The sequence below is a fragment of the Bacteroidia bacterium genome (genome assembly GCA_016218155.1).
GTDB lineage: Bacteria > Bacteroidota > Bacteroidia > Bacteroidales > GWA2-32-17 > GWA2-32-17.
The window spans coordinates 1-115,343 of sequence record JACREQ010000111.1; the positions used below are offsets into that span (position 1 = coordinate 1).

General features: G+C 30.7%; 112 protein-coding genes and 1 tRNA gene (1 of these 113 running past the window's edge). 34 read left to right on the forward strand and 79 right to left on the reverse strand.

From position 1 onward, the window contains the following. Nucleotides 1–190: 190 nt before the first annotated feature. Complete coding sequence (locus tag HY951_18635) at nt 191–688, reverse strand: prolyl-tRNA synthetase associated domain-containing protein (protein ID MBI5542080.1); 498 nt, start codon at nt 686–688, stop codon at nt 191–193. Between the two features lie 45 nt (nt 689–733). On the opposite strand from HY951_18635, the gene HY951_18640 reads away from it, so the two are divergent. Further along, the gene (locus tag HY951_18640) at nt 734–2,704 is read left to right on the forward strand and encodes a glycosyltransferase family 39 protein (GenBank protein ID MBI5542081.1); all 1,971 of its coding nucleotides are present in this window, start codon (nt 734–736) and stop codon (nt 2,702–2,704) included. Between the two features lie 9 nt (nt 2,705–2,713). Here the strand turns inward: HY951_18640 and HY951_18645 are convergent, their stop codons facing one another. From HY951_18645 to HY951_18655, 3 genes are all read right to left on the reverse strand, one after another. Then, the gene (locus HY951_18645) at nt 2,714–3,337 is read right to left on the reverse strand and encodes a deoxynucleoside kinase (GenBank protein ID MBI5542082.1); all 624 of its coding nucleotides are present in this window, start codon (nt 3,335–3,337) and stop codon (nt 2,714–2,716) included. A 118-nt stretch (nt 3,338–3,455) separates the two neighbouring features. Continuing rightward, on the reverse strand, nt 3,456–4,241 hold the full coding sequence (locus tag HY951_18650) for a hypothetical protein (protein ID MBI5542083.1): 786 nt from the start codon (nt 4,239–4,241) through the stop codon (nt 3,456–3,458). After that, on the reverse strand, nt 4,241–5,761 hold the full coding sequence (locus tag HY951_18655) for a GH3 auxin-responsive promoter family protein (GenBank protein MBI5542084.1): 1,521 nt from the start codon (nt 5,759–5,761) through the stop codon (nt 4,241–4,243). The genes HY951_18650 and HY951_18655 overlap by 1 nt, the downstream gene beginning before the upstream one ends. 105 nt (nt 5,762–5,866) lie before the next feature. Here HY951_18655 and HY951_18660 point away from each other — a divergent pair, with 105 nt between their 5' ends. The 3 genes from HY951_18660 to trpS all read left to right on the forward strand — a co-directional run bounded on the left by HY951_18660 (nt 5,867) and on the right by trpS (nt 7,936). Next, on the forward strand, nt 5,867–6,403 hold the full coding sequence (locus HY951_18660; GenBank protein MBI5542085.1) for a CvpA family protein: 537 nt from the start codon (nt 5,867–5,869) through the stop codon (nt 6,401–6,403). A gap of 80 nt (nt 6,404–6,483) precedes the next feature. Next, complete coding sequence (locus HY951_18665; GenBank protein MBI5542086.1) at nt 6,484–6,924, forward strand: DedA family protein; 441 nt, start codon at nt 6,484–6,486, stop codon at nt 6,922–6,924. 22 nt (nt 6,925–6,946) lie between these two features. Further along, nucleotides 6,947–7,936 carry a tryptophan--tRNA ligase gene (gene trpS / locus HY951_18670; protein ID MBI5542087.1) on the forward strand — a complete coding sequence of 330 codons (990 nt, stop codon included), beginning with the start codon at nt 6,947–6,949 and terminating at the stop codon, nt 7,934–7,936. Here trpS and HY951_18675 read toward each other — a convergent pair. The 8 genes from HY951_18675 to HY951_18710 form a co-directional block, all read right to left on the reverse strand. Next, nucleotides 7,933–9,447, reverse strand: a complete 1,515-nt coding sequence (locus HY951_18675; GenBank protein MBI5542088.1) for an AMP-binding protein — start codon at nt 9,445–9,447, stop codon at nt 7,933–7,935. The genes trpS and HY951_18675 overlap by 4 nt on opposite strands. Before the next feature lie 4 nt (nt 9,448–9,451). Then, nucleotides 9,452–10,618: a D-alanyl transfer protein gene (locus HY951_18680; GenBank protein MBI5542089.1), complete on the reverse strand. Its 1,167-nt coding sequence runs from the start codon at nt 10,616–10,618 to the stop codon at nt 9,452–9,454. Nucleotides 10,619–10,763: 145 nt separating this feature from the next. Beyond that, complete coding sequence (locus HY951_18685; protein ID MBI5542090.1) at nt 10,764–11,951, reverse strand: hypothetical protein; 1,188 nt, start codon at nt 11,949–11,951, stop codon at nt 10,764–10,766. A 9-nt stretch (nt 11,952–11,960) separates the two neighbouring features. Next, a complete protein-coding gene (locus tag HY951_18690; protein MBI5542091.1) occupies nt 11,961–12,188 on the reverse strand; it encodes a hypothetical protein in 228 nt (75 codons plus the stop codon). Between the two features lie 151 nt (nt 12,189–12,339). Beyond that, complete coding sequence (locus HY951_18695) at nt 12,340–12,717, reverse strand: energy transducer TonB (GenBank protein ID MBI5542092.1); 378 nt, start codon at nt 12,715–12,717, stop codon at nt 12,340–12,342. 338 nt (nt 12,718–13,055) lie between these two features. Next, nucleotides 13,056–13,886: a hypothetical protein gene (locus tag HY951_18700; GenBank protein ID MBI5542093.1), complete on the reverse strand. Its 831-nt coding sequence runs from the start codon at nt 13,884–13,886 to the stop codon at nt 13,056–13,058. Nucleotides 13,887–13,895: 9 nt separating this feature from the next. Further along, nucleotides 13,896–14,321 (reverse strand): hypothetical protein, encoded by a 426-nt coding sequence (locus HY951_18705; protein MBI5542094.1) that lies wholly within the window; start codon nt 14,319–14,321, stop codon nt 13,896–13,898. Nucleotides 14,322–14,377: 56 nt separating this feature from the next. Beyond that, a complete protein-coding gene (locus HY951_18710) occupies nt 14,378–15,265 on the reverse strand; it encodes a pirin family protein (protein MBI5542095.1) in 888 nt (295 codons plus the stop codon). Nucleotides 15,266–15,506: 241 nt separating this feature from the next. Between HY951_18710 and HY951_18715 the strand changes: the two genes are divergently transcribed. The 10 genes from HY951_18715 to HY951_18760 all read left to right on the forward strand — a co-directional run bounded on the left by HY951_18715 (nt 15,507) and on the right by HY951_18760 (nt 25,016). After that, complete coding sequence (locus HY951_18715; protein MBI5542096.1) at nt 15,507–16,925, forward strand: adenosylhomocysteinase; 1,419 nt, start codon at nt 15,507–15,509, stop codon at nt 16,923–16,925. Between the two features lie 141 nt (nt 16,926–17,066). Next, on the forward strand, nt 17,067–17,795 hold the full coding sequence (gene fabG, locus HY951_18720; protein MBI5542097.1) for a 3-oxoacyl-ACP reductase FabG: 729 nt from the start codon (nt 17,067–17,069) through the stop codon (nt 17,793–17,795). Nucleotides 17,796–17,804: 9 nt separating this feature from the next. Next, complete coding sequence (locus tag HY951_18725; protein ID MBI5542098.1) at nt 17,805–19,025, forward strand: beta-ketoacyl-[acyl-carrier-protein] synthase family protein; 1,221 nt, start codon at nt 17,805–17,807, stop codon at nt 19,023–19,025. Between the two features lie 35 nt (nt 19,026–19,060). Continuing rightward, a complete protein-coding gene (locus tag HY951_18730) occupies nt 19,061–19,306 on the forward strand; it encodes an acyl carrier protein (GenBank protein ID MBI5542099.1) in 246 nt (81 codons plus the stop codon). Between the two features lie 274 nt (nt 19,307–19,580). Next, nucleotides 19,581–20,213 (forward strand): lysophospholipid acyltransferase family protein, encoded by a 633-nt coding sequence (locus tag HY951_18735; GenBank protein MBI5542100.1) that lies wholly within the window; start codon nt 19,581–19,583, stop codon nt 20,211–20,213. Next, nucleotides 20,210–21,565, forward strand: a complete 1,356-nt coding sequence (locus HY951_18740) for a radical SAM protein (GenBank protein ID MBI5542101.1) — start codon at nt 20,210–20,212, stop codon at nt 21,563–21,565. Before HY951_18735 ends, HY951_18740 begins: the two co-directional genes overlap by 4 nt. A gap of 4 nt (nt 21,566–21,569) precedes the next feature. Then, the gene (locus HY951_18745; GenBank protein MBI5542102.1) at nt 21,570–21,986 is read left to right on the forward strand and encodes a hydroxymyristoyl-ACP dehydratase; all 417 of its coding nucleotides are present in this window, start codon (nt 21,570–21,572) and stop codon (nt 21,984–21,986) included. A 233-nt stretch (nt 21,987–22,219) separates the two neighbouring features. Then, complete coding sequence (locus tag HY951_18750; GenBank protein MBI5542103.1) at nt 22,220–23,539, forward strand: DEAD/DEAH box helicase; 1,320 nt, start codon at nt 22,220–22,222, stop codon at nt 23,537–23,539. A 71-nt stretch (nt 23,540–23,610) separates the two neighbouring features. Next, nucleotides 23,611–24,048: a peptidylprolyl isomerase gene (locus HY951_18755; protein ID MBI5542104.1), complete on the forward strand. Its 438-nt coding sequence runs from the start codon at nt 23,611–23,613 to the stop codon at nt 24,046–24,048. A 23-nt stretch (nt 24,049–24,071) separates the two neighbouring features. After that, nucleotides 24,072–25,016, forward strand: coding sequence for an SPFH domain-containing protein (locus HY951_18760; protein MBI5542105.1), 945 nt, complete (start codon nt 24,072–24,074; stop codon nt 25,014–25,016). Between the two features lie 57 nt (nt 25,017–25,073). On the opposite strand, the gene HY951_18765 is transcribed toward HY951_18760, so the two are convergent. The 14 genes from HY951_18765 to HY951_18830 all read right to left on the reverse strand — a co-directional run bounded on the left by HY951_18765 (nt 25,074) and on the right by HY951_18830 (nt 35,108). Then, entirely contained in the window at nt 25,074–26,372 is a 1,299-nt protein-coding gene (locus HY951_18765) for a deoxyribodipyrimidine photo-lyase (protein ID MBI5542106.1), read from the reverse strand. A 6-nt stretch (nt 26,373–26,378) separates the two neighbouring features. Continuing rightward, nucleotides 26,379–26,777 (reverse strand): hypothetical protein, encoded by a 399-nt coding sequence (locus tag HY951_18770; protein ID MBI5542107.1) that lies wholly within the window; start codon nt 26,775–26,777, stop codon nt 26,379–26,381. Next, nucleotides 26,752–27,396: a hypothetical protein gene (locus tag HY951_18775; protein ID MBI5542108.1), complete on the reverse strand. Its 645-nt coding sequence runs from the start codon at nt 27,394–27,396 to the stop codon at nt 26,752–26,754. The genes HY951_18770 and HY951_18775 overlap by 26 nt, the downstream gene beginning before the upstream one ends. Next, complete coding sequence (locus HY951_18780; GenBank protein ID MBI5542109.1) at nt 27,374–28,012, reverse strand: outer membrane lipoprotein carrier protein LolA; 639 nt, start codon at nt 28,010–28,012, stop codon at nt 27,374–27,376. The genes HY951_18775 and HY951_18780 overlap by 23 nt, the downstream gene beginning before the upstream one ends. After that, on the reverse strand, nt 28,005–28,778 hold the full coding sequence (locus HY951_18785) for a polysaccharide deacetylase family protein (GenBank protein MBI5542110.1): 774 nt from the start codon (nt 28,776–28,778) through the stop codon (nt 28,005–28,007). Before HY951_18785 ends, HY951_18780 begins: the two co-directional genes overlap by 8 nt. A gap of 42 nt (nt 28,779–28,820) precedes the next feature. Then, nucleotides 28,821–29,858: a beta-ketoacyl synthase chain length factor gene (locus HY951_18790; GenBank protein MBI5542111.1), complete on the reverse strand. Its 1,038-nt coding sequence runs from the start codon at nt 29,856–29,858 to the stop codon at nt 28,821–28,823. Between the two features lies 1 nt (nt 29,859). Beyond that, complete coding sequence (locus tag HY951_18795) at nt 29,860–31,065, reverse strand: beta-ketoacyl-[acyl-carrier-protein] synthase family protein (GenBank protein MBI5542112.1); 1,206 nt, start codon at nt 31,063–31,065, stop codon at nt 29,860–29,862. Further along, complete coding sequence (locus HY951_18800) at nt 31,066–31,323, reverse strand: acyl carrier protein (GenBank protein MBI5542113.1); 258 nt, start codon at nt 31,321–31,323, stop codon at nt 31,066–31,068. A gap of 15 nt (nt 31,324–31,338) precedes the next feature. Continuing rightward, nucleotides 31,339–31,983: a 3-oxoacyl-ACP synthase gene (locus HY951_18805; protein ID MBI5542114.1), complete on the reverse strand. Its 645-nt coding sequence runs from the start codon at nt 31,981–31,983 to the stop codon at nt 31,339–31,341. Beyond that, nucleotides 31,980–33,131, reverse strand: a complete 1,152-nt coding sequence (locus tag HY951_18810; protein ID MBI5542115.1) for a beta-ketoacyl synthase — start codon at nt 33,129–33,131, stop codon at nt 31,980–31,982. Before HY951_18810 ends, HY951_18805 begins: the two co-directional genes overlap by 4 nt. Beyond that, complete coding sequence (locus HY951_18815) at nt 33,131–33,580, reverse strand: acyl-CoA thioesterase (protein MBI5542116.1); 450 nt, start codon at nt 33,578–33,580, stop codon at nt 33,131–33,133. Before HY951_18815 ends, HY951_18810 begins: the two co-directional genes overlap by 1 nt. Nucleotides 33,581–33,654: 74 nt before the next feature. Continuing rightward, nucleotides 33,655–34,107 (reverse strand): hypothetical protein, encoded by a 453-nt coding sequence (locus HY951_18820; protein ID MBI5542117.1) that lies wholly within the window; start codon nt 34,105–34,107, stop codon nt 33,655–33,657. Nucleotides 34,108–34,155: 48 nt separating this feature from the next. Next, nucleotides 34,156–34,590 carry a hypothetical protein gene (locus HY951_18825; protein MBI5542118.1) on the reverse strand — a complete coding sequence of 145 codons (435 nt, stop codon included), beginning with the start codon at nt 34,588–34,590 and terminating at the stop codon, nt 34,156–34,158. A gap of 5 nt (nt 34,591–34,595) precedes the next feature. After that, nucleotides 34,596–35,108 carry a thioredoxin family protein gene (locus HY951_18830; protein ID MBI5542119.1) on the reverse strand — a complete coding sequence of 171 codons (513 nt, stop codon included), beginning with the start codon at nt 35,106–35,108 and terminating at the stop codon, nt 34,596–34,598. A gap of 115 nt (nt 35,109–35,223) precedes the next feature. Here HY951_18830 and HY951_18835 point away from each other — a divergent pair, with 115 nt between their 5' ends. From HY951_18835 to HY951_18870, 8 genes are all read left to right on the forward strand, one after another. Further along, a complete protein-coding gene (locus tag HY951_18835; protein MBI5542120.1) occupies nt 35,224–36,201 on the forward strand; it encodes a GSCFA domain-containing protein in 978 nt (325 codons plus the stop codon). Between the two features lie 145 nt (nt 36,202–36,346). After that, nucleotides 36,347–38,296 carry a glycogen debranching enzyme family protein gene (locus HY951_18840; protein ID MBI5542121.1) on the forward strand — a complete coding sequence of 650 codons (1,950 nt, stop codon included), beginning with the start codon at nt 36,347–36,349 and terminating at the stop codon, nt 38,294–38,296. A 4-nt stretch (nt 38,297–38,300) separates the two neighbouring features. After that, a complete protein-coding gene (locus HY951_18845; GenBank protein ID MBI5542122.1) occupies nt 38,301–39,590 on the forward strand; it encodes a glycosyltransferase family 4 protein in 1,290 nt (429 codons plus the stop codon). Nucleotides 39,591–39,595: 5 nt separating this feature from the next. Further along, nucleotides 39,596–41,035, forward strand: a complete 1,440-nt coding sequence (locus HY951_18850) for an alpha-amylase (GenBank protein MBI5542123.1) — start codon at nt 39,596–39,598, stop codon at nt 41,033–41,035. A gap of 230 nt (nt 41,036–41,265) precedes the next feature. After that, nucleotides 41,266–43,611, forward strand: coding sequence for a TonB-dependent receptor (locus tag HY951_18855; protein MBI5542124.1), 2,346 nt, complete (start codon nt 41,266–41,268; stop codon nt 43,609–43,611). Between the two features lie 31 nt (nt 43,612–43,642). Beyond that, nucleotides 43,643–44,242 carry an RNA polymerase sigma-70 factor gene (locus HY951_18860; GenBank protein MBI5542125.1) on the forward strand — a complete coding sequence of 200 codons (600 nt, stop codon included), beginning with the start codon at nt 43,643–43,645 and terminating at the stop codon, nt 44,240–44,242. 35 nt (nt 44,243–44,277) lie between these two features. Further along, nucleotides 44,278–45,285 (forward strand): FecR family protein, encoded by a 1,008-nt coding sequence (locus HY951_18865; GenBank protein MBI5542126.1) that lies wholly within the window; start codon nt 44,278–44,280, stop codon nt 45,283–45,285. Further along, nucleotides 45,269–46,888, forward strand: coding sequence for a hypothetical protein (locus HY951_18870; protein MBI5542127.1), 1,620 nt, complete (start codon nt 45,269–45,271; stop codon nt 46,886–46,888). Before HY951_18865 ends, HY951_18870 begins: the two co-directional genes overlap by 17 nt. A 57-nt stretch (nt 46,889–46,945) precedes the next feature. Here the strand turns inward: HY951_18870 and infB are convergent, their stop codons facing one another. From infB to HY951_18890, 4 genes are all read right to left on the reverse strand, one after another. Further along, on the reverse strand, nt 46,946–49,897 hold the full coding sequence (gene infB / locus HY951_18875; protein ID MBI5542128.1) for a translation initiation factor IF-2: 2,952 nt from the start codon (nt 49,895–49,897) through the stop codon (nt 46,946–46,948). A gap of 48 nt (nt 49,898–49,945) precedes the next feature. Further along, entirely contained in the window at nt 49,946–51,181 is a 1,236-nt protein-coding gene (gene nusA / locus HY951_18880; GenBank protein MBI5542129.1) for a transcription termination/antitermination protein NusA, read from the reverse strand. A gap of 8 nt (nt 51,182–51,189) precedes the next feature. Continuing rightward, a complete protein-coding gene (gene rimP, locus HY951_18885) occupies nt 51,190–51,657 on the reverse strand; it encodes a ribosome assembly cofactor RimP (protein ID MBI5542130.1) in 468 nt (155 codons plus the stop codon). A gap of 291 nt (nt 51,658–51,948) precedes the next feature. Further along, complete coding sequence (locus HY951_18890; GenBank protein MBI5542131.1) at nt 51,949–53,235, reverse strand: DUF1343 domain-containing protein; 1,287 nt, start codon at nt 53,233–53,235, stop codon at nt 51,949–51,951. A gap of 100 nt (nt 53,236–53,335) precedes the next feature. On the opposite strand from HY951_18890, the gene HY951_18895 reads away from it, so the two are divergent. The 5 genes from HY951_18895 (at nt 53,336) to HY951_18915 (ending at nt 67,533) form a co-directional block, all read left to right on the forward strand. Beyond that, complete coding sequence (locus HY951_18895; protein ID MBI5542132.1) at nt 53,336–54,499, forward strand: nucleotidyltransferase family protein; 1,164 nt, start codon at nt 53,336–53,338, stop codon at nt 54,497–54,499. Next, complete coding sequence (locus HY951_18900) at nt 54,496–55,572, forward strand: DUF1972 domain-containing protein (GenBank protein ID MBI5542133.1); 1,077 nt, start codon at nt 54,496–54,498, stop codon at nt 55,570–55,572. Before HY951_18895 ends, HY951_18900 begins: the two co-directional genes overlap by 4 nt. Nucleotides 55,573–55,742: 170 nt before the next feature. Beyond that, a complete protein-coding gene (locus tag HY951_18905; GenBank protein ID MBI5542134.1) occupies nt 55,743–61,037 on the forward strand; it encodes a fibronectin type III domain-containing protein in 5,295 nt (1,764 codons plus the stop codon). Nucleotides 61,038–61,387: 350 nt separating this feature from the next. Beyond that, nucleotides 61,388–64,546, forward strand: a complete 3,159-nt coding sequence (locus HY951_18910) for a fibronectin type III domain-containing protein (GenBank protein ID MBI5542135.1) — start codon at nt 61,388–61,390, stop codon at nt 64,544–64,546. Nucleotides 64,547–64,824: 278 nt separating this feature from the next. After that, nucleotides 64,825–67,533: a fibronectin type III domain-containing protein gene (locus HY951_18915; GenBank protein MBI5542136.1), complete on the forward strand. Its 2,709-nt coding sequence runs from the start codon at nt 64,825–64,827 to the stop codon at nt 67,531–67,533. 69 nt (nt 67,534–67,602) lie between these two features. On the opposite strand, the gene HY951_18920 is transcribed toward HY951_18915, so the two are convergent. The 42 genes from HY951_18920 to HY951_19125 form a co-directional block, all read right to left on the reverse strand. Beyond that, nucleotides 67,603–68,109 carry an acyltransferase gene (locus HY951_18920; protein MBI5542137.1) on the reverse strand — a complete coding sequence of 169 codons (507 nt, stop codon included), beginning with the start codon at nt 68,107–68,109 and terminating at the stop codon, nt 67,603–67,605. Between the two features lie 4 nt (nt 68,110–68,113). Beyond that, on the reverse strand, nt 68,114–68,548 hold the full coding sequence (locus tag HY951_18925) for an acyltransferase (GenBank protein ID MBI5542138.1): 435 nt from the start codon (nt 68,546–68,548) through the stop codon (nt 68,114–68,116). Nucleotides 68,549–68,550: 2 nt separating this feature from the next. Continuing rightward, nucleotides 68,551–69,771, reverse strand: a complete 1,221-nt coding sequence (locus HY951_18930) for a hypothetical protein (protein MBI5542139.1) — start codon at nt 69,769–69,771, stop codon at nt 68,551–68,553. Nucleotides 69,772–69,790: 19 nt separating this feature from the next. Then, a complete protein-coding gene (locus HY951_18935; protein MBI5542140.1) occupies nt 69,791–70,807 on the reverse strand; it encodes a glycosyltransferase in 1,017 nt (338 codons plus the stop codon). A 3-nt stretch (nt 70,808–70,810) separates the two neighbouring features. Continuing rightward, the gene (locus tag HY951_18940) at nt 70,811–72,301 is read right to left on the reverse strand and encodes an O-antigen translocase (GenBank protein ID MBI5542141.1); all 1,491 of its coding nucleotides are present in this window, start codon (nt 72,299–72,301) and stop codon (nt 70,811–70,813) included. Beyond that, entirely contained in the window at nt 72,301–72,879 is a 579-nt protein-coding gene (locus HY951_18945) for an acyltransferase (protein MBI5542142.1), read from the reverse strand. Before HY951_18945 ends, HY951_18940 begins: the two co-directional genes overlap by 1 nt. Before the next feature lie 261 nt (nt 72,880–73,140). Continuing rightward, the gene (locus tag HY951_18950) at nt 73,141–73,842 is read right to left on the reverse strand and encodes an acetyltransferase (GenBank protein MBI5542143.1); all 702 of its coding nucleotides are present in this window, start codon (nt 73,840–73,842) and stop codon (nt 73,141–73,143) included. 22 nt (nt 73,843–73,864) lie between these two features. Next, nucleotides 73,865–74,827 carry a GNAT family N-acetyltransferase gene (locus HY951_18955; GenBank protein ID MBI5542144.1) on the reverse strand — a complete coding sequence of 321 codons (963 nt, stop codon included), beginning with the start codon at nt 74,825–74,827 and terminating at the stop codon, nt 73,865–73,867. Between the two features lie 9 nt (nt 74,828–74,836). Further along, complete coding sequence (locus tag HY951_18960) at nt 74,837–75,655, reverse strand: class I SAM-dependent methyltransferase (protein MBI5542145.1); 819 nt, start codon at nt 75,653–75,655, stop codon at nt 74,837–74,839. A gap of 9 nt (nt 75,656–75,664) precedes the next feature. Continuing rightward, nucleotides 75,665–76,393 carry an SDR family oxidoreductase gene (locus tag HY951_18965; protein MBI5542146.1) on the reverse strand — a complete coding sequence of 243 codons (729 nt, stop codon included), beginning with the start codon at nt 76,391–76,393 and terminating at the stop codon, nt 75,665–75,667. A 3-nt stretch (nt 76,394–76,396) separates the two neighbouring features. Continuing rightward, a complete protein-coding gene (locus HY951_18970) occupies nt 76,397–77,611 on the reverse strand; it encodes an acyl--CoA ligase (protein ID MBI5542147.1) in 1,215 nt (404 codons plus the stop codon). 2 nt (nt 77,612–77,613) lie between these two features. Next, nucleotides 77,614–77,838, reverse strand: coding sequence for an acyl carrier protein (locus HY951_18975; protein MBI5542148.1), 225 nt, complete (start codon nt 77,836–77,838; stop codon nt 77,614–77,616). 8 nt (nt 77,839–77,846) lie between these two features. Continuing rightward, nucleotides 77,847–78,263, reverse strand: coding sequence for a WxcM-like domain-containing protein (locus HY951_18980; GenBank protein MBI5542149.1), 417 nt, complete (start codon nt 78,261–78,263; stop codon nt 77,847–77,849). Beyond that, entirely contained in the window at nt 78,260–78,661 is a 402-nt protein-coding gene (locus tag HY951_18985; GenBank protein ID MBI5542150.1) for a WxcM-like domain-containing protein, read from the reverse strand. Before HY951_18985 ends, HY951_18980 begins: the two co-directional genes overlap by 4 nt. A gap of 28 nt (nt 78,662–78,689) precedes the next feature. Next, entirely contained in the window at nt 78,690–79,790 is a 1,101-nt protein-coding gene (locus tag HY951_18990; protein ID MBI5542151.1) for a DegT/DnrJ/EryC1/StrS family aminotransferase, read from the reverse strand. A gap of 72 nt (nt 79,791–79,862) precedes the next feature. Further along, complete coding sequence (locus tag HY951_18995; GenBank protein MBI5542152.1) at nt 79,863–81,017, reverse strand: glycosyltransferase family 4 protein; 1,155 nt, start codon at nt 81,015–81,017, stop codon at nt 79,863–79,865. Nucleotides 81,018–81,063: 46 nt separating this feature from the next. After that, nucleotides 81,064–82,350: an O-antigen ligase family protein gene (locus HY951_19000; GenBank protein MBI5542153.1), complete on the reverse strand. Its 1,287-nt coding sequence runs from the start codon at nt 82,348–82,350 to the stop codon at nt 81,064–81,066. Beyond that, nucleotides 82,332–83,381, reverse strand: coding sequence for a glycosyltransferase (locus tag HY951_19005; GenBank protein ID MBI5542154.1), 1,050 nt, complete (start codon nt 83,379–83,381; stop codon nt 82,332–82,334). The genes HY951_19000 and HY951_19005 overlap by 19 nt, the downstream gene beginning before the upstream one ends. A gap of 27 nt (nt 83,382–83,408) precedes the next feature. Beyond that, nucleotides 83,409–84,122 (reverse strand): class I SAM-dependent methyltransferase, encoded by a 714-nt coding sequence (locus HY951_19010; protein MBI5542155.1) that lies wholly within the window; start codon nt 84,120–84,122, stop codon nt 83,409–83,411. Continuing rightward, on the reverse strand, nt 84,123–84,644 hold the full coding sequence (locus HY951_19015; protein ID MBI5542156.1) for a GNAT family N-acetyltransferase: 522 nt from the start codon (nt 84,642–84,644) through the stop codon (nt 84,123–84,125). It abuts the gene before it with no gap. Between the two features lie 2 nt (nt 84,645–84,646). Continuing rightward, nucleotides 84,647–85,831, reverse strand: coding sequence for an ATP-grasp domain-containing protein (locus tag HY951_19020; GenBank protein ID MBI5542157.1), 1,185 nt, complete (start codon nt 85,829–85,831; stop codon nt 84,647–84,649). Nucleotides 85,832–85,837: 6 nt separating this feature from the next. Beyond that, nucleotides 85,838–87,016 (reverse strand): DegT/DnrJ/EryC1/StrS family aminotransferase, encoded by a 1,179-nt coding sequence (locus HY951_19025; protein ID MBI5542158.1) that lies wholly within the window; start codon nt 87,014–87,016, stop codon nt 85,838–85,840. Nucleotides 87,017–87,094: 78 nt separating this feature from the next. Next, entirely contained in the window at nt 87,095–88,009 is a 915-nt protein-coding gene (locus tag HY951_19030; GenBank protein MBI5542159.1) for an NAD(P)-dependent oxidoreductase, read from the reverse strand. A gap of 52 nt (nt 88,010–88,061) precedes the next feature. Further along, complete coding sequence (locus tag HY951_19035) at nt 88,062–89,288, reverse strand: glycosyltransferase family 4 protein (protein MBI5542160.1); 1,227 nt, start codon at nt 89,286–89,288, stop codon at nt 88,062–88,064. Further along, nucleotides 89,281–89,979 (reverse strand): acylneuraminate cytidylyltransferase family protein, encoded by a 699-nt coding sequence (locus tag HY951_19040; GenBank protein MBI5542161.1) that lies wholly within the window; start codon nt 89,977–89,979, stop codon nt 89,281–89,283. The genes HY951_19035 and HY951_19040 overlap by 8 nt, the downstream gene beginning before the upstream one ends. A gap of 24 nt (nt 89,980–90,003) precedes the next feature. Then, a complete protein-coding gene (locus HY951_19045) occupies nt 90,004–91,053 on the reverse strand; it encodes a nucleotidyltransferase family protein (protein MBI5542162.1) in 1,050 nt (349 codons plus the stop codon). Beyond that, entirely contained in the window at nt 91,050–92,153 is a 1,104-nt protein-coding gene (gene neuC / locus HY951_19050; protein MBI5542163.1) for a UDP-N-acetylglucosamine 2-epimerase (hydrolyzing), read from the reverse strand. The genes HY951_19045 and neuC overlap by 4 nt, the downstream gene beginning before the upstream one ends. Nucleotides 92,154–92,167: 14 nt before the next feature. Beyond that, a complete protein-coding gene (neuB, locus tag HY951_19055) occupies nt 92,168–93,169 on the reverse strand; it encodes an N-acetylneuraminate synthase (GenBank protein MBI5542164.1) in 1,002 nt (333 codons plus the stop codon). 12 nt (nt 93,170–93,181) lie between these two features. Beyond that, entirely contained in the window at nt 93,182–93,859 is a 678-nt protein-coding gene (locus tag HY951_19060; protein ID MBI5542165.1) for a NeuD/PglB/VioB family sugar acetyltransferase, read from the reverse strand. 104 nt (nt 93,860–93,963) lie between these two features. Next, on the reverse strand, nt 93,964–95,109 hold the full coding sequence (locus HY951_19065) for a LegC family aminotransferase (protein MBI5542166.1): 1,146 nt from the start codon (nt 95,107–95,109) through the stop codon (nt 93,964–93,966). Nucleotides 95,110–95,158: 49 nt separating this feature from the next. Then, on the reverse strand, nt 95,159–95,524 hold the full coding sequence (locus HY951_19070; GenBank protein MBI5542167.1) for a four helix bundle protein: 366 nt from the start codon (nt 95,522–95,524) through the stop codon (nt 95,159–95,161). 86 nt (nt 95,525–95,610) lie between these two features. After that, complete coding sequence (locus tag HY951_19075; protein MBI5542168.1) at nt 95,611–96,603, reverse strand: SDR family NAD(P)-dependent oxidoreductase; 993 nt, start codon at nt 96,601–96,603, stop codon at nt 95,611–95,613. Nucleotides 96,604–96,620: 17 nt separating this feature from the next. After that, on the reverse strand, nt 96,621–97,316 hold the full coding sequence (locus HY951_19080; protein ID MBI5542169.1) for a WecB/TagA/CpsF family glycosyltransferase: 696 nt from the start codon (nt 97,314–97,316) through the stop codon (nt 96,621–96,623). A gap of 43 nt (nt 97,317–97,359) precedes the next feature. Next, a complete protein-coding gene (gene wecB / locus HY951_19085) occupies nt 97,360–98,517 on the reverse strand; it encodes a UDP-N-acetylglucosamine 2-epimerase (non-hydrolyzing) (protein MBI5542170.1) in 1,158 nt (385 codons plus the stop codon). A gap of 53 nt (nt 98,518–98,570) precedes the next feature. Continuing rightward, the gene (gene gmd / locus HY951_19090) at nt 98,571–99,653 is read right to left on the reverse strand and encodes a GDP-mannose 4,6-dehydratase (GenBank protein MBI5542171.1); all 1,083 of its coding nucleotides are present in this window, start codon (nt 99,651–99,653) and stop codon (nt 98,571–98,573) included. Between the two features lie 135 nt (nt 99,654–99,788). Beyond that, on the reverse strand, nt 99,789–100,172 hold the full coding sequence (locus tag HY951_19095) for a four helix bundle protein (protein MBI5542172.1): 384 nt from the start codon (nt 100,170–100,172) through the stop codon (nt 99,789–99,791). 115 nt (nt 100,173–100,287) lie between these two features. Further along, nucleotides 100,288–101,220, reverse strand: coding sequence for a GDP-L-fucose synthase (locus HY951_19100; protein MBI5542173.1), 933 nt, complete (start codon nt 101,218–101,220; stop codon nt 100,288–100,290). A 116-nt stretch (nt 101,221–101,336) separates the two neighbouring features. After that, entirely contained in the window at nt 101,337–102,197 is an 861-nt protein-coding gene (locus tag HY951_19105; GenBank protein MBI5542174.1) for a virulence RhuM family protein, read from the reverse strand. A 72-nt stretch (nt 102,198–102,269) separates the two neighbouring features. Further along, nucleotides 102,270–103,322, reverse strand: coding sequence for an NAD-dependent epimerase (locus HY951_19110; GenBank protein MBI5542175.1), 1,053 nt, complete (start codon nt 103,320–103,322; stop codon nt 102,270–102,272). 106 nt (nt 103,323–103,428) lie between these two features. Next, nucleotides 103,429–103,971: an ArsR family transcriptional regulator gene (locus tag HY951_19115; protein MBI5542176.1), complete on the reverse strand. Its 543-nt coding sequence runs from the start codon at nt 103,969–103,971 to the stop codon at nt 103,429–103,431. Nucleotides 103,972–104,126: 155 nt separating this feature from the next. Continuing rightward, nucleotides 104,127–104,627 (reverse strand): UpxY family transcription antiterminator, encoded by a 501-nt coding sequence (locus HY951_19120; protein MBI5542177.1) that lies wholly within the window; start codon nt 104,625–104,627, stop codon nt 104,127–104,129. 109 nt (nt 104,628–104,736) lie between these two features. Continuing rightward, nucleotides 104,737–105,570, reverse strand: coding sequence for a toxin-antitoxin system YwqK family antitoxin (locus HY951_19125; GenBank protein MBI5542178.1), 834 nt, complete (start codon nt 105,568–105,570; stop codon nt 104,737–104,739). 107 nt (nt 105,571–105,677) lie between these two features. On the opposite strand from HY951_19125, the gene HY951_19130 reads away from it, so the two are divergent. Further along, a complete protein-coding gene (locus HY951_19130; protein MBI5542179.1) occupies nt 105,678–106,373 on the forward strand; it encodes an ATP-binding protein in 696 nt (231 codons plus the stop codon). Here the strand turns inward: HY951_19130 and HY951_19135 are convergent. The 3 genes from HY951_19135 to HY951_19145 form a co-directional block, all read right to left on the reverse strand. Further along, nucleotides 106,370–107,350, reverse strand: a complete 981-nt coding sequence (locus HY951_19135; GenBank protein MBI5542180.1) for a chorismate synthase — start codon at nt 107,348–107,350, stop codon at nt 106,370–106,372. The genes HY951_19130 and HY951_19135 overlap by 4 nt on opposite strands. A 43-nt stretch (nt 107,351–107,393) precedes the next feature. After that, on the reverse strand, nt 107,394–107,903 hold the full coding sequence (locus tag HY951_19140) for an FKBP-type peptidyl-prolyl cis-trans isomerase (GenBank protein MBI5542181.1): 510 nt from the start codon (nt 107,901–107,903) through the stop codon (nt 107,394–107,396). 75 nt (nt 107,904–107,978) lie between these two features. Next, complete coding sequence (locus HY951_19145) at nt 107,979–108,551, reverse strand: hypothetical protein (protein ID MBI5542182.1); 573 nt, start codon at nt 108,549–108,551, stop codon at nt 107,979–107,981. Nucleotides 108,552–108,778: 227 nt separating this feature from the next. On the opposite strand from HY951_19145, the gene HY951_19150 reads away from it, so the two are divergent. From HY951_19150 to HY951_19175, 6 genes are all read left to right on the forward strand, one after another. Then, complete coding sequence (locus HY951_19150; protein ID MBI5542183.1) at nt 108,779–109,819, forward strand: HU-CCDC81 and SPOR domain-containing protein; 1,041 nt, start codon at nt 108,779–108,781, stop codon at nt 109,817–109,819. A gap of 120 nt (nt 109,820–109,939) precedes the next feature. Next, a complete protein-coding gene (locus HY951_19155; GenBank protein MBI5542184.1) occupies nt 109,940–110,305 on the forward strand; it encodes a hypothetical protein in 366 nt (121 codons plus the stop codon). Nucleotides 110,306–110,312: 7 nt separating this feature from the next. Further along, nucleotides 110,313–110,738: a hypothetical protein gene (locus HY951_19160; protein MBI5542185.1), complete on the forward strand. Its 426-nt coding sequence runs from the start codon at nt 110,313–110,315 to the stop codon at nt 110,736–110,738. A gap of 9 nt (nt 110,739–110,747) precedes the next feature. Next, a tRNA-Val gene (locus HY951_19165) sits at nt 110,748–110,822 on the forward strand. 184 nt (nt 110,823–111,006) lie between these two features. Continuing rightward, nucleotides 111,007–112,293, forward strand: a complete 1,287-nt coding sequence (locus HY951_19170; protein ID MBI5542186.1) for a site-specific integrase — start codon at nt 111,007–111,009, stop codon at nt 112,291–112,293. A 76-nt stretch (nt 112,294–112,369) separates the two neighbouring features. Continuing rightward, the gene (locus tag HY951_19175; protein ID MBI5542187.1) at nt 112,370–113,158 is read left to right on the forward strand and encodes a hypothetical protein; all 789 of its coding nucleotides are present in this window, start codon (nt 112,370–112,372) and stop codon (nt 113,156–113,158) included. A 51-nt stretch (nt 113,159–113,209) separates the two neighbouring features. On the opposite strand, the gene HY951_19180 is transcribed toward HY951_19175, so the two are convergent. The 4 genes from HY951_19180 to HY951_19195 form a co-directional block, all read right to left on the reverse strand. Then, a complete protein-coding gene (locus tag HY951_19180; protein MBI5542188.1) occupies nt 113,210–113,740 on the reverse strand; it encodes a hypothetical protein in 531 nt (176 codons plus the stop codon). A gap of 57 nt (nt 113,741–113,797) precedes the next feature. Then, on the reverse strand, nt 113,798–113,995 hold the full coding sequence (locus tag HY951_19185) for a hypothetical protein (protein MBI5542189.1): 198 nt from the start codon (nt 113,993–113,995) through the stop codon (nt 113,798–113,800). A gap of 46 nt (nt 113,996–114,041) precedes the next feature. Then, the gene (locus tag HY951_19190; GenBank protein ID MBI5542190.1) at nt 114,042–114,335 is read right to left on the reverse strand and encodes a helix-turn-helix domain-containing protein; all 294 of its coding nucleotides are present in this window, start codon (nt 114,333–114,335) and stop codon (nt 114,042–114,044) included. A gap of 974 nt (nt 114,336–115,309) precedes the next feature. Next, nucleotides 115,310–115,343, reverse strand: partial view of a hypothetical protein gene (locus tag HY951_19195; GenBank protein ID MBI5542191.1) — the 3' portion only. 398 nt of this gene lie beyond the right edge of the window; only the last 34 of its 432 coding nucleotides appear in the window; the start codon falls outside the window, past its right edge; its stop codon occupies nt 115,310–115,312.

The following is a 115,343-nucleotide window of genomic DNA, read 5'->3' on the forward strand; positions in this document are numbered from 1 at the left end:
AGGAATATTTTCCTCTGCAGTAGGAATTGACTGTGCATTGGCTTTGTGCAATAAAACAGTCACAAGAATTGCAGCAATAATATATGTATAAAAAAATTTTATCATTATTCAAAAATAAGAAAAAACTTAATATCAAAGTTTTTGATTTTAATATTTTGACATAATTTAATAGTTTACAAACATTTAATTTTTATTTTTCAACTAAATCAATAAACTCAAATTTGTTTCCAAAATATTTTAGAAGCAAAATTAAATCATCTAATTTAATAACTAATGAAGCTGTATTAATATTAGGATGAAAACTAATAGTTTTACTTTGCTTAAGGTTCTCATCAATAAATACGTGAACCTCATGACCTTTATCATTTATTAACCCAAAAGGAGAAACTGAACCTGGCGTAAGTCCGAGATATTTTAGCATTCTTTCTGGCGAAGCAAAAGAAATTTTTCCCTGTTTAAGAATTTTTTCAAGTGAATGAATATCAAGATTTTGTTTATGCTCTAGAATTACAAGATAATGCTTATTACCTTTATGATTTCTGAAAAATAAATTTTTACAATGAGATGAGTCAAGATCTTTCCAGTATTGCATGGCTATTTCAATTGTAGGCGCTGGAGGATGCTCATGATAAATAAACTGAATCCCGAGCTCATTTAGTTTTTCGTACAATTCAATTTGTCCATTCATAATTTAAGTTTTTGCAATTTTTGAAAAAATATTCAACTTTACAAAATGGTTGCCACAAACAAAAACACATTTTTTTCTAAAACCATTCAATATTTTAAAGGAGATAATTTAATTGCATTAACTATTGTAGTTATTGCTTCCATTTTAAGGTTGTATAAGCTAAATAACATCCCTTTTACCCTAGATGAACTCAGTGCTTTATCAAGAACAAATTATGATTCAATTAATTCACTTATTGATTTAGGAATACTTAGAGACGGTCATCCGGCTGGAATTCAGATTTTTCTATTTTATTGGGTAAAATTTTTCGGTTATTCAGAAATGTCGGTAAAACTGCCATTTATTTTATGCGGCATTGCTTCAGTATGGCTAATTTTTATTATTGGAAAAAAATGGTTTAATCCAACAGTTGGATTACTTTCATCAGCATTTATTGCAACTATTCAGTTTACAGTAATGTATAGTCAAATTGAGAGACCTTATGCATCAGGATTATTCTTTTTTCTATTATTTATATATTTCTGGTCTCAAGTTGTTCTCGAAAAAAGAGATAAAATATTTTACTGGATTGGTTTTTCAATAACAGCTGCACTTTGTGCCTACAATCATTATTTCACGCTATTTTCTGCTTTAGTAGCTGCTATCACTGGCACTTTGTTTTTAAAAAATCTTCTTCTTAAAAAATACCTGATATTTTGCTTTATTGCTAGCTTACTTACCTTACCACATATAAGTATTTTTATTACGCAATTATCACATGGTGGATTAAACTGGCTTCCAAAGCCTAGAAGTTCATTTTTTATTACATACTTAGAATTTGTTTTTCATTTTTCAATTTGGGCAGAAATATTCTTTTTAGTTATAACTGCTATCGGAATTTTTCTATTTGTTAAGAACAGTAATAAAAAAGACAAAAATGCATTAAGAATAACAGGATTAATTTGGCTAATTTTACCAATTGTTACAGGATATTTATATTCAATTTACGGGAAGCCAATTTTACAATATTCTGCATTAATTTTTTCTGTTCCCTTTTTATTTATTGTTGCCTTCTCCTTTTTCCCACCTCTAAAAGTTAAAATCAATATTATTTTAGTTTTATTAATTTGTTGCATTAACATTCCCACATTAGTGATTGGAAGACAATATTATAATTTCTTTTATAATCAAAGCTATGATGCTATTGCAATAAATCAAATAGCATTAATGGATTCATTAAAACAACCGGTATCATTGCTAATTAATGGTTATGAACCATTTTATCTTAAATATTATACATTAAAGTATCATCATAAAATACCATGTAATCTTTATGTTTTTGATATGCTTAATAATATTGGCTTTAAAAATTATATAAAAAAATTACATACCAATTACATTGCAATTGTTCATGTAGGAGTTATGCCACTCCAGAATTACGATATTGCTCAATCAGAGTATCCATACTTTGTTAAACGATCTGTAGGGTTTGGTTACGAATGGTATGTTTTTTCAAAATTACCACAAAATAATATTTCAAGATTTTATTTTGAAACAAATAATTATTTTGACAAACAACTTGTTGATTGGTCTTTTAATCAGGCAAATATTTGTATTAGTCCTACCGATTCCACTAACTATTGTTATAAATTCAGTGAAGGTGAAGAATGGGGACCAGGTTTTAAAGGAACTCTACAAAAATATAAATGCAGCAAACATGATTTTATTAATATCACAGTCAAGCTTTACTCTGAAAATATTCCTAAAGATGCAACAATAGTTTTAACATTAATGGATAAAAATGACAGTCTAATATCATGGATTGGAGCATCATCTAAAGATTTTTATTATGTTAAAAATAAATGGCAAACAATAAATTTAGCTGCCCGCTTAACTGATATTAATTTACCAAAAGATTCTGTTTATTTTAATACATATATATGGAATGTGGGAAAGTCTCCAATATATTTGGATGATTTCTGTGTAAGATTTGAAAAAGGAAATCCCTTTATTTATGCAATTACCACTGACTTTTAAAACCTTTAATTATTTAGAAGGAAAAAGTCCATGAATCTCAGCATCAATTTTATTGATAATTTCTCTTAAATCTTCAGGTTTCTGGCTAAAATTAATTTTATCAATATCCACTACTAATAATTTGCTGATACTATAACCTGAAATCCATGATTCGTAACGCTCATTAAGTTTTTTAAGGTAATCCAAACGTATTCCGCTTTCATACTTCCTGCCTCTGCTTTGTATTTGTTCTACTAATCGTGGAACAGAAGCACGTAAATAAATAAGCAAGTCCGGTGGTTGAATTAATGATGTCATTAAATTAAAGAGAGTAAAATAATTTTCAAAATCTCTTGACGACATTAATCCCATAGAATGCAGGTTGGGTGCAAAAATAAAAGCATCTTCATAAATGGTTCTATCCTGAATAACAGTTTTTGCTGACTTTCTTATTTCAACTATCTGGCTAAATCTGCTGTTTAGAAAATAAATCTGCAAATTGAAAGACCAACGGTGCATGTCTTCGTAAAAATCATTTAAATATGGATTATCTTCCACGTCTTCGTAATGAGCTTCCCATTTGTAATGTTTTGCCAACATCCCTGTAAGCGTGGTTTTACCTGATCCGATGTTACCTGCAATGGCTATGTGCATTCCCATTTTTTGTGCTTTTTTTAATATCCGAAAATACAAATTATTTTATCACTAAAAGTTTTTTTTAATTAACAACTAATCGCATTTTCTGAAAATTTTTCTTTAAAATAATTATAGCTTAGTTGTTAATATTAAAAAACAATATTTCATTATCGTTTAAAGCAATCATTTTGTCTTTAAAAACCGAAACTGATTTAATTTTTAAATCAAGATTAATTTCCTGAATTAGTTCATTCTTAATAAGTGAATATGAGCAAAGTTTATTTTCTGACAAATAAATAATGTTATCTCCTATTATTTGGAAATAATTTATTTCAGTAATTGGAATCAATTTTTTATATACTCCGAATTTATCAAAAAGCAGCAATCCTGTTTTTGGAACCGACATATATATAATATCATTATTTTCTAACAATTTTACAGGAATATTTTCACTTTTGTTAAAAACAGACTGAATAATAGTCCCTTTCCTGTCTGCTTCTAAATTACCATTTAGATGAATAAGTTGTAGCATTTGCGAATCAAATATCCAGAAGCCTCCCGAATTTGATGTGCAGCAAATATTTACCTGACTATAACCTGAATTATCAAGTTCTATTGGACTTCCTATTTCTGAAAGCTTATTTGACAAAAAAATAACTTTATTAAACTCTTTAAAAAACAGTAATATTCTCATCGGATCAGTAACATCTACCATTGAGATATTGCCCAGAAAGGAATTAGAATAAGAATAAAGTTTTTTGCCTTCACTGGAATAAAGAATAAGATTGTTTTCTTTTACTGTATATATATTACCTAATGCATCGTTTAATACAATATCAGCATTTGCACTAACTTGCATAAAAGGGTTTAACTCTGTTGAATTAAGTATAACAAATAACAGTATTAATAATAAAACTTTCATTAAATAATCTTGTTTTTTAATGCTAACAGTTCATCAATATATTCGCGGTGATTCGCAAGTCGTGGTATTTTGTGCTGCCCTCCAAGTTTTCCTTTATCCTTAAGCCATTTGTAAAATGTTCCATCAGGTAAAACAGTAACTTTTGGAAAATCTAAAGACATATTTCTATATCTCTTTGCTTCATAATCAGAGTTAACAGATTTTAAAGCATTATCAAGTATCTCCATAAAATAGTCAATACTTGACGGAGGTGTAGAAAATTCAAAAAGCCACTCGTGTGCACCTTTTGAGCACTCTGTCATATATACCGGTGCTGCAGTGTATTCTCTGATTTCGGCATGAGTTTTTTCGCTTGCAATTTTAATTGCTTTCTCGGCATTCTCGATTATAAGTTCTTCGCCAAATGCATTTATAAAATGTTTTGTGCGCCCTGTTATAACAATTTTATGCGGATACAAAGAGGTAAATTTAACCGTATCACCAATAATGTATCTCCATAATCCGGAATTTGTGGTAATTACCAATGCATAATTCTTTCCTTGTTCTACTTCACCAATTGTTAGCACCTTAGGATTTTCTTTTCCAAATTCCTCCATAGGAATAAATTCATAAAAAATCCCATAATCTAGCATTAGCAACATATCACGAGTATTCAAATCATCCTGAATTGCAAAAAATCCTTCCGATGCATTATATGTTTCAAGATAATTCATCTTATCAGAAGTGAACAACTTTTTAAACTGCTCTCTGTATGGTTCAAAGCTAACACCTCCATGAACAAAGACTTCCAGATTTGGCCAGATTTCGGATAAATCTTTTTTATTTGTTAATTCTAAAATGCGTTTCATTAAAACCAATGTCCATGAAGGAACACCGGCAATACTTGTAACATTTTCTTTTATTGTAGCATGAGCCATTTTTTCTATTTTGCTCTCCCATTCGTCCATTAAAGCTATTTCAAGATTTGGGGTTCTCAAAAATTCTGCCCAAAAAGGTAAGTTCTGAATTAATACTGCCGACAAATCGCCATAATACGATTCATTACTAAATTCATTTATTTGATGACTACCACCAAGCCCTAAGGTTTTACCCTTAAATAACTCATAATTTGGACGCTGGGATGAAAATAGTGCAATTATATCTTTACCACCTTTAAAATGACAATCTTCTAATGCTTCTTTACTAACAGGAATAAATTTACTTTTATCATTTGTTGTACCAGATGATTTAGCAAACCATTTAATTTCTGATGGCCATAAAATATTCTGTTCGTTTTTACGTAACCTTGATATATAAGAAGTTAAATTTTCATAGTCTGACAATGGCACTCGATTTTGAAATTCCCTAATTGATGTTATACTTTCAAAGTTATATTTTCTTCCAAATTCTGTTTCACGTGCTTTTTTGAGTAATTTATAATTCATTTCCAACTGAACATCAACCGGATATTTACGAAATAAATCAATTTGAGTCATTCGTTTAATATGTAACCAACTGATTAGAGATTGAAGAATTGCCATTAACTTAATTTTGTTTATACAAACTTAAAATTTTTTATTTTAAATACAGTCAAAAAGTTTTTTGTTTCTCGATTGGTTTATACATTTGATAAAAAAATATTTAAAATGAATTTTATTGATTTAGTGTTAATTATTCCTATTTTATGGTTCGGCTATAAAGGCTTTACCAAAGGTTTTATTATTGAAATTGCATCATTAGCTGCATTAATGCTAGGACTATATGGCGGAATTATTTTTTCGGGATTTGTTGCAGGATATATTTCGAAATGGTTTGAAATTAAATCAGATTATGTACCATTGATTTCATTTTCAGTCACATTCTTAATAATTGTAATAATAGTTTTTTTAGTTGCAAAAGGTGTTGATAAACTTGTAAAATCTGCTGCACTTGGTATACCTAACAAATTAGCCGGAGCAGTTGTTGGTGCTGCAAAAACTATTGTAATAATAAGTGTACTTCTTTTACTTGTAAACAAATATGATAAAAATGGATTATTCTTAAAAGAAAATATAAGAAACAATTCACTTCTTTATAATCCATTAAGTGAATTGGTTGTAAAAGTTTATCCCTCTGTAACTGAAACTTTAGGAAATGTTCTAGAATCAGAAAAAAAACCCGAAAAAAAAGATGAACTTAAATAAAACAGTTGTCAGTTTATCGTTTTATAAGTTTAACTTTAAAATTAATCCTAAATCGAAAATCCTAATTCCTAAATCCAAAAATGTCTTACTGGTTCGAACTTGGTTATGCCGGATTATTTTTTGCTTCTTTTTTAGCAGCAACAATAGTTCCTTTTAGCTCAGATGCAGTAGTAGTTGGAATGGTAACTGGAGGATATGATGCATTCTGGTCAATAACTATAGCTACAATAGGTAACACTCTTGGAGGAATGTCGAGTTATGGTTTGGGTTATCTTGGAAAATGGGTTTGGATTGAAAAATATTTAAGAATAAAAAAAGAAAGACTTGAAAGAATGCAGTTACGGATAAAAAAATATACAGGGTTAGCTGCCTTTTTAACATGGCTTCCTATTATTGGAGATGTTATTGCCGTTGCATTGGGACTCCTTAAAATAAACGTTTATAAAGTAACTATATTCATGACTGCAGGAAAATTAGCAAGATATATTGCAATAGTATATTTGTGGGATATTTTCTTTTAGTAGTTTTGCAAAAAAATAAATTATGGAAATTGTATTAAGCGGAATTCGCTCAACAGGAAATTTGCACCTTGGAAATTATTTTGGTGCCATGAAAAATTTTGTTAGAATGCAGGAAGAAAGTAATTGCTTTTTCTTCATTGCAGATTATCACTCTTTAACAACTCATCCAACACCAGAAAATTTATTTGAAACAACAAAACAGGTTTTAGTAGAATATTTAGCTTGTGGTATTGATCCTGAAAAATGCACTTTATACAGACAATCTGACATACCCGAAATTCCCGAATTGTATCTTTTGTTAAATATGAACGCATACATGGGCGAACTAGAACGTTGTACAACTTTTAAAGATAAAGCCAGAAAACAACCAAATAATGTAAACTCAGGATTATTAACCTATCCTGTTTTAATGGCTGCCGATATTCTTATTCACCGTGCATTAAAAGTGCCAGTAGGAAAAGATCAGGAACAGCATTTAGAAATGACAAGAAATTTTGCAGCTCGTTTTAACAGAATGTACAATGTTGATTATTTTCCGGAGCCAACTGCATATAATTTCGGTCAGGAGTTAGTAAAAATACCTGGATTAGATGGCTCTGGCAAAATGGGAAAATCAGAAGGTAATGCAGTTAATTTAGCCGATGAACCTGAAGTAATAAGAAAAAAAGTTATGCGTGCTGTAACTGATGCAGGTCCAACAACCCCAAATCAGGAAATGGTTGAATCGATAAGAAATCTTTTTACACTTTTAAAAGTTGTTTCAACACCAGAAACTGTAACCTTTTTTACAGAAAAATATAACGATTGCTCAATTCGATATGGTGATTTAAAAAAACAACTTGCAGAAGATATTATTAAATTTACAACACCAATTCGTGAGCGAATAACTGAATTAAAAGCAGACAATGATTATTTACGTAAAGTAATAAATCATGGTGCTGAAAAATCAAGGATTAGCGCTACTAAAACAATAAATGAAGTTAGAGAAATTATTGGGTTTAGGAAGTTTTAATCATTATTAAATTGCCTTTTAAGGTAATCTTCTGTTAGTTTTTTCTTGTCAATTTTATGGCTTGTACTATATGGAAAATCGGTTACTATATCTATATCACCGGGAATCATATAGTAAGGTAAAGATTTTTCTAGAAATGGTAATAGTATTTTATTAAGCTCTGTTTTATCAATTGCAATTTTAGGAATAACAAAGCTTACTATTTTTTTTACTTCATTATTTCTTCTAAGTCCAACTGTTGCTGCAGAAGAAACTACTTCGTTTTTGCAAATTGCATTTGTTATTTCGTTTAACTCAATTCTAAATCCATGCATTTTTATCTGGTCGTCGTTTCTGCCATTGCAAAAAAGCATATTGTCTTCGTAATAAGCTAAATCGCCAGTTCTAAAGGCACGCTTACCATTATGTAAAAAGAATTTTTGCTTGTTTAATTCCTCGTTGTTAAAATAACCTACAGAAACATGGTCACCAACAATTACCAATTCACCTTCTTTTTCTTCTGAATTCTCAGTTTCGATAAGAATTTCGCATTCAGGTTTTGGATAGCCAACAGGTAGCGGATTATATTTGTCTATAATTTCTTTTGTAATTTCTATTTGTGTTGTAGCAACAGTTGCTTCTGTTGGACCATAGGTGTTATAAATTATTGCATTAGAATATTCTTTGTATAATGTTGCAGCTGTTGTATGTGGGAGTGTTTCGCCACAAAATAAAAAATATTTTAAAGAATTTAATCTTGAATCGTAACCGATTCTGGCATAAGTAAGAGCAAATGAAGGAGTAGAAACCCAGATTGTACCTTGATGTTTTTCTACTCTTTGCATTAATATTTCAGCATCTTTGGTTATTTCAAGATCATTTAAAAGTAAAGTAGAACCTAATACACCAAAGGTCATTACTTCATAAACAGATAAATCGAAACTGAAATTAGCAATATTAATAAATACATCTTTTGACGAAAATCCGAAATCATTAGCCATCCATTTTGTAAATGACTGAACAGCTTTAGTTGAAATTTGTACTCCTTTTGGCTCACCTGTACTGCCTGATGTGAAAATAATATAGATTAACGGATCAGGGCTTATATTATTTGATAAAATTGGAGTTGAATCTTGTTTCTGGATGATAAGTTCATTTGGCTTTACTTTAACTTCAGTTGTGTTTTCAAAATCAAGAAAATTATCGGTGCAATTTAAAACGATATCTACTTTTGCTAATTGTTGGATAGTTAAAATGCGTTGTTTAGGGTAAATAATATCAATGGGTATGTATGTAATGTTAAGTTTCATCATTGCATACATTACTTTAATCATTTCTACCTGTTTGTGTCCATAAAGAATAACAGGTTTTCCAAGCTTATCCCAATTCTGTTGTTTAAAAAATAAACAGATATTATTTACTTCAGTTTCGAATTGAAGCCATGTTAGTTCTCTGTTTTTATCAATTACTGATAATCTATCCGGTTCAATAGATTGTTCAATAAACTCTTTTTGATCAAAGCAAAATCTCATAAAATTAATTTAAAAATGGAAATCTTCCGCTAAAAACATATAGTGCAAATGCAAAAGTATTAAAAACTAAGATAATGCTAATTATTTTAATTGCAATAGGATTCATATCTCCAAAAATAATATCCTTTCCTTTTTTCTTACATTGAATTATGTAGGTGTTGTGAACTGCTGAGAATATCCCTAACAACGTTCCGCTTAAAATGTAATTTAACTTAAATCCATTCCAGCAACCCATTAAAAGAAAAGTTAATATTAGTGCAATATTTTGTCGTAATACAGGATATTTTTTCAAACTCTTTTTTCTGGTTAAAAACATATATAAAGGAGTGAAAAAATAGTCTTTAAGCCATTCTCCAAGACTTATATGAAATCTTCTCCAGAAGTCTTGTGGGTTAACAGCTAAAAATGGATTTGTAAAGTTTACGGGCACATTAATTCCCATCATTTTACCAATTCCTAAAGCCATAAACGAATAACCAGCAAAATCGAAAAACAGATAAAAGTAATAAGAGTACATATTGTTAAACATGTGCAAAATTTCCTTACTTGTATCAGGATAAATGTTCAACCAGTATCTATCAATAACCTCAGCAATAATAAACTTAAATGCAATTCCTTTTACAAGGGTATTCCAGCCAATAATGAAATTCTCTGTATTAATAGCTAAAAACCCAATATCCTGAGAAGATTTAAAACGACTATATTTATCTATTGGTCCGATTAATAATGTTGGAGTAAAAGACAGAAAATTTGTATAGCTAATAATATCTGCCATCTTTTCATTTGGGGCTTTATCCATATAATAGCCCATAATTCTAAAACTTGCATATGATAATCCTGCAAATGATATTATGTTATTCAGATCAAATGGGTAAAAGTCAAAGTGTATATTAAATTTTACCAATAGCATTGGAAGAAGCAGAAACAGTATACCCCAAATCTTTTTTTTGATTTTGAAAACATCTGCAATAAGATAAGTAATAAAGTATGAAAATAAAATTAAAGCAATAAAATGAAATGGTTTAGGGTAAATAACAAATAAGAATAATAAATTTAATGTAGCGAGTAAATATTTATAATATATTTTAGGGAAAATATATTTTGCTCCTGCCATTGTTCCTATAAACATGGCCATTACAATAAAAAACTCAAAGGAGCTAAATGGGAGCATAATTAAAACTGTTGATATACAAATTGAATTGAAGAACTTGTTTTATTGTTATGGTGATTATTTAATGGCGAATACAATAAATAAATTGATATCGCAATAATTGAATATAATATAATATTTAATAAAAATTTTATAATACTTCTTTTCATTTTGTTAATTTAAATTTTTCAACAATAAACTTATCAATCTTATACCAGCCATATTCTGACATGTGCATGATATCAAACAAAACAGCTTTATCGTATTTTAAAGTATCTGTTTCAAATAAATTAAGATAGCTATAGCCATTAGATTCTATTTCGTTGTTAATTATATTTATTGTAGGTGTTAATTCTTTTAAGTTACTACAGTATATGGGGTTTAGTGGAGATATAACAAAGCACACATTTGTCTGTTTCTTTTTTAATAGTTTAATAAGCATTTTAAAATCTTCTAATTCCTGATTAAAACATTCATTAACAGGTTCAACTTTTCCTCTTTTTCCATGAACATATTCAGTATAATAATTATTGTTAATACCAAATCTGTTATTATTTGAATTTTTAATAATTAATTCTTTTGATGATGTAAAAAGACTGTCCCAGTTAATTTGGATGTCTTCTGATATAAATGGAAATTTATTTATTGGGTTTAATGTTATTCTTTTTGGTTGTATCTTTTCTTTAAGTTCTATTAATAAATTGTCGGATAAAATAACAGGATAAAACAATATTTTATGAATAAAACTAGAAGTTGAACGATGTTTAAAGTTCATTAATTTTATTTCAAGATTAGGAGAGTTAAATTCATTATATAATTGAGAAACTCTCTTGTTTTCATATGCAGTAAATTCAGTATCCTTTTTGTTATTGTTAATTGTTTTCAAGAACCACTCAGAATTATATTCCAAAAAAATTGCAGAAGAAGTTCCTTTTGATGATTTTGACTCGAACCAGCCTGGAGATAGAATTATTACAATGTTTGCATCTTTTAAACGTTTTTCGTTTGCAAGTAATTGCGAATATATTGAAAAACACTGGTTGCCAGCATGTCCTATACCAACAACTTTTGTTTTAAAATTATTTGAAATAAAATTATAAGGTATTGCTTCTGTTGAATTACTAAGCTCAGATGAGCCTAACATAAATATTGTTTTAGAACTATCGTTATCTAATAGGAACCTATCTTCATAAAATTGATTAGCCTGAAAATTTTCTATATATAAAGAAGAAGAATCTGAACTATTGTTAACGTTGTTATGAAGTAATTCAGAGTTTAAATATTTGTTGAAAAAGTATATGAATGCAAAAGCTAAAAAAAATGGAACAAGATAAATAATCCCTACCTTTTTCATTTTTTTAATTTAAAGCTTTTTTAAAGTTTCAATAATAATATTTATAGTGTCAAAGTTATCTGGACTAATTAAGTGTTGCGGAATGTTTTTACCTGTTTTTTCTTCAATAGAAACTAATAAATCAACAACAGTGATTGAATCTAATACTTTCGATTTAATTAACGAATCGTCAAAACCTACTTTAACAAAAGCAAGGTTCATTATTTCATTTTGTATAAATATTTTTATGTCGTCCATGCTCAATTTTGCTTAGTCTAAAAAATAAAAATTTAGCAAATATACTTAAACCTGATTAAAAATAAAGCTAAAATATTGTGACTATAGATATGAACTTCTCAAAAAAAGGAGAATTATTAATTATAATTTTATAAATAAAAAATAGCTTTATTTAATTCCTCACCTGAATTGGGACTCCAAGCATTACATTCATTTTTACAGCTACACCATTTTGAATTGAAGGAATAAACTTTTTCTTTTTTATCATATCAACCACAACCTCATCTATACCAAATCCGACTTTTTTCAAAACAACCACATTGGCAATTGAACTATCGGGAAGTACATCAAGGCTGATTGTCATTTCATCCATTATTAAGTTTCCTTTAGTTGCATCAGGCCATTTTATATTCTGATAAATATACTGCACCAATGCCTGATCACCGCCCGGGAACTGCGCTTCCTGATTTACAACTACCTGTTGATTAATCTGCGAAAAACCGGTATAAGCTATTCCTAAAAAAGTAATTAAAACTAAAAATTTTTTCATAACAGTTACAATATTTATTTACATCATGCAATCCTTTACAAATATAGGATTTTTTATCATATATTAAAATATTTGATTGTTTTCTAAAACACATAAACTGTTTAATATCTACAATTTAGCCATTCAACTAAAACGGTTTATATTGTTAAAAATCATCCCTATACGTTTATCAATAAAAAACGAATTTTAGTAAACTTTTTATTAAAGTCTGCCAAAAAAATTAAAAATGTATATATATTGATTATATCTTTGTACCGGTTAAACACCATTATCGGTTTTCATAGTTTGTTAGTTGTTTGGGTTAATGAAAGTCGGTTTCCTCCCGGAAGCCGACTTTTCTATTCATAATAGATGTACTTGTAGGTAGTTTTTTCCATTAGATTATCTTCTTTCATTAAATCTCCCTCTTCGTTATATTCAAAACTCTTACTATATTCCATCATACCCATAGCATTTACTTTTTGCTCTTTTACAACCTTACCTTTTTCATTATACTCTAATTTATATAAAGTATGATCACCGTATTGCTGTTCTGAGATATTTCCATTAGCATCATATCTGAAAATTGCCCAATCTATAGTATCTCCGGATGGGTTTAACATAATTCTTTTTACAAGATTCATGTTTTCGTCATAAATATATTTTGTTTCTGAAATCATCTGCGATTTTTCAAACACCAGCTCTTTTAAAATATTTCCTTTTTCATCGAACTCATATAAATGTTGTTCTACTAATTCATCATTTTCTGATAAAACAGCATTCTCAACAATATGTCCCTTATCATCAACTTTAACCCTTACCTTACCTTCAAATTCACCCTCGTCACTTACTTCTGTAACAATTGTTGTTTTATTATTATCTTGTCTGGAATAGGTTTTAATTGTTTTAGAACCATCTAAATATTCAACAATAATTTCAGTAGGCAACCCATTACTATCACGATGAATAGCTGTTTTGTCATTAACTTCACCATCTTCACCAATATTTATTTCTTCAACAATCAACCCCTCTTCGTTGTATTTTGTTAAGGTTTTTTCTTCTAGCGAATCAGATGAAAAATATCTCTCTCTAGCAATCTCCTTACCATTTTCATCATACTCATGACATTCCTTCATATAAGTTTCATCGCCATTATCTACCCATGCCTGTATGCTTTTTATCTTTTTCATTATATTTTGTTAAATTTCTATTTTCAGTTTATTATTCTTATAATCAATAATTGCATTATACTTTTTCAAAAAAGTACCACCAATCAAACCAATTACTTTTTTATTTGTAAATTCACTATACAATGTATTTATATGAATCAAATCAATTAATACTGCTTCAATATTTTTAAACAAATACCTTCCAAAAAATATTTTATTAATTATTACTGGTACTGCATTAAGTGATTCATTTGTGATACCCGATGATTTTATGTCTTTTACATTTAAAAGTGATTCAGAATAATCCATAAATGTTTCTTTGTCAAAAGCAGACATTGAAGCACCTGTGTCAATAATTATATATCCACCAATATTTGAATTAATCCTTGATTTAATCAACATATGGCAACCACCCTGCTCTACTTTTAAAGGTATTAGTGGAATTGTAATCTTCATTTTTATTTTTTGGTAAAATTATTGAAATTCTTCTAAAAAGAAATTACAATTCAAAATTAATCTTCAAGATGTCCGAATTTCCCGGAATAATAATCATCAATTGCGTCTTGAATTTCTTTATCAGTATTCATTAAAAAAGGACCATGAGCAGCAATTGGTTCATTTATTGGCTCACCACTTAACACTAAAAATGTACAATTTGTTATTGCAGTAAAAACAACCTCTGTTCCTTTATTCTTAAATAAAACAAAGTTATTCTCTGGAACTTTCTGTTCATTAATTACGGCATCACCTTCAATCACTAAAATTCCAGTATTATAATTCTCGGGTAATTCTATTTTTAATGACGATCCGGCATTTAACTTTATATCATAAACATTCATTGGCGAAAAAGTATAAGCCGCGCCATTTATCCCATTAAAATTACCTGCTATAACATTTACGATTCCTTTATTATCAGGTAAATTAAACTTACCAAAATTGTTATATGTTATGGGTTGGTATTTTGGATTTGTCATTTTATCTTTTGCCGGTAAATTAACCCAAAGTTGTACCATCTGAAATGCACCACCTTTTTTATTAAAGTCTGTTTCGATGTATTCTTTATGTAATATTCCCGAAGCTGCTGTCATCCATTGCACATCACCTTCTCCTATTATATCGTGGTTCCCGGCACTATCATGATGCTCAACTTTTCCATGATAAGCAATAGTTACTGTTTCAAATCCTCTGTGAGGATGAACTCCAACACCTCTTGGCTTTTCACTTGGAGGTAATTCCATTTTTGCATTGTAGTCAAGCAGAAAAAAGGGCGACATTCTGCTTTCTGATCTTAGTCCACCAGGGAAAAAACCATTTACCTTGAATCCATTTCCAACCCAATGATGTGGTGGAGGTGGAATTATTGATTCTATTTTTTTAGGTTTATTTGATGTTTGATTCATATTATTTCTAAAATAAAGTTTATTAAATATAAGCATAGATTTCAGTTAATATAGTAATGAATTGAATATTTAACAATAATTTACTTTTATATTTTGTTATTATAATTTTAGGTAGGCTTCTTATCAAAAAAATAATAAAGTAAGAATTGACTTTATTCACTTGTAAGAACTTAAAGTATTTACCAATTAAATAATTTCAAAAAATTATATTTTAATTATCTTTGCACAAAAAATTAATAACATGAGTGAAACAATGACCGAAACTTTAAATTATAAAGTAAAAGACATGACTCTAGCTGATTGGGGTCGCAAAGAAATTAAACTTGCCGAAACCGAAATGCCGGGACTAATGTCATTACGTAAGAAATATGGAGCTACAAAACCATTAAAAGGAACACGTATTTCTGGCTCTTTACACATGACCATTCAAACTGCAGTTTTAATTGAGACCCTTGCAGAACTTGGTGCTGATGTTCGTTGGGCAAGTTGTAATATTTTCTCAACTCAGGATCATGCTGCTGCTGCAATTGCTGCTGCAGGAATTCCTGTTTTTGCATGGAAAGGTGAAACCTTAGAAGAATATTGGTGGTGTACAATGCAGGCACTTACTTTTCCAAACGGACAAGGACCAACATCTATAGTTGATGATGGCGGTGATGCTACAATGTTAATTCACTGGGGAATTAAAACTGAAAAAGATCCTTCATTTGTTGATTCTCCTTGCTCATCACACGAAGAACAAGTAATTAAAAACCTAATTCGTGAGCAAACTAAATTGAATGGAAAAATCTGGAGCCAGTTAGCAAAAGATATTAAAGGTGTTTCAGAAGAAACTACAACCGGAGTTCACCGTTTATATCAGATGTTTGAAAAAGGTGAATTACTTTTCCCAGCAATTAACGTTAACGACTCTGTTACAAAATCTAAATTCGATAATTTATACGGTTGCCGTGAGTCTTTAGCAGACGGCATTAAACGTGCTACTGATATCATGTTAGCTGGTAAAGTTGTTGTTGTTTGCGGTTATGGCGATGTTGGAAAAGGATGCGCTTTCTCAATGAGAAGCTATGGTGCAAGAGTTATTGTTACTGAAATCGACCCAATATGTGCACTACAGGCAGCAATGGAAGGTTTTGAAGTTACTACTTTAGAAAAAGCTCTTCCTGAAGGAAACGTTTTTGTTACCACTACTGGAAACAAAGACATCATTAAAGCAGAACACATGCAAAAAATGAAAAATGAAGCAATAGTTTGTAACATTGGACATTTTGATAATGAAATTCAGGTTAACCAACTTGAAGCTCTTCCCGGAATTAAAAAAGTAAATGTAAAGCCACAGGTTGATCAATATATTTTTGCTGACGGACATTCAATTATCTTATTGGCAGAAGGTCGTTTGGTAAATTTGGGTTGCGCAACAGGACATCCATCTTTTGTTATGAGTAACTCCTTTACAAATCAAACCCTTGCTCAATTAGACTTCTATTCTAAAAAATATGAAATTGGAGTTTACAGACTTCCAAAATATTTAGATGAAGAAGTTGCCCGTTTACATTTAGAGCATATTGGTGTAGTTCTTACAAAACTTACTCAGGAACAGGCAGATTATATTGGTGTCCCAATTAACGGACCATACAAACCTGATCATTACAGATATTAAAAAATATATTTTTATAAAGTTGACGATTATGAATTTGATCATTTTCGTCAACTTTTGTTTTTATAGCTATTATCAGTTCATTCATTTAAAAAAAATAATAAATTTGCATAATTATTATTTAATTTTCTACTAAACAGACATATGAAAATTGCACTAGTTACAGGTGGTTCAAGAGGTATTGGCAGAGCAATTTGCACAAAATTAGCTTCAATGGGTTATCATGTTTTGATAAATTATTTAAACAATGAAACCGAAGCTAAAAAAACTCTCGATAATGTTATAAATGCCGGTGGATCCGGTGAAATATTACGCTTTGATGTTAGCAAATTCCCAGAAGTTGAGACTGCTTTAGAAAATTGGCAACAATCTAATCCCGAACAATATATTGAAGTATTAGTAAATAATGCAGGTATTCGTAAGGATTTCTTAATGATCTGGATGGAAAACAGTCACTGGAATGATGTTATAGATACAAACCTAAACGGCTTCTTCTATCCAACCCGTCTTTTACTTAAAAACATGATCGTTAATAAATTCGGAAGAATAATAAACATTGTTTCTCTTTCAGGATTAAAAGGTTTACCAGGGCAGGTAAATTACTCGGCAGCTAAAGGTGCAGTAATAGCAGCAACTAAAGCACTAGCTCAGGAAGTTGGTAAAAAGAAAGTTACTGTTAATGCAATTGCTCCCGGATTTATCAGTACAGACATGACAGTTGATTTAGACGAGCAACAATTAAAAGCAATGATTCCGTTAAATCGGTTTGGAACACCCGAAGAAGTTGCAGAATTGGCAGGTTTCTTAGCTTCAGAAAACTCTTCTTATATTACAGGAGAAGTAATTTCAATTAACGGAGGCTTATATACATAATTAATTTATATGAAAAGAGTTGTTATAACTGGAATGGGTATTTACTCATCTATTGGAAAAAATTTAGAAGAAGTTAAAGATTCTCTGTATCAGGGAAAAAGTGGAATTATTTTAGATGCCGAAAGAAAAACATACGGCTATCAGTCAGCATTAACAGGATTCTTAGAGCGTCCTCAACTAAAAGGTTTATTAGACCGTCGTGCAAGAGTTAGTATGCCAGAACAAGCTGAATATGCCTATATTTCTACTATTGAAGCATTAAAAAATGCTAACATGGATCAGGATTTTCTAGACAATAACGAAGTAGGCATTTTGTTTGGAAACGATAGTTCTGCTGTTCCGGTAATAAATGCAATTGACATAATAAGAGAAAAACGGGATACTTTACTTGTAGGTTCAGGTTCAGTTTTTCAATCGATGAATTCTTCGGTAACAATGAATTTATCGGTAATATTTAAACTTAAAGGTATTAACTTCACAGTAAGTGGTGCATGCGCAAGTGGTTCTCATGCTATTGGAATGGGATATTTTCTTATTAAACACGGTTATCAGGAAAGAGTTATTTGCGGCGGTGCTCAGGAAGTTAACGTATTTTGCGTAGGAAGTTTTGATGGCTTGGGAGCATTCTCTAAACGTGAAAATGAACCTACAAAAGCATCTAGACCATTTGATAAAAACCGCGACGGACTAATTCCAAGTGGTGGTGCAGCAACTGTTATTATTGAGGAATATGAAAGCGCAGTAAAACGCGGTGCTCCAATTTTAGGAGAAATTGTTGGTTATGGCTTTTCATCTGATGGAAAACATATTTCTGTTCCTGATATCAACGGGCCAATTCGTGCAATGACAAATTCATTAAAAGATGCTAATCTTTCACCTGACGCTATCGACTATATTAATGCTCATGCTACTTCTACACCTCTTGGCGACATGAATGAAGCAAGTGCAATTGATTCGATATTCGGTAACACAAAACCGCTTGTAAGTTCTACAAAATCAATGACCGGACACGAAATGTGGATGGCTGGAGCTAGCGAAATGATTTATTCAATGTTAATGATGCAGAATAATTTTGTTGCACCAAACATAAATTACGAAGAACCCGACGAAGCAATGCAGAAAATAAACATTGCAACTAAAACCACTCCAAAGGAAATAAATGCATTTCTCTCAAACTCATTTGGTTTTGGAGGAACAAATTCTGCTTTGGTAGTTAGACGTATAAAATAAAATTTTTTCTATATTTGCGAAAATTATAATTTCGTATGAATAGAGAAGAAGTAGTTCAAATAATTAACAATTTTTTAATTGAAGAGTTTGAATTAAACCCAGAACAAATTACTCCTGAGGCATCATTAAAAGACGATTTAGGTTTAGAAAGTCTTGATTTTGTTGACATTGCTGTTGTAATAGAAAAAGAATTCAAGTTTAAAGTAAAAGGTGAAGAAATGGTTGATGTTCGCAACCTTAACGACTTGTACGATTACATCTTCAAAACAGTGAATAAGTAATACTTTCTTTGTGGCAACATGGAAAGGCAAAACACGTGGTAACCCATTAGGTTACAGGATTTTTATTTTTTTTATTAAAAATTTCGGCCTTTCAGTTGCTTACTTTGTTTTGTTTTTTGTAGCCATTTATTTTTTCTTTTTTTCTCCCAAATCTTACAAATCGCTAAATTTCTTTTATCGAAAGATTTTTCTTTTTGGGAAAATTAAATCTGCCGTTTCTATTTTTAAAAATTATCTGAACTTCGGAAAAGTTCTACTTGATAAAACTGCTTCAATGGCTGGTTTTAAAACTAAATTCAGCTTTATTTTTGAAGGAGAAGAATATCTTCGTCAAATGGCAAAAGAAACAGGCGGATTACTTATCAGCGCCCATATTGGCAACTTTGAAATGGCAGGTAATATGCTCGAGCGTATTAATACAAAAGTAAACATTGTAATTCTTGATGCCGAACATGAAAAAATAAAAAATCTGCTTGATCCCATTCTTAGAAAAACAATGAACCTGATTCCTTTAAAAGAAGATATGAGTCATTTATTTTTTATAAATGAAGCAATCTCAAAAAAAGAAATTATTTGCATTCATGGCGACAGATTTATTGAAGGTGAAAGATTTATAGAAGCAAAACTTTTTAATAAACCTGCTTTGTTCCCTGCAGGACCATTCAGACTTGCGGTTTCATATGGAACACCTGTATCTTTTGTTTTTGCGATGAAAGAAAAGCATTTCAAATATCATTTTTATGCAACACCTCCTAAAACCTACTCGATAGTAAGAAACAGAACAAATCGTGAAGAAGAACTTCGTGAAATTGTAACCGACTATATTTTTGAACTCGAAAAAATGCTTACTTTGTATCCTTTACAATGGTTTAATCATTACCCTTTCTGGAAAGAACAATTATCGTGAAAAAAAATATTCTTTTTATATCGGCTAACCAGCTAAAAGATCCATATCCGGTTTACCCTTTAGGTATATCATACCTTGTTTCATATTTAGAAGAAAATATGCCTGAAATCGGAATAACTCTTTTTGATTTTAATAAACAAGGTTATACTGAACTTACAAGCCTTATTGAAAAAATTAATCCAAATTACATTGGTATTTCTTTTAGAAATGTTGATGATGTGAATTTCTATTCTAAAGACAGCTACATTAAGCACTACCAAACAATAGTAGAACTTGTAAGAAAAAAATCAAATGGAAAAATAATCATCGGCGGACCGGGATATTCCATTTTTCCTATTGAAATGTACAATTTGTTACAACCTGATTTTGGTATTTATGGCGAAGGCGAAATTTCTTTATGCAAATTGATAAAAGCAATTGAAAATGGAACTGATTTTAAAGAAATTCCTCGCTTAATTTTCAAAGATAATGGAATAACAATATTCAATCAAAAAGATAGTACAACCTGCCAACCTCAACCATCATACAATAGCGACTGGACAGATTATTACTGGCAAACCAGCGGTATGTTAAATATTCAAACAAAAAGAGGTTGTCCATACCAATGTATTTATTGCACTTACCCGTTGATTGAGGGAACAAATGTCAGAACTCACAACCCTGAAGTACTAGTAGATAATCTTGAAAAATATAGTGTTGATAATAAAGTTGATTATTTCTTTTTTACTGATTCACTCTTCAATCTTAAAAATAAATTTAATTACGAATTTGCAGAACTTCTCATTAAAAGAAATTTAAATATAAAATGGGGAGCATATTTTAATTTTAAGAATCTTCCCGAAGACTTATTGGTACTTTTAAAAAGAGCAGGTCTTACACATATAGAGTTTGGCACTGATTCGCTTTGCGACACAACCCTAACATCGTACAGAAAACCATTTAATTTTAATGATATTCTTACAACTTCTAATATCTGTAACAAATTGGATATAGATTTTGCACATTTTCTAATTCTTGGAGGATATGGTGAAACAAAAGCCACACTTCGGGAAACATTTGATAATTCTAAGAAATTCGGAAGAACCGTATTTTTTCCATTTGTCGGAATGAGAATATATCCTAATACTGAACTTTACAAAATTGCTTTAGCTGAAGGAAAAATATTGCCAACTGACGATTTGCTACTTCCAAAATACTATATTTCTGAAGACTATAACGAAGAAGAAGTTAAAAGATTTGCAAGTGAATCGGGCAAAAGATGGGTTTTTCCTGACGAAGATTCTTCCGGAATAATAAATAAACTACGTGCAAAAGGGAAAAAAGGTCCGTTATGGGAATATCTTACTAAATAATGTTATGAAAGATTTAACAAATATATTTCAACTTATTCCTCAACGTTTACCAATGGTAATGGTTGATGAACATATTTCCACAGACGAAAAGAAAACTTTAACACGCTTTAAAGTTTTATCTGACTCAATGTTTTGTGAAGAAGGATTTTTATCTGAAGCAGGATTACTCGAAAACATGGCACAATCGGCAGCAGCACGACTTGGTTTTTCTTATAAAATGAAAGGTGGCACACCACCCATTGGTATTATTGCATCATTACAGGAAATTCAAATTAATAAGTACCCAGTTCCTAACGATGAGCTAATTACAGAAATTACTTTTACTGATGAGATAATGGGAATTACATTAGTAGATTGTAAGGTACTTTGTAATAACACTGAGTACGCATTTTGTAAAATGAAGATTTTGTTAAGGGAATAATTATTTTAGAATGTCATTCTGAGCATCCGCCGCGGCGGACGAAGAATCTGCTTTTCGTTTTTAGATTCTTCACTTCATTACATTACGTTCAGAATGACAAAAAAGAAGAATGACAAAATGCAATATAATCAGCACATTACCTCTTTCAATTTAATTTAGTATCTTTGCAAAATACAAATCAGAAAATTTCACGCCAAATATACAGGGCATATTAATCACCAAATAAATACTTAATGCAATTTCAGTCCTTACAAATTATTGAACCTATTCTTAAATCATTAATAGAAGAAGGTTACACAACCCCAACACCAATTCAAGTACAAGCTATACCTATTGTTCTTCAAGGAACCGATTTACTCGGTTGTGCACAAACTGGCACCGGAAAAACAGCAGCATTTGCTGTTCCTATATTACAACTTCTTAGTAAAAACAAACAAGTCATTGGAAAAAGAAAAATAAGAAGCCTTATTGTTACACCAACACGTGAACTTGCTATTCAAATTAACGAGAGCTTTAAAGCATACGGAAGATACACAAATTTATCCAGTGCAGTTATTTTTGGTGGAGTAAATCAAAATCCACAGGTAAAAACATTACAGGGCGGAGTTGACATATTAATAGCAACGCCAGGAAGATTGCTCGATTTAATCAATCAAAAATTTGTTTCATTAAAAGACATTGAAATATTTGTGTTAGATGAAGCAGATCGCATGCTTGACATGGGTTTTATACACGATGTTAAGAAATTATTATTATTGCTCCCTGCAAAAAGACAATCATTATTTTTCTCAGCAACTATGCCACCTGAAATTGTAAAGCTTTCTAACACTATATTAAACAAACCAGAGAAAGTAGAAGTTACCCCTTCGGCAACAACTGCAGATACAGTAAATCAATTTGTGTATTTTGTTGACAAAGGAAATAAAAATGCACTTTTAATGTATCTACTCGAAGACGAAAGAATAAAAACAGTTTTGGTTTTTACAAGAACAAAACATGGCGCAGATAAAGTTGTAAAAGTCCTTGTAAAAAATAATATTAAAGCTGAAGCAATTCATGGGAATAAAGCTCAGAATGCCAGACAACGAGCATTAGCAAATTTCAAAGCTCAAACAACAAGAGTTCTTGTAGCAACTGATATTGCCGCCCGCGGAATTGACATTGACGATATGGAATTTGTTGTAAATTATGAAATCTCAAATATTGCAGAAACCTACGTTCACAGAATTGGTAGAACTGGCAGAGCCGGAGCTAACGGCACGGCATTTTCATTTTGTGATGCTGAAGAAAAAGTATATTTAAAAGATATTGAAAAGCTGATTTCTAAAAAGATTCCTGTAATTAATGATCATCCTTTCCCATTAATTGATAATAATCCGGTAAAAGCTCCAAAACAACCATTTGTGAGAAATGCAAATCAACAAAGACCAAGTACCAAAGCACAAAACCCAAATTCAAAAAACCAAACTACTAATCCAAATAAACAAAAACCCAATAGATTTAGTGGGATTAATAATAACAGAGGTGAAAGACCTAACAGGTTCAGAAATTAAAAATTTTTATCATTTTAAAAATCAAATCAATTTTTTTATAAATTTACAACAATATAAATTAATAAATTTTTATGAAAAAAGCAGAAATACATACAGAAAAAGGGGTAATGTACGTTGAGTTTTATGAAAAAGATGCTCCAAATACAGTAAAAAACTTTTGCGATTTAGCTAAAAAGGGATTTTATAACGGCTTAACTTTTCATAGAGTTATTCCAAATTTTGTAATTCAAGGTGGTTGTCCACAAGGTACAGGTGTTGGTGGACCGGGTTATAAAATTAAATGCGAATTAAACGGTGATAACCAATATCACGATCGCGGAGTTTTATCGATGGCTCATGCAGGTAGAGATACAGGTGGTTCTCAATTTTTTGTATGCCACAGTAGAGAAAATACAGCACATTTAGATCGTAACCATACATGTTTTGGTAAAGTTGTTAAAGGAGTTGAGGTTATTGATGCAATTGAAGCTGATGACTCGATTGAAAAAATTATTATTATCGAAGAATAGAATATTAACCTAAAACAAATACTATGGAAAACATTAGTCAGATTGTAATTTATGTATTAATCGCATTAGGTGTATTAATATTTTTCTCATTTTTTGTTACTGTAAAGCAAGGATCAATAGCTGTTATTACAGTATTTGGAAAATACAGAAGAATACTCACACCTGGATTAAGTATGAAAATTCCTTTTATTGAAGCTATTTATAAAAAAGTTTCAATTCAGAATCGTTCATTAGAAATGGAATTTCAGGCTACCACACAAGATCAGGCAAACGTATATTTTAAAGCCATGTTAGTATACGCTGTTATCAGTAATGATGAAGAAATAATAAAGAATGTTGCATTCAAGTTTGTTGATGAAAGAAATTTCATGCAGGCATTAATCAGAACAATTGAAGGTACCATTCGTGGATTTGTTGCTACAAAAAAACAAGCAGAGGTATTATCATTAAGAAATGAGATTGTTATGGAAGTAAAGCAACATATTGATGTTACTTTAGCAGGCTGGGGTTATCATCTTATTGACCTACAACTTAACGACATTACCTTTGATGATGAAATCATGAAATCAATGGCAAAAGTAGTTGCTTCATCAAATTTAAAAGCTGCTGCAGAAAACGAAGGTCAAGCATTATTAATAACAAAAACAAAAGCTGCCGAAGCCGAAGGTAATGCTATTAAAATTTCAGCATCTGCAGAAAGAGAGGCTGCACAGTTACGTGGACAAGGAGTAGCTTTATTCAGAAAAGAAGTTGCATCTGGTATGGCAATGGCTGCAAAAGAAATGCATGATGCTAGTCTTGATTCTTCTTTCTTATTGTTCTCGATGTGGACTGAAGCAATAAAACATTTTGCAGAACAAGGTAAAGGAAATACCATTTTCTTAGATGGTTCAACTGATAGCATGAAAAGAACAATGCAGGAAATAATGTCATTAAACTTGCCCGAAGAACCTAAAGTTAAAAAATAATATTTTTAACAAATAATAAAAGACCTCAGAATGTAAATATTCTGAGGTCTTTTTATTTTAATTTGTTAACGCATTTCGGAAAACTTCTAAAACTCTTTTTCTTGCAAAATCATGTTCGACAATCTTTGTTATGTAATCTGGTTTATAATTCTTGATCCATTTTTTAATATAAAGCATTTCACTATCATATTTTCGCATTTGTTCAGTAGGATTAAACACTCTAAAATAAGGTGCAGCATCGCAACCACACCCTGCAGCCCACTGCCAATTTCCATTATTAGATGACAATTCAAAATCAAGTGATTTTTCTGCAAAATATGCCTCTCCCCAACGCCAATCAATTAATAAATGCTTTGTTAAAAAACTTGCAACAATCATTCTTACTCTGTTATGCATAAAACCTGTTTCGTTAAGCTCCCTCATACCAGCATCAACAATAGGATAACCAGTTTCACCCTTACACCAGGATTCGAATTCTTTTTCGTTATTTCGCCATAAAATATTCTCGTATTTTTTCTTAAAGCACTTTGTTACAACATAAGGATAATGATAAAGTATCATCATAAAAAACTCTCTCCAGATTAACTCATTTAGCCATTGCTCGTTTAATTTTAAAGCTCTCATAACAAGTTCTCTAATACTAACTGTCCCAAACCGTAAATGAACACTTTGCATACTTGTACCGTTTACAGATGGAATATTTCTGGTTTTATGATAATTAATAATAATTGTTTCATCAATTTTTATTGAAGGAAAATCTATAATTACCTTCTCAAATCCAACTTCTTTTATTGATGGAAACTTAAATGCTTTTATTTTAATAAACTTGTTTAACAATTTCTCAGATGGGAAGGCTTTTACATTTTCTTTTATAAGTTTTTGTTTCCATATTTTAGAGTAGGGTGTAAATATAGTGTATGGGCTATTATCTGATTTCATTACTTCCGATTTCTCAAAAATAACCTGATCTTTTAAAGTATGAAATAAAATATTTTTTGCTTTTAAAAATTCAGAAATCTCCTGATCTCTTTCAATTGAATAAGGTTCATAATCATTATTAGCGTATATTGCATTAACAGTGTATTCTTTGCAAATTTTTTCAAATACCTGTAATGGTTCATCAATTGCTATATAAAGAGAAGAGCCCTGTTCTATTAAATCCTTACATAACTTTTCTAAAGTATGATATATAAACGTAATCCTTTTATCTTTTTTTTCTGAAAGCTTAGAAAGAATCTTTTTGTCGAAAATAAAAACAGGTAATACAGCATTGTTATCTTTCAATGCCTGATACAAACCATGATTATCATTTAAACGTAAATCTCTGCGAAACCAAAATACATTAACTTTCTGCATTTTGTTTTAATATTCAGTCCAACTTCCCCGCATTTGAAAAAATTGAGTATTTTCGTTTTTAATTGCAGCTTTTGCTTCTATTAAACCACTTTCTGTATAATTTGCTTTTATCTCAAGAACCAGTTCCTTTTGTTTTCGAGGATCAATAATATGTACAAATTTAACCGTTTTTGAAGATTGCAATTTCATCTTTTTATTAAAAACATTTTCCAGGCTTTCTCTAACAAATTGTACCATACATACCCCAGGTAAAATAGGTTCACCAGGAAAATGTCCCTCAAATATTTTATGGTCGGGATTACAATTAAAACTAATGCAGTATTCGCCTTCTTCTGCTTTAACTACTTTTAAAATATTGAATAATTTTCCGGTAAGCATATTATTGTTTAATTTTTCTGAAAACATAGTTTAAATTAACTCCGAAATGCTGAATTTTAATTGAATCAGGAGCAGTATTATTTATTCCGTAAAAATTTACCTGAGCTTTTTTAAACAATATTGAGTTGACTTTTAATTCACAATATTTTTGCTCATTTGAGTTATACAGATAAAAATACCTTTTACATTTATTGCGTATTCTAAAAACCGCCCGATCGCTATCGCTAAAGGCATCTACATATTTAACAGTTCCATTCTGGCATAAAAACCCAATGTCGTTTGCCAGAGCATTTGTTATCACTTTCTTTGACATGGGATCAATTATGTAATTTACTTTGTAAAACTTTTTAAAAAGTAAAGGATTTCTAACTTCAAAATCAAAAATTTTAACACCCATTTCTGTAACAAATACTGCGCGTGTAATACTATCACTTTGGGGTTTAATAACCATTAATCCACTGTAATAATTTTTCATAAATCGTATCTCGGTTTGATACAAATATGAACTATCTGAATTATTAAAATATGAATTTAGATTTTTGACAGTAAGATTTGCTTTCTGCAGCTTTTTGTGTGAATCGAACAATAAAAGCGTACAGCTGTTTAATAAAATAACAACGAGACTAATTAAAATTAAATTTCTCATCAGAAATATTTCCGTTCAGTTTTTTATTAAAGAAATCAATTATAGTATTATCCCCCCCCTGCTCAACCATTTTTAATTTTGTTACAGAATAATCCTTTCTGTCGAAATAAATATGAATCTCATTTATCATCTGTTTCATCTTTGTTGCAACAGGCACTAAGATTACATAATACTGATTATCGCTCTCTTTAAATTCAATTTTAAAATCACTGGTTTTATTTAAAATATCACCATTAATGCATCCAACCAAAAAATTATTTAATTCCTGAAACATTTTATTTGACTGTGTATCGTATTGCTTTTGATTGCTTTTGTCTTTTATAAAGATTTTTGTTCCTTGTATTACTATCAAATAAGTATATGGTTCAGTATATTCCCAACGAACTTTATTTTCTTTCTTGTAACAGAATTTTCCTTTTGATGAAATTGGTTTTGCTAAAATGCTTAAATTTTTTGACTGTGTAAAATCACTTTCAATTGAATTGGTGATTTTAGAAACCTCTTTAAGCTTTGCTTTAAAGGCTTCAGGATTTTTCATTGCAACAAAACCGGTTTGCGAAAAACCATTTATATAAAGAAAAGTGAGAATGGCTAAGAATATATTTCTACTAATCATATGCGTTACATTTTAACAAATCATCTAATCCTATAAAATTAATATTTTTAGATTTCACAAGTTCTATAAATTTTTCTAATATTTCCGGTATTTCTGAAATATTATCATGGAAAAGAACGATATCTCCGGCTTTTACATTTTCCAATCTTTTTAATATCTTATCTGTATTACCATTTGCCGTAGTATCTAAAGAACGTAATGACCACCCTACAGAAATTAAGCCGAAATTTCTGACAGCTCTGGCTAAATTTGGATTTGTAACTCCATACGGGGGTCTGAAAAGTTTTGTTCTCTTTTCTATTACATTATAAATTGAATTACTAGCAGCCTGCAAATCTGCTTTCATTTTTTTCGTTGAAAACAAATCAAATACATATGAGTGTGAATGTGTGTGATTTCCAATTATATGACCATCGCTATGAATTTTAGCAAGTAATTCATTATTTGCATCTATATTTTTTCCTATACAAAAAAAGCAGGCTTTTATGTTATGTTTTTTAAGTATCTCTAAAACCTTTGGTGTATTGTTAGCATTTGGACCATCGTCAAAAGTTAATGCAATTGCATTTGATTTCTCATCACCTTCGCAAATTACTTTCATGTAAAAATTAGATCGTACATTAATAGAACCTAAAGTAAGTCCGATTGTATAAAGTATAAAAAACAATAATATCCAAAGCCACCAGTATGAAATAAAAAAGGATGAAATAACTAATGGAACAGCTAAAACAAAGAACAGAATATTATATTTAGGAAAATTAATCATAAAATCATGAACTTGTTTTAAGGCTATATTTAGTTTGTCTGTTTATTTTGTCAATAAAAACACACTCACCTGATTTCCCGGAATATTATTAATTATTAAAATATTTTCGGGAGATAAAGAATTTGATTTCTTAAGAATAATATTTTCAGATAATTTCTGCGTTTTTATTACATTAGCTGCCAGCCACAAAGCAAAAGCTGAAGAAGTCATATACTCTCCACACAAATGTTTAAACCATAAAATATTCGACAAAGGAAACAAGTCGGATATTCCTTTATATTCTTCTTCGTAATTTTGATTAAGATTTCCTAACAATATAGAATTGATTTTGTCGGATTCTATAGATTGTTTTTTAAGAAACTCAGAAACATTTTCCTTTAAAGAACTATCACTGCTAAATATTGACATTCCTACTAATTTTGCATAATCGTTTTCTGATGGTTTATCTGATAATGCAAAAAAAGCAGCTCCTTCACCGGGAATATTTCCTGAAATATTATTTGGTTTGTTATGATCTCTGAATAAACCTAACCTATACAATATTTGAATCTGATTTAAAATCAATTCATCGTATGCTCCTACCAAAACAGTTGAAGCTTCTTTATCAGAAATTAACATTAATGCATCTAATATTCCTGTCTCAAAACAAGCTCCACGTCCGGCATAGGTACTATTATATCCGTGACATTTAAGCATTAATGCAATTTGTGAGCTAATAGTGTTATGAGTTGATTGTATAAACGGAGTTGGGTTTAGCATTTTCTCTTCGTTTTCAATCAACGAAACTAAAAATTTATCGCTATCCTCAACACAACCTAACCCTGTTCCTGTAATAATGGCATCAGGCATTTCAACTTTTGCATCTTTTAAACAAAATAATGCAGAGGCAATTCCTATTTTCATTGCACGACTCATACGGCGAATAAGAACAGGATTAATTATTTCTTTATATGCAGTCGGCTCAATACATGAATAATACTTATTACCGTTCTCTGTAAGTTTAATTTCGGGTAAATTCCCGATGTTATCGAAACTTCCGACAGGAGAGATACTGTTTATGCCTTTAATATATACTGCCATATTATACTGCCGAAAAAATTAATGAAGTATTGTTACCACCAAAACCAAATGAATTTGACAGTACGTGGTTTACCTGAGCATTTTCTATTATTTGCTTTACAGGACATATTGTTAATTCCTTCATTTGCTCTTTAAAGTTCAAAGAAGGAAAAATAATTTTATTTTTAATTGCCATTATACTTAATACAGCTTCAATTCCTCCAGAAGCACCAAGCGTATGACCAGTAGCGGATTTAGTAGAACTAAAATGCGGAACCTTGTTATTAAAAACTTTTTGTAATGCCATTCCTTCAGACAAGTCATTATTTGGAGTTCCTGTTCCGTGCACGTTAATATAATCAATCATCTCGGGCTTAATCACACCTGATGAAAAAGCTTTTGTAATTGCAAGATATGCGCCATCGCCTTCGGGTGATGAGGCTGTCTGGTGGAAAGCATCACATGCATTGCCATATCCGGTTAGTTCTGCCATTGCTTTTTTCCCTGTCTTTTTAAGGCAGTCTTCAGATTCTAAAACAACATATCCTGCTCCCTCTCCTATATTCAAACCACTTCTTGTTTCATCAAAAGGACGACAAAAACTTCGATCCAGAATTAATAATGAATTAAATCCGTTAATTGTAAAAAGACTTAATGCATCTGTACCCCCAGCAATTATTCTGTCTGCATAACCATTGCGGATTAACCTTGCACCAAGCATAATAGCATTTGCAGCAGATGAGCAGGCTGTGCTTATTGTTGTATAATAACCATTTAACTTAAGTACACTTGCAATTTTTTGAGTACTTTCTCCACAATCATGAGCAGCGATATCTTTAAGCCTCCCCTTTGTTTTATCCTTATAGAATTCTTTATAAAAAACCTCACTTCTATCCATTCCACCAACTGATGTTGAAGAAATAAGTCCTGTTTTAAATTCATTTATATTTGAAATGCCTGCATTAACAACAGCTTCTTTTGCTGCAATTACACCCAACAATGCAGTTCGCGAATTAGGCAATTTGTTATCAATGCCAGCCAAATCAGAAAGTTCTTTATTATTAAGAATTACCTCACCAACCGGAATTTCATTGCGATAAACAGATTGCAAAGATTTTGAAATGCCTATCCCTGAACGACCTGTTTTAACACAGTCGAAAACTTCCTTCTCGTTGTTACCAATAGAAGAAATTACTCCTGTTCCGGTAATAAATATTCTGGTTACCACTTATGATTTTTGGCGATTTGTTATAAATTCTGCCATTGTTTTTACAGAATATAGAACTGTTTTTCCTTCTTCAGCGGTTTGAATTTTATAACCGTATTTCTTTTCAATTAACACAATAAGTTCTAAAGCATCGATTGAGTCTAACCCCAAACCATCAATAAATAAAGGAGCATTTGCATCAATATCAGAAGGTGTTATTTCTTCAAGATTTAATGCTTCAATTATTTCTACCTTAAGTTTTTCAATTAATTCGTCCATAATACTTTATATTACTTAATCTAAAATAGTCTTTTTAAAATTCTCAACTGTAAAATTAATAATTCCGTTTATATTCTCAGCTGAATTATCAATGTTTTTTACCACACATACTGAAGCGTTATACTCATTATCGAGAAACTCAACCCAACCGGTTAACACAATCTTAATTCCCTGATTTATTAATAAATCGCTTATCATTGAATAGATAAAATCTGAATCAAACTCCTGAGAAATAAAAAAAGCAGTTTCCCCGAATATTTTGTGTTTAATGCAGATTTCTCCAATAACAATATTTGGTAATGTATATACAAATACTGCAGGGCTTGGAAAATAATTTGTCTTATCAATTATTGTATTCTGAAAGTTCTTATCAGTATCAAGTGAAGAAGCAGAATTCATTATTATTATACCTATTTCTTCACCACTTACATTTTCTGATTTTAATTCATCGGCTAAAAACTCTGTTGCAATTATTCCAAGTTTTGAAAGGTTATCCATTTTAAAAAATTTAGGATAAACCATTTCTTTACTTTTATATGCTTCTTTTATAAATTCAGAAAAAGTTAAACTGCTTTCTGATTTAAAAACAATTTCACCATTAACAAATATTTTATTGTTAATTATTTTACAAAATTTTGATATGACTAGTTTCTCATTCATTTTCTTGAAAATACTGCTGCTGCATTACACCCACCAAAACCCGACGCTACTTTTAAACAGGAATCTATTTGTTTTTCTGTTGTTTTTGAATTTACATTTACTGGAACAGTAACTCCTGAGCTTTCAAAACCAATTGTTGCATGAAGTTTTCCTGTTTTAATTGAATGTATTGCAGCTATTGATTCAATAATACCAGCAGCACCAAGTGTGTGTCCAAAATATCCTTTCAATCCGACTAGTGGTATTTCAGAAAACTGCATTCTGTTAAAAGCTATAGCTTCCATTTCATCATTGAACGGTGTTGCGGTTCCATGAACAGAAATAAATCCGGGTTCCGTTTTAAGTTTACTTTTTGATTGTTCTATCGCTTTTTTCATTGCAATATAAAGACCTTCGCCTGTGCGTGATGGACCTGAAATATGATTTGCATCATTGCTAACTGAGCCTCCGCAATAAACAATATTATTCTCGTTGTTATATAGCTTATCTGACATTATAACAGTTCCGCATCCCTCGCCCAAACTTAACCCTGTACGATTTAAATCAAATGGTTTACATGGCAATGCACTTAAAGCAAGAAATGACTGAAAGCCTGAAATAACAAAGTTGGTTAAAATATCTGCACCACAAACTATAATATTTTTATATTTCCCCTGCTCAATTAATCTGGCAGCAGTTATAATTGCAACAACTCCGGATATACATGCATTTGAAACTACAATTGGAGTATTTTTAAACTTAAAATAGTTCTGAATCTGATGTGCAGCATTCCACAAGAATGATCTGTTACGTGGAATCTCTGGGCAACAACTTCCATCTAATAAATCAACATTACCTTTTGTTGTAGAAAGTATAAAAAGTGTATCATCTGATTTTACATCAATTTCAGTATTCTTTAATGCATCTGTTACTGACAATATGCACAATTTCTCAAATCTAGTATAACTAACACCATCTGAGATTTTCTTAAATTCATTATTTAATCTTTCTGTATCTATGGCTGATGCATAAAATGGCTGGGAAGATAAATCACTCTTTTCAATAAATAAAATTCCTGAAATTTGTTTTTCAATTGCAGTAAGGTTTTCGAGAGTATTAAAACCTAACGAAGAAATTATATTATCTGCAATGAAGTAAGCCTCTTTCATTATATATTGTTAGAAATCAATCCCACTTTCTTTTTCCAGTTAATAAAAAATTCGGGAAATGTTAAAAGTAATTCTCTGTCGGTATTTAAAAAAACCTGAATAGTTCTTGCAGTAGAAAGAACTTCTCTTGTATTTTTGTTATAAATTGTGTACTCAAAAACTAATTTTGCAGCATCGGTATCAATATATCTTGTAGAAATTATTCCTGTATCACCATAAAAAAGCGGACGTTTAAATTTGCATTCTACAGAAACCAATGGAGTAACCATACCATTGTCAAAAAAATCCATGTAACCTAAACCATATTTTCTTCCAAAAGCTTCACGTCCGTCTTCAAGATATTTTAAATAGTTACCATGCCAGACTACACGCATAGAATCAACCTCACTAAATCTCACAAGAAATTCTGTCTCAACTTCAAATATTTTTGTTTTAGATATAACTGACATTTTTTTTATTTATAGAACAAAAGTAGAAATTTGTAAGAATAAAAAAGTATTTCTTTAACATGTAAAACACAACATTAAAAATCTATTTGCTTAATAATCTTATCGTCTTTAAAATAAACTTCCTTCTTTTTCTTATTTTTATCGAAAAAAGTCCAGCAACCATCAGGTATTCCATTTTTATAACATGATTGCATATACTTAGTTCCATCTTCGTTATACACATTAAAAACTCCATCACTTTTTCCATTTCTGAATGTTCCTTCACTCCATACTTTTCCATTTTCGAACCAATATGTCCATTTACCATCACGCACATTATCTTTTAAGCTACCTTCAAATTTCTTATTGCCATTTGAATAATACTCAAGCTTACTTAAAGTGTCTGATTTCCCATTTGATGTATCAACAAAACTTATTTTTGCTGGCTTGCCGTTTGAGTAAGTTGCATCAATTTTCTCAACACCTTTTCTACCACCACACGAAGAAAACGTAAAAGCAATAACAATTAAAAAAATATACTTATTCATAACATTAATTAAAGTATAAAATCTGATTTTGTTTTCTGGATAAAAATTCTACTTTCCCGACACGCTGTCAAGACCCTGTTGCATTTTATCAACATCGCCACCCATACTGTCAAGTGACTCGTTCATTGCATCATTTAACTCATCTTCTAATGATTTTGTATCAATGTTATTAAGTTCTTCCAACGAGTTAATTGAGTTTTCAATTTCTGAAATAGAATTCATTTCATAGTACAATTGCCATCCCGAAACACTATTTGCAACAAATGACAAAATTAATGCTGTAATTATTAATCCTTTTTTCCCTTTTCCTTTGATTGCTATAATTAATGCAATTATAGATAAAATTATTGCAGGTATCCCAACAAAAATTCCAATAGTTCCTAATATTGGAATAACTGAAACTAAAAGCGCAATTATTGCAATAACAAATGAAATAATTCCAAGAATTTTACCTGCATTTGATTTTTTTACTTGCTCTTCCATAAAATTTATTTATTGTTTTTTAAAATGTTATATAAATCAGTTTCAATTGTTTTTTCGGGTGTTTCAACAATTCTTCCTATTTCCTTACCAGAAATTGTTATTACAAATGTTGGCACTTTTTCTAATTTAAGTCCTGAAATATCTAATTCACCTGCAATTTTATCAGAATCAACGCTAATTATCTTAATTGTATTTGGTGAATATCCAACCATATTCATAACTTTAAAAAACCTTGGAACCTCGCGACGACTATCGCTACACCATGTAGCCATGACAACAGTAACCTGATATTTCCCTGCAAATTGTTTCAATTGCTTTACAATATCCAAATCAGGTTTATAATCTTCAGCTTCTCGATTAAACCATTCAGAAAAAGGAGCCTCAGCAAATGCTTTTGTATTACATAATCCTATTAAAATTTCGCTTTTTGATTTTGTATCCATTTGTTTGTGATTATATTCCTGAGCAAAAATTGAAACAGAAAAAACCATAAACACTATTATCAGAATTGCATTCATTTTTATTTGTTTAGTATAGCAAAAGTAGAATTTTTTCAGTAACCAACAAATTGCTCTTTACAATTTATATTCATTTAAAAGTCATATTTTCCTATTTTTACAAAAAATAAAATTTATGAAACTTCAAACTCATGTTGAAATTTCTCCTTTGGTAGAAAAAATAAGTCATAAAAATAAAATACTATTAATAGGATCATGCTTTGCAGAAAACATTGGAGATAAATTAAGTCTGGCAAAATTCAACATTAACTGCAATCCTTTTGGTGTAATTTATAACCCAGTTTCAATTCAAAATAGTTTTGATATTCTTGAGAAAAAAAGATTATTTACAAAAGAAGATCTCTTTTTTGAAAACGGTTTATGGAAAAGTTTTTACCACCATAGCAAGTTTAGTGATATTGATTTAAATTGTACTCTAAAAACAATTAATGACAATATTATTTTTTCTCATGAATTTTTAAAAACAGCTGATTATGTTATTATTACTTTGGGAACCTCATGGATATATGAGTTTACAGAAAAAAATATTATAGTCTCGAATTGTCATAAAACACCTGCAGTTAATTTCAAAAGAAGGCTTTTAAGCATTGAAGAAACTATTAATTCTTTAAACTCAATAGTTAATATTTTAAAAAGAATTAACTCTAATATTAAGATAATATTTACAGTTAGTCCGGTCAGGCATCTAAAAGATGGACACCATGCAAATACAGTAAGTAAATCATTACTTTTTACGGCATTACAAAGCATTCAGATTAATAATGAAAATATTTTTTATTTTCCTGCGTATGAAATTTTAATGGATGAACTCCGTGATTACAGGTTTTATGCAGATGATATGATTCACCCATCATCAAAAGCAATAGAATACATTTGGGAAATATTTTCCAAATCCTACTTTAGTACCGAAACCATTGAATTAATTAAAGAAATTGAAGATTTAAAACGTGCTATGCAACATAAACCGTTTTTTAAAGAAACTGATGATTATAAAAACTTCAAATCTGCCTATTTCACAAAAGTCTGTATATTAAGCAATAAGCTTGCATTTTTAAATTTTCAACAAGAAAAAGATTTTTTTGAATGTAAATAAAATGCTGTTTTTTGAAGATTAATGATTTGTTAACCTTGACAAACGGACATTTTTTCGTATTTTTGTAAAATTTTAAAAACAACATTGTTTATAAGATTTTTAAAAACTAACAAACACTATTTCTCGATTTTATTGGTACGCAGTTATGGGGTACATTAAATTTGATAAGACACAACTAATAAATCTGGAATATTCGCTAAAACGCGAAGTTCTCAGATCAAATCGCGCTGGCTCATACGCATTCACTACAATTGTTGGCTGCAACACAAGAAAATACCATGCATTGCTTGCCTGTCCACTAGAGCATATTGATGGTGGAACACATGTTTTACTTTCATCACTTGATGAAACTGTAATTCAACATGGAGCTTCTTTTAATCTTGGTATTCATAAATATCCCGGTGTATACGAACCTAAAGGACATAAATACATTCGCGATTTCGATACTGATCCGGTAATGAATACTATTTACCGAATTGGGGGTGTAGTGCTTAAAAAGGAAATGTTATTAGTTACAAATGAAGAAAGAATGCTAATCAGATATACTTTGATTGATGCCCATTCTCCTACAAAATTAATGTTTAAACCTTTTTTAGCATATAGGAATATACATTCATTAAGTAAGGCAAATCTTGATGTTAACACAAAATTTACTTCTGTTCCGAATGGAGTAAAAGTAAAAATGTATACCGGCTATCCTTCACTTCACTTACAATTTTCGAAAAAACCTGAATACGTTCCTGTTCCACACTGGTATTATAATATAGAATACCTTGAAGAACAAAACAGAGGTTATGATTTTCACGAAGATTTATATGTTCCAGGTTATTTCGAAGTTCCTATAAAAAAAGGAGAAACAATTGTTTTTTCTGCAGGAACAAGTCCAGCTGTAACTCAAACACTAAACAGACAATTTAATAAAGAACTTTCAGGTAGAATTCCTCGTGATAATTTTGAAAATTGTCTTATTAATTCTGCTCAACAATTTATAGTAAATAGAAATAAGCGAACTGAAGTTATTGCCGGCTTTCCATGGTTTGGTCGTTGGGGCAGAGATACATTTATTTCTCTTCCTGGACTTACGCTTTCTCAAGGGGATTTAAAAACCTGCAAAGCAGTAATTGACACTATGCTGACAGAGTTAAAAGGTGGATTTTTTCCAAATGCCGGCTCTGCAGATAATCCTTGTTTTAATTCTGTGGATGCTCCACTTTGGTTCTTTTGGTCGTTACAACAATTTTGCGAGTTTTCCCGCTGCCATAAACATGTTTGGAAAGAATATGGCAAGAAAATTAAAAAGATACTTTGTGAGTTCCGCAATGGAACAGATTTTAATATTAAAATGCATGAAAATGGTCTTTTGTGGCAAGGTGCGCCAGGATCTGCATTAACATGGATGGATGCCGTTGTTGGTGGAAAACCAGTTACTCCACGCCGTGGCTTTGCAGTTGAAATTAATGCATTATGGTATAATGCTATAATGTTTAGCTTAACTGCAGCAAAAATAGCACAAGACAGAAAATTTGTTCTTGAATGGATTGGAATACCTGAGCTTATTCAAAAGTCATTTTTAGAAACATTCTGGGATTCATCCAAAGGTTATCTGGCAGATTGTTGCGAATATGATAATAAAGACTGGAGTATGAGACCTAATCAGGTTTTTGCAACATCTTTACCATATTGTATTATTGAAGACGAAGAAATTAAAAAATCTATTTTGGATATTGTTAAGAAAGAATTGTTAACACCAAAAGGATTACGCACACTTTCTCCAAAAGATTCTAATTATGTTGGAATTTATCAGGGAGACCAGAACCACCGCGACAGTTCTTACCATCAGGGAACAGTCTGGCCCTGGTTGTTAGGACATTTTGCCGAGGGATATTTACGTATTCACGGAAGCGCAGGAGTTGGATTTATAGAAAAAATATATAAAGGATTTGAAGAAGATATGGTAATTCATGGCATTGGCTCTATAAGCGAAATTTATGATGGCGACCCACCTCATCATCCAAATGGAACAGTTTCGCAAGCATGGAGTGTTGCAGAATTATTAAGAATAAAAATGATGATTGATCAGTTTAAAGAGGAATAAGAAAATGAAAGTGTTAATGTTTGGTTGGGAGTTTCCTCCGCATATTACAGGCGGACTTGGAACAGCTTGTTACGGGCTCGTTAAGGGGCTTGCCAAACACGGACTTGATGTTGTTTTTGTTGTTCCAAGATTATTTGGTGATGAAGATAATCGCTCAGCATTTCTTCTTGATGCAGGTGAAGTCGAAATTAATGAAAGAAATTTTTCCTATGACGAATACTGGAAAAATATTAAATACTATGAAATTGGGTCTAACTTAATTCCATATGTCACTCCTCAGGATTTCAAACGAATGATTCAGGAAAGCAAACTTGAAAACATTACTTCCAGTGAAAATATTTTCAGAGCAAAATATAAATTTTCCGGTAAATACGGACAGGATTTATACGAAGAAGTTAGCAGATATGCTTTAGTTGCTTCTGTTTTAGCCAAAGAAAATCAGCACGATGTTATACATGCACACGATTGGTTAACTTATCCCGCAGGAATTGCAGCTAAAAAAGCTTCCGGTAAACCATTGGTTATTCATGTTCACGCAACTGAATTCGACAGAAGCGGTGAAAATGTGAATCAATATGTTTTTGATATTGAAAAAAAGGGGATGGAAATTGCTGACAGGGTTATTACTGTAAGCCACCTTACAAGAAATATTGTTATAGAACGCTATGGAATAAACCCTGATAAAGTGGTAACAGTACATAATGCTGTTGAAAATTTAGGGAGTAATGACATAACTCAGAATAAAGGATTTCCAGAGAAATTAGTTACTTTCCTTGGTCGTATAACATATCAAAAAGGACCTGATTATTTTGTTGAAGCAGCAAATATGGTACTTCAAAAAGACAGTAACGTACGATTTGTTATGGCAGGAAGTGGAGATATGCTTTACAGAATGATACGCCGTGTTGGTCAACTCGGAATAAGTAACCGTTTTCAGTTTGCAGGTTTCTTAAAAGGCGAAGATGTTGACAGATTATTTTCAATAAGTGATGTTTATGTAATGCCATCAGTTTCGGAGCCGTTTGGAATTTCTCCACTTGAAGCAATGAGATCAAGTGTACCAGTAATTATTTCTAAACAATCCGGAGTTGCAGAAGTTTTAAAATATGCTGTAAAAGTTGATTTTTGGGATGTTGATGCATTATCTGATGCTATTTACGGTTTGTTAAAATATCAGGGACTTTCAAAAATGTTCCGTAATCATGGTCGTGAAGAAGTTGATAATTTAAAGTGGGATAACTCGGCCAGAAATGTAAAAAAAGTATATGAATCAGTTGCAGGAACTCTAAACTAATTATAATGAGAACCATTTGTTTTTATTTTCAGGTACACCAACCTTTCAGACTTCGCCGGTATCGCTTTTTCGATATTGGTAACGATCACCATTACTACGATGACTTTGCAAACCGTACCATTATGCGAAAAGTGGCAGATAAATGTTATTTGCCAACAAATCAACTTATGTATGATCTGATTCAGGAATACGGAAACAGATTTCGTATTAGTTATTCCATTTCCGGAACAGCTCTTGACCAATTCGAAATGTACTGTCCTGAAGTTATTGAAAGTTTTAAAAGACTCGTTTCTACAGGTTGTGTTGAAATACTTGGAGAAACATATTCACATAGCCTTTCTGCTCTTCGTAACAAAGAAGAATTTGTAAGTCAGGTAACATTACACAGTAAAAAAATAGAAAGACTGTTTGGAGTAAAACCAACTTCATTTCGTAACACCGAGCTTATATACAGCGATGGAATTGGCGAAATGGCTGCCGAAATGGGTTTCAAGGCAATTTTAACAGAAGGTGCAAAACATGTTTTAGGTTGGAAATCACCTAACTTTTTATATTGTAATGCCATTAATCCAAAACTAAAAGTTCTTTTAAAGAATTTCAGAATGAGTGATGATATTGCATTCCGCTTTTCAAATAAAGGCTGGAGTGAATGGCCCCTTACAACAGAGAAATATGTTAAATGGCTTAATGAAATAGACCCTAAACAGGAAATGGTTAATCTGTTTATGGATTACGAGACTTTTGGCGAACATCAATGGGCAGAGACAGGAATTTTTGAATTTATGAGACATTTGCCAAAGCAGGTTTTCTCAAATTCAAACTTTGAATTTATGACCCCTTCTGAAGTTGCAGATCATTTTGACCCTGTTTCAGCAATTCACGTTCCATACCCTATCTCTTGGGCTGATGAAGAAAGAGATTTAACTGCATGGCTAGGTAATGAACTACAAGATGATGCTTTCGACAATCTTTATAATCTTGCAGACAGAATGAGGCTTGTAGATGATCCGGATCTTCTTCGTGATTGGCGATACCTGCAAACAAGTGACCATTTTTATTACCAGTGTACAAAGTGGTTTAGCGATGGTGACGTACATAAATATTTTAATCCTTACGATACACCTTACGAAGCCTTTATTAATTACATGAATATTTTAAGTGATTTCGAAATTCGCTTAAACAAAATATCTGAACCAGCAGTTGTTTCTCCATTTGTTGAAAGAAAGAAAGTTGTTTCAATATTTAAACCTTCTACAATTATAAGACCTGGAACAGAACTGTTAATGCCAGAGATGGTTCAGGACCCAAAAAGAATTGCAAAAAAGAAAACAGTTAAAAAAGCTGCTGTTTCAAAAAAAGTAAAAGTAAAAACAAAAGTAAAAGCTGAAGCTAAACCAAAGTCTGCAACGAAGTCTAAAACTAAAAAGGCGGTTTCAAAAAAATAAACTTAACTATATTATTATGCAGTCATGTCTTTCGGCATGACTGTTTTTTTATATTAATAATATGTCTCTACAGAAATAAATAATGTTTAAGGCAGGATTACAAATCTGAAAGAGCATGGGACAACAATTTCATAGTGTTTTATAAAATAATTTATATAGGAATAGGGGTAAAATAATTCTCGATTGTCATTTATATGAAAAGCAAAATATAAATGGGTAATACAGAGAATATGAAAACAATTTCAAAAACATTAATTGCATTTATTTTAATAATATGTATTAATAATTTAATTGCACAAACCATTACACAAACAATAAAAGGAAGAATTGTTGATAAAGAATCTCAAACACCTTTACCTGGCGCTACAATTGTAATCTTAAATACCGAGCCATTACTAGGTGGAATTACAAATGAGAATGGAAACTTTGTAATTAAAAATGTTCCGATAGGCAGATATAATATTAAATCTGTTTATCTCGGTTATGAACCGTCTATAGCCAGTGAAGTACTTGTTGGATCAGGTAAAGAAATTGTTATAAATTTTGAGTTAAGTGAAATTCTAAATAATTTAAATGAAGTTGTTGTAAAATCTAATAAAGGTGAAACCATGAATTCAATGGCTTCTGTAAGCGCACGACAACTTAGCGTAGAAGAAGCCAGCAGATATGCCGGTGGCTTTGATGATCCTGCCAGATTAGCTTCGTCATTTGCAGGCGTGAGCAGTAGCTTGGGAAATAATGGAATTGTTATCAGAGGAAATGCACCAAAAGGTTTATTGTGGCGAATGGAAGGAATTGAAATTTCTAATCCAACTCATTTTGCAAATATTCAGACTATAGGTGCAGGTGCAATAACAGCTTTAAGTAGTCAGATGTTAGCTAACTCCGATTTTTACACAGGTGCATTTCCTGCAGAATATGGTAATGCAACTTCTGGTGTTTTTGATATAAAATTAAAAACAGGCAACAATGATAAAAGGGAAAACACCGTGCAAATAGGCTTAATCGGAATTGACATCTCTTCTGAAGGTCCTTTTATAAAAGGTAAAAAAGCATCTTATATTTTTAATTACAGGTATTCTACATTAAATCTATTATCACCCATTTTACCTAAAGAAATGGGAAAGTTAAAATATCAGGACCTATGTTTTAAGATGAATTTCCCAACCAAAAGTTTTGGAACATTTTCATTATGGGGTATTGGCTATTTGGACTATCAGGCAAGAGAAGCATTAAAAGATTCGATGAAATGGGAATCTGATATGGATAAACAACAATTTAATATTGATCTTTTAATGACAGCTGCAGGACTTAATAACAGAATTATTCTCGGAGAGAAAACATACTTAAATACTACAATTGCAATAACAGGAACAAGCCTTGGCATGAATCAGGATAGCTATACTGAAACAATGAATATGCTACCAACTAATAAAATAAATTATTTAACGCAAAAGCAAACAATATCAAGCTTTATTAACCATAAATTTAATGCTAAACTTACAAATAAATCAGGCATTATTATTAACAAATTACAGTACAATTTTAATATTCAAAGCATTGATAACAATGAAACTGAATTGTCAACAAAAGTTAAAGAAAACGGAAAAAGTTATCAATTTCAAGCATATTCACAATCCAAGTATAATTTTACACAAAACCTAAATGTTGTTTTTGGCTTACACAGTCAGTTTTTTGCATTAAACAAACATTATTCTTTTGAGCCAAGAACAAGTATTAGCTGGAATTTAGATGCTCGTCATACTTTAAGTTTATCTTATGGTTTACATAGCCAGATGGAAATGCTAAACTTTTATTTAGTACAACAAAGTACACAATACGGAATTAATGAGCCAAATAATAAACTTGATTTTTCAAAGGCACATCATTTTGTACTATCATATGATTTCAAAATAAATGAGTTTTCGCACATAAAATTTGAACCATATTTTCAATATTTATTTAACGTACCTGTTATTCCCGATTCATATTACTCATTACAGAATATGGAAGACGGTTTGTATTTTAACGACTCACTGGTAAACAAAGGTAAAGGACAAAACATTGGTTTAGATATAACATATGAAAGATTCTTAAATCATGGCTATTATTACCTTGCAACAGCTTCAATATTCGACTCCAAATATATTGGTGGTGATGGCATAAAGCGAAACTCACGATTTAACAGAAATTATGTGTTTAATGTTTTAGGAGGAAAAGAGTGGAAAACCGGAAAGAATAAAAATAATATATTCAGCATTAATGGGAAATTCTGTTTAATGGGTGGAGAATGGTTAAATCCACTAAATATTGAAGCTACTTATGATTCAAAATATATAGTTGAAGATGTTTCTAATGCATTTACAGAAAGAAAAAAGCCAGCTCAGGTACTTTCGTTTTCATTTAGCTATAGAATTAACAAGGCAAAACACGCAAGTATATGGTCGTTTAGCTACATGAATGTGTTAGGATATGCAGAATTCAGTGGTTATTACTTTGATAAAATGAGTAACTCGATAAAAAAAGAAGTTGATAAATTAGTTATGCCAAGTATTAGTTATAAATTAGAATTTTAAAAAAATCATACCTTTGTAATTCATATTTTTTTTGATTTTGCAAATTACTGAAAACATTCTGATTGAGAAAATTAAGAATGGCGATAAAACTGCTTTTGAAAGTATTTTCAAATCGTATTATAACCAATTGTGCTCCTATGCAAATAAATTCGTAAAAGATATTGATAATTGTGAGGAAATAGTTCAGGAAATCTTTTTCCAAATATGGCAAAATAAAAATAAAATAGTAATTCAAACATCATTAAAATCATACCTTTTTAGATCAGTTCATAATAGTTGTTTAAATTATATTAAACATAAAAACATCGAGCAAAAGCATATAGAAAGCACTCTTTTTGAAAACAAAAATAGTTCGCAAGACTTTATAGATATTTTAGAATCAAATGAATTGCATGATAAAATAAGAATAACAATATATAAATTACCACCAGAAAGAAAAAAAATATTTTTAATGATACGTTTTGAAAATTTAAAATATATTGAAGTTGCTGAAAAACTGAACATTTCGATAAAAACTGTAGAAAATCAAATGGGTAGTGCTTTAAAATTTATGCGTAATGAACTTAAAGAATACTTGCCAATGCTAATTCTACTTTCAATAAATTTTATTTATAATTTTTTAAAATCTTAATAGGGGAAAATGATTCAATAATTGTCTTATATAAAATGAACAGTTTACCAGAAAATATTACACACGAACTCATTATTTCTTACTTAAAAAAAGAAACTACAAATGAGGAATCACTAGTAATAGAAGTGTGGCTTAATGCTTCTGTTGAAAACAAAGATTATTTTAATGATTTAAAAAATCTCTGGAGTGAAACCGGAAAATTAAACCCTGCTCCAATTGAGGTTGACGTTGATACTGCATGGCAGAAATTATCCTCAAGAATTGAAAGCAAAGAAAACATTGCTATTTCTAGTAATAATCCATTTATTAAAACTTTATTAAAAGTAGCAGCAATAATTATCCCTGCTATAGCAATTATTTCATTTTATTTATTTTCAAATAAAGAATTAAAACAAATTGATATTGTAACAACTAACAATAATATCCAAAAACAACTTTCTGATGGTAGCATAATTAATATAAATTCACATTCAAAATTAACTTACCCGGAGAAATTTGATAGCAAGCTGCGTGAAGTGAACCTTAGCGGTGAAGCCTTTTTTGAAATTTCACCAAACAAAGAAAAACCATTTATTATTCATTATAAAGACGCCAACGTAAAAGTTGTTGGAACATCGTTCAATGTAAATACCAACAATAATAAAGTAGAAGTGTTTGTTAAAACAGGAAAGGTTTTATTGTTTTGTGTTTCTTCAAACTCAAACGACACAAATTTAGTTACTTTAGTTGCCGGGGACAATGGAATCCTTGACCTAACAACAAAAAAAGCTTATAAAGAAGACTCTCCAAATGAAAATGATATTTTCTGGTATACAAAAACATTATTTTTTGACAAAGCTGAATTATCAGAGGTTATTGAAATATTACAAAAAAGCTATAATGTAAATATTGTATTAAAAAATAAAGAGTTAAATAAACTTCGTTTATCTACAACTTTTAAAGATCAAAACATAGAATCTATACTTGATATTATCTCTGCTTCATTTAATTTAAAAGTTTCAAAAAATAATTCCACATACGAGATTGATGGAGAAAGTAATTAAACATTTTATTGTTTTTGGCATTTATATATTGATACTTTTTTTTGTGTCGGAAACTATTTTTGCTCAAACAAATCCATTAGATAAAAAGATTAGCCTTATTATCAAAAATGAAACTGTCGAGAAAACACTTAATAACATTAGTAAAAACACTGGCATAATTTTTTCATACAATTCGGATATTATTCCACTAGATTCAATTATATCAATTACTTTAAAAAATAAAACCATTTCAAAATCTTTAAATAGCCTTTTAGGGAATAATTATTTTTTTAAAAGTTTAGGAAACCATATTATAATATTAAAAAAAAACAACTTAAGAAATTTTACAACGTGCACAATAAATGGTTTTATTATAAATTCACTTACCGGTGACAAAATTCCGAATGCAACAATTTATGATTTAAATAAAAACTTTTCTGCATTAAGCGATTCCAATGGCTACTACAAAATCTCTTTTCCCCCTGAAACCGAAACAATCGGATTAGGGTTCTGTAAAAATAATTTTAACGATACAGTAATCTTTATTAAATCAACTCTCGCTTTAACCATAAATGTATCGCTAAAACCAGATTTAAGGGAGAATAATAACATTGAAAAACTTCAGCCAAAATTACCTTCCACAATTTTTATATTAAATATTAACGATTATCGTATTGTAAAACGATTTGTAAAAAACGAAATGCTTTTACACGCTAAAAATTTAAATATCTACGAAAAAAGATTCGGACAATTTTCTATCCTTCCGTATATTGGAACTAATAGAAGAATAAGTGGTGCAATAGTAAATCGTATTTCTTTTAATGCAATTGCAGGCTATTCAAACGGAGTAAATGGTGTTGAATTAGGAACGTTGTTAAATATTTCAAAAAATGATGTTAAAGGATTTCAGATTTCCGGATTTGGAAATATTACAGGAGGAAATACTAATGGAGTTCAAATGGCGGGTGTATTCAACCGCAACATAGGAAATGTCGGTGGTATTCAATTCTCCTGTTTTAGTAACATTATTCTAGATACACTTAAAGGAGTTCAGATAGGCTCTGTGAATTTTGTAAAAATAAATAAAGGGTTTCAATTTGGAATTATTAATATTGCAGACAGTTCCTCGGGTGTTTCCATCGGCTTTATGACTGTTGTTAAGAAGGGTTATTATAATCTAAGTGTCTTTACAGATGAACTTTTAATGCCAAATATTGCTTTCAGAATTGGAACACATAAGTTTTATAATATCTGGGGGCTTTCAGCAAGTAAAGAAATGTGGGGCTTAACATATGGTTTCGGGTTTTATAGAAAACCAGAAAAGAAGTTTAGTTTAAATTATGATTTTAGCCTTACTCAAATGAGTTATAAAAAAGCTTTTGAGATTCAATTCTGCATGAAAACAAAGCTTCAGGCTGATTTAAATATAAGAGTTAATAAAAAACTTGACATGTTTGCAGGTATCTCCTATAATATATTTGCATCAGACAAAATAATTGATTTAGAATTACAAAATCATATTACAAATATTACCAATTCTTATATTTCTACAACAACATTTAAAAGTGTAAGGTTGCAACACTGGCCAGGAATCTCATTGGGATTAAAATACCGTTTAAGCTAGCCGGAAAATAAAAAAGTCATGCCTTGCGACATGACTTAATATATTTATTGTAATTTGTTATAATTTCTTCTTTACTTCAAATTCTTTGAAAGCTTCAACTATATCGCCAACTTTAATATCATTAAAGCGATCAATATTTAATCCGCAATCTAATCCTGAAGCAACTTCTTTAACATCGTCTTTAAAACGTTTAAGTGAGCCAAGTTCTCCAGTATAAACAACAATACCATCACGGATTACGCGCATTTTTGCAGTACGGTATATTTTTCCTTCGTTAACCATACATCCTGCAATTGTGCCAACTTTTCCGATTTTGAAAACTTGTCTGATTTCTGCTGATCCAAGAATTTCTTCTTTAATAACAGGTGAAAGCATACCTTCCATCGCCTGTTTAATTTCTTCGATAGCATCATAAATAATAGAGTAAAGACGAATCTGAATTTCTTCTTTTTCGGCAAGTTTACGTGCATTTACAGATGGGCGAACCTGGAATCCGATAATTACAGCATTTGAAGCAGCTGCTAACATAATATCTGATTCTGAAATCTGACCTACTGCTTTATGTATAACATTAACCTGAATTTCTTCGTTACTCAATTTTATTAATGAATCGCTTAATGCTTCTATTGATCCGTCAACGTCACCTTTTACAATAACATTAAGTTCTTTAAAATTACCAATAGCTAAACGACGACCAATTTCTTCGAGTGTAATATGTTTTTGAGTACGTAAGCCCTGTTCACGTAAAATCTGCATACGTTTGTTTGCAATTTCTCTGGCTTCCTGTTCGGTTTTTAATACGTTAAATTTATCACCAGCCTGAGGAGCACCATTAAGTCCAAGAATCTGTACCGGCATTGATGGACCTGCTTCTTTAAGCTTCATGTTACGTTCATTAAACATTGCTTTAATTCTGCCATAGTATGAACCTGCAAGAACAATGTCACCAACGTGTAAAGTACCAGCATTCACTAATAAATTTGAAATATATCCACGACCTTTATCCAACGATGACTCAATAACAACACCAGCAGCTTCGCGATTTGGGTTAGCTTTTAAATCTAACATATCAGCTTCAAGAATAACTTTATCAAGAAGTAGTGCTACGTTAGTTCCTGGTTTTGCGGCTATTTCCTGAGACTGGTATTTGCCACCCCATTCTTCAACCAACAAATTCATTTTAGATAATTCTTCACGAATCTTTTCCGGATTAGCACCAGGCTTATCAATTTTATTAATTGCAAAAACCATTGGCACGTTTGCGGCCTGAGCATGATTAATTGCTTCAACAGTCTGAGGTTTTACGCCATCATCCGCAGCAATAACAATAATCGTAACATCAGTCAGCTGAGCACCACGTGCACGCATCGCGGTAAACGCTTCGTGACCAGGAGTATCAAGGAAAGTAATAATTCTTCCACTTTCGTGTCTTACACTATAAGCTCCAATGTGCTGTGTTATACCACCGGCCTCACCTGCAACAACATTAGTATTTCGGATATAATCCAATAATTTTGTTTTTCCATGATCAACGTGTCCCATTACCGTAACAATAGGTGGACGAGGAATTAAGTCTTCAGGTTTATCAACAACTTCCTCAACCATATCGGCCTGAACTTCTAATGTAATAAATTCAACGGTAAAACCAAATTCATCGGCAATAGCCGACAATGACTCAGCATCCAGACGTTGATTTATAGAAACAAATAAGCCTAAATTCATACAGGTTAAAATCACATCATTTGCAGGTACATTCATTAATGTAGCAAGTTCGTTTACAGAAACGAATTCAGTGATTTTAAGAATATTCTTTTCTTCTTCCAAACGATCCATTTCATCCTGCATCTTCTGGCTGACAGCATCACGCTTTTCACGACGATACTTAGAAGTTGTAGTTTTTCCTTTTCCACCAGCTAAAGAAGCCAATGTATCTTTTACATTGCGATCTACTTCTTCTGTGTCAATTTCATTTCGATGTGGTCGTTTTTTATCGCCTTTTTTTCTTAATTTAGAACCACCACCAACTGATGGTAATACAGGAGCATCAGTTTTTACATCACCAGCTTTTACAAGATTAATTCTCTTACGTTTTTTCTTCTTTCTGGAATCGGCAGCATTATAATCAGAAGAAGAACCTGCTGGTTTTTGCTTTTTCTCTAATTTTAAAGGAACTTCAGCTGCAAGTTCTATTTTACCTACAATGTTTGGACCTGATAATTTTTTTATTGCAGGACGATATACTTCTGCATCTTTTTTGGTTTCAACAACCGTGTCAATAATTTCTTCTTCAAATTTTTGTTCAGGAATAACCTCTTCGGTAGTATGTTCTTCTTTTTTAGAAGATGGTTTTTCGTTGCCTTTATATTTTTGTTTACCTGTCTTTTTTGTTGGTTTCGTTTTCTGGTTTAAACTAGCTAAATCAAGTGTTCCAACTATCTTAATATTACCTTCAATATTATCAACCTTTGTTGAGTAAATTTCAACTTCTTTTTTCTCAGCTTTCTTTTCTACTTCCTTTTCTTTCTTTGGTTCTGCCTCGGGAGCTTTCTTTTCTTCTTTTACTACCGGCTTTTCTTTTGTTGGAGGTGGAGGTGTTTCGGCAACAGGTTTTTGTTTTGGTTTTGGTTTATCTAATTCAATTTTACCAATAATTTTAATCTGAGGTTCAACAGGTTTGCTGAAATTCTTGATAATTAATTCGTCCTGTTCAGCAGGTTCATTTTCTGTTTCCTTCTCTAATTCTGCAGCTTTTTTATTAATGTCATCAATTGTGATTGATGCATTGCGCTCATTAGTTTTTAAATTAATTTCTGCCGATTTCTTCTTGATATTGCTATCAGAATTGTACTCTACAAGTAGAGCATCATACATTTCCTGCGAAATTTTTGCATTAGGATTAATCTCTACTTTGTATCCTTTTTTATGCAAATAGTCAACAATGGTCTGAATTCCAACATTCAGCTCCTTTGCAACTTTATTTAATCGCATTGCCTTAATTTCTTCTGTCATATCCGGCACTTTTGTTTCCCTGAAAGGGTTTAAATATATAAAAAAATATTATTCGAATTCTGATTTTACAATATTCACAACATTTTGAATTGTTTCTTCTTCCAAATCGGTACGACGAACCAACTCTTCAATACTATGATTTAATATACTTTTTGCAGTATCACATCCAATTTTCTTAAATTCATCGATAACCCATGCATCGATTTCGTCTGAGAATTCGTCAAGGTCAACATCTTCATCGTCTTCTTGAACATTTCTGTAAACATCTATTTCGAAACCGGTTAACTGACTTGCAAGACGAATATTTAAACCGCCTTTACCAATTGCAAGTGAAACCTGATCTGGATCTAAATATACTTCAGCTCTCTTATCGGGGTCAACAATTTTAATGTCGCTGATTTTTGCAGGACTTAAAGCACGCTGAATAAATAAGTTTGTGTTATTTGTAAAATTAATAACATCAATATTTTCATTTTTCAATTCGCGAACGATACCATGAATACGACTTCCCTTCATACCTACACATGCGCCAACCGGATCAATTCTGTCATCATAAGATTCAACTGCCACTTTCGCTCTTTCACCTGGAATACGAACAATTTTCTTGATAGTAATAAGTCCGTCAAAAATCTCTGGAACCTCAAGTTCAAAAAGTCTTTCAAGGAATACCGGTGATGTACGAGAAAGAATAATCAGTGGGTTGTTATTTTTCATTTCAACTCTTACAACAACTGCACGAACATTATCGCCTTTTCTAAAGAAATCAGAAGGAATCTGTTCTGTTTTAGGCATTATTAATTCATTGCCTTCGTCATCAAGAATAAGAATTTCTTTTTTCCAGATTTGATATACCTCACCTGAAACAATTTCACCTATTCTATCTTTGTATTTACTGAAAATACTGTCTTTTTCAAGTTCCAGGATTTTAGAAGAAAGATTCTGGCGTAAAGCAAGAATAGTACGTCTACCAAAATCTGCGAATTTTACTTCATCAGAAACATCTTCACCCTCTTCATAATCATCATCAATTTTTTTAGCATCTGATAACGCAATTTGAGTTACAGGATCAGTAAAATCTTCGTCATTAACAACTGTTCTGGTTCTCCAGATTTCAAAGTCACCTTTATCAATGTTAATAATGATGTCGAAATTATCTGTTTCGCCAAATTGTTTATTTAATGTACTTCTAAAAACGTCTTCTAACACGCGCATCATAGTTGCCCTGTCGATGTTTTTCAGATCTTTAAATTCTGCAAAATGTTCTATTAAATTTAAATTTTCCATAGTTCTTCTTATTTAAAAGAAACAACAATCATTACCGATTTTATATTATTAAATTCTATTTCTAATTCTTTCTCTACCAATGCAGTTTTTTTTGTTTCTGCCGATTTTTCTTTCTGACTAAAAGACAATTTTATTGAATTATCGCAAACTTCTGATAAAACTCCTTTTAATTTCTTACCATCATTTAAAAGTACTTCAGCAGTTTTTCCAACATTTTTCTGATACTGAATTTTATGTGTCAGCGGTTTATCTATTCCTGCAGATGAAACAGAAAGCTCGTAATCTTCAACTTCACGGTCAAAATTTTCTTCGATAAATCGACTAACTTTAATACAATCGCCAATTGTAATACCAGATACGCTTTCGATAAAAACCGTAAAAACATTTACAGGTTTTACCTCAACATCAACTACAATGTAGTCTTTGCCTAAATCAGCATTTGCAGCTACTTTTTGTATTTTTTCTTTTTCTATCATAAATAATTTAGGCTAATAAAACAGGGGACTTTCGGTCCCCTGTCATATCTTTCCCCTGAATTCGTTGCAAAGATATAAAAATATTTTTTGATTACAATAATTTTGTAAAAATCTTATTTAATCTACTGGATTTCATACTGCCAAAATAATTATATCATCATTAGGAGCCTGTGAAACAGGCGTGGTAACTATTTTCTTGCGAAGCAAGAGAATCGTTGTCACGTCACTAATCATGGACTCAAGATGACGTAATTAGATTGCCACATCATTCTTCCTCGCAATGACAAATTATTAAGGATAAAGCAAATACTTTTTTCTTATTTCTTTAAACTTATTTAAATCATTTTGCCATAAAGTTTTAATTTCTGCTTCAGTTTTTCCTGCTTTTATTAATGGAATAACCTCATCAGTACCTATTAACTTTTGAAAAAAGGGATTAAAGAACGTCTCATTATTCGGCGACATCTTATACATATTAATGATATACTTTAATGTAAACACAGTATCAGTTGAATTTCTAAGATCGACACCATAGCATTTTTTATTTTCGTACATTGGATTTTTTGCGCCATTTGAAGATTTTGGAATAAAATGAAAAAGCATTGAATCGAGAAATGGACTCCCTAATACCTGAAAAGGAAACTCAGTACCCCTGCCAACGCTAACGTTTGTTCCTTCAAACAAACCAAGACTAGGATATAAATATACAGAACGCATATTGGGTAAATTTGGCGAAGGCTTTACAGGTAATGTGTACCTTGTGTTATGATTATAATTTTTACACTTAACAATTTGCAATTTACATTTAACATTTTTTGCAAGCCATCCTTCTCCGTTTATCATTTGTGCGTATTCTGCAATCGTCATCCCATAAACTAACGGAACCTGATGCATTCCGACAAATGACTTAAAGCTTGATTTTAAAACCGGTCCGTCTATGTAGTGTATGTTTGGATTTGGCCTGTCTAAAATTAAAAGTGGAATATTTTTTTCGGCACAAGCTTCCATAACATAGTGCATTGTAGAAATATAAGTATAAAAACGTACTCCCACATCCTGAATATCAAAAACAACTATATCTATACCTTTTAACTGTTCTGGCGACGGCTTTTTGTTTTTACCATATAATGAAATTATTGGCAGACCTGTTTTTTTATCTGTAGTTGAAGAAACAATCTCTCCTGCATCAGCAGTTCCCCTAAATCCATGTTCTGGACAAAATATCTTTTTAACCAAAATTCCTGCTGAAATTAATGAATCGACTAAATGTGTTTTTTCAACTAAAGAAGTTTGGTTTGCAACTATTGCAATATTTTTACCTTTGAGAATTGGGAAATATTCTGTGGTCTGATATGCACCAGGGAAAGTCTCTTCAGATTTATTTTCATTTTCGGATTGCAAATCCGAATTTATATAATTCGGGATTATAAATCCCGAATAGCTTAGATAGCTCTGAGTACAGGATAAAACCTGTGCAAAAGAATTAAAACTAAAAAATAAAAACAGGAAACATACCAGTCTTGTTGGAGACAACTTCGACAAGGGCTCTATTTTTTTTGTGTGAAATAGATTATACATTTTACAAAGAATAAATTATTCAAAAATAATGAATGAGTTTGGTTATATACAAAAATTAAACAAATATTAATTTTCAACTGAGTTTACTACTTTTGTTGCAATGAATAAAATAAATTCCATAATTGAGAATTATCCACCTGAAATGAAGTTTCTGCTTTTATGCTGTGGAAACAACAAATGGAATGCCGCCGACTTTAAGCAAAAACTTAACTGGGAAATATTCTTAAAATTAGTAAAACGACATAGAATTAATCCCGTTGTTTATGAGTTTACAATTAAAAATACTCATTTATTTCCTGAAGATATAAAAAAGCAAATTCAGGAATTACAAACTTTAAACTCAAAGCGGATGCTTAGCCTATCTGCCGAAATGATTAGGCTTAATAATCTATTTGACAGCAAAAATATTACAACTATCCCAATTAAAGGACCAGCATTAGCCTTTCAAATATATAACGATCCGGGAAAACGAAATTCTTTAGACTTGGATTTTTTAATTAAGCCAACAGATCTAGAGACCATTTCGGGATTAATGATTAATGAAGGATATAAACAAATAAAACCTGATTTTAAACTCAGTCCAAAACAATCAAAAGTTCACAAAAAGATTATTCACCATTATTATTTTAAAAATCCTAATACCAATCTACTAGTAGAAATTCATTGGAAACTAATTACACCTTCTTCACTTTTTACTAATTCAGAAAAAATGTTTTTTGAATCATTCATCACTTCAAATCCATTTATTAAAATAAAACCCGAACTTTTATTACATTATTTAATAGTACATGGCTCAATGCACAGATGGTATAAGCTATTTTGGTTAAATGACATACAGGAAATCATTCAGAGCAACAATAATTTTGACTACAATTATTTTAACAAGCTAACTAAATATTTCGGAGATGAAAGAATGGTAAGTCAAGCTTTATGTTTGATTCAAATAATTTTTAATTGTAACATTCCCAAAGATTTCCAAACATATAACATTAATAAAAGTATTATAAAATCAGCTTTAAGAGCAATAAATACTGAAGAAGAAAAGCTTCATAAAAGAACTTTTGAAAGAATAATTCGATTTAATTATATCATAAAACTAAAGGCTGGCTTCAAACATTTTATGTCTTGTTTAAATGCTCCCATGACAAACTATTTAGATTGGAAAACTCTACCTTTACCAGATTATTTATTTTTTCTGTACTATCCACTTCGCCCATTTTTATGGTTTTGGTCGGTTTATATTAAAAAAGTTCACTCAGCATGAAAATTGCAATAATCGGGACAAGAGGCATACCAAACAATTACGGTGGATTTGAGCAATTTGCCGAACAAATTTCGGTAAGGCTTTCAGATTATGGAAACGATGTATATGTTTATAATCCTGCATTTCACACTTATAAAAACAATCTATACAAGAAAGTAAATATTATTCGCATACCTTGTCGTGAAAATATTTTTGGAAGTGCTGCACACTTTTTATACGATTATTTATGTTACAAACATGCAATAAAACAACATGCAGATGTAATTCTGGTATGTGGGTATGGAACATCAGCTCCTGCAATTGCACTTATCAACAAACACCGTACAAAGGTAATTACAAACATGGATGGGTTTGAGTGGGAAAGAGCTAAATATAATTCAATTACTAAGAAATTACTTAAATGGTTTGAGAATATTGTTGTAACAAAGTCTGATAAAATTATTGCAGATCATAAAATAATTCAGGAATATTACAAAAATAAATATAACATATTACCTGAGTACATTTCATATGGAGCAGATATAACTGCAAATTTTGATGAACTTTCTATTAATACATACGGACTAAAAAAAGATAACTATTTTTTAGTAGTTGCCCGTGACGAACCCGAGAATCAAATTGAATTTATTATAACTGCCTGGAAAAATTCTCATTCAGAGAAAACATTGTGCATTGTTACAAACATCCGGAAGCTGTCTAAAAAATATTCTGAACAAACTAACATTATTTTCATTACAGGTCTATACGATTCGATAAAACTATCTAACCTTCGCCACTTTTCTTTTGCATGTATTCATGGACACACAGTTGGGGGAACTAACCCCTCATTATTAGAAGCTATGGCAGCAAAATCTTTTATTATTGCACATGATAATTTATTTCATAAAGAACTTTTGGAAAACAATGCATTATTTTTTAATACACCACAATCACTCACCAAAATAATAATTGATTATACCAATATTATAGAAAAGAAGAACGTTTCAGTTCAAAACAATCTGACAAAAATTACTAATTTTCATCAATGGGATTTTATTACAAATGAATATTTAAAACTTCTCTCCTGTTTATAAAGATTCTTTTATCCGTTATTCTTGCTGTATTTTAAGCATATACATTATCAATAAAAACTGTAAAAAAATAGAGTAAAATTTTTAACAAAACAAGTATTATTACCTGGAACTTTAATATATTTAGTTCGTAAAATTATCTTGTTAAAATAAAAACTTGAAAAATTAAGGATATGAAACTCTTTACTCTTATTATCGCTTTTGTAATTTCCTCATCGCTTGTTAATGCACAGGGATGGATGTGGGTAAAACATTTTAATGGTACCGGGCAAAACATGCCAACTAGCGTAATACAAGATGCTTCAGGTAATAGTTATGTTTTTGGAAATATTAATGGAGCAGTAACTCAGGATGGCATTTCGTTAACAACAAACGGACAAGATGCTTTCTTTGCAAAATATAATGCTGATGGACAAATCCAATGGATTAAACAGCTGGGTGGAACATATACACAAACCGCAGGAAGTATTGTTTTTAGTAACGATAAAAATTATATTTACTTATCTTTGTTAAACAATGGAACTTTCTCATTTGAAGGAACAGACATTCCTACTATTGGTGGATTTGACATTATAATTGTTCAATTCGACATTGCAGGTAATTACCAATGGGCATTTAATGCTGCTTATGGTGCAAGCAACCAAACAAACGGTGCTTTAGCAATTGACAACTCAGAAAATATCATTTTAGCTGGTGGTTTTTTAAATGATGTTACTTTTTTAGGAGGATTTTCATTAACATCTCCATCTGCATCAAATCAAAAATTTATAGCAAAATTCGATAGCTGGGGAAATCTTTATTGGGCAAATAAAATTGACGACGATAATACAAATACTACCATTAAATCAATAAGTACTGATGCTAATGGCTATTATTTCAGTGGACAATTTGCTGGAAATTTTTATTTACCTACCGGCACTTTAACTTCGAATTCAACTTACAGAGAAGGTTTTATTTATAAAACAGACATGGATGGAAATGGTATATGGGCAAGAAAAATTTCTGCAATTAACAATGATTTATATATAAATAAACATATTACTGATAATTCCGGCAATCATTATTTAGCAGGATATTATAACGGAGTTAGATTAAAAATTGATTCTACATCTACTGACACATCAAAAATAACTTACTTAAATACCACTTCCGGAACTTCAGATTTAATTGTTTTAAAATATAATGCTGACGGAAATTTGCAATGGACTAAGGCAATTGGGTCAATAAAAAACGAAAAAGCAATAAATCTTGATATCTCTAACAATAAGCTTATAATCACTGGTTCTTATGAGGGCAGTGTGAATTTTGGAATCTATAACTTAACCAATTCTGGTGGTAGTGATGCATTTATTGCTGAGAGTGATCTAGATGGAGCTTTTTCAAATGCCATCAAGGCTTCCGGCACTTCAAATGATATAGGGCAAACTTCAGTCTATAGTTCTACCGGTAGAAACTTTATCGCTATCGGAGACTTTGTTTCTCCTATTTTGACAATTGGTACCAATCAGCTTACAAATTCTCTAACTGGAATAAGAGATGCATATGTGGCAAAATTTGGTTGTTTTGATAGCCTACACTTATCTTCAACATTAATTTGTGTTGATTCCGAAGGTTTGCCAATTGCAAATGACGGTACAGCAACTGCCACACCATCCAACGGCTCTGAACCATATACCTATCTTTGGTCAAATAATGAAACTACACCTACAATAACCGGACTAGCAGCAGGCACATATACTGTAACTGTAAACGGTGCAAATAGTTGCACTGCCATAAGTTCAGTTAATGTTTCACTTAGCACAGGCTTAGCCTTAACAATGAATCAAAACAATATTACTTGTAGTGGAGGAAATGATGGCTATGCCTCAATATCTGTTTCAGGGGGAAACGCTCCATATACATATATTTGGTCGAACAGCGAAACAACATCAGATATTTACAATTTGTTACCTGGCTCATACAGCGTAACAGTAACTGACCAATGTGGAATTACAGCAGTAGATAATGCCTTAATTAGTCAACCAGATCCATTAAATGTTACTATTTCTTTTACAAATTTATCTTGTTACGGGCATGGTGACGATGGAACAGCTACAGCTATTGCAACTTTTGGTAACGAACCATATACGTATTTATGGTCAAACGATTCAACAAATGCATCTGTTACCGGGTTAGTTGCAGGAACTTATTTTGTAAGTGTTACAGATAAGTGCGGTGAAACCGTTGTTAAAGAAGTAACTATAACAACACCACCTGCTTTAATAACAGATATTACAAACAGAGTAAACGTTACATGCTTTGGTTTATGTAATGGATCAGCAACTGCAAATGTAACATCTGGTACAAGCCCATTTTCATATACATGGTCAACTACACCAGCTCAAACTGATGTAAATGCAATTAATCTTTGCGTTGGTAATTATTCTGTTTCTGTTACCGATGCAGCTGGTTGTACTTCTGTTTCCAATTTCTCCATCTCTGAGCCTGCAATATTATCAGGCACAATGGGACAAACAAATGCAAGTTGTTACGGATCATGTAATGGCTCTGCCTGGATTACTCCATCCGGCGGAACAGCACCTATTAGCTATTTATGGAACGATGCCCAAACAAATGACACAATATACTCTTTATGTGCAGGAAAATATAAAGTTACAATAACAGACATTAATAATTGTGTATATAACGATTCTGTTGATGTTATACAACCATTTACTTTAGCAGCAAACATTAGTCAAACAAACGTTAGTTGTTATGGTAGCTGCAATGGTACCGCAACTTCTGCGCCAACAGGAGGTGATGCTAATTATAATTATTTATGGTCTACAATACCAGCTAATACTACTAATTCAATTTCTTCCCTTTGTGAAGGCAAATATTATTTAACCGTTTCAGATGCTTATGGATGTAGTGTTATTGATTCAGTAACAATTACACAACCAGAAGTATTAACTTCAATAACATCTTTCACACCAATTAGTTGTTTTGGTGGTAATGATGGAACAGCTTCTGCAACCCCAACAGGAGGAACTCCATCTTATTCTTATTTATGGTCGGATAATCAGACAACAGCAACTGCCACAAATTTGATTGCAGGTGTATTTTCAGTTACTGTTACAGACTTAAACAACTGCACAACAACAAATTTCGTTACTATTACAGAGCCGACTGTATTGTCTGTATTAACATCGTTCACACAAATCAGTTGTTTTGGTGGTAATGATGGAACAGCTACTGCAACTCCAGCAGGTGGGACACCTCCATATACCTATTTATGGTCAGATAATCAAACAACAGCAACTGCCACAAATTTAGTAGCCGGAGTATTTTCAGTTACTATTACTGATTTAAACAATTGCACAGCAACTAACTCTGTTACTATTACAGAACCATCAGCATTAACAGTATTAACATCGTTCACACAAATAAGCTGTTTTGGTAGAAATGATGGAACAGCTACTGCAACTCCAGCAGGTGGAACTCCATCTTATTCTTATCTATGGTCAGATAATCAAACCACCGCTACAGCAATAAATTTAGTAGCCGGTAATTATTCTGTTACTATTACTGATGGATGTAGTAATACAACAACTAGTTACATAACAGTAACTGAGCCCTCAATTATGCTTGCAACACCTTCACAGATTGAACCATCAATTAATTCGTGTGATGGAACAGCTACTATTTCCACTACGGGTGGAACAAGCCCTTACACTTATTACTGGAACACTTCACCGGTACAAACAACTAGTACAGCTACTAATATTTGTGGTGGAATTTGCTCTGTTACGATTACTGACAATAATAGCTGTACAACTACTCAAGAATATGCTTTTAAGAAAGCCATTAATCTTTCTGTTTTTGGAACACCTACTGCAAACACAGCTACACTAATTTGGGATGGAAGTAACGCAACAAATTATCAATTACAATTTTACATAGAAGGGACTACAGAATATAATATACAAACAATTACAAGCAGCCCCTATACACTAAATTCTTTGCAACCAAACACAGCCTATTGCTGCAGAATTAGGACAAATATCGACGGAAATTATTCCAATTATTCACCTATAGTTCATTTCACTACTGCTAGTGGATCTTCAATTCTTGCAACTAATTTAGCTATACAAGGAACACCTACTGCAACTACTGCAAATTTGACATGGTCAGGAAGTGGAGCTGATTCTTACCAAATACAATATTATATTGATGGAACAACAAATTATCTTTTTCAAAGTTCAACAAATTCACCGTACACTTTAACCAATTTAATACCAAACACAATCTATAATTGCAGAATAAGAACATATTCAGGAGGTACATACTCTAACTATTCTTCTGCAATCTCTTTTACAACTGCAGATGGTTCATATATTGCAACAAACTTAAATGTTTCGGGAACACCAACCGCGAATTCTGCAACCTTAATCTGGGATGGTAGCGGAGCCGATTACTATCAAATACAATACTATATAGATGGAACTACAAATTATTTATCTCAAAACTCCACTTCTTCACCATTAATAATTAATGCGTTACAACCAAACACTACATATAATTGCAGAATTAGAACTTATTTTGGAGGTACTTATACCTCTTATTCATCCATAGTTAGTTTTACTACAGCTGATGGAAGTTCAATACTTGCTACAAACCTTGCTGTTTCTGGAACACCTTCAGCAAATGCTGCAACATTAATCTGGAATGGTAGCGGAGCCGATTCATACCAAATACAATACTATATAAATGGGACAACAAATTACCTGACTCAAACTGCAACAAATTCCCCAACTACTCTTAATTCTTTACAACCAAACACATCTTATAATTGCAGGATTAGAACATTTTCAGGTGGTGTCTACTCCAATTACTCTTCTGTCGTTTCTTTTACTACTGCCAATGGTACTTCAATATTAGCAACAAACTTATCTGTAGTAGGATCACCTACTACAACAACATGTACACTTAGCTGGGACGGCAGTGGAGCCACCTCATATCAAATTATATACTATAAAGCCGGAACAACAATTTATAAATTTAAAAGTAGTACATCTAGTCCAGCTACATTAACTGCACTTGAGGCCAATACCACTTATAATTGTAGGATAAGAACATATTCTGGCGGAACTTATTCAAATTACTCTCCAATTCTAAGCTTTACAACTGCTAGTACTGCTAAATCTTATACAGAATTAACAGAATCAACTATGACATTATTTGATATTAATACTTACCCGAACCCTGCTACTGATGTTATAAATTTAGATTTCAATTCAGAAAAAGAGGGACTTATTAACTTGTCAATTTATAATATTAATGGAATGCTCTGTGAAACAACAATTATTGAAAACTCAGTTGGACAAAATCATTTTTTATTTAAAATTAATAATCTTTCATCCGGAATATATTTCATGATTTTAAGTAAAAATGATTTTTCCTATAAGACAAAATTAATTGTTCAATAAATTTAAAAATAAGAGGCTGTCTCGAAAGGACAGCCTTTTATTTTTGGTCTGTGGCTTACATGCCTATAATTTTTGCATCGTCGATAACTATTAATCTGCTTATCATAGACTTCGATGAATTTTCTCTGCGGTTACTAGAAATACTACCACACCTTCAGTAATAAATAGAAATAAAATATTAACCCGAAGGTTAGCAATTGAGCAAATGCTATATTTTATGATAGCTTTAAACTAATTAATGATTTCATATATCACATTCAATTTAATTAAAAATGTATAAAACGGAACATTTTTTTGATGTATTTCGTAAATATAATCCTTGAATAATAATAACTAAAAATATACATTATATGAAACAACTTTTTAGCTTTATCGCACTGATAATTGCCTTGAACTTTTCTTTAAATGGAGCTAATTTTAAAGATCAACCTACAACTATTAAGCAACCTGACGGTACAGTTATTAACTGCCTGAATTCGGGCGATGAGTTTTTTAACTATATTCATGATGAGTATGGTTACACTATTATTCAAGGTCAGGATGGATGGTATTATTATGCCGTAAAAGACAATTATGAACAAATAATTCCATCAACTTATAAAGTAGGTACAATTAACCCTGATAATGTAAATCTTCAGAAGTTTGTAAAACTAACTAAAAATCAATATCAGGAAAAGGTAAATCGATATTTTGCACCACTTAAAGACAATTCAAAAGGTGGTACCTATAATATAGGAAAAGCACCATCGTCAGGAACTTTTAATAATCTTGTAGTATATATTCGATTTGCAGACGATCCAGCGTTTTCAAATAATCGTCAAACCTATATTGATCTTTTCACAGGAACCGGAGGAGCAACTTATAGTGTTCAGGAATATTTTACTTCAGTATCATATAATCAAATGCTAGTTAATGCAACTCATTTTCCTGATTGTGCACCTACTACAAACATTTCATTTCAGGATGCACATAACAGAGGGTATTTTCAACCATACAATGCAACCACTAACACGATAGGATATCAGGATGACACAGAAGCAAGATTAAGAGAACATCAGTTGCTTGTTGATGCAGTAAATTTTACAAAAACAGAAATTGAAGCTACATTACCTGCAAATGAAATTGATCTGGATTCTGATGGGTATGTAGATAATATGTCATTTATTATATACGGAGATAATGATGCCTGGAGTGATTTATTATGGGCTCACCGTTGGGCATTATATACATATAATGTTAGCATTAATGGAAAAAGAGTCTGGGATTATACTTTTCAACCGGAAACACAATGTACAGCAAGAACTACATGTCATGAACTATTTCATTGCATGGGGTCACCCGATTTATATCATTATACCGATAATGGAGTTGATCCTTGCTGGTACTGGGATTTAATGGAATATGGTTCAGGCTCTATGACTGCATATATGAAGGAACAGATAGGAGGATGGATTACAATTCCTTCAATTTCTACTAGTGGATCTTATAGTTTAAGCCCATTAGCAGGTTCGACAAATAATGCTTATAAGATTGCACTTCCTAATTCAACTACAGAATTTCTTATCCTTGAATTCAGAAAAAAAACCGGACCTGTTGAAGCAAAATTAACAGCTTCGGCCGACGAAGGTTTGCTTATTTACAGAATTAACACTAATGTAACTATTGACGATGGCAACCGCAATGGACCACCAGATATGCTGTGGGTTTACAGACCCAATGGTGATACCAATAATAATGGAACACCAGGCGATGCAACTTTCAGTTCTACACAAGGACGAACCTCTTTTTCTGATGTTTCAAATCCTGCATTACTACTTTCTGATGATGCAACCTGGGGTGGAATATCCATTACGAATATAGGTGCAGTTGGATCTACCATTTCTTTTAATGTTACCTTTCCATCATCTGGGTATAATGTTACTTTTAATGTAACTGATGGAACAAATCCTGTTTCTGGAGCTAATGTAACATTTAACAGTACTTCACAGTTAACTAATGCTTCAGGCATAACTACTTTTACAAGTGTTTCTGCTGGTAATAATTTAGCATATTCTGTAGCAAAAACAGGTTATACAACTTCAAATGGTACTGTTAATGTTATAAATACTGATGTTACCAAAAATGTTGTACTAGCAAGTCAAACTGCAACTAATCTTGCAGTACAAGGTACTCCAACTGCAAATACAGCAACTTTAATCTGGTCTGGAAGTGGTGCAACAAACTACCAGATACAGTATTATATACAAGGTACCACAAATTACTTCTTTCAAACTGCTAACTCCAGTCCATACACTTTACAAGCTCTAGAACCAAATTCAATATATTGTTGTAGAATAAGAACAAATTTAAGTGGTACTTATACTTCATATTCTTCAATTGTAACATTTACTACTTCAAACGGATCTTCAATTTTAGCAACTAATTTAGCTGTACAGGGCACTCCTACTGCTAATGCGGCAACTTTAACTTGGACTGGAAGTGGAGCAACTTCTTATCAGATTCAATACTACATTAATGGAAGTACAAATTATTATTTACAAACAGCAATAAGTTCGCCATTTACACTAAATGCCTTAGAACCAAACACAATATACAACTGTAGAATAAGAACATATTCTGGCGGAATATATTCATCTTATTCTCCAATCTTAAGTTTTACAACTGCAAATGGAACTTCAATTCTTGCAAGTAATCTTGCAGTTCAAGGAACTCCAACTGCAAATGCTGCAACATTAACCTGGAATGGAAGTGGAGCTACCTCATATCAAATACAGTATTATATAAACGGAACAACAAATTATAATATTCAGACTGTGGCAAGTTCACCATTTACACTCAATGCTTTAGAACCTAATACCACTTATAATTGCAGAATAAGAACATATTCAGGTGGTACTTATACATCATATTCTCCTATTATTAGTTTTACAACTGCAAATGGTACCTCTATTTTAGCAACAAATCTATCTGTACAGGGAACACCAACAACAACTACCTGTTCACTAACATGGAATGGGAATGGCGCAAACTCTTATCAAATTATCTACTATAAAACTGGTACAACAAATTATAATATTCGCAATTTCACTAGTAGTCCGGCATTACTTACCTCGCTTTTGCCTAATACAAATTATGAATGTAGAATCAGAACGTATTCCGGTGGAACTTATACATCTTACTCGCCAACTTTAACATTTTCAACTGCAGCTTCTTTTAAAAATGACGTAACAAATGAACCATTATTAAATTACTCCCCTATTACCGAAGCTATTATTTATCCTAATCCTGCAACTAGTTTTTATAACTTAGACTTTAGCTCTGAAACAAATGGACAAATAAATTTCTCAATATTTAATATTGATGGTAAGTTATGTGAAACTAAGGTAATAGAACATCAAAAAGGAATTAATCATTTTGTTTTTGAAACCCCAAAACTTTCATCCGGATTATACTTTATTATTTTAAATAAAAATGACTTTAATTTTCAGCTAAAGTTAATTGTTAAATAAAAACTTATTTTCTTACAATAGAATATATAAAGTAAAGGGTTGCATTTTGCAACCCTTTACTTTTGCATATAGTATTAAAATTCTAATTATTATACGAGCTCCATATTAATTTAATATACTAATACTTATAATACTTCATATTACGACATTAACATTTATTAACAATAAGTAATTTAGCTTATTTATATTTAGTCTAAATTAATATAGTATATTTGTAATAATTAAGTAAAGCATATTCTTAATTATATAAAATACAAAAACAATTTAACTCCTTAAATATGAAAAAGCAATTTTACTCAACTAACAAATTTATTGTCTCAATATTTATGACAATAATTATAATCGTTCCCCTATTTATAAAGGCACAAACAACAACTGTTTTCTCAGATAATTTTAATACCTCAATGGGTACTGGCTATACAACCTCACAAGGCACTATTGGTTCAAGTACAAGTTGGTTAATGAAAACAGCTTCCAGTTCATTTGAAGCAAAAATAGATGGAGGAATTTTAAATTTAAAAACGTCTGGAACAGGTTCTGGTGCAATTTACGCATATACAAACACAAGTTCGTTTTCTGCACCATATACTACACAACTTAATTCTAATATTGGTGTTGTAACCTGGACATTTAATATGAGACAAATTAGAACTGATCCAAGCGGAATGTCGTCTGGTTCATACGGAGCTGCAGTAATATTGGCCTCCTCCACTTCAAATGTTCTTTCATCAACAGGTTCTTCGGGAGGTATAGGTTATGCGGTTTATTTCGGAACAAGTGGTTCTACTGATCCAATTTATTTAGCCCGATACTCAAATGGCATTCGAAGCGGAACAATTACACCAATAATAACATCTAATACATCAGGTTTAACAGATTTTGGTGCAGATTATTTAAGTGTAAAAGTTACTTATAATCCATCTTCAAATAGCTGGGAGCTTTTTCTAAGAAACGATGGTAGTACTGCATTTTCCGATCCTTCTTCAGGCACATTAATATCTCAGGGAACTGCAACTAATAACACATATACAGGAACTAGCCTGGGTTTTATGGGTGCTGTATGGAACGGAAGTTCAACAGCAAACCAGACTGCATTTTTTGACAACTTTAAAGTAACTGTTAAAAAATTAGACCAAACTATTTCCTTTGAAGCATTATCAGATAAAACATATGGTGACCCTGCTTTTAACTTAACGGCAACTGGAGGTGCATCCGGAAATCCTGTTACTTTCTCAAGTTCAAATTCTTCAGTTGCAACTTGTAGTGGAACAAATGGTTCAACAGTAACAATTGTTGGGGTTGGTTCTACTTCTATTACTGCATCGCAAACCGGAGACGCAAATTATAATGCTGCTTTACCTGTTACACAAAATTTAACTGTAAATTCTGCTCTTTACACAGTAACTTTTAATGTTACAGATGGAATAAATCCTGTTCCTGGTGCTGTTGTTTCATTTAATAGTCTTACCCAGCTAACAAATAGTATGGGAACAACTGTTTTTACAAATATAATAACTGGTAACAATCAAGCATATTCCATTTCAAAAAACGGATATAACACAATTAACAGCTCCTTAAATGTAGCATATCAGGATATTGTTATTAACAACACTTTTGGAAGCCAAACCGCAACAAATCTTGTTGTTATTGGAACACCAACTGCAAATACTGCAACACTTGGCTGGAGTGGAAATGGAGCAACAAATTATCAGATATTATATTATATTAACGGTTCTACAAATTATTTTCTACAGTCAACAACAGCAAGTCCGTTCACAATACAGGCACTTGAACCTAACACAATATACAATTGCAGAATTAGAAGTCTAATAGGTGGAATATACAGTTCATATTCTCCTATTGTAAGTTTTGTAACATCTAGCGGCACCTCAATTCTTGCGACAAATTTAGCAGTTCAAGGAACACCTACAGTCAATTCTGTTACGTTAATCTGGAATGGAAGCGGAGCAACCAATTATCAGATTCAATATAATCCTACAGGAACTTCAGAATATCATATTTACACTGCTAGTTCAAGCCCAGTAACAATTACAGGTCTAACACAAAACACTACCTATGACTGCAGAATAAGAACTTATTCGGGTGGTATGTACACATCTTATTCTCAAGCGATCTCTTTTACAACACCTAATTACCTTTCTGTAACTGCAACAAATCTAGCAGTTCAAAGTATTGGTGCAAATTCTGCAACACTAACATGGACAGGATCTGGTGCAACGTATTACCAAATTCAATACTTTATTAATGGCTCTACCGAGTATTTCTTTCAAAATTCATCAACAGGACCATTTACTTTACAAGCTCTGCAACCAAATACAACCTATAATTGCAGAATTAGAACATATAATGGAGGTTCATTTACTTCATACTCTTCTATAGTAAGTTTTACAACCTCTAACGGAAGTTCTGTTCTTGCTACTAATTTATCAGTTCAGGGAATACCAACTGCAACTACTGCAACGCTTTTGTGGAATGGAAGTGGAGCTACAAGCTATCAGATTCAGTATTATGTTACAGGTACAACAAACTACAAATTTCAAAGCTCTACTTCAAGTCCTGTTACATTAACAGGTTTATTACCTAACACAAATTATGATTGCAGAATAAGAACTTATTCCGGTGGCATTTATACATCATATTCGCCTGTTACTACTTTTACTACTGCTTCGTTAGCTAAATATATAGCAGAGTTAGAATCAATTTCAAAAGATCCTATTTCAGAAGCTGTGATTTATCCTAATCCCGCTATTGACTTTTATAATTTAGATTTCTATTCTGAAACTGAAGGAACAGTTAGTTTATCAATATATAGTATTGATGGCAAACTTTATGAAAGTAGGATAATTGAAACTTCTTTGGGTTTAAATCACTTTGAGCTTAAAACTCCTGATATTTCAACGGGAATTTACTATATAATGTTAAATAAAGGTGATTTTACCAGTAAATTAAAACTAATTAAACAATAACACTTAATATTTTTAAATAAAAAATGGGGTGCAATTTGCACCCCATTTTTTATTTAAAAAGTAATATTATTATCTCGACTTTATTCTTTTTGCCGGAACCCCCGCATAAACACCATAAGACTCGCAATCTTTTGTAACTACTGCCCCTGCTGCTATAATACACCCCTCGCTTATTTTAACAGAAGGCATAATAATAGCATTAGTTCCAATCCATACATCATTTTCAATTATTCCTTGTTTTGTTTCTTTCTGCCCCTGTAATACCATTGGCACATTTTTATTCTCATGATTATGCATTCTTCCTAAAATTGTAACACCTGGTGCAATCATAACAAAGTTTCCAATTTTTACATTTACCAGACTTACATTCTCATTTATCTGGCAGTTATTACCAACACTTACCTCTCTTCCGCTACCAAAATATACTTTTCTTTGAATCTTACACTTTTTGCCTAAAGGAAAAACCAATCGAAGAGTACCAACTCTTATCGAATTAAATAATCTGCCACCAGGAATAAAAGAAGACGGTAAATTCTGTGCAAACAAATAATACATAAATAAAGCTATCCGTTTCATAACATTATGTTTTTATCAGTTGCCCGTTTTTACCTATGGGCACTTCAGTTTTAATTATTTTTGCAGGATTACCACCGGCAATACAAAAAGAAGGAACATCTTTGGTAACAACTGACCCTGCTGCAATAATTACATTATCATTAATTCTGATACCGGCAATAATTATTGAATTTACTCCAATAAAAACATTATTTCCAATAAAAGTATCTTTTCTTACTCCATCTCCAGAAACATAATCATGAGTTAATATTACCACGCCGGTAGTAACAACGGTATTTGAACCTATATGTATTCCTTTGGGATTAGTTTTATCAAGTCTCGCTTTAGATGATATAATTGCGGTAGGGCTAATATTCATTTTATATATCTTAGTATATATAAAATACATCAGATGCTTTACAAATATTGCCTTTAATAATGTTCTTAATTTTGAAATCATTCCTATTTGTTATTAATTAAATCAACCATAGTTTTAACTCTGTGTTCATAATTATTATTAGATCCTATTACATTTTCAATATAAGTATTATATAAGTTAATCTTTTGGGAATAATTATCAGGAAATTTAAGTAAATCATCTAATTGCTCATTGTTATGAATTCTAATTCCACAATCATTAAATAACAACAGATTTGTTTCATTAACACCGGGGTAATCAAACACAAATAATGGTTTTCTTAAAATTACTGCACCAAATAATGCGGTGCTATAATGACCCGCAACAATTGTAGAATTTCCTATTAATTCAAAAACATCAGATACATCTGAAATAATAATTCCGGGTAAATCAGATAATCCTTCTTTATACCTTTCAATTGACTCGATAGGATGAAGTTTTATAACAAATTTTAATCCTCTGCCAATTACTGTTTTTGCAATTTCCTTCAAATAGTTAAATTCTTCATCATAATTTAATGCACCAACTTTATGAAATACAAAAGGCTGATGAATATATAAAAAAACTTTGTCGTCGGAAGTATTAATCTTTTTTTGAGGTATTGGTTTTTGTGTTACCGGATAACCAGAAAATGCAACAGAATTCTCATTAAAACTAAAAAAAGGATTTACCTGTTTTAAACTGTTTTTAGAATATAATAAAGCGCAACTAAACTTTGCTCCAGAGTAATTCTTTCTTTTCATTGCATTATATAAAATGCCAAATTCTTTTTTTGCTTTTACTCCTTTCAATAAAACAAATTGCAAATATTTAATACTATATTTAAAATATCTCTTAATTGTTGCAATTTTATCAGGCGGATCAATAAATGCAGATAACGCACCCTGAGTTGTTAACCCATGTTCGATAAACACAGATGGCACACAACAATGTGCAGCAAGTCGTATTATTAATATATCGAACATCGATTTAAAGTTATAAGATACAATTGCTATAGGAGCTACAGATTTTATAAGGAGTACAATTTTTCTTACATTTAATTTACTTATTTCATAAATTTTGTATTCTGGTTTATAGCCATCATCCTTTGTTAAGTGCGAAGTTAAAGCTGATGTATGTATTACAACAAAATCATATCCTAACTCTTTAAACTCTTTATAATAAGGCTCTACATAGTTTTTTAACTGAGATGTGTTTCTTGCAAAAAAAACAATAGTTCTATTGTTTAATTTACTTTCAGCAATATTGTAAGTTCTTTTATCCAAAATAATTTAAAATTTCCAATTACCTTAATCGCATTAGATTTAAAATCTTATAGCTTACTGTTCCCTTTTTTATTTTACTTCTTAATAGAGTTTTAGCAATACTAACAACATTTTTTAAAGGCAAGCCAATTATAATTAACCATATTGAATTTAATACAATTTTTATTGCATAATTATTCCTGTTCATTTTAAGAAGTTGAACTTTCCATTTTGATCTTCTTAAAATTAATTTTACAAGAAAAGTATCTATCTCTTTATTCTGAGTTTTACAGAAATAAAAATAATCTTTCAATAATAACGCATCCTCATGAATATAACCAGTTAATTTTAAAGTAAAAGTTTTTTGAACTTCTTCATGTGTTTTACATATTGTTTGATAATTTCCAATTACCGAATTTGAATGCTGTCGATAATAAATAAGCATATCGGGAATATATTTAATTCCTCCTAAAAGCATGGCTCTAAAACCTAAAATATTATCTTCGGCAACTGAATTAGCCAGTGGTTCGAACTTTTCAAATACATCTCTATGATAACAGGAAACTGCACCATGAGTATAAAATTTACCTTTTAATAAATTTACTATTGATATATTATCCTCATTAATAGCAAAGTCTCCTTCTCTTTTGTTCTGTTCGTTTAAATAATAAAAATTTGAATAAATTGCTCTTGCCTTATATCCGCTATTTACATAAGCATTATATATTTTCGACACTCTATCAGGTAAAGAAATATCATCACCGGCTGCACAAACAATTAACTGACCATGAGATAAACTAACTAAAAGATCTATATGTGCAGTTATTCCTAAATTTTTTTTGTTTTGGTTAATTATTATTTTATGAGGACCGCTATAGTTATTTGCTAACTCCTGCATTATCGTAAAACTATTATCTTTAGAACAATCATCTGAAAGTATTATCTCTAAAGAACTATAATTTTGAGCAAATACAGATAAAATTGCTTCTTTTATGTACTTCTCGTGATTATAAGACCCTATAATAACAGACACCAAAGGTTGTTCATTTAATTCCATGATTTATTTTTTAATAACTCTATTCTTCAACTTAATAAGAATTGTATTTAATCCTATCCTTTTATCTAGTTCTTTATATGAAAACCAAGTTGAAATAAAGAGTAAAATACTTCCTAAATAATATGAATAAGGCTTATCTATTAATTTAACAATTAAAAAACATGAAACAGCTAATAAAATATGTATTAAAAATATGCGCATAAATTCTTTAGTAAAAGAAAATTGGAATTTTATTTTAATCACTATAAATATTTGAAATAAATGAAGTATAAAACCAAACATAAATGATATTCCCAAACCAGTTAGCCCAAATAGATAATAGCCAAGAATATTTAAACCTAACAAATAAGAATTTGATAATATCTCATTCCATAAAAGGGTTTTGCTATCTCCTTTAGCAAACAAAACATAACCCATTGACCAGCTTGCTGCTTTAAATAACATGCCTAATATTGCCCAATGCACCATTTCATTAATTGCAACAAATTTATTAGAGTATAGAATAATTACAACCCATTGTATAAAAACAAGAAATAATAAAACAATAGGAGCCAGAATAAGAATTGCAATTTCTGCTTGTTCATTAATTGTTTGTTTACAAAGCACATTACTATGTGCTACTGCAGCAAGTCTCGGATAATAATCAGTTCCCATTGCAGAAAAAACCATACCTACATAGGTAGCAATAATTGCAAAACCAGCATTATAAAGACCAACCTGTTCAATGCCACCTGTATTACTTATATAAATTCTTACTAAATAAGATGTACCTAACGTAATTAAACCACTTAGACTTATCATGAAACCCATAATAAGCATCTTTTTACCTTCAGCTATTGTAACTGCTTTAGTAACCTTTACAGTTTCAATTTCAATTTTATTAGAGAAAAACCAAGAAAGTAATAAGGCTACTATTGATGATATTACTATTGCAGGAACTATAGCTTTTACACCCCAAATGTAATATAGCGGAATTGAAAAAAGCAAACCAAGCAGACTTCCCAACAAATTGGCTTTTGCAAGATATTGCAATTTTCGCATACCCTGCAAAACTACTAATTGCCCGGAACTTAACTGATTAAATAACAAAGTAACTGAAATATAAATAAAAGCAAAAGTATAATCTCTGTTTCCAAAAGTTAACTGGCTAAGCCAGGGCGAAAGTGCAATAGTAACAATAGTGCCTAACAACCCTGTAATCCAAACCCAACGCCTAAGTACTGCAACTATTGTTGCAATTCGCAAGTTGTTAGCAGTAGCATTTGCCTCTGCTACACTCTTTACAGCACTTGTACCTATACCAAAATTTGTTAATCCCGAAATAAATCCTGTTGTTGATGAAAGTAAACCGGCTATGCCCATACCGGCAGGACCAAGTAAGACTGCAATTATTTTTGAACGAATTATAGAAATAACAATATTAACAACTTGCACACCTCCAAAAAGTGATGTTGCTTTTATAATTTGCTTATAAGAACTCTGCGATTCTTGCATTATAAATTTTTAATTACTTTTGCAGGTACCCCGCCAATAATTACATTAGCAGGAAATAAACCAGCAACAACTGCACCTGTTGCAATAATTGTATTTTTTCCAATTTCAGAATTTTTAAGTATTGTAACATTGTTACCTATCCAAACATTTTCACCAATTATTACTTTACCAATTACTCCAAGTTGTCTCCTTTTATCTGGCTCAATACAATGTGCCTCAAAATCCATAATTGTAACATTTTGACCAATTAATGTATTATCACCAATTTCAATATAATTTGCGGCACTTATACATACATTATTATTTGTTGCAATATTATTTCCAAAAACAATTTTCGCATTTTTGTATCTAGCTTGTAATTCAATCATTCCATTACGATGAAAACCGCCTAATTTGTAGCCAAATGAAATATTTGTTCCAAAGACAACATAACCTACGCCTGTAACCTTTGTTAATTGATTAACTGTTGGATATTTATTAGAAACCTGAATTTTCCCATGAAAAAACTTTGATAAGTTCGGAATTATAAATAAAAAATATCGCCTAATTATCATTTGCAATAGTCTAATAGTTCTCATAATTTTTTTGAATAAAAACATCTACTAAAACTAATTATTTATTTTATTAATTGAGCATAATTATATTATCACAACTATAATTATTCCTAAAACATCGTATCCATTTGTAACCTAAATTGCAATTAAACTTGATAATATTCATTTAAATAATTTTGAGTTTTGCAAGTTTTTCTCATGCATAAAACCCACTAGAATCTAGATATCTATAACAACTTTATTTATTTTAGCAGTATTGAACATTTAATTAATAAAATCTAATTATTAAGATTCTTCTAAATCTGATTTAATAATTAAATGTCTTATTTTGCTAAATTTGATACTATCAATTAATTCAGGTTTTGCAGGATTACCTTTGTAAACTTTATTTGGCAATGTGTTTTCTAACAATACAGATCCTGCAATTATAAAATTATTTTCTGCAATTTTGATCAAATCTGGAATAGATGCATTTATTCCTATAAATGAACCTTCGCCTATTTCAGAAAAACCTGCTACAACAACATTTGAAGAAATAAAACAATGATCTTTAATTTTTGCCCTATGCCCTATTGTATTATTTGACCATAGAATAACATTATTTCCAATTTCAACATTGTATTGTAAAATATTACCTTCAAATATAAAACAATTCTCTCCAATTTTTACATTATGCCACACAAATGCTTTGGGACTTATATATGTTGCAAAATTATATCCCATCAGTTTAGTTTCAAAATAAAATCGTTTGCGCAACGTATTCAATAATGTTGAAGATATAGCTGTAAAAAGGTAAAACTCACTAGGAGGAAAGAGTACTTTTAATTCTTCATATGGTATTACTGTTATTCCGTTTATGGTTTGGTGTTTAATATATCTTTTTTCAACACAAAATGCAACAACTTCATATTCTCCATTTTCACTGAAATATTCATGAGCTATTTCTGCAAAATCTCCAGCACCAATTATTATTAACTTTTTTTTCATTTAATATTTACTGTTTGGATAATTATTCAAATAATATTTTTTCATTTGTTGAATACTCATAATGATCGTAAACTATAGTTCTGGCTCCAAAGCCCTCTTTTTGAAAAATTAATTTTGTATTTAAAAATTTCCCAGAATTTAAAGTTGAATTTCCGAAATCAAAATAAGACATTTCCGAATATACTTCATTAATTAAAAAATTAAAAAGAAAATCTAAGCTACCGTTTACCTTCCCATCAAAACTTGCACTAATGTATTGGCAATGTGCAATTTTATTTTCTTCAAAAATTAATACTCCTGCTTCAATTTTACTACAATTTTCTGCTACAAAGAGTTTAATGTTTTGTGGAAACTTTTCTGCTAAATACTCTATTTCTGAAAGAGAATGAATCGCTTTAACTCCATGTTTGTTTAACAAATTATTATTTAACAAATCCCAGTATTCTTTATAATTATTTGTTTGTCGTCCTACTATGCCGAGTTTTGCTGCCTTCTTAATACCCCTTTTTCGTAATTCCGAGAATGGTAGCTTATTTCTAAAATCAATACAAGAGGAAGCTAAAGATGCTATTTTTTGTGCATTGAGATTAAACATTATATAAATATCTTCTTGAGAAGGAATACTATGATATATAAAAGGTATTGGCTTATAAACTACTTTTTCAATCCCTAAATGCTTTAGAAACGAGTTGATTTCATTAAAAATACTAATAACCTCTGTAATATAAATTTTTTTTGGGAGAATTATTCCACCATAGGTTAAACCTTGATGTGAATAATATATTTTTTCTTTTATTGTTCCAGGCAATAATGCCATTAATTTATTTTCAGAAAAAATCATTAATGAAGAGTCAGGGAAAATATGTTGATGATATTCAATAAAAGTTCTATTAAATAAAAAAGTTCCATTTTTACTTTCCAATAAAAAATTATTCCAAATATCTTTATTTTCTTGTTTATAAAATTCAATTTTTATGTCTTTCATTTTTTTGAATTATATCTTTTTACCAGAAATAATACCATACCCCCAAACTCCAGAATAATAAACCTTCTCTAAAAAATCACATGAGTGACTAAAATTAAAAATATCTTCTTTAACAAATGATTTATTTACTTCGGCTCCGTTTTTTTCTAAATTCTCTTTCCAATATCTAATTGTTGGTATTACGTTTTTTGAAATATCTTCTTTTTCAATTTTATTAAAACCGCTTGTTTTTAATAATTCTTCATAAAACTCTAAAGTATCCAATCGCGCTTTTCCGAAAACTTTTTCTAGAATTTTTAAGGAATTTTGCCATTCGAAAATTTCTTTTGCTGTTGGATATTTGTTAAATGTTAAATCACACAATACCATTTGGCCTCCTGGTTTTAAAACCCGAAATGCTTCGTTTATAAGCTTTTGTTTATCATCAATTAAATGCGACATTTCCATAATCCAAACCACATCAAACGAGTTTTCTGAAAATTGATTATCAATTGCATCTCGAAAATGAAATTTAACTTTTTGTGAAATATTTTCACTTTGTGCCATTTTATTTGCAGCGCTTATACCATTTTTACTGTTAGAAATTCCATCAACTGTACAATTGAATTTTTTGTGCAAATACGCAGCAGGATTGCCAATTCCGCATCCTACATCTAAAAGTTTTTTTGTCCCATCAAGATTAATTTTCTCATACATTTTATCAATTAGCAAATCGGTTGCTTTTTCTAAAGTATCGGTTTCAGGACGAAAATATCCCCAATGAAAATTTTTCCCTAATAAAAACTCCCATGGAGTAGTTATATAATCGTAATGTTGGCTATTATCCATATTTAAATTTTAAATTGTTCCAGAATCTACAAATATATTCTGACCAGTTATTGATTTTGAATCATCTGCCAATAAAAACGAAATAGTTTTAGCTACACTCCCCAAATCAGTTGCTTCTTTTAAAGAGGTTCTTTTATATATTCTATTCTTTTGTTCATCTGTTAATGTTGCACTCATTTCAGTTTCCATAAAACCAGCAACTATACAATTTGAACGAATTCCTATTTCGCCCCATTCGCGAGCTGTATTTTTCGAATATGCTTCTAAAGCCCCTTTGCTGGCAGCATACATCGACAATCCTTTGTATCCTGTATGTACACTTATTGATGAAATATGAATTATACTTCCTTTTGTTTTATGAAACAACATATTTCTAATAATATTAGATGTCATTAACATTGGAGCAAATACATTTAAGTTAAACATTTTATCAAGTGGTTCGTGCATTGTGTTAGTAATTATTTCGTCATAGGCTAATGCAGCATTATTAACAAAACCATCAATTTTAACATTATACGATAAAAAGTTTTTAAAAACTTTTTCTTTTATGTTTTTTGAATCAGATAAATCAAAAAGATCAATAAATAGATTTTCTGGAAATTGATTTTTCAATCTTTCTAATTCACTCGTTAGGCTTCTGTTTATTGCATAAACATTACATCCATTTTGTAAAAGCTCTTTTGCAATTTCTAATCCTAATCCCTTTGAAGCTCCGGTTAAAACTATATTTTTGTTCATCTGCTATTTTGATTTGCCATTATTAGTCATTTCAACTTTATCAATAAACTTATATATTCTAGGTATTTTAAAATCCTGTAACTTCGTATTCAAAAAAGTTCTTATCTGTTCTTCTGTTAACTTGCAATTATTTTCAAAAAGAATTTCTGCACAAACAATATTTCCTAACACAGAATTTTTTTTTGCAAACACCTTTACGTAACTTACCTCGGGCAATTGTATAATGGTTTCTTCTATTTCTTTAGGATTAATTTTATATCCACCAGAATTTATCATCTCGGTTTTTCGTCCATTGAATTTAAATAAAAGTGGCACCTCTGAAACAATTTGCACTAAATCGCCAGTATAATACCAATCATCAGCTAATTGAAAACTTTTAGCTAATAATGATTTAAAAATCTGCAATTCATTATCAACTATTTTAATTTTACCTGCATATTGTTCAGGAATACTAAATAATTCGCCTTTTGATGTGAGTAATGAACCAACTTCTGTTGATGCATATATGTTATAAAATTTCGCATTCGGAAAAAACTGTTTCATTTTTTCAATTAGGCTATCATCAGTTTTTTCGCCACCAAACGTTACTTTACTAATAAGATTAAATGCTTGTTGAAATGGTAAAAGCAATCTATAGAAAGTAGGTGTTGCTGATATATTTGTTATATTATACTTATTAAATTGTATAAATATGTTTTCTCTTTTTTGTGAAAAGAGATAAATTAATGAGTTTTTATTAAAAAATGCCTGAAAGAATACCTGTAAGCCAGCCATATGAGTTGGATTATAACAATATGCCCACGCATTATCAGAGTATTTATTATTTATTTTAATATTACGTGTTAAACTCTCAACCGAATGAATTACTTTTTTTGGTGTACCTGTAGTTCCAGAAGTAAATAAAGTAATTTCAGAATTTGAAGCCTTAACTCTTTCTATTATTAAATCAATATTATTTATATCAATTTTAATCTTTGTTGTTTCAAAATACTTTTGTTCAATTTCAAGCTTTATTATTTCATTGTCGCTTATATCATTGTCTACCAAAATAATATTACTACCCGAAACTAACCCTTTTATTAAGTTTAATAAATATTTCCCAATATTAGGATTTTTATAACAAGGTGTATAATCATTAGCACTATTTAAATAATCTAATAAATATTGATAAGTAAAGCTTGTGTGACTATTTTCGTCAACAAAGAACAAATTATTCATTTTTACAAAATATTCAATTCTCTTTTAACTTCTCCAATAGTATTAATAAGACCTTTTTCAAATACATCTATACCAAACTTTTCTTCAATCCTTACGGTTAATTCGGCCAGATTAAATGAATCAAAACCAAGATCGTTTCTTAAATGCATATTATCATTAACTGATTCTACAGTTTTTTTGTTAGCATTAGCTAAAACAGTATTAATTATTTCCAAAAGTTCGTTCATATAAAACATTATTTTAATATTAAAAAATCATTATACTTCCTTAAATAATCACTTTCTTCATATTTCTCTGAAGTCAGTACTAAACAAATTGCTCCTGATGAAAAATTTAATTCGTGAGCCCAAATACCTGGAGGGATATGCAAAGCATAAAATGGTCTGTTTAAAAAAATATTTCTATTATTTGTTCCATCATCTATCTCAACTTCAAAACTACCGCTGGCTGCAACTAAAAACTGATGACACTCCTTGTGTGCATGTGCCCCACGAGATTCTCCACCAGGTATATCATATATATAAAACACTCTTTTAATCTCAAAACATAGTTGTTCATTGTTAGTAACAACAGTAATATTTCCTGCCGGATTATGAATTTTTGGTAATTGCACAATTTTGCAATCATCAATAGTACTTGTATGAAAATTTATTTTTTGCACAGCTTTAAAAAATCATGAAAATTATAAATATAATCATCGGGGTTATAAACTTGAGAAGCTAATATAAGACATAATGAGTTAGTCGAAAAATTTTCCATTCTTCTCCAAATTCCATTTGGCACATAAAGCCCATAATAAGATCTGTTTAAAGAAAACACTTCTTCTTTAACTCCATTATGAAGAACTACATCAAAACTTCCGGATAAAGCAATTACAAATTCATGTAATGTTTTATATGCATGTCCTCCACGCACCTGTCCGCCGGGCACATCATAAATCCAGTATGCTCGTTTTATTTCAAAAGGAATATGATTTCCGCCTTCAAGAAATGATAAGTTTCCGCGAGGGTCGGTTATTTTTGGAAGATCAATTCGGTATACGTTATCCATTATCGATTTGGGATTTAGGATTTGGGATTTAAAATTTATTGATTTTTCCAACAACATATTCTGCTTCCTGTATAGTTAAAACAGGGCTAATTGGTAAACTTAATACCTGATCGTGTATTGTTTCAGTAATAGGAAATGACAAGTTATTCCATTCTTTATATGCAATTTGTTTATGTGGCGGTACAGGGTAATGTATTACAGTTTGAATACCATTATCTAATAAATATTTTTGTAACTCGTCCCGTTTTTCTGTTTTTATTACAAAAAGATGCCATACCGGTTTTCCGTAATTCGCAACAATTGGCAATATAATTTTGGAATTTTTAATTTTAGACAGATAGTAATCTGCAATTTTTTGACGATGTTCGTTTTCTGTATCCAAATATTTTAATCTAATAGAAAGTATAGCTGCCTGTATTTCATCCAAACGACTATTAGTACCCTTATACAAATTATAATATTTTTTATGAGAGCCATAATTTCTTAAAGCATTTACAGTTTCTGCCAATTTATCATCGTTTGTTGTTATAGCACCTCCATCGCCCAAAGCTCCAAGATTTTTTCCGGGATAAAAACTAAACCCCGCCGCATCTCCAAAGCTTCCGGCTTTGATTTTATTGCACGTTGCACCATGCGCCTGGGCAGCATCTTCAATTACAAGTAAATTATGTTTTTTTGCAATCTCAAGAACATGGGTCATGTCAGCACATTGTCCGTATAAATGAACCGGCATTATTGCCTTCGTTTTAGATGAAATCTTTTCCTCTATTTTTAGTGAATCAATATTAAAAGTATTAGATTCAGGTTCAACCAAAACCGGCACTAAACCATTTGCAGAAATTGATAATATAGTAGCAATATATGTATTTGCAGGAACAATTATTTCATCGCCTTGCTTTAATTTTCCTATCTCAATATAAGCGCGAAATATTAGTATTAATGCATCTAAACCATTTGCTACACCAATGCAATGTTTTACTCCAATATATTTTGCAAAATTCTTTTCGAATTCTTCAACCTCTTTTCCTAAAATAAACCATCCGGATTCTATAACACTGTTTATTGCATTTTGAATCTCAATATTATATGGCTTAATTATTTTTTGTATATCAAGAAATTTTATCTCCATTTTAAGGTACTAGATTTTCTATTAAAAATTCAGAAATTACAACTATATTTATAAATGACACCAAAAATAATTTTATGATTTAATGTTTAAAACCTTTTCTATTGTCTCATGCAATTTTGATGCAAAAGCATTCCAATTTAATACTGTTTCAAATCTTTTGCGAGAAAGAACTGACATCTCTCTATATTTTTCTTTATTCTTTATCAGAAATAATATCTGTTTTGCATAATCGACATAGTTACTATCACGCGGAAGTACAATACCTGTTTCATTATTTATAACTATTTCAGATATATCACCAATACTATTAGAAATACATGGCAAACCATAGGCGGCAGCTTCACAAAAAACAATTCCATACATTTCTGCTCCTGGAAACAATATAAAAAAATGGGCATCAATATATAACTTATCAATAATCGACAATTCTTGAGGATTATTCTTATTAAGCATCGGATAATTTGTAATATACGGTCTGCTAAATTCATCAGGAACTTTACTGCCAACAATTGTTAGCTGAATATTTACATTTTGTTTAATAAGTTCATCACAAATTGCAATAGCAATTGCCCCGCCTTTTCTGTCCCAACCCTTACCAACAAATAAAAGTTTTACAGGCTCATTATCCTTAATCTCTTTTATAGAAAACTTTATATTATCTGTATTTAAATTAGCGCCAAATGGTATTACAGTAATTTTAGATGATGATATATTAAAATCATTAACTAACGAAGGAATAATCCACTTTGATGATGACACTATATGAACAGCTTTATCTGAAACAGTTATTGCACAGTGTCTTTGAGATTTTAAATATTTTTTAGACCAACCCTTTCCATTGTTATACTCTTTATAAAGTAAATCAACTGTAGCATCAGTTATTATAAATAATGGAGTGCTGCTATTTGTGTAAAGAAAAGGAATATTTGAAGGTGAAACTATTGCATCAACCGGATCATTTTTCAATATGTTATCTATGTACTTTGCATAAATCTTTGGTAAAAAATAAGAATGATAATAATTTACACATTGTTTTCTGGTTAATTTATTTAATATTGACGAAAACGAAGTAAATAAAAAATATAATAACCGATTACCTTTTTTAATAGGGCTAATGGTAACAATTTCATTAAAACTATTTTTAAGATGATTATACATATAATAAGGAGTACCTGACCAGATCCCCTTATCGTGAACATTTTGCGGAAGAATAAATGCAATTTTCATTTTTGCAAAATACGTTAATTTGGAACAATAAAATGACTAATTATAATCACATCTCAGTTTCCTTTAATTCTATTTCATTTAATAAATATAAAAGAGCAATTACAATATTTAAAAGCATTAGTCCTTGTACAGAAAAATAGCTTGAAGAAAAACCATGAAAAAAAAAGAAAACAGGCATTATAGCAAAGCCTAAAGCATATGATTTGGCTGATATAGATTTCGCTGACTTATATATCTTAATTCCTGTTTTATATATTTTAATATAAATCAGAAAAAACAAATAAACACCAATTAATCCAAAAACAAGTATAACATTTTGCCATGTAGAATCGCCATTAAGAGCATATGGATCATTATAAACAACTGATATAACTTCTTCTGAATTGTAATCATTATAGTTTAATCCAACCCCAAATACCGGCACTTCGCTAAGTAACACACCCATCTTATCTGAAAACATCTGATATCTTGTTGCAAAAGTTCCTTCATTTTTTGAAATATCATTATAACCAGATAACATTCTATTTGAAAAAACAGAAGAATTAAAGCCAATAGCTGTAAATATTGTTAACACAGAAAACCCTATAATACTTAAAAGTAATGCATAGTTAAACAACATTGACAGGCGCCTTGTTTGTTTTAAATGAATATAAAGTATAAGCGAATATGAAATAAATAATCCGAAAATAAAGCCTCTTGAGAGTGTGAGAATACAAACAACAAGCGATAAAATAACAACAAAATATTTATATAGCATTTTGTTAGTCGCCGGTTTAGAAATAATTTCTGATAAACCCAAAATTGTCATTGGTGCCACGATAAAAATTCCGGGATTATTTATTCTCCTTATCCCTTCATAATCGGCAGCCCCCCCAGATGCTTCAAAATCTGCACCTGTAATAAACTGATAAAGATATACAGAGGAGGCAATAAATGCAATCCAATAAAGTGTATTCATAAAATACTTAATATCACTCTCATCATTAATTAATTTAATCATTGGAAAGAATAAGACGATAGTATAAATAGGAATTAATCTTTGAGCAATTAGACCTATTCCTATACCTTGGAATAAGATGCCCCTAATTATTTCTACAAACAATAAGCCTATAATTAAAACATAAGGCAAAAGAAATCCTTTAAATATTACTATTTTTTTCTTTTTAATAAAATATGAGATAAAAAGCAGATATATTATTAAAACAAGACTATCTGTAACATTAAAGAATGGTGTTCTTAGTGATAACCAATACCATGCAATACCAAAAGTTTTTAAACCACCGGTTACAATAAAAAGAGTTATTAATAATATATTTAATTTGTTACGAAACATTTTTGTAAAATATATTTAGCTGCAATTTCAGGAGTATAATTAGCATTTACATGCTGTAATAAAGTATCAGTTAAAATTGTTCTTTCATTCTCGTTCTCCAGATAATATTTAACAACATCAGCAACTTCTGAATAATCTTTAATGACAGGGATTTTTATTGACCCGAAAATTAAGGGAATATCTTTCCGATATTCAACAATAGGTAATATTCCAGAGCCAATAGACTCTAATACCCGAAGATGAATACCATTAAGAATGCCTGGATTACCATCAACCACAGTAATTTTTGAGCAATTATACACACAATTTACTTCACTAAAAGTAAGCGGTTTTTTTCTTAAAACAACTTTATTTTTAAGTTGAGGAAAATATGAAAACCATTTAACCCATGACGAATCACCATAAATCTTTAAATCAAACTCTGTTAATTTGCTAAATAATAAAGCCTTTTTATATCCCCAAGTATCGTGATAGTTACGACCGACATACACAACATCATTAGCAAACTGCTTCTTTTCATCTTCTGTTATTTCTGTTATAAAGTTTGTTTTATTAGAATAACCCCAAAGAAGATAATCAACATTTTTAATCCCAATAACTTTTAGTTGTTCAATCCAGAAAGTATCGGGCGCAAAAATATAATCGGCCTGTAAAAATGTGGGTAGATTATATGATCTTTTATGAACAAAATAAGGACTATCACCTAAATAAAAAACCAATTTAGAAGTTTCTTTTATTTTTATTGCTGTTTCGGGCAACAATTGCATATCATTATATGCTATTACTAATTCAGGCTTTTCTTTTTCAATAATTTCTAAATATTTACTATTTAAGTTTGCCTGAATTTTTGATAGTGCTTTTCCAAAATATTTTACAGGCAACCGTGAGTATAATCTTGTTCTTCTTTTCTGAAATCTACTTGAATAATCATTTGGGTCAATTACAATAACTGACCATCCCAGACTTTCAAATCCTTGAACAACCAACGATGTTAAAGTGTATGCTTTAAGTGATATTAGTACAATTTTCATTTCTTAAATATTTATGATTGTACGTTGTTAATCGTACATACAGAATTCTATCTGCATAATTGGTTGCTTTGTCATATTATAGTATAACATTCTTATTATTTTTTTTATCATATTATCATTTCTACTTAAAAAAGAAATATTATACCCTCTTGTTTCAACATTTTTAAAACCCAATTTTTTAAAAGTATTTTCGAATTCATCAAGTGTATAACTAATCTGATGTCCATCCTGTTCAAAAGAATGACCGCAGTTAGGGCATATTCTATAAGTTAAAGGCAACTTATGAGGAACAGCACCAACTACCTTACCTCCGTTCTTTAAAAGCTTTTTTAGGTTTTCTACAACTTTAATCAATTCGTCATGACGAAAATGTTCAAGCACATGATTTACTAAAACAACATCATACTTAACCTTAACTTCACTTTCATTCATAAGATCCACAACCCTAAAATCAGCGTTAGCAATTTTTTTTTTCAAAAATTCATCCCTTGTAATTTCAATATTCTTTGGTGAAATATCGGCACCACAGACCCATTTAAAAATTGAAGAAAGTAACTCTAATGTTTTACCGTTTCCAAAACCAATCTCCATTAAATCACAATTCACTATTTTCTTTTCTTTTAGTAAATCTATAATATAATAATATGTAGGATCATTTTTTCCCGACTTTCCTGAATATGCTTCACGACTTACCGTCTGGTATGCATCCCATATCTCCGGTTTATTTGTTTTATTTGCCATTTATTTGTTTTTAAATTTCGACATAATTATTACATCCTCATATTTATTATTTATAAAAACATGCTCAGCCAAAATTCCTTCTCTTTTAAAACCATTATTTTCATATAATTTAATTGCGTTAATATTATTTGACAATACTTCTAAAGTAATTTTGTGTAAATTCAATGTTGCAAAAGCATATTCAACTAAAAGGCTTAATGCTTCTTTACCCATTCCTTTCCCTTGATTCTCTTTATCGCCAATAATAATTCCAAAATAACAATTCCGATGAATCCAATTTATTGATTTAAGCATAGTATAACCAATTACTTTCTCCTTTATATCTGTTATAGTAAAAAAGACTTCATTATTTTGAACATTGTTGGCTACTTTATTGTACCAATTATCATCAAGTTCCTTTGTTACAGGAAATGGATGAAGAATAGCCTGATTTTTTATTTCTAAATCATTTCTCCATTGATTGAATAAAGTTAAATCTTCTTTTTCAATCATTCTTAGTTTAACATTTTTTCCTATGAGCATAGTTATAATACTTTAATTTTGGATTGTAATATTTCTGAGTATTTTAATGCATTTTCGATAGCAGAATGCCTGTTATTGCTTTTAACAATTACAAAACCGGCTCTCTTTGAAGAATCGGTTATTTCTGATGTAAGTTCTCCTTCTTTTAAAAATATATTGGCATGAACTAAATGCTCATCATTAAGTAAGTCACTCCACTGTTCTACTTTAACTACTGTTTTACCGGCAGGTAAATTCAGATACCTAATTACTGCAGCATTCTCACTTCTTACAGGGACTCCCATAAAATCATTCATTGCAATCTGAACAGATAATTTCTCTATATTAATTCCAGTTGACAATGGGACTAAATGGGAGGTAATATAATCACCGCCCAAACGTGCACCAATTTCAACCATTTTAGGTCCTTTGTTTGTTATTTTAAGCTCAGCATGAGTTGCACAATTATCAAGTTCTAAAGCAATAATAGCTTTTTTAACAATCTCTTCAATAGCTTCTTTTTCATAGTCAGAAATATTTGCAGGCTGTATGTGTGCCATTTCTACCGTGTGAGGAAATGGAGTTATTTCTTTTTCTGTTATTTGAATAACAAATGTTTTTCCATTGTTAGTAACACTTTCCACACTATATTCATGTCCTTCAATAAACTCTTCAACTATTGCTTTACCTGTTGATGAAAAAGCAACTGTTAGATTAAAATATCTTTCTAAATCAGCTTTATTCTCTATTCGAAAAACACCTCTGCTCGAGAAAGAATCAACTGGCTTTAAAATTGCAGGAAATAATATATTTTTATCATCAATTTCTGACGGAGAATTTATTAAATAACCTTTAGCGCAAGGCACTTTATTTTTAATAAAAGCTTGTTTCATCAGGTATTTATCACGAGCTCTTTTTATTCCTTCAACTGTTGGAAATCTATATTTTTTTTCTTCTGCCAATTGCGCCATTAACAATAAAGGATTCTCCATTTGGCATGTAACAATACCTTTAATATTATATTTTTCAGCAATCTCCTTAGTACCTTCATAATCTTTTGGAGCTACAACTTCAAATATATCTGCATATTTTTTTCCTAATGCATTTTCATTTGGATCTATAACAATAGTTCTATAACCAAGTTCTTTTGCTCCAGTAATTAAAGTTTTCTGGTTGTCGCCACCCCCAAAGATTAAAATGCTCTCCATTATAAACTAAACATTAAATACTTTTTTAACTGCATTAACAACATTCTTTTTTTCACTTTCAGTTAGTGATGGATAAATGGGCAATCTTAACAACCGACTAAAAAATTCCATACTACCTGGAAAATCTATATCCTGCCCTAAATTTGTATAATATTTATTTCTATGCAACGGGGTATAATGTACATTTGACATAACACCTTCAGCCCTTAAAGCATCCATAATCCAATATTTTTCTTCAGGTGGAACCAATATTCCAAACAAATGCCAGTTATGCTCTGAACCATCAGTAATTCTCATAAAATCAAGACCCGTAATGCCCGATAAATGCTCCTTATAATAATGTGCAATACTTTTTCTTTCGGCATTCATACTATCAAGTTTTTTTAGCTGCGAAAGTCCTAATGCACCTAAAATATTAGACTGTACATAAGAATTCCCTATATCAACGTATTCGTAAAAACCTCTTGTTTTATTATCTGTAAGAAATGAATATTTATCAGTTCCTTTCTCCCTCATTATTTTAATCCTGTCTGCTATTTCGTCAGAGTTAGTTGTTACGGCACCACCTTCACCTGATGTCAGGTTTTTTGTGCCATGAAAACTAAAAGTAGAAACATCTGCCAATGCACCTGTTTTTACACCACGATAAACAGAACCAATTGATTGCGCAGTATCGTGAACGACATATAAATTATTTCTTCTTGCTATTTTGTTAATTTCATCCATTTCTGCCGGAATACCGCCATAATCAACTGGTGCAATAGCAACAGTTTTTTCAGTAATTAATGCTTCGAGTTTTGAAATATCTAAACTACCATTATCTGAATAGACATCAGCAAGAACTACTTTTAAATTATTGTAAATAGCACCAAGTGCAGTAGAAGTATATGTAAAATCGGGAATAATAACTTCACTGCCTTCTTTAAAATTTTTTACTCTGAACGCAAGCTCCAATGCACTTGTTGCAGAATTAACAAATAGTACATGTTTTACTCCTAGATATTCTGCCATTTCTTTTTCAAATTCCCTGCAAGCAGGACCATCACCTGAAACAAAAGTAGATCTTAAGGCCTTATCAACAGCCTCATAATCATCTTCCTGTAAAAACGGCTTGTGAATTAGTATGGGTTCGTTTGAAATAGGCTTACCACCATTAATAGCTAATGCCGGATCGTTTTTTTTCATTTATTTCAATTTTATTTTTCAATTAATGTATTTTAATAATTACAATCTAAAGAAGTTTTTTAGACTTTACATACAAAACTAAATAGTTCTATAATGGGAATAATATTCATAAAAATTGAATACCCTTATTAATTCATCAATTCCCTGCTCAATTGTTTTATTTGGTTTATATCCTAACTTTTCAATTTTATCAAACGAAACAATAAAGTGTCTTAAATCTTTATCTTTAATATCAGAATCAATAATATTAAAATCTACTTTTTGTTTTATCAGATTTGCTATTTCTAATTTTGAATAATTTAAATTATTTCCTCCTGCATTAAAAATCTGACCCTTCATTTTTTCAAAATTATTTAATGCAAACAAATAACAATTTACAGCATCGTCAACATGAATAAACGTTCTTTTGGCAAAGCTATCAAAAAGAACAACTACATGTTCTTTCATAGCTTTATATGTAAAATCGTTAACCATAAGATCCATTCTCATTTTTGGGCTAGGTCCGAATACAGTAGCAAATCTCAAGCTAATAGAATTCTCTCTGTCAGACACAATTTTTTCTGCATCATACTTTGTAATTCCATATGTACTAACCGGATCAACCGATGTGTTTTCATCACATGCAACACCAGACCTTCCATAAAAAGAAGTAGTAGAAGCATTAATTAATATTTGTTGTTTTGAAAGATTTTTTACTAATATTTTTGTTGCCTCAACATTAATCAAAATAGCAGAACTTGGATTAGCTGCACAAGCAGGAAATCCGCTAATACCGGCTAAATGAAACACCACATCATAACTATGAAGATTTTTTATTTCATTTCTTATATCAGATTTCAATACAGTCAAATTTGGATATTCTGTAAGAAAAAGAAATGGCTCAAAACCATACATAAAATTATCTAATACCGTAACATCATATTTTGCTTCTAACAAAGCTCTTGTTAGTTTAATGCCTTTATATCCGGCTCCTCCTGTGATAAGAATTTTCATAATATTATAATTGTTAATTATTTTACATTTGAAAGAAATCGCTTTAAAAATTTCAACAATTTAATGCATTTATATATTTAATATACTCAGTTGCTACTGCATCCCATGTTTTATTTTTTACTGTTTCAGAAATTTCTTTACTCGAATATTTTTTCTTCTTAAGGGTTTCCAACAATTTTGCAATTGTTAAAACATCCTTCCCATTAATAAAAACAGAATTTATTTCATTTAACAAATTACCTTCTTTAGCAATTGGTAAATCTGAAGGAACTATAACAGGAACTCCACAAGCAATGCTTTCAATGTTTACCATACCAAATCCTTCCATAATGGATGGTTGTATTAAAAAATCACATTGCACAAAATAAGTTGAAAGTTGTGCTTGTGATATATAACCAAGATATTTAAAAGTTATAGATTGACTTTTAGCAAACTCATCCATATCCTTGGCTAAATTATTTGGATCATAACCTATACAAATAAATTCAAAGCGAGTTGGCTCTTTACACATTGAAATAGCTTGTAGAACTCTATTCTGACCTTTATTTTCATTTAAAACACCAACAGAAAGCAGCCTTATTTTATTCTCATTTTTTTTCTCAAGATTAACAACTGGTACAACTCCTGGATTAAATAAGACAGGATCAAATCCATTATTAAAGACTGCTTTATTCTCCTGACTTACATTGTATTTAGCACACCACTCTAATAGGTTCTCATGTGAAAGAAAATTAAATCCATCCCAAGTTTGAGTTGATATTTCTTTTTCAAGGTTTATTAATTGTTTATAATTTTTATGCTGATAAGCTTTTGTATTTAAACCATGAATTCGAATAATTTTTTTAAACTTCATTTTTAAATTTAAATTATTAAGAACAACTCCGGCAAGCGCACCATGTACATGAACAATGTCCGGCTTTTTCATTTTTATATAATAATGAAACATACAAAAAAGTTTAAATGCAGTAAATCTAGTTAAACCACATTGAAAAATATCTTTTTTTGAGATTTTATAATACTTTAAAAATGTTGATAGTGAATGAAAAAATAATGAAAAAATAATTCTAAAATGAAACCCATTAATTTGCATTCCATCTACACAAACTCTCCTTTTATTTAAATCAGTTGCAATATAATGTGTGTCAAATGACTCTTTTTCTTTCAAACAAATTGCATAATGTAAATTATATGTAGCATAAGCAATACCTCCTTTATTTGTTCCACCTTTTGAATATGGTAACAATCCAAAAACAAGCATCAAAGGATACTCTCTAAACATTATTTAGTCTTGCTTTAAATAAGAATTCTGCAAATAGAAAATCAAACGCATTATCAATATCAACAGACCTTTCAACAGGCATAATATATGCTTTTGTACTTTTACCTAAAAATCCTTTATTAAAAAAATACTCATCCATTTCTGATATATATATTGCTCCATTTATTCTGTAATAAATTGGCAAATCCTGTGAACGTTTTCCCTTTACTTCAGGTTTTATAAAATCAGCCATACTTTTATTTTCAGGAAGTACATTTGCCCATAAAGGAGAATGTTCCATTTCAGAAACAGAAACAATTGACTTTACTTCATCATTTAACATTTCAATTGAATTATCAATATCCTCTGAAGTTCGAAGTGGAGAAGTAGGTTGCAATAGTAAAATATAATTAAATTTTTCATTAATATATTTTATAACATGATTTAAAACAATTATAGAATCAGCATTATCAGTTGCAAGTTCTGATGGTCTAATAAATGGAACTTCTGCTCCATATTCTAATGAAATTCTCTTAATCTCTTCCGAATCAGTTGATACAATTAATCTATCAATATATTTAGATCCTTTTCCAGATTCAATTGTCTTAGAAATTAAAGGACTACCCGCAAAATCTAACATATTCTTGTTTAACAATCGTTTGCTAGCGGCTCTTGCAGTAATAATTGCTAATATTTTCTTACCATTATACATCTTTATTGTAAATAGTTATAACAATTAATCAAATTTTAGTTTATAAATATCATTTTTTGCTTTTTCAAAATCATCTTTATTGCCGATATCAAGCCAATATGCAGATAAAGGATACGAAATAACTTTTTTGCCTTCTTTTATTAATTTCTCCATTAAATCTGTGGTATTGTAAAAAGTGTCTTTGGGAAAATATTTAAACACAGATTTTTTCATCAAATAAATTCCTCCATTTGAATAGTAGGTATAGGTTGGTTTTTCTTTAAAATCCAAAATATGACCATTACTAGTTTCCAAAACTGCATAAGGTATATTAACTTGATATGGAATTGTAACAACAGTCATATCTGCATCCTGATTTATAAAATCTAGAAAAAAATGTTCATAATCAATGTTTGTAAGCAAATCAGAATTAACAACAAGAATATTATCATGTTCAAAATTTTCTATTTTGGAAATTGCGCCAATAGTTCCCATAGGTTTATCTTCTCTTACATATTGAATAATAACATTACGATCATTTCCATTTCCAAAATATTTCTCAATTTGTTCTCCCAAATAATTAACAGAAATCCAAAAATCATCTATTCCAAATAAAGACAAACGATTTAAATTGTGTTCTAGTATTGGCTTATCACCTACTATTAATAAAGGCTTTGGTATGGTATCGGTAAATGGACGAAGCCTTTCACCTCTACCCCCAGCCATAATAACAGCATCAACCGGAAGATATGATTTAATTTCTCGGAAATTAATAACATTAACTACATGATTTTCTTTATCTAGTATTGGAATAATTCTAAAGTTGTTTTCGCGATATTCAATTACTTTTGATAAATCATTCTCACCTTTTCTAATAAACCGAGGATTTTTCTGAATAATTTCATCCACAACATTACTAATACCATAACCTTTTAACAAACCACGTCTGACATCGCCATCGGTTAAAGAACCGATTAGTTTATCCTCTTCATTAACAATAAATAAAATTGCATCTTTAGCAAGAATATCCAATTGACTTAAAGCATCTTTTACAAGGCTCCCTTTTTTTAATAAATGCTTATTGAAAGATCTCATTTATTTATTTTTAAAATACTAATTATTTTTTCTGCAGCATTACCATCCCCATATAAATTTACACTTAATGGAGGTGGTAATTTTTCAATAACATTAACTGTTGTTAAGATATTTTTCTTTGAACAATTTATAGAGTAAATATTAGGGGTTAAAATTCTACCTTTTTGTCTGTCACCAATATTAATAACATATTTTGGAAAATATGAGGCTTCAACAAAACCGCTTGATGTGTTTCCTAATAAAAAACTACAATATTTCATGCAAGATAAATAACCCTTCATCCCAAATGACTCAATAAGAATTATTTTATTTTTGTTTAATGCAAATTCTTCTATTTTATTTCTGACCATTAAACCCATTGTATCAGAATTTGGCATTGTTATAACAATTTGGTATTTCTCCATTAATACCTCTATAGAAGCTAATAATTCAGAAATATAAATTTCATTTTTTTCTAATGAAACGGTTTCCGGATGAAATGTTGTTAGTATAGTTGGTTTATTTAAATCAATATTAAATTGCTTTTTAAAATCATCAATATTATATAATTCAACATTTTTTAAATTATCAATACTAAGAGCTCCAACATTAAACACATTTTGGTGCTTATCAGTAATCTCTAAAGCTCTTTTTTTATACACTTCTGTAGAAACAAAGATAAAATCAGACATTAATGAAATACTATGTCTGTATGAATTATCTATTGCACCTAATGTAGTCTCTCCACCATATAAATGTACAAATTTTACATTAAAAGGAGATCCAGCAACAACAGCAGCAAACATTTCATATCTATCCCCTATAGCAAAAATTATATCAAATTTATTATTACTCCAAAAATCTGCAAACACTTTAATTGTTTCGCCAATTGAAGAAGAAATTTCTAAAGGAGAATCACCTGCTGCAGTAGTAACGATTTGATGATTTACCTTAAAGTTATTGCTTAAAATTTCACTTATTGTTTTACCATGAACATCTGATAAATGAGTACCAAAAGCAATTATCTCTGATTGAAAAAAATTATCAGCAAATATCTTTTTTAGTAATGGCAAATAAATACCAAAATCAGCTCTAGAACTTGTAAGTATACCTACTTTCATTTAGATTTTTTTTATTAAATTTCAATAATCTCATCTTCCTGAAAGTCTCTTCCGGCTTCCCTTCCAATTATATCATCCCAATGCATAGGGCTTATACCAATACCAGGCCTCTTAATTATTATGTTTTTATCAGTAAACACTTCTCCCTTTCTAATAAAACTGGCAGCATAAATACTTTTTCTTGCAACTGTAATATTTTTTATTTCAGAAACTGATGGTTTTTTTACTCCATTTCCTAATGCCTTTTCTACATTTCTAATTGACTCAACCATTATTTTTAGTTCATTAGGTGATAAGCTTGCTTTATGATCAGGACCTTCCATATTTTTATCCAGTGTAAAATGCTTTTCAATTACTTCAGCACCCATAGCAACTGCAGCTATAGGAATCTCAATTCCTGATGTATGGTCAGAATATCCAATTTTAACGCATAACTTATCTTTGATTGTAATCATTGCTTTTAAATTAACATCATACATGGGTGTAGGATATTCAGTATTACAATGAAGAACAGTAATTTTCTTCTTGGGAGTTCCTGCTTTTACTAAAATATTAATTGCACTTTCTATTTCTTTCATTTCGCTCATTCCTGTTGAGAGAATTACTTCCTTTTTTAGTGAGCCAATTTTTTTTAAAAGTAGTAAGTTGGTAATTTCACCAGAGGCTATTTTAAAAACTCTCATATTTATGCTATTAAGAAAATCAACACTTGGTAAATCAAAAGGAGTAGACAAAAATTCTATCCCAATAAACTTACAATAGTCGTTTAATTTTTTAAATGAATCGTATGACAATTCTAGATTTTTTGCCATTTGATATTGAGTCTCATTTACATCAGTGCCTTCAAGTTGATATAATGCTTTTTTTGCAGATTTTGTAATTGTTAAATCAGCATTAAAAGTTTGAAACTTTATTGCATCAACTCTTGCTAAGAAAGCTTCGTCAATCATTCTTTTTGCCAATTCAAAAGAACCATTGTGGTTAACTCCAGCTTCAGCAATTATAAAAGTTCTCATATTAAAGAGTTCTTATAAGTTTTCTCTCTCAGATCTTGAAATACTAGTATTTGGTCTGCCAATTTTTATAACCTTTGCAGGCACACCTCCAACAATAGACTCCGGATCAACATTCTTTACAACACATGAACTAGCACCCACAATAGAATAATCACCAACTTCAATGTCCTTAATAAATGCATTTGCTCCAATTTGACATACTTTTCCAATTCTTCCGCCACCATTAACTGTCACATTTGGGCTTATTATTGAAAATTCACCAACACTTACTTCATGTCCCAAAACAACATGAATATTTAGCATAACAAAGTCGTGAATTGTACAATTTACAGTTAGGTCAGTATATCTACCGATAACAACACCCTTTCCAATTTTATTGGATTTATGAACTCTTACTGTAGGAGATATTAATGTAGCCCATTTAATTTTTTCATTATTCATTTTTCTAATTGTTTTCTCACGTAATCTTGCATCGCCAAATCCAACAATAAAATAACAATTTGAAAATAAATTAAAACTATCGTATCCACCCAATACTTTATAATCAAGAATTTTCTTTTTGTTTTCAAAAGCGAAATCATCAAGAAAACCCATAATATTCCACTCAAGTTTATTCTCATTAATTTCTTCAATTAACCAAGCCAACTCTTGACCAAGAGCACCAGCACCTACAATAATGATATCTTTCATATTTACATTTATTATAAAATTATCCTACTAGGAAAATTTACTCAAAAATTTTCAATTTTTTCTGCTACCAATTAAGGCTAAGGTTGAGGGTTGTGGAATTCTAATTAAAATAATCTTACGCTGCTTGGGATATTTACTAATGTATTTTCAATCTTTTCCGCCACTGAAAATTTTTGTGAAGTTTGGTACATTGGCAATTTATTCATTATAACCCATGCCGGACGTGACATAACATTATTTGAATTTGAAAATTCAAGAAATTTGTTTCTTGCTATACGATCGGGCATAAAAATACAATTAAGCCAAAAGTTTGTTGTATTTCCCTGTTTTTCAGCAATAAATGAAATCTCTAATGCATTAAAAAACTCTTTATATTCCATTGCCAGCGTTCTTTTATTCTCAAGGAATATTGTTATATTTTCCATTTGAGCAACACCTACGGCAGCATTTATATTTGGCATACGAAAATTAAACCCTGCATCGGTATGAAAAAACTCATATGGATGTGGTTTTTTAGCGGTAGTAGTAAGATATTTTGCGCGAGCAGCAAAAGCCTCATCATTTGTTATTATCATTCCACCACCACCAGTTGTTACAATTTTATTGCCATTAAAACTTAAAATAGCTGCCATACCAAAAGTACCTGTATGTTTTGTTCCAACAAATGATCCAAGAGATTCGGCAGCATCTTCAATAACTGTAATATTCCATTTATTACAAATATTTATAATCTTTTCGATCTGGCACGGATGTCCGAATATATGAACCGGAACACATGCGGCAATTCTTTTTCCTGAAGTTTTATTAACGCAAATATTCTCACGTAACTCACAATTTTTATTTAAAAACTCTTCTAACATTAAGGGATCTAACCCGAGAGTTTGTTCTTCACAATCAACAAATACAGGATTTCCACCAGCATGAACAATTGCATTTGCCGTAGCTGCAAAAGTTAAAGGAGAGGTAATCACTTCTTCTCCTTGTTTTAATCCCGCAACAATAAGTGATACCTGTAATGCAGTTGTTCCGTTTACAGTAGCAACAGCATATTTAGCTCCGGTATATTTTGCAATTTCTTCTTCAAATCTCGTAACAAATTCCCCAACATATGAAACAAATGTAGAATCGATACATTTTGCAAGATATTTTTTTTCGTTACCCGGAAAAACAGGAGCATGAAGAGGAATGAACTCATCTGGTTCTTTAAAAGTTTCTTTGATAAAATTTATTATCTGTTGAAAATTTTGCATATTGGAAGAATGGTTAAGGATGAGACTTAGGTTGAGGTTGAGGTTGAGGTTAAGGCTGGGGTTGGGAAAGGGTTTTTAATATTTTATTTAGTTCATAAATCAAGTTATTATATTCATTAAAAAGCAATTCAACTTCCTTTTCATTAAAATATCCTACTTTAACACCGTATAAAAGATGGTTTTGAGTTTCAGTGGTAGAACCTCTTGAAATAATATAAAAATGGCTTTTATCTTTACTTGTACTTCTTCCAAATCCTTCAGCAATGTTTCCTGATATACTATTTGCTGAACGTCTGATTTGAGAGGTTAAACCATAATCTTCTGAACGTGGTAAATTTATTGTCAATTTAAAAACTTTAGCTGATAATTCATGTGCTTTTTGCCAAACTGGCATTTCGGTGAAACTCTTATACATTGATTTGAGGTTAAGATGAAGGTTGAGGCTAAGGTTGAGGGTTTGTTTTAGTGCTTAGTCTTGACCTAAACCTTAATCTTAATTTTTTAAACATTATAGATTCCAGCTTTATATTTTTTTAAATTTTCAGAATTAATAAACCATTCTATAGTTTCTTTTAATCCTTCATCTAATGAATATTTGGGTTTGTAAGCTGTAAGTTCTATTAGCTTTTTATTATCTCCAAACAACCTGAAAACTTCAGATTTTTCTGGTCGTATTCGCTGATTATCAGTTTCCCACTTTATATCTGTATTCATTATTTTTGAAATTCTATTTGCAACATCTGATATTGTAAATTCGGAATTTGTTGCAATATTAACCTCCTGACCAATTGTTTTTTCTTCATTTGCAATAGCAATAAATCCATTACAAGTATCTTTTACAAAATTAAAATCTCGCGTTGGAGTAGTATCACCAAGTTTAATTGTCTTCATTCCATTTGCAATCTGAGTAATTATAGTTGGGATTACTGCCCTTGCACTTTGTCTTGGACCATATGTATTAAAAGGGCGAACAATAGTTACAGGTAAACTAAACGCATTATAAAAACTTAATGCCATAGCATCGGCACCTATTTTTGAAGCACTATAAGGAGACTGTGGTTGTTTTGGATGTTTCTCATCAATAGGCACATATAATGCTGTTCCATAAACTTCAGAAGTAGAAGTGTTAATAACCCTAATGTTACCATTCTCCTTTGCCGCCTGACAAATATTCAATGTACCTTTAATATTTGTATCAACATAAGAATCTGGAGCTACATATGAATAAGGGATTGCTATCAATGCTGCTAAGTGAAATACTATGTCTACATCCTTTACTAACATTTTACAAAAATGCGGATCTCGGATATCACCTGTTACAATTTCAAGATTTTTATTTTGTGGCAAATCTTCTAACCACCCCCAATTGTTAAATGAGTTATATAAAGCAAGAGCTTTTACTTTTACACCTTGTAATAACAACGTTTCAGTAAGATGCGAACCGATAAACCCATCAGCACCAGTTACTAGAGCTTTTTTATAAGAAAGAGACATATTAATGTTTTTTTACTTCAAATTTTTCCAATAGTGAATCTCCAAAAGAATTTCACTAAAATGAGTTGTCTACCAAATCGTGCAGGTTGTTTAAGTAACCGATAAAACCACTCGAGCCCCAGTTTAAGAAAAAAATCAGGAGCACGTTTAACTTTGCCGGTATAAACATCAAAACTTCCTCCTAGTCCCTGATAAACTGCCTCATGAAAAGCAAATAAATCCTGCATTAAATATTCCTGCTTTGGTGAACCCATAGCAACAAAAACAATTTGTGGTTTTAGGTTCTTTAATTCTTCCTTTAGTTTATCTATATCACCCTCATTAAAGAATCCATTTCTATAACCTTTAATATTTATTGCTGGAAATTCTATTTTTAATTTTGTTATAGTAGCCTTAATAACTTCTGTAGTGCTACCAATAAAATAAAAACTATGAGAATGATTTAGAGTTTTAACAATTTCAAACCATAATTCGACACCCGGAATTTTTCTTGCTCCTCTAAAACCTTTTTTCTTTAAAGCCCAAACTGCACCAACACCATCTGCATAACCAGTATTTTTATTAATCAATGCTTTTAACTTATCATCAGAACGCATTATTTTTTCAGCGTTTACGGCAACAAGTATGGTGTTGTTTGATTGAATGTATGAAACAACATCTTGTTTTCCTTTGAAAGAATAAGTTCGAAGACCGTTAAGAAAGTAAAAATTCATGATATATTTAGACAAAACGAAAGCCTTTGGCTAACAGCATTAGTTAATAGCCTTTGCTTGAGTTTATAATTTCAATTACAATTCTCTCAGAAGTTTTCCCATCCCAAAGTTCTGGTTTAACAGGGTTTCTAACAAAGTTCAAGGTTTTTAAATACTCTTCCCTGATTCTTTCAATATTATTTCCAACCAATACAGAAGCACCTCCATTTTCAATAAGTGTTACAGGTCTTTCTGTATTCCAGCGTAAAGTTAAACATGGGGTTCCTAACACAGTACATTCTTCCTGTAAACCTCCGCTATCTGTTAAAACAACACGTGCATGCATATTTAATCGTAACATTGAATGATAGCCTAATGGTTGAAGAATTATCATTCGGTACTTTGTTATGAGTTTTTCCATCAACCCAAACTCAACTAATGTTTTTTGTGTTCTTGGATGAATAGGCCAAATTACTGGAATATCTTTAGCTACCTCATCTGAAAGAAAATCCACTAAATGTGAAAGGATTTCCTTTTTATCCACATTAGAAGGTCTATGCAAAGTTACCACTGCATACTTATCATTCTCAATTTCTGGAAAATTAGATCGTTCATATATAAGATTCTCATTCAATATTGAAACCAATTCTATATTTTCTGCTTTTACCCTTTCACTCTCTAAGGTATCAATCATTATATTTCCAACAAATTTTATTTTTTCCAGAGATACGCCTTCTTTTTCAAGATTTACATTTGATATTCTGTCTGGTGTTAACAAGAGATCTGATAAACGATCAGCAACTAAACGATTAACTTCTTCGGGCATTGTAATATCTCCACTTCTTAATCCAGCTTCGATGTGTGCAAGTTTTACATGTTCTTTTTTTGCAACAATAGAGGCTGCACAAATTGCATTAACATCACCTACAACAATTATCCAATCAGGCTTTTCAGTTCGAACTACTTTTTCAAATTCTATCATGGTTTTTCCAACCTGCTCGGCATGTGAACCGGAACCAATTTCAAGATGAATATCAGCTGGCGGAATATTAAGGTCATCAAAAAACTTTTGTGACATTCTTACATCATAATGCTGACCGGTGTGAACAAGAATATGTTCTATTTTGTTTTTCCCAGACTTATTATGATTACCAATTGCCCTAATAAATGGTGCAATCTTCATAAAATTTGGACGAGCACCAACTATAGAGATTATTTTCATGGTAAATTGTTATTGCTTATATAAACAGAATATTTTATAAACCAAAGAACATGCTAATATCCCCTTTTAACAACTTTTTCGTAATCGGACACTATCATCATTTTTACCAATTCTTTAAAAGGAGTTGTGTATGTCCAGCCTAAAACTTCTTTTGCTTTTGTGGGGTCACCGATAAGAAGCTCTACTTCTGTTGGTCGGTAATAATTGGGGCTAACTTCAACAACAATATTTCCCTTTTTAATTCCGGGTAAAAAGTATCCTTTATCTGTGATATTTGTTACTACACCTTTCTCTTTTTCGTTTTTCCCTTGCCATTCAAGTTCTACGCCCAATTCTGCAAAGGTAAGATTTACAAATTCACGTACCTCATGTGTCTCTCCTGTAGCCAAAACAAAATCTTCTGCAACATCGTGCTGAAGAATACGCCACATTCCTTCGCAATATTCTTTTGCATAACCCCAATCACGTTTTGCATCCATATTGCCGAGTGTAAGCTTTGTTTGTAATCCCTGTGCAATACGGGCAGCTGCGCGGGTAATTTTTCTTGTAACAAAAGTCTCACCACGTCGTGGACTTTCGTGATTAAACAAAATACCATTGCTTGCAAATAAATTATATGCTTCACGATAATTAACAATTGTCCAGTATGCAAATAATTTTGCAACACCATAAGGAGAACGAGGATAAAATGGAGTTTTTTCAGTCTGCGGAATTTCCTGTACTTTTCCAAACAACTCAGACGTAGAAGCCTGGTAGAACTTAACCTGTTTGGAAGTTCCCAATTCTCTAATAGCATCCAAAAAACGTAATGTTCCCAATGCATCTACCTGAGCAGTATAATCGGGCACATCAAAAGAAACTTTTACATGACTCTGTGCTCCTAAATTATAAATTTCATCGGGTTGAATTTTTTCTAATGTTCTTAACAAACTTGAAGGATCAACTAAATCGCCATAATGAAGAAATAATGTTTTTCCGTGTATTTCTTTATTATTATACAAATGGTCTATTCTTCCAGTATTAAATGAACTGCTTCGTCTAATAATACCGTGCACTTCGTATCCTTTTTCAATTAATATTTCGGCTAAATAACTGCCATCTTGTCCGGTAATACCGGTGATTAGGGCTTTTTTCATATTAAAATGATTGTTCGATTATTTGATAGTTTGATTAATTGATGGTTTGATAGTTCGATTATTTGATAGTTTGATAATTTGATAGTTTGATAATTTGATGGTCTGATTGTTTGATGGTTTGATGGTTTGAAAGTACTATAGCTTGACAACTCTATTATTCGAGTTATGATTATTTTTTAATGCAATTAGTTTATTAGATAATTCTTCTATTATAGTTCTTAGTTTATCGTAATCGCTTTCTTCTACAAATTTTAATTCTTTTGAAATTACTAAAATTGAAACTACTTCCATTAATGATCCATAAGATATTTCGATATAATGTACTTTTTCCTTATTTGATTTTCTTGTATTTCCTTCTGCAATATTACTAGAAACAGAAATTACTGCACGCGTTAATTGAGAAATTAATCCATACTTCTCTTTTGCTGGAAACTTTTCTGTCAATCGATAAACTTCTACTGCCAAATCTTTAGCAATTATCCAAACTTCTAGTTTTTCGAAATTATACTTAAATGACATAAATGATTATTTGATAGTTTGATGGTGCGATAGTTTGATGGTGCGATGGTTTGATAGTGCGATGGTTTGATCGTTACTTAGGGTGTGTTTTCCAAACAATCAAATTAACATACAATCAAACAATCCCTCGTTTAATAAAGTCTTGATATGCTAAATGGATTCCCTCTTTCATTGTAGTTTTATGTTTCCAACCTAAAGAATGCAGTTTTGTAACATCAAGCAGTTTTCTTGGAGTTCCATCAGGTTTTGTGGTATCAAATTCTAATTTTCCGGTAAATCCTACAACTTCTTTAATAATTTCTGCAAGTTGTTTTATGCTGAACTCATCTCCTGTTCCAATATTAGTCCAGCCAGATTCATTATGATTTTCCATTAAAAAAACACAAGCGTCGGCTAAATCATCGGCAAACATAAATTCACGTAAAGGACTACCGGTTCCCCAGACAACTACTTCGGACAAATTATTAACTTTTGCTTCATGGAATCTGCGGATTAATGCAGGAAGTACATGAGAATTTTCGGGATGATAATTGTCGTTTATTCCATACAAATTTGTCGGCATAACAGAAATAAAATTGCTACCATATTGTTCCCGATAAGCATCACACATTTTTAATCCTGCAATTTTTGCAATAGCATAGGGTTCATTTGTTGGCTCTAATATTCCGGTTAAAAGATGCTCTTCTTTCATTGGTTGTGGAGCAAATTTTGGATAAATACATGAGGAACCTAAAAACAACAGTTTTTTAACACCGTGCAGATATGATGAATGAATTATATTAGCTTCCATCATCAGATTCTCATAAATGAACTGTGCCTTGTACGTATTGTTAGCAATAATTCCCCCTACTTTTGCTGCAGCCAGAAAAACGTATTCCGGTTTATGTTTTACAAAAAAATCATTACAACTCTTTTGATTTGTTAAATCTAGCTCATCTAAAGTTGCTGCAATAAAATTATTATATCCTTTTTTTACTAATTCTCTTTTAATTGCTGAACCAACCATTCCGGTGTGGCCTGCGATGTAGATTTTTGAATTTTTGTTCATATAAAAAAGTACAAAGTTGAAAGATTAAAGACTAAAGCCATGCCTACCGGCAGGCAGGTTTAAAGAACAAGACTGAGGTTGAATGGCAAAATATTATTCAACTCATGGTTAATAAGTTAATATCTGTTGAGTTCTTTGAGAATTAATTCTGGGTTAATCTCTATTTTGGAAAAAGCAAACCACCTTTTACCCAGGTCTTTTAGCGAAGCACCAATGTGATAAATTATTTTTTCGTCGATAATTAAAAATCTATCGTGCGATTTTGAAAATATTTTTACCTCAACAGATTCATATTGTGCACTGTGTTTTTGAATATCCAAAGCCAGTTGTTTTGATATTTTTTGGGTATAAATTGTTGCCTTAACACCTTTCCTGCGTTTTGTTAATAAAGTCAAGACTGTGTCATCAACATAATTATCCATTAAAATTATTGAGAATCTTGCTTCTTTAATAAAGGAAGAAACTTTTTCGTATGCATCATAAATTTGTCCATCAAAGAAAATGCCTTCATGTGGAGGTAAACTAGTATTTATATGAAGGTCAAATTCTGAAGATTTTTTCTCTAATTTATGAACTTTATTTTCGAGCTTTTCTATTCTATGATGTATTGCGTATCCTTTTAAAAGAAAATCTTTTAAAACTTTGTTTGCCCAAATACGGAACTGAGTACCGCGAATGTTATTTACCCTATATCCGACTGAAATAATAGCATCCAGATTATAAAGTAATAATTTTCGTTTTACTTCACGATTACCTTCAATTTGAACTACCGAGTATTCCTCGGAAGTTGTATTTTCATTTAATTCTTTGTCTTTGTAAATTCTTCTCAAGTGCAGACTGATATTGTCTGTTGAACAATCAAATAATTCTGCCATTTGCTTTTGAGTAAGCCAAATCGTGTCTTTTTCAACCCTTACTTCGATTTGAATACCTGAATTATTTTTATCCTGATATAAGACAATTTCGCCCTGATTCATCTTCAAAAACTAAATATAAGATTTACCTAATGGTTTTATTCAATTATAAAGAAAGATAAACGAAAGTGCCATTTATTTGTAATATTCTTTGTACCACTCAACAAACCTTTTAATTCCTTCCTTAACCGGAGTTGCGGGTTTGTAACCAACTGCATTTTCGAGGTGAGTAACATCGGCATGAGTTTTTGGAACATCACCTAATTGCAAGGGTAAAAAGTTTTTTATTGCTTTCTTACCTAAAGCCTCTTCAATAGCTCCAATATATTCCATAAGTTTAATTGGCGATGAGTTTCCAATATTAAACAATCTGTAAGGTGCCGGAGATGTTGCAGGGTCGGGATGTTCGCTATTCCATTCTTTTTGTCCTGTTGGAGGATTATCAATTACTCTTGTAATTCCTTCTACAATATCATCAATATATGTAAAATCGCGAACCATGTTGCCATTATTAAAAACATCAATTGGCTTACCTTCAATAATTGCTTTTGTAAAAAGGAACAATGCCATATCAGGTCTTCCCTTTGGTCCATACACTGTAAAAAACCTTAATCCCGTTGTTGGAACATTAAACAAATGACTATATGTATGAGCCATTAACTCATTAGATTTTTTAGATGCTGCATATAAACTTATTGGATGATCCACATTATCGGAAACAGAAAGTGGCATCTTTGTATTTAATCCATACACACTGGAGCTGCTGGCATATACAAAATGACTAACAGGAAATTCTCGAGCTGCTTCAAGCAAATTAATAAAGCCAATGATATTTGAGTTTATATAAGCATGCGGATTTTCTAAAGAATACCTGACACCAGCCTGAGCAGCAAGATTACAAATAGCATCTGGTTTAAAGATTTTAAATACATTTTTAATCGTTGTTAAATCTTCGAGTTTAGATTTAATAAAAGAATAATTTGAATAAACAGTGCTTTGAATTATTTCATTTTCTATAATGTTATTTTTCTCAATACCTGCTTCACTTAAGCGTGAATATTTAAGATTAACATCGTAATAATCGTTAATACTGTCCAAGCCAAGAACAACATCTCCCCTGTCAATTAATTTTTTAACAAGGTGCGAACCTATAAAGCCAGCGGCACCGGTAACAAGGATTCTTTTCATTATATTAAGTTGAAAGGCTAAAGTAAAAAGGCTAAAGTTGAAAGTAAAAAAGTAAAAAGTTATATGTTCGTTATTCTTTTTTGTTTATGAATAAAAAAGATCATTGTTATTTGTCTTTAGAATAAATCAATAACCTTGATTCGTTTCCGTTTTTTTGTTTTTTATACTCTAAAAACTCTTCTGGTAACATATTAATATATCTTATTTTACGACTAATCAGTTTCTCGGTTTTCTCAATTAGTTCAGAAAGATATGAGCGATCCAGGTGATTTGCAATAATCATTAAATCTATCACCTGACTATCTTTTCCATTTGCAAAATCACCGGTAATATATACTTTTTCAATTTCTCCTAATCTTGATAATATTTTATCAACTATCTGATCAATTCCAATAAATTTCTTTAAAATATTTTGAATGTCAGGGAAAATAGGATGATTAGGATTTGCCTGGTAAATTTTCTTATTCCCTTTCATGTGAGTTTCAAGTAACCCGGCAGACTCAAATCTATTTAGCTCAATACGAATTGCATTTGTTGATTCTCCAAATTCACATTCTAGCCCACGTAAATAGGCACTAGACTTGCTGTTAAGAAAAAATTTCAACAAAAGCTTAAGTCGTGTTTTGGAAGAAATTAAAGTATCGAGCATTTAAGGTAGTTAAAAGATAAAAAAGATGAATTTAAGCTAATAAAAACATGCAACTTTTGCAAGGTATTATAACAATCTGAATGTATGTTTTATTTATGGCACCGCCCCGTGAGTCACATATAGAGACCACAAGGAAAACAATTCTACTACTTTAATCAGCAGGCAATTACATGAGTCTGCGGAATTGTTACCATCAAACCATGACTGATAGAATCAATTCTGACTAATATCTTATTTTTTCCTGCATTTTTTATATACTCTCCGTTTAAACCAGTTAATGCACCGTTTGTAATTTGCACACCCTGACCTTTTTTTAAAGGTAAATCAACAACATCAATTTCTAATTCAGAATTACAAAGTAAGCGTATAATTTCTATTTCTTTATCGCGCACTATAGCCGGTTTTCCATCATACCAAACATAACGTACGGCACCATTAGCCTTTAATGGCACAAGATAAAGCGCTGGTTTAATCTGAACAAAACAATATGATTTGAACAAAGGTTCTGTGATAATCTTCTTTCTATCACTCCACTGTTTAAGAATTTTATGAGTAGGAACATATGCATTTATTCCCATTTGCAAAAGCTCATCATGAACCTTCTGCTCATAGCGAGGTCTTGTGTATAAAGCAAACCATGTAAGTTTTTCTAACATATTTTGCAAAATTGAGTAGTAAAATTACTCAATAATTATTAAAAAACAAATTTTTTTAATAAGACTTTTTTAAATGTGAAAAGGTTTCCAGTAAAACGAAAGAAAATTTCTACTCGTTATAGATAATATTTACAATATTACCATTTTTATAAACTGAAGTTTTTGTGAGCTTTCCTGTTTCGTCATAGTAATAACGCTTACCGTCAATTAGTTTACCATCTTTCCACTCACCTTCGCGCTCTTTCTTTCTGTCTTTTGTGTATGTAATATTAAAGCCATTTCCTGTAAATAATCCTACGTTATTATTAACCGGAGTTTTATTGTCATTTATAATTACATTGTTAGTATTTTCCTGTACCTGATTATTAGTATTATTTGTAGGTGAATATATTTTAACACTAGCTTCATCTAACAAACCATTATTAAATGTTTTTTCTGCAACTAATTTTCCGTTTTCATCATACTCTTTTATGGGACCAGATTCTTTTCCTTCGTTCCACTCACCTTCAATCATAATTTTACCATTCTCGTGGTAATATTTTTGAACACCTGTACGTTTACCCTGTTCGCTATATTTCCACTCATATGAAGGTTTTCCATTTGGGAAGAAATATTTATACTCTCCTACCCATTTATTTCCTTTCCATATCCCTTCTTCACTTACAACACCTGATGGATAATAAAACTTAGCATACCCATCCGGCTTATTATCAATAAAAGTTATTTCTTGCTTTATAGTTCCGTCAGTAAAATATGATTTCCATAACCCAACCTTTGAATTATTTAAATATTTTCCTTCTTCTACTTTTTTGCCATTTTCATCGTTAACAACCCAATAACCTTGTTTTTGATTATTTGCATCAACTTTATTAATTGTATCCTTTTGTCCAAACACAAAAACGGACATCATTAAAAAACAGATTATTACACTAATACGATTCATCTTATATTTAATAATTACTATGTTGGTTTAATTTTTACGAACAACAAATGTTTTTAGTTTCAAAAACCGAACCTTTTTATTAATTTTATACCAATATTTCAAATTTCGTGAAAGATATTGAACCAATTACACCAAAGCCAAATAAAGGGAAACACTTTATTCAACAATTAATTGACAGGGGCGAAGGTAAGAATCTAGATTTTAAATTCGAAATATCTGACGCAAAAAAAATTGCTCGCTCACTTGCAGCCTTTGCAAATACTGATGGAGGAACACTTTTAGTTGGTGTAAAAGATAATGGGATAATTGCCGGTGTAAGAAGTGATGAAGAAATTTACATGATTCAGGCTGCTACTGATATGTATTGCAAGCCAAAACTTCCGGTAAATGTTCAATCCTGGAATATCAATGGTAGAATTGTGCTTGAAGTAATTGTTACAAAAAGTAAAACAATACCTCATTTAGTTCAGGATGAAAATAAACAATGGAATGCATGGATAAGAGTTAATGATCAAAATATTATTGCAAATAAAGTTCTTATTAAAATATGGGAAATAACAAAGAACAAAAAAGGTATTAAGTTGCAATACAGTAAAAATGAAGAAGCATTACTACATTATCTTTTTGAATATGGAAAAATTACTTTAACCGGTTTTTGTAAACTTGCATTTATTTCTGAAGTTGACGCAATAGAAATAATTTCAAGATTAGTTATTCTTGATATTTTAAAAATGGAAATATCAGATGCAAATACTAACTATTTATTATATAATAATTTTAAAATAGAAGATTACATAAATTAATCGGTGAGCCCTGACATTAATTTAAAATCGGCTAATGCTATTGCTGTTATTGCCTCAATAATAACAGGAACACGTAAAGCAATACAAGTATCATGTCGTCCTTTTACTTCAAGGGTTTTAAGTTGCTTTTCTTCAAAGTTAAATGCTGTTTGAGGCTTGCCAATACTTGAAGCGGGCTTTACAGCAACTCTATACAATAATTGATTGCCATTTGTTATTCCTCCACTAATACCACCGGAATTATTTGTATTTGTTGTTCCTTTTTCATCTATAATAACATCATTATTAAGACTACCAACAATCTTTGCAGACAAAAATCCGTTTCCAAATTCAATCCCCTTAATAGCAGGAATAGAAAAAGCAAGATGAGAAATAACAGATTCTACAGAATCGAAAAAAGGTTCGCCCCAACCAACAGGAATTTTTTCTGCAGTACATTCAATAATTCCGCCAATAGATTCATTATTATTTTGAGCAGATTTTATAGCTTCTTCAACATTAAAATTTCCACCTACTTCAACAATTCTTGATTTTATTTCTACATTGTTAAGAATTTTTTTTGCAATAACACCAGCAGCAACAACCGGCAATGTTAATCTGCCTGAAAAATGTCCGCCACCTCTATAATCATTAAATCCCTTATACTTTACATTGCCAGTAAAATCGGCATGACCAGGACGAGGATGAAATTTTAAATTACTATAATCATCAGATTTTATATCTTTGTTATGAAATAAAATAGTAATTGGACTTCCTGTAGTAAAATCATTAAATACACCTGAAATAATCTCAGGCAAATCATCTTCTTTGCGTGTTGTTGTGCCTAACTTTCCTGATTTCCTTCTATTTATATCATGCAGAAAATCACTTACAGTCAAATGTATTCCGGCAGGACAACCATCGATAATCACACCAACTACCAAGCCATGCGATTCACCAAATATTTGAACACAAAAGATTCTGCCAAAGCTATTCATGTAAGACTAACATTAGTAACAAATAATACAATTAATAGAACTATCAATGGTGATCGTGCCCGCCATGTCCGTGAACATGTCCGTGACTTATTTCTTCTTTTGTAGCAGTTCTAACATTAAGTACTTTTCCTTCAAAATATAAATCTTCACCTGCCAGAGGATGATTAAAATCTACTTTTACTTTTGTTTTTCCAATCTCAACAATAAAACCATCAAATTCATTGCCTTCCTCATCTTTCATCGGAACCTGTGCACCAACAAAAATAAAATCTTCATTAAATTTACCATCAACTTCAAAAATATTTTTTGGTAAATCAACAATATTCTCATTTTCTACTTCGCCATAAGCTTCTTTATGATCAACTTTAAATTTAAAAGTGTCTCCTTTTTTTAATCCTTTAATATTTGCTTCAAATGCTTCAAGCATATCGCCTGTTTCAAAAATAAAAGTAAAAGGGTTTTCTTCGTTAACTTCCTCTGCTAATTCTCCTTTAAAACTATCAAGATGAAGTTTGTAGCTCAATTCAACTACTTTGTTTTTAGATATTTCCATAGTTATTGGGTTTTATTAATGCTTATTTAAAGGTATAAATAATTATTATATAAAAAACATGCTTAATAATATAGGCTAAAACTCGAAATTCATACGAATAACAGGATTATTATAAATTGAATATTCTGTTTGATTTAAGTTCCATAACACCAACATATTTAAGTAACTCCTTGCGCCAATCTGATATTTATAACCACCACCAACAAGTATACTGGCAATATTTAAGCGATCTTTTTCTGGTGTTGGGAAAGGACTAAAATACTTTGACTCTAAACTAAGAAGTTCATATTCTGCATAAATGAAAGCATTTTCAATAACCAAATATGAGGCAAATAAATTACCACCATACATAGTGGTAGAAAATTTAGGAGATTTATTATATGCATAATTAACATATGTAAAACCAACACCCATACTGAATTTTTCAGTAAATCTATACCCAATTTTTGGTGAGAGGTCAATTAAAGTTCTGTCTCCAAACTGCAGACCCAGGCCACCTCCATAAAATAACCTTTTTTTATCGAAACCCGATTTTTTATTATCTGTTATTTGCTCTTCTGTCTGAATAAATTCTTGAGAAAATGCAAATTTTATTTCTGTAACAAATAAAAAAACAATTAAAACAAATATATTTAAATAGAATCTCATTATTACATTTTTATATTACAAATTTAGCCAAATAAATTAGCCTGATATTACAATTAAAAAATAAAATATTTTCTTTTATATTAACAAAATATTTTTTCATTATCAACTGCTTATGTAAAAAGAGACAATGTTATCAACAGTTTTGTTCGCGCTGTTAATAAGTTGTTAAAAACCTTATTGGAGCTTGCTCTAATCGTTAGTTACCTTTGTATCGTAAATTAAAAAAAATGAACATTGTTGAGCATATAGGAAGGTTATTGTTTAAATATGACTGTGTTATAGTACCTGACTTTGGTGGATTTATAGCAAATTACAGGTCAGCAAATATAAAGTCAGATTCTCATGTTTTCTCACCTCCGGCAAAAACAATTGTTTTTAATAGCACATTAAATTCTAATGATGGATTGCTGGTTAACTATATATCAACCTGCGAAAATATAAGCTATTCTGATGCACGTATTGAGATAGCAAACTTTGTAAACTTTTTAAAAACTGACCTGAATAATAATAAGACAGTTGTTTTTGAAGGTATTGGAAATTTCGCAAAACAATCCGAAAATATAGTTTTTACTCCTGACAATACTATTAACAGGTTAATTGAAGCTTTTGGTTTACCAATGCTTCAAATGCCTATTGATTATAACGAGTTTACAAAACCAATTTTCTCCATTCCTTCCTCAGGAAAAGGAAATATTGTTAAAAAAGTACTTGTTACAATTCCAGTTGTATTAGTTTTAGCATTACTGCCTTTAAAGATGAGTAAAATCCCATTCTCTACAAGTACTACCAGTTTTTACTCTCAATCAAATTCAACTAGTAATTTATTAAATAACCCTTCTTCTTTGTCTGATGTTATTGATAAATTAACAGATACAAAATATGCATTATATTACTCAGAATCTAAGCCAAATAAAACAAACATAGAAAAATCTATTTCAATTGATACTATTATAAATCAATCAGAAGTAGCAATTAAATCAGAAAAAAAAGAGATTGCTGTAAAAGAAAACTTACCATCAGAAACAATCACAACTGCAAAACAAAATAAAAAATACTTTATAATTGCAGGCTCTTTTGTAGAAATGAGTAGAGTTAATGTTTTTAATAAAGAATTAGTAAGTAAAAACTTTAGTCCTGAATTAGTAAAACGCGATGGTAAGTTAAGAGTTGCTGTTGGCTCATTTATTACATCAGAAGAGGCAAATAAAGCACTAAACGAATTCAGAGCACAGCATCCCGAATATCCAGTATGGTTATTAAGTATTTGATTTTTATACAACTAGCATTATCTTTAATTACAATTTTTCTTTTTAAAACATAAATTTTCTTTAAAATACTTGATTTTTTCATGTATTTGTATTATCATTGTGAATTATAACGAATTGATTATGACCAAAAAAATAGGTTTTACATTAATCGTAATTATTTGGTTTTCAGCCATATTAATTTCCTGCCGCAAAGTTGATCCACCTAAGGCAGTTATTACTATACTTGATACCGGTGGTTCCCGCGTTCCAAACGTTAAAGTCACTGTTTATGCTAATCCTAACGGTTCTTACATTGATCCTCAGGGCGAAGTATTAAATGACATTCAGTATACTGATGCTGGTGGAGATGCTTCTTTTAGTTTTAAAAATAAAGCTATTTTAAATGTAAAAGCTGAACAATTTACAACACAATTTCATCGCGAAGGAAAAAAACTTTTAATTTTAGAAGAAGATAAAACAGTTTATTTAACAATAATCATAAAATAATCAGGATATGAGACTTTCATTAGTTTTAATTTTTAGTCTTTTTGCTTTTGTTACATTTACTGCTTCTAAATGTAATAAAGAAGATCCACCTAAAGCAATTATTACAGTAGTTGATGAAGCTGGAAAGGTTGTTCCCGGAGCAACTGTAAAAGTTTATTCTGACCCTACATATTACAATAACGGAGCCGGATATCCTTCAGTTGGTTATTATAATCCGGATGAAAAAACTTTATACGATATTCAAACATCTGATGGTAGCGGTCAAACTTCACACAGCTTTAAATATGAAAGTATTTATAGTGTAAAAGTAACAATACTTAAAAAGTTTGGTTCTCACACTTATGACACAATGAGATATAATGGTGCTGGTGCTCTAATACTTAAAAACGACAAAACATATTCTGAGTCCATTACAATTTTTCCTGTTCAGTAAATATTTTCGGAGCTGTTAGCTCAGCTGGTTTAGAGCATTACCTTGACAGGGTAGGGGTCACTGGTTCGAATCCAGTACAGCTCACGAAAGACCTTTGCGGTCTTTTTTTATTTTAATCAATTTCTTTACTACATAAGACTTCTCTTAGCAATATCAATGCTTTCATTTGTTGATATTTTTATTTGTTTTGTGATATTTTTCATATATTTGTTTCACCAATGTTTCACCAGAGTAAATAATGTTTCACCAAATTTAATATTTAAAAAACATGAATCTACAACGATATACCATTAAACTGTATTTAAAAGAAACTGTTAAAAAAAATAAAGGATTTCCGATTTATTTAAGATTAATAGTAAATAGAGAAAAAGCTGAATATTTCACAAACGAATATATAAAGAAAGAGCACTGGCTTCAAGATACAGAACAATCCGACAACAGTAAAGCATTAAATCAAAGATTAATTAATATTAAGAAAAGAGTAACTGGTACTATAGAAGAATTTGAGAACAAGAATAAGGCTTATACAGCAAAACAGATTATACATCATTTAAAAGGAATAGGAGAAAATTATAGCACCATACTATACTTTATTAAGTCTTTTATCGAAGAAATGAAACGAACACCAGCAACTCATTCTCCTGATAAAATAAAACACTATACAACTACATACTACTATCTGATTAAATTCTTGCTTCATAAAAGAGGAATAACGTTTGAAAATGATGATTTTCTTAAAGAGTATGATATAACCAAAATCGATATTGAAATCAGAACAATTGATTTAAATATGATAAAAGAATTTGATGATTTCCTGAAGAATTATAAAAGTAAAATATCCAAAAGAACTCTACTAAGAAACTATGTAAATAAACATCATCAACGATTAAATTACATTCTAAACAAGGCTCTGGCAGAAGAAAAAGCAACGATTAATCCATATAGTGATTTTATATTGCATTATGATAAAACTCAAAGAGCATACCTTACGAATGAAGAAATAACCAAATTGGAGGAAGGTAATTTAGGTGGGAATGATGGGTTAACAAAGGTCCGTGATATTTTTCTATTTAGCATTTACACTGGATTACGATTTGGTGAAGCTATTACTCTGACACCTGATAATATTATTCAATCTGGTAAAAAATTATTAATCAATTATCAAGTAGAAAAGAAATATGTTAATTCAAATAACATCCCCGAAATAAAAAAAATAAATCACTCCATACCATTACTTAAAAAAGCCAAAGAAATATACGATAAATACAAATATTTGCACAATATTACAGGCTATATTTTACCTACTTATAGCAATCAAAAAGTTAATGCATATTTAAAAGTTATTGCTGAATTGTGTGGAATTAACAAATCACTTACACATCATTCTGCAAGGCATACTCTTGCCACAACCATATTGCTTGAAAACGATGTTCCAATTGAAATTGTCAGCAAATGGCTTGGACATGAAAAAATCTCAACTACACAAATTTATGGTCATATATCACCAAAATTACTGCAAAAACAAGCCGAAAAATTAGATCGTAAATTAAAATAAGATCATCGGTCTAAAGTTCAAAATTCATTAATTGAAAATCTAATATTTAGTCTATTTTTGATAAAAATATTCAACAATGAATTTAGATGTTTATTTCAATGAAATTACTGAACGAAATTTTAACCGCTTGGTTAATATTTACAAAAAACGCATGGCAAAAGCCCATTATAAGGATTATGCCCATAATGAATTCACAAAATATTGTGGAGCCATTCTGGAAATCCGATATAATGCCAGCGAAAGGGAAATCATTGTCAATACACTGGAACGTGAATACAAGCTCGGTAAAGAGTTCGCACTTGTTATAAAAGTTCTGCGTAAAGAAATACATAAACAAATCATCAATAACACCATTGACTTTATTGAAATAACACAGGATAATAAAAATCAAGAATTTGAAGAAACCATTCCTGTAAAGAAGCCGGAAGCTTATTTCATTGATCAATATTCGGATTTAGAATTAGTACGGATGTTTTCGGAATACAAAGCTTATGAAAAATTTAACGAGTTTTTGAAATCGGAAAAACTCAATAAAGGAATCGAAAAAAGATTAAGAATAACAAAGCTAATACCTGAAAAAGAAACCGAAGAAAAAAACACAGATTTTACCACAGCCCGACAAGTGTTGGCAGTTCATTATCTTTTTAAATTCATGCAGGTAAAAAACGTGGACAAAACGGAAATAGCACGATTTATACAATTTCTTACAGGAAAAAACTTTGACAACATTTACAAAAAACTACAAAACCCGTTAAAAATAAATGATAAATCTGCGAAAGAAGATTTGCGTTTTGTCAGGGAGTATTTTGAAAGGTTGGGAATGATTGAAGTGGTTAAGATAATTAATAACGAACTGATTTCGTAACTTTAAAAAAGTTTTACTTTATTTATTGCAAGAATATGCTTTTCCTGTAATCTATTGGTTTCTCGGTGATCTGCCTTTAGCCATGCTAAGTTCATTTTCCAACCGTTGAATTTTCTCATCTTTATATTTTAGCTCATTTTGAAGGAGTTTCTGTTCTATTATGGATTCCGTTCCTTCAAAGGTTTTCTGTTGAAATTTTTCTCTTTCATCCAACAGTTTACTTTTTATCTCAAGCACAGTATTTTTTTCCTGTAAGATTTCCTTTTCACGCTCATTCAGCCTGTTTTCCCTCTCCTGTGATGACTTTTGTTTCATGAAAAGCTGCTCTTCCCAAAGCCGAAGCCTTTTTTCGGTATGGGAATCAATCATATTTATTTCGGAACCTGGCTGTTCGGAAAAGAGAATACTTTGCTGTACATCATTTTCATCCAGCTTTTCGAGGCAGTAATCCATGATTATTAAAGCCAGAGCAGGTTTTTTACCTGTATTGAATCTACGTTTTTCTTGTTCGGCTTGTAGCCTTTCATATAAGCTCTGTGGCACTTCAAGTCGAATTCCGGTGGTTTGGGTTGTTTGATTCATAATTCTCGTTTTTAGGTTATAAAAAGGGGCAACAGCATAGCCATTGTCCTCCATTGGTTAATCGTCATCTTCGGGGTCGAGTAATTCCATGAGTTCAAATACGCACAGACGTTCTTCCGTTTCGTAATAGACATCGACAATAATTTCGTTATCGTCATTTATGCCCTGAATATCATTATCCAGTTCATGATTCCCGATGATCTCGGCAAATTCTGGCATTTGTTCTGCCGGAACTTCAAAGGTTCTTGTTTTCATTTTTTGAATTTTAGTTTTATTTATATTTTGTTGGCAAAATCAGCTTTCAAGGTGATCTTTTTTTGTACAGGAATTCATTGGCTTGTTTTTCGGTATCGTAAATGGTTTTCTGCCTACCGTTTTTTAACCATTCTTCTACCTGAGAATTTTCAAAAATGAGTTTTTTACCTCTTTTTATGTAAGGTATCTGTCTTCGGTGAACCAGTCCGTAAATACTTGAAACAGCAAGATTAAGTTTCTGTGCTACTTCCTGAATATTTAACAAGTCATTTTCTGAATGTTCTTTGACGGGATTCTGACCAAATTCCCTGAGTGCCTGCCGCACTTCGTCCCGAAGCATGTTTCGCACTTCCTGAACCGATAGCTGGGTGAATACTATATTTTCCATAGGATAAAGAATTATAAACTTTATCCAAAGTTGCTATCAAAAATACTGATAGGGTTACCCTATGGGTGCACCCTGAATTTACAAGAGACTGATATTCATGTATAAACAATAACGAATAATCCCGATAAAACAATCATCTACTTTCTTATGTGTTTCAATCCTTTTTTCTACAATAACAAATTTGCAATTAAAATACATTGAGGAATATTTACACCAATTATTTTAGGCGGGTCTTATCATTACAAGTTCGGAAAAGAATATTTTTTTGTTTTTCTATTGAAGAAACAAAGTGTAATATCTTCAGCTTTGTCAGAATCCAGTAAAATTTCAATAATTATTCTGTACACTATTTATTTTCCCCGTGTGCAAAACAGAACAACGGAGCACTTTTTGGTCGAAAAATTATAAAAATCAGAGATAAATTGATTTTCAAAATGTACACATTGTTTTTTTTCGGGCATTTTTCGGCAAATTTCAGAATTGTCCTAATAAAAAAACAAAAATTCCGGGCGATTTTTAAAAATCGCCAGAATGGTATTAAAAATTCTCATTTTTTCTATATTACTTTTTATTGTTTGCCAAAAAAAAATGCGGACGTATCAATGAAATTCAGATAAAAATTTATTTTCTGCTTTTTTTTCGATGTTCTTTTGCAATCTTATCTAATTTCATCCTTAGATCTAAAATCTCCTGATCTTGTATTACCTCAATAATGGTTTTTTGCAAAAAATATTCCTGTGCAAATTCTTTGTCGGTTTTAAGCCTTAATTCAAAATCATTTAAGTTTTTCTCCTTTTAGTTTTCCTTCAAGGTATTTTTCGATTAATACTGTATTTTTTCGGGATTTACTTTTCATCTTTTTTATTAAAACCAATTTTAAACCTAATAAATTATCTACATCTTCTTTGTCTTTAACAAAGTTTCGGCTAATTTAAAAAAGGATACTTAATTTCTTCATAG

What these genes read in the sequence shown, in the direction of transcription:
- HY951_18845 (MBI5542122.1), top strand. Translation starts at nt 38,301, where the DNA reads ATGAAAGTGTTAATGTTTGGTTGGGAGTTTCCTCCGCATATTACAGGC.
- HY951_18990 (MBI5542151.1), bottom strand. Translation starts at nt 79,790, where the DNA reads ATGGAGATAAAATTTCTTGATATACAAAAAATAATTAAGCCATATAAT.
- HY951_18935 (MBI5542140.1), bottom strand. Translation starts at nt 70,807, where the DNA reads ATGGAATTAAATGAACAACCTTTGGTGTCTGTTATTATAGGGTCTTAT.
- gmd (MBI5542171.1), bottom strand. Translation starts at nt 99,653, where the DNA reads ATGAAAAAAGCCCTAATCACCGGTATTACCGGACAAGATGGCAGTTAT.
- HY951_18835 (MBI5542120.1), top strand. Translation starts at nt 35,224, where the DNA reads ATGAAACTTCAAACTCATGTTGAAATTTCTCCTTTGGTAGAAAAAATA.
- HY951_19190 (MBI5542190.1), bottom strand. Translation starts at nt 114,335, where the DNA reads ATGCTTCGGGACGAAGTGCGGCAGGCACTCAGGGAATTTGGTCAGAAT.
- HY951_18970 (MBI5542147.1), bottom strand. Translation starts at nt 77,611, where the DNA reads ATGAATAATTTGTTCTTTGTTGACGAAAATAGTCACACAAGCTTTACT.
- HY951_18745 (MBI5542102.1), top strand. Translation starts at nt 21,570, where the DNA reads ATGAAAGATTTAACAAATATATTTCAACTTATTCCTCAACGTTTACCA.
- HY951_18760 (MBI5542105.1), top strand. Translation starts at nt 24,072, where the DNA reads ATGGAAAACATTAGTCAGATTGTAATTTATGTATTAATCGCATTAGGT.
- HY951_19020 (MBI5542157.1), bottom strand. Translation starts at nt 85,831, where the DNA reads ATGGAGAGCATTTTAATCTTTGGGGGTGGCGACAACCAGAAAACTTTA.
- HY951_19115 (MBI5542176.1), bottom strand. Translation starts at nt 103,971, where the DNA reads ATGCTCGATACTTTAATTTCTTCCAAAACACGACTTAAGCTTTTGTTG.
- HY951_19070 (MBI5542167.1), bottom strand. Translation starts at nt 95,524, where the DNA reads ATGTATAAGAGTTTCACCGAAATGCCAGTTTGGCAAAAAGCACATGAA.
- HY951_19170 (MBI5542186.1), top strand. Translation starts at nt 111,007, where the DNA reads ATGAATCTACAACGATATACCATTAAACTGTATTTAAAAGAAACTGTT.
- nusA (MBI5542129.1), bottom strand. Translation starts at nt 51,181, where the DNA reads ATGGAAAATTTAAATTTAATAGAACATTTTGCAGAATTTAAAGATCTG.
- HY951_19000 (MBI5542153.1), bottom strand. Translation starts at nt 82,350, where the DNA reads ATGTTTCGTAACAAATTAAATATATTATTAATAACTCTTTTTATTGTA.
- HY951_18910 (MBI5542135.1), top strand. Translation starts at nt 61,388, where the DNA reads ATGAAACAACTTTTTAGCTTTATCGCACTGATAATTGCCTTGAACTTT.
- HY951_18660 (MBI5542085.1), top strand. Translation starts at nt 5,867, where the DNA reads ATGAATTTTATTGATTTAGTGTTAATTATTCCTATTTTATGGTTCGGC.
- HY951_18915 (MBI5542136.1), top strand. Translation starts at nt 64,825, where the DNA reads ATGAAAAAGCAATTTTACTCAACTAACAAATTTATTGTCTCAATATTT.
- HY951_19110 (MBI5542175.1), bottom strand. Translation starts at nt 103,322, where the DNA reads ATGAAAAGAATCCTTGTTACCGGTGCCGCTGGCTTTATAGGTTCGCAC.
- HY951_18805 (MBI5542114.1), bottom strand. Translation starts at nt 31,983, where the DNA reads ATGAATGAGAAACTAGTCATATCAAAATTTTGTAAAATAATTAACAAT.
- HY951_19175 (MBI5542187.1), top strand. Translation starts at nt 112,370, where the DNA reads ATGAATTTAGATGTTTATTTCAATGAAATTACTGAACGAAATTTTAAC.
- HY951_18775 (MBI5542108.1), bottom strand. Translation starts at nt 27,396, where the DNA reads ATGAGAAATTTAATTTTAATTAGTCTCGTTGTTATTTTATTAAACAGC.
- HY951_19095 (MBI5542172.1), bottom strand. Translation starts at nt 100,172, where the DNA reads ATGTCATTTAAGTATAATTTCGAAAAACTAGAAGTTTGGATAATTGCT.
- infB (MBI5542128.1), bottom strand. Translation starts at nt 49,897, where the DNA reads ATGACAGAAGAAATTAAGGCAATGCGATTAAATAAAGTTGCAAAGGAG.
- HY951_19060 (MBI5542165.1), bottom strand. Translation starts at nt 93,859, where the DNA reads ATGAAAGATATCATTATTGTAGGTGCTGGTGCTCTTGGTCAAGAGTTG.
- HY951_19135 (MBI5542180.1), bottom strand. Translation starts at nt 107,350, where the DNA reads ATGAATAGCTTTGGCAGAATCTTTTGTGTTCAAATATTTGGTGAATCG.
- HY951_19120 (MBI5542177.1), bottom strand. Translation starts at nt 104,627, where the DNA reads ATGTTAGAAAAACTTACATGGTTTGCTTTATACACAAGACCTCGCTAT.
- HY951_19155 (MBI5542184.1), top strand. Translation starts at nt 109,940, where the DNA reads ATGACCAAAAAAATAGGTTTTACATTAATCGTAATTATTTGGTTTTCA.
- HY951_19075 (MBI5542168.1), bottom strand. Translation starts at nt 96,603, where the DNA reads ATGTCTCTTTCTTATAAAAAAGCTCTAGTAACTGGTGCTGATGGGTTT.
- HY951_18640 (MBI5542081.1), top strand. Translation starts at nt 734, where the DNA reads ATGGTTGCCACAAACAAAAACACATTTTTTTCTAAAACCATTCAATAT.
- HY951_18765 (MBI5542106.1), bottom strand. Translation starts at nt 26,372, where the DNA reads ATGCAGAAAGTTAATGTATTTTGGTTTCGCAGAGATTTACGTTTAAAT.
- HY951_19030 (MBI5542159.1), bottom strand. Translation starts at nt 88,009, where the DNA reads ATGAAAATTCTTATCACAGGAGGAGCCGGATATAAAGGCATTAAACTA.
- HY951_18730 (MBI5542099.1), top strand. Translation starts at nt 19,061, where the DNA reads ATGAATAGAGAAGAAGTAGTTCAAATAATTAACAATTTTTTAATTGAA.
- HY951_18675 (MBI5542088.1), bottom strand. Translation starts at nt 9,447, where the DNA reads ATGAGATTTTGCTTTGATCAAAAAGAGTTTATTGAACAATCTATTGAA.
- HY951_18855 (MBI5542124.1), top strand. Translation starts at nt 41,266, where the DNA reads ATGAAAACAATTTCAAAAACATTAATTGCATTTATTTTAATAATATGT.
- HY951_19035 (MBI5542160.1), bottom strand. Translation starts at nt 89,288, where the DNA reads ATGTTTAGAGAGTATCCTTTGATGCTTGTTTTTGGATTGTTACCATAT.
- HY951_18985 (MBI5542150.1), bottom strand. Translation starts at nt 78,661, where the DNA reads ATGGATAACGTATACCGAATTGATCTTCCAAAAATAACCGACCCTCGC.
- HY951_18700 (MBI5542093.1), bottom strand. Translation starts at nt 13,886, where the DNA reads ATGAAAAAGATAAAAAGCATACAGGCATGGGTAGATAATGGCGATGAA.
- HY951_19125 (MBI5542178.1), bottom strand. Translation starts at nt 105,570, where the DNA reads ATGAATCGTATTAGTGTAATAATCTGTTTTTTAATGATGTCCGTTTTT.
- HY951_18750 (MBI5542103.1), top strand. Translation starts at nt 22,220, where the DNA reads ATGCAATTTCAGTCCTTACAAATTATTGAACCTATTCTTAAATCATTA.
- HY951_18655 (MBI5542084.1), bottom strand. Translation starts at nt 5,761, where the DNA reads ATGGCAATTCTTCAATCTCTAATCAGTTGGTTACATATTAAACGAATG.
- HY951_18780 (MBI5542109.1), bottom strand. Translation starts at nt 28,012, where the DNA reads ATGATTAGTAGAAATATATTCTTAGCCATTCTCACTTTTCTTTATATA.
- wecB (MBI5542170.1), bottom strand. Translation starts at nt 98,517, where the DNA reads ATGAAAATAATCTCTATAGTTGGTGCTCGTCCAAATTTTATGAAGATT.
- HY951_18695 (MBI5542092.1), bottom strand. Translation starts at nt 12,717, where the DNA reads ATGAAAAAATTTTTAGTTTTAATTACTTTTTTAGGAATAGCTTATACC.
- HY951_18645 (MBI5542082.1), bottom strand. Translation starts at nt 3,337, where the DNA reads ATGCACATAGCCATTGCAGGTAACATCGGATCAGGTAAAACCACGCTT.
- HY951_18825 (MBI5542118.1), bottom strand. Translation starts at nt 34,590, where the DNA reads ATGGAAGAGCAAGTAAAAAAATCAAATGCAGGTAAAATTCTTGGAATT.
- HY951_18940 (MBI5542141.1), bottom strand. Translation starts at nt 72,301, where the DNA reads ATGCAAGAATCGCAGAGTTCTTATAAGCAAATTATAAAAGCAACATCA.
- HY951_18810 (MBI5542115.1), bottom strand. Translation starts at nt 33,131, where the DNA reads ATGAAAGAGGCTTACTTCATTGCAGATAATATAATTTCTTCGTTAGGT.
- HY951_18925 (MBI5542138.1), bottom strand. Translation starts at nt 68,548, where the DNA reads ATGATTTCAAAATTAAGAACATTATTAAAGGCAATATTTGTAAAGCAT.
- HY951_18725 (MBI5542098.1), top strand. Translation starts at nt 17,805, where the DNA reads ATGAAAAGAGTTGTTATAACTGGAATGGGTATTTACTCATCTATTGGA.
- neuB (MBI5542164.1), bottom strand. Translation starts at nt 93,169, where the DNA reads ATGAGAACTTTTATAATTGCTGAAGCTGGAGTTAACCACAATGGTTCT.
- HY951_18685 (MBI5542090.1), bottom strand. Translation starts at nt 11,951, where the DNA reads ATGAAAAAGGTAGGGATTATTTATCTTGTTCCATTTTTTTTAGCTTTT.
- HY951_18865 (MBI5542126.1), top strand. Translation starts at nt 44,278, where the DNA reads ATGAACAGTTTACCAGAAAATATTACACACGAACTCATTATTTCTTAC.
- HY951_18770 (MBI5542107.1), bottom strand. Translation starts at nt 26,777, where the DNA reads ATGTTTTCAGAAAAATTAAACAATAATATGCTTACCGGAAAATTATTC.
- HY951_19080 (MBI5542169.1), bottom strand. Translation starts at nt 97,316, where the DNA reads ATGAATTTTTACTTTCTTAACGGTCTTCGAACTTATTCTTTCAAAGGA.
- HY951_18635 (MBI5542080.1), bottom strand. Translation starts at nt 688, where the DNA reads ATGAATGGACAAATTGAATTGTACGAAAAACTAAATGAGCTCGGGATT.
- HY951_18975 (MBI5542148.1), bottom strand. Translation starts at nt 77,838, where the DNA reads ATGAACGAACTTTTGGAAATAATTAATACTGTTTTAGCTAATGCTAAC.
- HY951_18790 (MBI5542111.1), bottom strand. Translation starts at nt 29,858, where the DNA reads ATGGCAGTATATATTAAAGGCATAAACAGTATCTCTCCTGTCGGAAGT.
- HY951_18690 (MBI5542091.1), bottom strand. Translation starts at nt 12,188, where the DNA reads ATGGACGACATAAAAATATTTATACAAAATGAAATAATGAACCTTGCT.
- HY951_18710 (MBI5542095.1), bottom strand. Translation starts at nt 15,265, where the DNA reads ATGAATCAAACATCAAATAAACCTAAAAAAATAGAATCAATAATTCCA.
- HY951_19140 (MBI5542181.1), bottom strand. Translation starts at nt 107,903, where the DNA reads ATGGAAATATCTAAAAACAAAGTAGTTGAATTGAGCTACAAACTTCAT.
- HY951_18735 (MBI5542100.1), top strand. Translation starts at nt 19,581, where the DNA reads ATGGCTGGTTTTAAAACTAAATTCAGCTTTATTTTTGAAGGAGAAGAA.
- HY951_19105 (MBI5542174.1), bottom strand. Translation starts at nt 102,197, where the DNA reads ATGAATCAGGGCGAAATTGTCTTATATCAGGATAAAAATAATTCAGGT.
- HY951_19010 (MBI5542155.1), bottom strand. Translation starts at nt 84,122, where the DNA reads ATGGCAAATAAAACAAATAAACCGGAGATATGGGATGCATACCAGACG.
- HY951_18895 (MBI5542132.1), top strand. Translation starts at nt 53,336, where the DNA reads ATGAATAAAATAAATTCCATAATTGAGAATTATCCACCTGAAATGAAG.
- HY951_19150 (MBI5542183.1), top strand. Translation starts at nt 108,779, where the DNA reads ATGAACATTGTTGAGCATATAGGAAGGTTATTGTTTAAATATGACTGT.
- HY951_18950 (MBI5542143.1), bottom strand. Translation starts at nt 73,842, where the DNA reads ATGAAAAAAAAGTTAATAATAATTGGTGCTGGAGATTTTGCAGAAATA.
- HY951_18965 (MBI5542146.1), bottom strand. Translation starts at nt 76,393, where the DNA reads ATGAACAAAAATATAGTTTTAACCGGAGCTTCAAAGGGATTAGGATTA.
- HY951_19045 (MBI5542162.1), bottom strand. Translation starts at nt 91,053, where the DNA reads ATGAGATCTTTCAATAAGCATTTATTAAAAAAAGGGAGCCTTGTAAAA.
- HY951_19185 (MBI5542189.1), bottom strand. Translation starts at nt 113,995, where the DNA reads ATGAAAACAAGAACCTTTGAAGTTCCGGCAGAACAAATGCCAGAATTT.
- HY951_18815 (MBI5542116.1), bottom strand. Translation starts at nt 33,580, where the DNA reads ATGTCAGTTATATCTAAAACAAAAATATTTGAAGTTGAGACAGAATTT.
- HY951_18850 (MBI5542123.1), top strand. Translation starts at nt 39,596, where the DNA reads ATGAGAACCATTTGTTTTTATTTTCAGGTACACCAACCTTTCAGACTT.
- HY951_18945 (MBI5542142.1), bottom strand. Translation starts at nt 72,879, where the DNA reads ATGAGAACTATTAGACTATTGCAAATGATAATTAGGCGATATTTTTTA.
- rimP (MBI5542130.1), bottom strand. Translation starts at nt 51,657, where the DNA reads ATGATAGAAAAAGAAAAAATACAAAAAGTAGCTGCAAATGCTGATTTA.
- HY951_18755 (MBI5542104.1), top strand. Translation starts at nt 23,611, where the DNA reads ATGAAAAAAGCAGAAATACATACAGAAAAAGGGGTAATGTACGTTGAG.
- HY951_18830 (MBI5542119.1), bottom strand. Translation starts at nt 35,108, where the DNA reads ATGAATGCAATTCTGATAATAGTGTTTATGGTTTTTTCTGTTTCAATT.
- HY951_18820 (MBI5542117.1), bottom strand. Translation starts at nt 34,107, where the DNA reads ATGAATAAGTATATTTTTTTAATTGTTATTGCTTTTACGTTTTCTTCG.
- trpS (MBI5542087.1), top strand. Translation starts at nt 6,947, where the DNA reads ATGGAAATTGTATTAAGCGGAATTCGCTCAACAGGAAATTTGCACCTT.
- HY951_18840 (MBI5542121.1), top strand. Translation starts at nt 36,347, where the DNA reads ATGGGGTACATTAAATTTGATAAGACACAACTAATAAATCTGGAATAT.
- neuC (MBI5542163.1), bottom strand. Translation starts at nt 92,153, where the DNA reads ATGAAAGTAGGTATACTTACAAGTTCTAGAGCTGATTTTGGTATTTAT.
- HY951_19040 (MBI5542161.1), bottom strand. Translation starts at nt 89,979, where the DNA reads ATGTATAATGGTAAGAAAATATTAGCAATTATTACTGCAAGAGCCGCT.
- HY951_18905 (MBI5542134.1), top strand. Translation starts at nt 55,743, where the DNA reads ATGAAACTCTTTACTCTTATTATCGCTTTTGTAATTTCCTCATCGCTT.
- HY951_19180 (MBI5542188.1), bottom strand. Translation starts at nt 113,740, where the DNA reads ATGAATCAAACAACCCAAACCACCGGAATTCGACTTGAAGTGCCACAG.
- HY951_18900 (MBI5542133.1), top strand. Translation starts at nt 54,496, where the DNA reads ATGAAAATTGCAATAATCGGGACAAGAGGCATACCAAACAATTACGGT.
- HY951_18960 (MBI5542145.1), bottom strand. Translation starts at nt 75,655, where the DNA reads ATGGATAATAGCCAACATTACGATTATATAACTACTCCATGGGAGTTT.
- HY951_18715 (MBI5542096.1), top strand. Translation starts at nt 15,507, where the DNA reads ATGAGTGAAACAATGACCGAAACTTTAAATTATAAAGTAAAAGACATG.
- HY951_19160 (MBI5542185.1), top strand. Translation starts at nt 110,313, where the DNA reads ATGAGACTTTCATTAGTTTTAATTTTTAGTCTTTTTGCTTTTGTTACA.
- HY951_19145 (MBI5542182.1), bottom strand. Translation starts at nt 108,551, where the DNA reads ATGAGATTCTATTTAAATATATTTGTTTTAATTGTTTTTTTATTTGTT.
- HY951_19100 (MBI5542173.1), bottom strand. Translation starts at nt 101,220, where the DNA reads ATGAACAAAAATTCAAAAATCTACATCGCAGGCCACACCGGAATGGTT.
- HY951_19015 (MBI5542156.1), bottom strand. Translation starts at nt 84,644, where the DNA reads ATGCTCATAGGAAAAAATGTTAAACTAAGAATGATTGAAAAAGAAGAT.
- HY951_18650 (MBI5542083.1), bottom strand. Translation starts at nt 4,241, where the DNA reads ATGAAAGTTTTATTATTAATACTGTTATTTGTTATACTTAATTCAACA.
- HY951_18785 (MBI5542110.1), bottom strand. Translation starts at nt 28,778, where the DNA reads ATGATTAATTTTCCTAAATATAATATTCTGTTCTTTGTTTTAGCTGTT.
- HY951_18680 (MBI5542089.1), bottom strand. Translation starts at nt 10,618, where the DNA reads ATGCTCCCATTTAGCTCCTTTGAGTTTTTTATTGTAATGGCCATGTTT.
- HY951_18705 (MBI5542094.1), bottom strand. Translation starts at nt 14,321, where the DNA reads ATGAAGATTACAATTCCACTAATACCTTTAAAAGTAGAGCAGGGTGGT.
- HY951_18800 (MBI5542113.1), bottom strand. Translation starts at nt 31,323, where the DNA reads ATGGACGAATTAATTGAAAAACTTAAGGTAGAAATAATTGAAGCATTA.
- HY951_18955 (MBI5542144.1), bottom strand. Translation starts at nt 74,827, where the DNA reads ATGAAAGACATAAAAATTGAATTTTATAAACAAGAAAATAAAGATATT.
- HY951_19065 (MBI5542166.1), bottom strand. Translation starts at nt 95,109, where the DNA reads ATGCAAAATTTTCAACAGATAATAAATTTTATCAAAGAAACTTTTAAA.
- fabG (MBI5542097.1), top strand. Translation starts at nt 17,067, where the DNA reads ATGAAAATTGCACTAGTTACAGGTGGTTCAAGAGGTATTGGCAGAGCA.
- HY951_19005 (MBI5542154.1), bottom strand. Translation starts at nt 83,381, where the DNA reads ATGAAAATTGTACTAATATCACTTAAAGCATACACTTTAACATCGTTG.
- HY951_18665 (MBI5542086.1), top strand. Translation starts at nt 6,484, where the DNA reads ATGTCTTACTGGTTCGAACTTGGTTATGCCGGATTATTTTTTGCTTCT.
- HY951_18995 (MBI5542152.1), bottom strand. Translation starts at nt 81,017, where the DNA reads ATGAAAATTGCATTTATTCTTCCGCAAAATGTTCACGATAAGGGGATC.
- HY951_19025 (MBI5542158.1), bottom strand. Translation starts at nt 87,016, where the DNA reads ATGAAAAAAAACGATCCGGCATTAGCTATTAATGGTGGTAAGCCTATT.
- HY951_18920 (MBI5542137.1), bottom strand. Translation starts at nt 68,109, where the DNA reads ATGAAACGGATAGCTTTATTTATGTATTATTTGTTTGCACAGAATTTA.
- HY951_18870 (MBI5542127.1), top strand. Translation starts at nt 45,269, where the DNA reads ATGGAGAAAGTAATTAAACATTTTATTGTTTTTGGCATTTATATATTG.
- HY951_18890 (MBI5542131.1), bottom strand. Translation starts at nt 53,235, where the DNA reads ATGTATAATCTATTTCACACAAAAAAAATAGAGCCCTTGTCGAAGTTG.